The 114,980-nt window shown below is 67.0% G+C and carries 103 protein-coding genes, 1 tRNA gene and 4 pseudogenes (2 of these 108 only partly in view); 58 read left to right on the top strand and 50 right to left on the bottom strand.

Annotated features, from left to right (window positions below; translation table 11 throughout):
• Both K3M35_RS14335 and K3M35_RS14340 read right to left on the bottom strand, forming a co-directional pair.
• Positions 1–384 carry the 5' portion of a MaoC/PaaZ C-terminal domain-containing protein gene (locus K3M35_RS14335; RefSeq protein WP_006552667.1) on the bottom strand. 474 nt of this gene lie to the left of the window's left edge, so the window shows 384 of its 858 coding nt (coding positions 1–384); it begins with the start codon at positions 382–384; the stop codon falls past the left edge of the window.
• The gene (locus K3M35_RS14340) at positions 385–1,731 is read right to left on the bottom strand and encodes a 3-oxoacyl-ACP reductase (RefSeq protein WP_019290889.1); all 1,347 of its coding nucleotides are present in this window, start codon (positions 1,729–1,731) and stop codon (positions 385–387) included. It lies immediately after the preceding gene.
• Positions 1,732–1,855: 124 nt separating this feature from the next.
• On the opposite strand from K3M35_RS14340, the gene K3M35_RS14345 reads away from it, so the two are divergent.
• Both K3M35_RS14345 and K3M35_RS14350 read left to right on the top strand, forming a co-directional pair.
• The gene (locus K3M35_RS14345) at positions 1,856–3,169 is read left to right on the top strand and encodes an acetyl-CoA C-acetyltransferase (protein ID WP_006552665.1); all 1,314 of its coding nucleotides are present in this window, start codon (positions 1,856–1,858) and stop codon (positions 3,167–3,169) included.
• A gap of 230 nt (positions 3,170–3,399) precedes the next feature.
• Complete coding sequence (locus K3M35_RS14350; RefSeq protein WP_220666577.1) at positions 3,400–5,859, top strand: VanW family protein; 2,460 nt, start codon at positions 3,400–3,402, stop codon at positions 5,857–5,859.
• Positions 5,860–6,089: 230 nt separating this feature from the next.
• On the opposite strand, the gene K3M35_RS14355 is transcribed toward K3M35_RS14350, so the two are convergent.
• The gene (locus tag K3M35_RS14355; protein WP_006552663.1) at positions 6,090–7,925 is read right to left on the bottom strand and encodes an acyl-CoA dehydrogenase; all 1,836 of its coding nucleotides are present in this window, start codon (positions 7,923–7,925) and stop codon (positions 6,090–6,092) included.
• Between the two features lie 97 nt (positions 7,926–8,022).
• Positions 8,023–8,631: a bifunctional 2-polyprenyl-6-hydroxyphenol methylase/3-demethylubiquinol 3-O-methyltransferase UbiG gene (locus K3M35_RS14360; RefSeq protein WP_006552662.1), complete on the bottom strand. Its 609-nt coding sequence runs from the start codon at positions 8,629–8,631 to the stop codon at positions 8,023–8,025.
• A gap of 163 nt (positions 8,632–8,794) precedes the next feature.
• On the opposite strand from K3M35_RS14360, the gene K3M35_RS14365 reads away from it, so the two are divergent.
• A complete protein-coding gene (locus K3M35_RS14365) occupies positions 8,795–9,817 on the top strand; it encodes a beta-ketoacyl-ACP synthase III (RefSeq protein WP_006552661.1) in 1,023 nt (340 codons plus the stop codon).
• A gap of 41 nt (positions 9,818–9,858) precedes the next feature.
• Positions 9,859–10,566, top strand: coding sequence for an HNH endonuclease family protein (locus K3M35_RS14370; protein ID WP_024102037.1), 708 nt, complete (start codon positions 9,859–9,861; stop codon positions 10,564–10,566).
• Positions 10,567–10,582: 16 nt separating this feature from the next.
• On the opposite strand, the gene K3M35_RS14375 is transcribed toward K3M35_RS14370, so the two are convergent.
• Positions 10,583–12,703 carry a thiamine pyrophosphate-dependent enzyme gene (locus K3M35_RS14375; protein WP_220666578.1) on the bottom strand — a complete coding sequence of 707 codons (2,121 nt, stop codon included), beginning with the start codon at positions 12,701–12,703 and terminating at the stop codon, positions 10,583–10,585.
• Positions 12,704–12,722: 19 nt separating this feature from the next.
• Positions 12,723–12,964 (bottom strand): annotated as a pseudogene (locus K3M35_RS14380) (cytochrome P450); the annotation flags it as partial.
• Between the two features lie 85 nt (positions 12,965–13,049).
• Between K3M35_RS14380 and K3M35_RS14385 the strand changes: the two are divergent.
• From K3M35_RS14385 to crcB, 3 genes are read left to right on the top strand one after another with little or no spacing between them, the layout of a single operon-like run.
• Positions 13,050–13,949, top strand: coding sequence for an alpha/beta fold hydrolase (locus K3M35_RS14385; RefSeq protein ID WP_006552657.1), 900 nt, complete (start codon positions 13,050–13,052; stop codon positions 13,947–13,949).
• Positions 13,934–14,395 (top strand): CrcB family protein, encoded by a 462-nt coding sequence (locus tag K3M35_RS14390; RefSeq protein WP_220666579.1) that lies wholly within the window; start codon positions 13,934–13,936, stop codon positions 14,393–14,395. The genes K3M35_RS14385 and K3M35_RS14390 overlap by 16 nt, the downstream gene beginning before the upstream one ends.
• Positions 14,392–14,760, top strand: a complete 369-nt coding sequence (gene crcB, locus K3M35_RS14395; protein ID WP_006552655.1) for a fluoride efflux transporter CrcB — start codon at positions 14,392–14,394, stop codon at positions 14,758–14,760. The genes K3M35_RS14390 and crcB overlap by 4 nt, the downstream gene beginning before the upstream one ends.
• On the opposite strand, the gene aroD is transcribed toward crcB, so the two are convergent.
• The 3 genes from aroD to K3M35_RS14410 all read right to left on the bottom strand — a co-directional run bounded on the left by aroD (position 14,761) and on the right by K3M35_RS14410 (position 17,657).
• Complete coding sequence (gene aroD / locus K3M35_RS14400; RefSeq protein WP_220666580.1) at positions 14,761–15,531, bottom strand: type I 3-dehydroquinate dehydratase; 771 nt, start codon at positions 15,529–15,531, stop codon at positions 14,761–14,763. It lies immediately after the preceding gene.
• 41 nt (positions 15,532–15,572) lie between these two features.
• A complete protein-coding gene (locus K3M35_RS14405; RefSeq protein WP_217579467.1) occupies positions 15,573–17,216 on the bottom strand; it encodes an MDR family MFS transporter in 1,644 nt (547 codons plus the stop codon).
• Positions 17,217–17,333: 117 nt separating this feature from the next.
• Positions 17,334–17,657 (bottom strand): hypothetical protein, encoded by a 324-nt coding sequence (locus tag K3M35_RS14410; protein WP_024102029.1) that lies wholly within the window; start codon positions 17,655–17,657, stop codon positions 17,334–17,336.
• Between the two features lie 110 nt (positions 17,658–17,767).
• Between K3M35_RS14410 and K3M35_RS14415 the strand changes: the two genes are divergently transcribed.
• Positions 17,768–19,342: a hypothetical protein gene (locus K3M35_RS14415; protein ID WP_220666581.1), complete on the top strand. Its 1,575-nt coding sequence runs from the start codon at positions 17,768–17,770 to the stop codon at positions 19,340–19,342.
• 4 nt (positions 19,343–19,346) lie between these two features.
• Here K3M35_RS14415 and K3M35_RS14420 read toward each other — a convergent pair whose 3' ends face one another.
• Both K3M35_RS14420 and K3M35_RS14425 read right to left on the bottom strand, forming a co-directional pair.
• Positions 19,347–19,727 carry a hypothetical protein gene (locus K3M35_RS14420; RefSeq protein ID WP_016696235.1) on the bottom strand — a complete coding sequence of 127 codons (381 nt, stop codon included), beginning with the start codon at positions 19,725–19,727 and terminating at the stop codon, positions 19,347–19,349.
• Between the two features lie 66 nt (positions 19,728–19,793).
• Positions 19,794–23,105 carry a bifunctional proline dehydrogenase/L-glutamate gamma-semialdehyde dehydrogenase gene (locus tag K3M35_RS14425; RefSeq protein WP_220666582.1) on the bottom strand — a complete coding sequence of 1,104 codons (3,312 nt, stop codon included), beginning with the start codon at positions 23,103–23,105 and terminating at the stop codon, positions 19,794–19,796.
• Positions 23,106–23,285: 180 nt separating this feature from the next.
• Here K3M35_RS14425 and K3M35_RS14430 point away from each other — a divergent pair, with 180 nt between their 5' ends.
• The gene (locus K3M35_RS14430) at positions 23,286–24,071 is read left to right on the top strand and encodes a DUF1206 domain-containing protein (protein ID WP_006552648.1); all 786 of its coding nucleotides are present in this window, start codon (positions 23,286–23,288) and stop codon (positions 24,069–24,071) included.
• Positions 24,072–24,074: 3 nt separating this feature from the next.
• Here K3M35_RS14430 and K3M35_RS14435 read toward each other — a convergent pair whose 3' ends face one another.
• Positions 24,075–24,503, bottom strand: a complete 429-nt coding sequence (locus K3M35_RS14435) for a hypothetical protein (RefSeq protein WP_006552647.1) — start codon at positions 24,501–24,503, stop codon at positions 24,075–24,077.
• Between the two features lie 237 nt (positions 24,504–24,740).
• Here K3M35_RS14435 and K3M35_RS14440 point away from each other — a divergent pair, with 237 nt between their 5' ends.
• Complete coding sequence (locus tag K3M35_RS14440; RefSeq protein ID WP_220666583.1) at positions 24,741–25,247, top strand: VOC family protein; 507 nt, start codon at positions 24,741–24,743, stop codon at positions 25,245–25,247.
• A gap of 92 nt (positions 25,248–25,339) precedes the next feature.
• Here the strand turns inward: K3M35_RS14440 and K3M35_RS14445 are convergent, their stop codons facing one another.
• The gene (locus K3M35_RS14445) at positions 25,340–25,762 is read right to left on the bottom strand and encodes a hypothetical protein (RefSeq protein ID WP_064851718.1); all 423 of its coding nucleotides are present in this window, start codon (positions 25,760–25,762) and stop codon (positions 25,340–25,342) included.
• A 100-nt stretch (positions 25,763–25,862) separates the two neighbouring features.
• Here K3M35_RS14445 and K3M35_RS14450 point away from each other — a divergent pair, with 100 nt between their 5' ends.
• Complete coding sequence (locus K3M35_RS14450; protein WP_006552644.1) at positions 25,863–26,105, top strand: DUF2630 family protein; 243 nt, start codon at positions 25,863–25,865, stop codon at positions 26,103–26,105.
• Between the two features lie 30 nt (positions 26,106–26,135).
• Here the strand turns inward: K3M35_RS14450 and K3M35_RS26895 are convergent.
• A pseudogene (locus tag K3M35_RS26895) lies at positions 26,136–26,306 on the bottom strand (alpha/beta fold hydrolase); the annotation flags it as partial.
• A gap of 205 nt (positions 26,307–26,511) precedes the next feature.
• Here K3M35_RS26895 and ahpC point away from each other — a divergent pair.
• The 3 genes from ahpC to K3M35_RS14470 all read left to right on the top strand — a co-directional run bounded on the left by ahpC (position 26,512) and on the right by K3M35_RS14470 (position 29,911).
• Positions 26,512–27,075 (top strand): alkyl hydroperoxide reductase subunit C, encoded by a 564-nt coding sequence (gene ahpC, locus K3M35_RS14460; RefSeq protein ID WP_006552642.1) that lies wholly within the window; start codon positions 26,512–26,514, stop codon positions 27,073–27,075.
• 146 nt (positions 27,076–27,221) lie between these two features.
• A complete protein-coding gene (gene ahpF, locus K3M35_RS14465; protein WP_220666584.1) occupies positions 27,222–28,817 on the top strand; it encodes an alkyl hydroperoxide reductase subunit F in 1,596 nt (531 codons plus the stop codon).
• Between the two features lie 206 nt (positions 28,818–29,023).
• Positions 29,024–29,911 (top strand): hypothetical protein, encoded by an 888-nt coding sequence (locus tag K3M35_RS14470; RefSeq protein ID WP_220666585.1) that lies wholly within the window; start codon positions 29,024–29,026, stop codon positions 29,909–29,911.
• 162 nt (positions 29,912–30,073) lie between these two features.
• Here K3M35_RS14470 and K3M35_RS14475 read toward each other — a convergent pair.
• Positions 30,074–30,144: transfer RNA gene (locus K3M35_RS14475), tRNA-Gly, on the bottom strand.
• Positions 30,145–30,556: 412 nt separating this feature from the next.
• On the opposite strand from K3M35_RS14475, the gene K3M35_RS14480 reads away from it, so the two are divergent.
• The 3 genes from K3M35_RS14480 to K3M35_RS14490 all read left to right on the top strand — a co-directional run bounded on the left by K3M35_RS14480 (position 30,557) and on the right by K3M35_RS14490 (position 32,969).
• Positions 30,557–31,192 (top strand): TetR/AcrR family transcriptional regulator, encoded by a 636-nt coding sequence (locus K3M35_RS14480; RefSeq protein WP_006552639.1) that lies wholly within the window; start codon positions 30,557–30,559, stop codon positions 31,190–31,192.
• A 34-nt stretch (positions 31,193–31,226) separates the two neighbouring features.
• Entirely contained in the window at positions 31,227–31,817 is a 591-nt protein-coding gene (gene dcd / locus K3M35_RS14485; protein WP_016696219.1) for a dCTP deaminase, read from the top strand.
• An 87-nt stretch (positions 31,818–31,904) separates the two neighbouring features.
• A complete protein-coding gene (locus tag K3M35_RS14490; RefSeq protein ID WP_006552637.1) occupies positions 31,905–32,969 on the top strand; it encodes a mannan endo-1,4-beta-mannosidase in 1,065 nt (354 codons plus the stop codon).
• Here the strand turns inward: K3M35_RS14490 and K3M35_RS14495 are convergent.
• The 4 genes from K3M35_RS14495 to K3M35_RS14510 are packed head-to-tail and all read right to left on the bottom strand — an operon-like array spanning position 32,961 to position 39,542.
• Positions 32,961–34,607: an ABC transporter gene (locus K3M35_RS14495; protein ID WP_220666586.1), complete on the bottom strand. Its 1,647-nt coding sequence runs from the start codon at positions 34,605–34,607 to the stop codon at positions 32,961–32,963. The two genes, K3M35_RS14490 and K3M35_RS14495, sit on opposite strands and share 9 nt — an antisense overlap.
• Positions 34,604–36,079, bottom strand: a complete 1,476-nt coding sequence (locus K3M35_RS14500) for a glycosyltransferase (protein ID WP_033096294.1) — start codon at positions 36,077–36,079, stop codon at positions 34,604–34,606. The genes K3M35_RS14495 and K3M35_RS14500 overlap by 4 nt, the downstream gene beginning before the upstream one ends.
• Positions 36,064–37,548 carry an exosortase/archaeosortase family protein gene (locus K3M35_RS14505; protein ID WP_259444031.1) on the bottom strand — a complete coding sequence of 495 codons (1,485 nt, stop codon included), beginning with the start codon at positions 37,546–37,548 and terminating at the stop codon, positions 36,064–36,066. The genes K3M35_RS14500 and K3M35_RS14505 overlap by 16 nt, the downstream gene beginning before the upstream one ends.
• A 5-nt stretch (positions 37,549–37,553) precedes the next feature.
• Complete coding sequence (locus K3M35_RS14510) at positions 37,554–39,542, bottom strand: hypothetical protein (protein WP_308257075.1); 1,989 nt, start codon at positions 39,540–39,542, stop codon at positions 37,554–37,556.
• Positions 39,543–39,718: 176 nt separating this feature from the next.
• Here K3M35_RS14510 and K3M35_RS14515 point away from each other — a divergent pair, with 176 nt between their 5' ends.
• From K3M35_RS14515 to K3M35_RS14555, 9 genes are all read left to right on the top strand, one after another.
• Positions 39,719–40,861 (top strand): glycosyltransferase family 4 protein, encoded by a 1,143-nt coding sequence (locus K3M35_RS14515; RefSeq protein ID WP_220666588.1) that lies wholly within the window; start codon positions 39,719–39,721, stop codon positions 40,859–40,861.
• An 83-nt stretch (positions 40,862–40,944) separates the two neighbouring features.
• Positions 40,945–41,106 (top strand): hypothetical protein, encoded by a 162-nt coding sequence (locus tag K3M35_RS14520; RefSeq protein ID WP_019290926.1) that lies wholly within the window; start codon positions 40,945–40,947, stop codon positions 41,104–41,106.
• Between the two features lie 218 nt (positions 41,107–41,324).
• Positions 41,325–41,651, top strand: coding sequence for a SelT/SelW/SelH family protein (locus K3M35_RS14525; protein WP_039584985.1), 327 nt, complete (start codon positions 41,325–41,327; stop codon positions 41,649–41,651).
• Positions 41,652–41,759: 108 nt separating this feature from the next.
• Positions 41,760–42,416 carry a hypothetical protein gene (locus K3M35_RS14530; protein WP_039584983.1) on the top strand — a complete coding sequence of 219 codons (657 nt, stop codon included), beginning with the start codon at positions 41,760–41,762 and terminating at the stop codon, positions 42,414–42,416.
• A 129-nt stretch (positions 42,417–42,545) separates the two neighbouring features.
• Positions 42,546–43,340: a hypothetical protein gene (locus tag K3M35_RS14535; RefSeq protein WP_006552627.1), complete on the top strand. Its 795-nt coding sequence runs from the start codon at positions 42,546–42,548 to the stop codon at positions 43,338–43,340.
• Positions 43,341–43,432: 92 nt separating this feature from the next.
• Complete coding sequence (locus tag K3M35_RS14540; RefSeq protein WP_220666589.1) at positions 43,433–44,935, top strand: hypothetical protein; 1,503 nt, start codon at positions 43,433–43,435, stop codon at positions 44,933–44,935.
• A 118-nt stretch (positions 44,936–45,053) separates the two neighbouring features.
• Positions 45,054–45,212, top strand: a complete 159-nt coding sequence (locus K3M35_RS14545; RefSeq protein WP_019290929.1) for a hypothetical protein — start codon at positions 45,054–45,056, stop codon at positions 45,210–45,212.
• 73 nt (positions 45,213–45,285) lie between these two features.
• Entirely contained in the window at positions 45,286–45,933 is a 648-nt protein-coding gene (locus K3M35_RS14550; protein WP_006552625.1) for a PhoU domain-containing protein, read from the top strand.
• Between the two features lie 42 nt (positions 45,934–45,975).
• Positions 45,976–47,175, top strand: coding sequence for a MalY/PatB family protein (locus tag K3M35_RS14555; protein WP_220666590.1), 1,200 nt, complete (start codon positions 45,976–45,978; stop codon positions 47,173–47,175).
• Positions 47,176–47,191: 16 nt separating this feature from the next.
• Here K3M35_RS14555 and K3M35_RS14560 read toward each other — a convergent pair whose 3' ends face one another.
• Positions 47,192–48,313 (bottom strand): glycosyl hydrolase, encoded by a 1,122-nt coding sequence (locus K3M35_RS14560; protein WP_024102003.1) that lies wholly within the window; start codon positions 48,311–48,313, stop codon positions 47,192–47,194.
• A 165-nt stretch (positions 48,314–48,478) separates the two neighbouring features.
• Between K3M35_RS14560 and K3M35_RS14565 the strand changes: the two genes are divergently transcribed.
• Positions 48,479–49,561, top strand: a complete 1,083-nt coding sequence (locus tag K3M35_RS14565) for a GNAT family N-acetyltransferase (protein WP_006552622.1) — start codon at positions 48,479–48,481, stop codon at positions 49,559–49,561.
• On the opposite strand, the gene K3M35_RS14570 is transcribed toward K3M35_RS14565, so the two are convergent.
• The 5 genes from K3M35_RS14570 to K3M35_RS14590 all read right to left on the bottom strand — a co-directional run bounded on the left by K3M35_RS14570 (position 49,562) and on the right by K3M35_RS14590 (position 56,379).
• Positions 49,562–50,596, bottom strand: a complete 1,035-nt coding sequence (locus tag K3M35_RS14570; RefSeq protein WP_308257076.1) for a cellulase family glycosylhydrolase — start codon at positions 50,594–50,596, stop codon at positions 49,562–49,564.
• Positions 50,597–50,678: 82 nt separating this feature from the next.
• Positions 50,679–52,226: a flippase gene (locus K3M35_RS14575; RefSeq protein WP_230826372.1), complete on the bottom strand. Its 1,548-nt coding sequence runs from the start codon at positions 52,224–52,226 to the stop codon at positions 50,679–50,681.
• A gap of 12 nt (positions 52,227–52,238) precedes the next feature.
• A complete protein-coding gene (locus tag K3M35_RS14580) occupies positions 52,239–53,321 on the bottom strand; it encodes a glycosyltransferase family 1 protein (protein ID WP_220666591.1) in 1,083 nt (360 codons plus the stop codon).
• Entirely contained in the window at positions 53,204–54,601 is a 1,398-nt protein-coding gene (locus K3M35_RS14585) for an O-antigen ligase (protein WP_144376954.1), read from the bottom strand. The genes K3M35_RS14580 and K3M35_RS14585 overlap by 118 nt, the downstream gene beginning before the upstream one ends.
• Positions 54,598–56,379 carry an alpha/beta fold hydrolase gene (locus K3M35_RS14590; RefSeq protein WP_220666592.1) on the bottom strand — a complete coding sequence of 594 codons (1,782 nt, stop codon included), beginning with the start codon at positions 56,377–56,379 and terminating at the stop codon, positions 54,598–54,600. Before K3M35_RS14590 ends, K3M35_RS14585 begins: the two co-directional genes overlap by 4 nt.
• Before the next feature lie 177 nt (positions 56,380–56,556).
• On the opposite strand from K3M35_RS14590, the gene K3M35_RS14595 reads away from it, so the two are divergent.
• The 3 genes from K3M35_RS14595 to K3M35_RS14605 all read left to right on the top strand — a co-directional run bounded on the left by K3M35_RS14595 (position 56,557) and on the right by K3M35_RS14605 (position 60,090).
• Positions 56,557–57,672: a glycosyltransferase gene (locus K3M35_RS14595; RefSeq protein WP_259444032.1), complete on the top strand. Its 1,116-nt coding sequence runs from the start codon at positions 56,557–56,559 to the stop codon at positions 57,670–57,672.
• A gap of 357 nt (positions 57,673–58,029) precedes the next feature.
• A complete protein-coding gene (locus K3M35_RS14600; RefSeq protein ID WP_019290937.1) occupies positions 58,030–59,550 on the top strand; it encodes a sugar transferase in 1,521 nt (506 codons plus the stop codon).
• A gap of 81 nt (positions 59,551–59,631) precedes the next feature.
• Positions 59,632–60,090: a DUF6098 family protein gene (locus tag K3M35_RS14605; RefSeq protein WP_006552614.1), complete on the top strand. Its 459-nt coding sequence runs from the start codon at positions 59,632–59,634 to the stop codon at positions 60,088–60,090.
• A gap of 89 nt (positions 60,091–60,179) precedes the next feature.
• Here the strand turns inward: K3M35_RS14605 and K3M35_RS14610 are convergent, their stop codons facing one another.
• From K3M35_RS14610 to K3M35_RS14620, 3 genes are all read right to left on the bottom strand, one after another.
• A complete protein-coding gene (locus K3M35_RS14610) occupies positions 60,180–62,222 on the bottom strand; it encodes a CocE/NonD family hydrolase (RefSeq protein WP_220666593.1) in 2,043 nt (680 codons plus the stop codon).
• Positions 62,223–62,234: 12 nt separating this feature from the next.
• On the bottom strand, positions 62,235–63,527 hold the full coding sequence (locus tag K3M35_RS14615; protein WP_220666594.1) for an acetyl-CoA carboxylase biotin carboxylase subunit family protein: 1,293 nt from the start codon (positions 63,525–63,527) through the stop codon (positions 62,235–62,237).
• 122 nt (positions 63,528–63,649) lie between these two features.
• The gene (locus K3M35_RS14620) at positions 63,650–64,564 is read right to left on the bottom strand and encodes a manganese catalase family protein (protein WP_220666595.1); all 915 of its coding nucleotides are present in this window, start codon (positions 64,562–64,564) and stop codon (positions 63,650–63,652) included.
• A gap of 194 nt (positions 64,565–64,758) precedes the next feature.
• On the opposite strand from K3M35_RS14620, the gene K3M35_RS14625 reads away from it, so the two are divergent.
• Positions 64,759–65,280, top strand: coding sequence for a hypothetical protein (locus K3M35_RS14625; RefSeq protein ID WP_019290941.1), 522 nt, complete (start codon positions 64,759–64,761; stop codon positions 65,278–65,280).
• Positions 65,280–65,759 carry a DUF421 domain-containing protein gene (locus tag K3M35_RS14630; RefSeq protein WP_019290942.1) on the top strand — a complete coding sequence of 160 codons (480 nt, stop codon included), beginning with the start codon at positions 65,280–65,282 and terminating at the stop codon, positions 65,757–65,759. The genes K3M35_RS14625 and K3M35_RS14630 overlap by 1 nt, the downstream gene beginning before the upstream one ends.
• 24 nt (positions 65,760–65,783) lie before the next feature.
• On the opposite strand, the gene K3M35_RS14635 is transcribed toward K3M35_RS14630, so the two are convergent.
• Together K3M35_RS14635 and K3M35_RS14640 are read right to left on the bottom strand one after the other, a co-directional pair.
• Complete coding sequence (locus K3M35_RS14635; RefSeq protein ID WP_006552609.1) at positions 65,784–66,176, bottom strand: hemerythrin domain-containing protein; 393 nt, start codon at positions 66,174–66,176, stop codon at positions 65,784–65,786.
• Positions 66,177–66,195: 19 nt separating this feature from the next.
• The gene (locus tag K3M35_RS14640; RefSeq protein ID WP_019290944.1) at positions 66,196–66,348 is read right to left on the bottom strand and encodes a hypothetical protein; all 153 of its coding nucleotides are present in this window, start codon (positions 66,346–66,348) and stop codon (positions 66,196–66,198) included.
• A 148-nt stretch (positions 66,349–66,496) separates the two neighbouring features.
• On the opposite strand from K3M35_RS14640, the gene K3M35_RS14645 reads away from it, so the two are divergent.
• The 7 genes and pseudogenes from K3M35_RS14645 (at position 66,497) to K3M35_RS14675 (ending at position 73,841) form a co-directional block, all read left to right on the top strand.
• A complete protein-coding gene (locus K3M35_RS14645) occupies positions 66,497–66,694 on the top strand; it encodes a hypothetical protein (protein ID WP_006552608.1) in 198 nt (65 codons plus the stop codon).
• Positions 66,695–66,744: 50 nt separating this feature from the next.
• A complete protein-coding gene (locus K3M35_RS14650; protein WP_019290945.1) occupies positions 66,745–66,972 on the top strand; it encodes a hypothetical protein in 228 nt (75 codons plus the stop codon).
• 4 nt (positions 66,973–66,976) lie between these two features.
• Positions 66,977–67,975 (top strand): zinc-binding alcohol dehydrogenase family protein, encoded by a 999-nt coding sequence (locus tag K3M35_RS14655; protein ID WP_033096281.1) that lies wholly within the window; start codon positions 66,977–66,979, stop codon positions 67,973–67,975.
• 172 nt (positions 67,976–68,147) lie between these two features.
• A complete protein-coding gene (locus K3M35_RS14660; protein WP_024101985.1) occupies positions 68,148–68,561 on the top strand; it encodes an SPW repeat protein in 414 nt (137 codons plus the stop codon).
• Between the two features lie 312 nt (positions 68,562–68,873).
• Positions 68,874–69,044 (top strand): annotated as a pseudogene (locus tag K3M35_RS26165) (ANTAR domain-containing protein); the annotation flags it as partial.
• A gap of 217 nt (positions 69,045–69,261) precedes the next feature.
• Positions 69,262–72,720, top strand: a complete 3,459-nt coding sequence (locus tag K3M35_RS14670; protein WP_220666596.1) for an indolepyruvate ferredoxin oxidoreductase family protein — start codon at positions 69,262–69,264, stop codon at positions 72,718–72,720.
• 35 nt (positions 72,721–72,755) lie between these two features.
• Positions 72,756–73,841, top strand: coding sequence for a Glu/Leu/Phe/Val dehydrogenase (locus K3M35_RS14675; RefSeq protein ID WP_220666597.1), 1,086 nt, complete (start codon positions 72,756–72,758; stop codon positions 73,839–73,841).
• Positions 73,842–73,931: 90 nt separating this feature from the next.
• Here the strand turns inward: K3M35_RS14675 and K3M35_RS14680 are convergent, their stop codons facing one another.
• The gene (locus K3M35_RS14680) at positions 73,932–74,438 is read right to left on the bottom strand and encodes an Lrp/AsnC family transcriptional regulator (RefSeq protein WP_217579485.1); all 507 of its coding nucleotides are present in this window, start codon (positions 74,436–74,438) and stop codon (positions 73,932–73,934) included.
• Positions 74,439–74,657: 219 nt separating this feature from the next.
• Here K3M35_RS14680 and K3M35_RS14685 point away from each other — a divergent pair, with 219 nt between their 5' ends.
• Both K3M35_RS14685 and K3M35_RS14690 read left to right on the top strand, forming a co-directional pair.
• Complete coding sequence (locus K3M35_RS14685) at positions 74,658–76,193, top strand: amino acid permease (RefSeq protein ID WP_217579486.1); 1,536 nt, start codon at positions 74,658–74,660, stop codon at positions 76,191–76,193.
• A 104-nt stretch (positions 76,194–76,297) separates the two neighbouring features.
• Positions 76,298–76,447 (top strand): hypothetical protein, encoded by a 150-nt coding sequence (locus K3M35_RS14690; RefSeq protein ID WP_006553103.1) that lies wholly within the window; start codon positions 76,298–76,300, stop codon positions 76,445–76,447.
• 427 nt (positions 76,448–76,874) lie between these two features.
• Here K3M35_RS14690 and K3M35_RS14695 read toward each other — a convergent pair whose 3' ends face one another.
• Positions 76,875–77,264: a hypothetical protein gene (locus K3M35_RS14695; protein WP_033096392.1), complete on the bottom strand. Its 390-nt coding sequence runs from the start codon at positions 77,262–77,264 to the stop codon at positions 76,875–76,877.
• Positions 77,265–77,487: 223 nt separating this feature from the next.
• Positions 77,488–78,162, bottom strand: a complete 675-nt coding sequence (locus K3M35_RS14700; RefSeq protein ID WP_039584961.1) for a PaaI family thioesterase — start codon at positions 78,160–78,162, stop codon at positions 77,488–77,490.
• A gap of 423 nt (positions 78,163–78,585) precedes the next feature.
• Here K3M35_RS14700 and K3M35_RS14705 point away from each other — a divergent pair, with 423 nt between their 5' ends.
• Positions 78,586–80,532 (top strand): APC family permease, encoded by a 1,947-nt coding sequence (locus K3M35_RS14705; RefSeq protein ID WP_254707494.1) that lies wholly within the window; start codon positions 78,586–78,588, stop codon positions 80,530–80,532.
• Here K3M35_RS14705 and K3M35_RS14710 read toward each other — a convergent pair.
• Positions 80,453–81,238 carry a MerR family transcriptional regulator gene (locus tag K3M35_RS14710; protein ID WP_064062129.1) on the bottom strand — a complete coding sequence of 262 codons (786 nt, stop codon included), beginning with the start codon at positions 81,236–81,238 and terminating at the stop codon, positions 80,453–80,455. The genes K3M35_RS14705 and K3M35_RS14710 overlap by 80 nt on opposite strands.
• A gap of 54 nt (positions 81,239–81,292) precedes the next feature.
• Between K3M35_RS14710 and K3M35_RS14715 the strand changes: the two genes are divergently transcribed.
• Positions 81,293–81,772, top strand: coding sequence for a DUF6194 family protein (locus K3M35_RS14715; RefSeq protein ID WP_039584959.1), 480 nt, complete (start codon positions 81,293–81,295; stop codon positions 81,770–81,772).
• Positions 81,773–81,990: 218 nt separating this feature from the next.
• Here the strand turns inward: K3M35_RS14715 and K3M35_RS14720 are convergent, their stop codons facing one another.
• Entirely contained in the window at positions 81,991–82,863 is an 873-nt protein-coding gene (locus K3M35_RS14720; protein ID WP_217579488.1) for an alpha/beta fold hydrolase, read from the bottom strand.
• Positions 82,864–83,446: 583 nt separating this feature from the next.
• On the opposite strand from K3M35_RS14720, the pseudogene K3M35_RS14725 reads away from it, so the two are divergent.
• Positions 83,447–83,608: pseudogene (locus K3M35_RS14725) on the top strand (PaaI family thioesterase); the annotation flags it as partial.
• Positions 83,609–83,652: 44 nt separating this feature from the next.
• The gene (locus tag K3M35_RS14730) at positions 83,653–83,940 is read left to right on the top strand and encodes a hypothetical protein (RefSeq protein ID WP_219129463.1); all 288 of its coding nucleotides are present in this window, start codon (positions 83,653–83,655) and stop codon (positions 83,938–83,940) included.
• Between the two features lie 249 nt (positions 83,941–84,189).
• Here the strand turns inward: K3M35_RS14730 and K3M35_RS14735 are convergent, their stop codons facing one another.
• From K3M35_RS14735 to K3M35_RS14750, 4 genes are read right to left on the bottom strand one after another with little or no spacing between them, the layout of a single operon-like run.
• The gene (locus tag K3M35_RS14735; protein WP_220666598.1) at positions 84,190–84,987 is read right to left on the bottom strand and encodes an enoyl-CoA hydratase; all 798 of its coding nucleotides are present in this window, start codon (positions 84,985–84,987) and stop codon (positions 84,190–84,192) included.
• 41 nt (positions 84,988–85,028) lie between these two features.
• Complete coding sequence (locus K3M35_RS14740; protein WP_220666599.1) at positions 85,029–86,498, bottom strand: CotH kinase family protein; 1,470 nt, start codon at positions 86,496–86,498, stop codon at positions 85,029–85,031.
• Positions 86,498–87,175 (bottom strand): DUF4956 domain-containing protein, encoded by a 678-nt coding sequence (locus tag K3M35_RS14745; RefSeq protein WP_138844497.1) that lies wholly within the window; start codon positions 87,173–87,175, stop codon positions 86,498–86,500. Before K3M35_RS14745 ends, K3M35_RS14740 begins: the two co-directional genes overlap by 1 nt.
• A 27-nt stretch (positions 87,176–87,202) precedes the next feature.
• Positions 87,203–88,045 (bottom strand): polyphosphate polymerase domain-containing protein, encoded by an 843-nt coding sequence (locus K3M35_RS14750; RefSeq protein WP_217579491.1) that lies wholly within the window; start codon positions 88,043–88,045, stop codon positions 87,203–87,205.
• A 133-nt stretch (positions 88,046–88,178) separates the two neighbouring features.
• Between K3M35_RS14750 and K3M35_RS14755 the strand changes: the two genes are divergently transcribed.
• The 4 genes from K3M35_RS14755 (at position 88,179) to K3M35_RS14770 (ending at position 91,928) form a co-directional block, all read left to right on the top strand.
• Positions 88,179–88,886 carry a response regulator transcription factor gene (locus K3M35_RS14755; RefSeq protein WP_024101966.1) on the top strand — a complete coding sequence of 236 codons (708 nt, stop codon included), beginning with the start codon at positions 88,179–88,181 and terminating at the stop codon, positions 88,884–88,886.
• Positions 88,883–90,289, top strand: coding sequence for a cell wall metabolism sensor histidine kinase WalK (locus K3M35_RS14760; RefSeq protein ID WP_220666600.1), 1,407 nt, complete (start codon positions 88,883–88,885; stop codon positions 90,287–90,289). The genes K3M35_RS14755 and K3M35_RS14760 overlap by 4 nt, the downstream gene beginning before the upstream one ends.
• 173 nt (positions 90,290–90,462) lie before the next feature.
• Positions 90,463–90,732, top strand: coding sequence for a hypothetical protein (locus K3M35_RS14765; protein ID WP_220666601.1), 270 nt, complete (start codon positions 90,463–90,465; stop codon positions 90,730–90,732).
• A gap of 59 nt (positions 90,733–90,791) precedes the next feature.
• On the top strand, positions 90,792–91,928 hold the full coding sequence (locus K3M35_RS14770; protein WP_220666602.1) for a Rieske 2Fe-2S domain-containing protein: 1,137 nt from the start codon (positions 90,792–90,794) through the stop codon (positions 91,926–91,928).
• Positions 91,929–91,964: 36 nt separating this feature from the next.
• Here K3M35_RS14770 and K3M35_RS14775 read toward each other — a convergent pair whose 3' ends face one another.
• Positions 91,965–92,552 carry a TetR/AcrR family transcriptional regulator gene (locus K3M35_RS14775; protein ID WP_220666603.1) on the bottom strand — a complete coding sequence of 196 codons (588 nt, stop codon included), beginning with the start codon at positions 92,550–92,552 and terminating at the stop codon, positions 91,965–91,967.
• 108 nt (positions 92,553–92,660) lie between these two features.
• On the opposite strand from K3M35_RS14775, the gene K3M35_RS14780 reads away from it, so the two are divergent.
• A complete protein-coding gene (locus K3M35_RS14780; protein ID WP_220666604.1) occupies positions 92,661–93,449 on the top strand; it encodes an SDR family NAD(P)-dependent oxidoreductase in 789 nt (262 codons plus the stop codon).
• Here the strand turns inward: K3M35_RS14780 and K3M35_RS14785 are convergent.
• The 4 genes from K3M35_RS14785 to K3M35_RS14800 form a co-directional block, all read right to left on the bottom strand.
• Entirely contained in the window at positions 93,431–94,213 is a 783-nt protein-coding gene (locus K3M35_RS14785) for an IclR family transcriptional regulator (RefSeq protein ID WP_259444033.1), read from the bottom strand. The two genes, K3M35_RS14780 and K3M35_RS14785, sit on opposite strands and share 19 nt — an antisense overlap.
• A 70-nt stretch (positions 94,214–94,283) precedes the next feature.
• On the bottom strand, positions 94,284–94,949 hold the full coding sequence (locus tag K3M35_RS14790; protein WP_229565695.1) for an IclR family transcriptional regulator: 666 nt from the start codon (positions 94,947–94,949) through the stop codon (positions 94,284–94,286).
• 158 nt (positions 94,950–95,107) lie between these two features.
• The gene (bphC, locus tag K3M35_RS14795) at positions 95,108–96,019 is read right to left on the bottom strand and encodes a biphenyl-2,3-diol 1,2-dioxygenase (protein ID WP_064060353.1); all 912 of its coding nucleotides are present in this window, start codon (positions 96,017–96,019) and stop codon (positions 95,108–95,110) included.
• Positions 96,020–96,046: 27 nt separating this feature from the next.
• Entirely contained in the window at positions 96,047–97,219 is a 1,173-nt protein-coding gene (locus K3M35_RS14800; protein ID WP_064060354.1) for an acyl-CoA dehydrogenase family protein, read from the bottom strand.
• A 347-nt stretch (positions 97,220–97,566) separates the two neighbouring features.
• Between K3M35_RS14800 and K3M35_RS14805 the strand changes: the two genes are divergently transcribed.
• Positions 97,567–98,109, top strand: coding sequence for a nuclear transport factor 2 family protein (locus K3M35_RS14805; RefSeq protein ID WP_220666606.1), 543 nt, complete (start codon positions 97,567–97,569; stop codon positions 98,107–98,109).
• A 78-nt stretch (positions 98,110–98,187) separates the two neighbouring features.
• On the opposite strand, the gene K3M35_RS14810 is transcribed toward K3M35_RS14805, so the two are convergent.
• The 3 genes from K3M35_RS14810 to K3M35_RS14820 all read right to left on the bottom strand — a co-directional run bounded on the left by K3M35_RS14810 (position 98,188) and on the right by K3M35_RS14820 (position 102,804).
• A complete protein-coding gene (locus tag K3M35_RS14810) occupies positions 98,188–99,552 on the bottom strand; it encodes an MFS transporter (RefSeq protein ID WP_217579493.1) in 1,365 nt (454 codons plus the stop codon).
• Positions 99,553–99,588: 36 nt separating this feature from the next.
• Entirely contained in the window at positions 99,589–101,949 is a 2,361-nt protein-coding gene (locus K3M35_RS14815; RefSeq protein ID WP_094980054.1) for a cytochrome P450/oxidoreductase, read from the bottom strand.
• A gap of 174 nt (positions 101,950–102,123) precedes the next feature.
• A complete protein-coding gene (locus K3M35_RS14820) occupies positions 102,124–102,804 on the bottom strand; it encodes an IclR family transcriptional regulator (RefSeq protein ID WP_039584954.1) in 681 nt (226 codons plus the stop codon).
• A 514-nt stretch (positions 102,805–103,318) separates the two neighbouring features.
• On the opposite strand from K3M35_RS14820, the gene K3M35_RS14825 reads away from it, so the two are divergent.
• The 3 genes from K3M35_RS14825 to K3M35_RS14835 all read left to right on the top strand — a co-directional run bounded on the left by K3M35_RS14825 (position 103,319) and on the right by K3M35_RS14835 (position 106,632).
• Complete coding sequence (locus K3M35_RS14825) at positions 103,319–104,848, top strand: sugar transferase (RefSeq protein WP_220666607.1); 1,530 nt, start codon at positions 103,319–103,321, stop codon at positions 104,846–104,848.
• Positions 104,849–105,022: 174 nt separating this feature from the next.
• The gene (locus tag K3M35_RS14830; protein WP_258913070.1) at positions 105,023–106,087 is read left to right on the top strand and encodes an MBL fold metallo-hydrolase; all 1,065 of its coding nucleotides are present in this window, start codon (positions 105,023–105,025) and stop codon (positions 106,085–106,087) included.
• Between the two features lie 107 nt (positions 106,088–106,194).
• Positions 106,195–106,632 (top strand): SRPBCC family protein, encoded by a 438-nt coding sequence (locus tag K3M35_RS14835; RefSeq protein WP_094980057.1) that lies wholly within the window; start codon positions 106,195–106,197, stop codon positions 106,630–106,632.
• On the opposite strand, the gene K3M35_RS14840 is transcribed toward K3M35_RS14835, so the two are convergent.
• Positions 106,623–107,741 (bottom strand): cell wall metabolism sensor histidine kinase WalK, encoded by a 1,119-nt coding sequence (locus K3M35_RS14840; RefSeq protein ID WP_220666608.1) that lies wholly within the window; start codon positions 107,739–107,741, stop codon positions 106,623–106,625. The genes K3M35_RS14835 and K3M35_RS14840 overlap by 10 nt on opposite strands.
• Positions 107,738–108,424 carry a response regulator transcription factor gene (locus K3M35_RS14845; protein ID WP_220666625.1) on the bottom strand — a complete coding sequence of 229 codons (687 nt, stop codon included), beginning with the start codon at positions 108,422–108,424 and terminating at the stop codon, positions 107,738–107,740. The genes K3M35_RS14840 and K3M35_RS14845 overlap by 4 nt, the downstream gene beginning before the upstream one ends.
• Before the next feature lie 190 nt (positions 108,425–108,614).
• Between K3M35_RS14845 and K3M35_RS14850 the strand changes: the two genes are divergently transcribed.
• The 4 genes from K3M35_RS14850 to K3M35_RS14865 all read left to right on the top strand — a co-directional run bounded on the left by K3M35_RS14850 (position 108,615) and on the right by K3M35_RS14865 (position 114,551).
• On the top strand, positions 108,615–109,274 hold the full coding sequence (locus K3M35_RS14850; RefSeq protein WP_220666609.1) for a DUF305 domain-containing protein: 660 nt from the start codon (positions 108,615–108,617) through the stop codon (positions 109,272–109,274).
• Between the two features lie 48 nt (positions 109,275–109,322).
• Positions 109,323–111,389 (top strand): heavy metal translocating P-type ATPase, encoded by a 2,067-nt coding sequence (locus K3M35_RS14855; protein WP_220666610.1) that lies wholly within the window; start codon positions 109,323–109,325, stop codon positions 111,387–111,389.
• Positions 111,390–111,657: 268 nt separating this feature from the next.
• Complete coding sequence (locus tag K3M35_RS14860; protein WP_088897956.1) at positions 111,658–113,097, top strand: sugar transferase; 1,440 nt, start codon at positions 111,658–111,660, stop codon at positions 113,095–113,097.
• Between the two features lie 533 nt (positions 113,098–113,630).
• Complete coding sequence (locus K3M35_RS14865; protein WP_220666611.1) at positions 113,631–114,551, top strand: SDR family oxidoreductase; 921 nt, start codon at positions 113,631–113,633, stop codon at positions 114,549–114,551.
• 70 nt (positions 114,552–114,621) lie between these two features.
• On the opposite strand, the gene K3M35_RS14870 is transcribed toward K3M35_RS14865, so the two are convergent.
• Positions 114,622–114,980: the 3' portion of a hypothetical protein gene (locus K3M35_RS14870; RefSeq protein WP_259444034.1), read on the bottom strand. The gene runs 19 nt beyond the window's last position; the window shows 359 of its 378 coding nt (coding positions 20–378); the start codon falls outside the window, past its right edge; its stop codon occupies positions 114,622–114,624.

A 114,980-nucleotide genomic window follows, 5' to 3' on the forward strand; every position in this document is an offset into this window, starting at 1 on the left:
CTTACGGTGTTCGCGCATGTTCTCCGCGTGCACCGCGATGTCGAGCGGCTCGGTGACCGAGATCGGCCGGAACTGCTCGATCACGTTCTCGGCGTGCACGGAACCGACGGCGGCGAACGGAAAGCCCTTCGACACCATCAGTTTCATCACGAGCGGGAACGTGAGGATGAACGGATAGGTCAGCGGCAGGCTGTCGCCGAACCGCAACCCGCACACCTTGGTGTACTCGGCGAGATCGTCGGGATCGACCTTCAGCGACCGCAGGACCAGGACGTCGTCGGGCAGACTGTCGCCCGACGCGCCCACCACGGGCAGCGCCCCGAGCACGGCCCGGCTGTAGATGTCGAAGGTCGACGGCAGCGAGGACAGTTCGATCCGTGCCATCTAGGCCCCCAGCATGGACTGGCCGCACACGCGCACGACCTGCCCGGTCACGGCGCTCGACGCGGGGTTCGCGAACCACGCGACGGTCTCGGCGACGTCGACGGTCTCACCGCCCTGCTGCAGCGAGCTCATCAGACGACCGGCCTCGCGGGTGGCAACCGGGATCGCGGCCGTCATGGCGGTCTCGATGAAGCCCGGAGCGACGGCGTTGACGGTGATCTTCTTGTCGGCGAGCGCCTCGCTGGTCGCCTGGACGAGGCCGATGACACCGGCCTTCGAGGCGCCGTAGTTGGTCTGGCCGCGGTTACCGGCGATACCGGCGATCGACGACACGTCGATGACCCGGCCACCCTCCTTCAGCGCGCCCTTCTCGACGAGCACGTCGGTGATCTTCCGCGGGGCGATCAGATTCACGCCCATCACGGAATTCCAGCGAGCGGCGTCCATGTTGACGAGCAGCTTGTCGCGGGTGATGCCGGCGTTGTGGACGATGATGTCGGCGCCGCCGTGACGCTCGAGCAGGTGAGCGGCGAGCTTCTCGCCGGCGTCGGGGGCGGTGACGTCGAGCGCGAAGGCGGTGCCGCCGACCTTGTTGGCGGTCTGGGTCAGCGCGTCGCCTGCAGCGGGGACGTCGGCGGCGACGACGGTCGCGCCGTCGCGGGCGAGGACCTCGGCGATCGTCGCGCCGATGCCGCGGGCCGCGCCGGTGACGACCGCGACCTTGCCGGCAAGCGGGCGCTCCCAGGACTCGGGGGCGGTGGCGTCACCCTCACCGATGCGGATCACCTGGGCGTCGACGAAGGCCGACTTCGCCGAGAGCAGGAAGCGCAGCGTCGACTCCACGCCGGACAGGCCGGTCGCGGCCTTCGGGGAGACGTAGACGAGTTGCACGGTGGCACCGCGACGCAGTTCCTTGCCGACGCTGCGCGTGAAGCCCTCGAGGGCGCGCTGGGCGATGCGCTCGTCGACCGACCCGGCCTCCTCGGGCGTGGTGCCGAGTACGACGACGCGGCCGCTCGGGGCGAGATTGCGCAAGGTGGGCTGGAAGAATGTGAAGAGCTGTTCGAGCCCCGCGGGGTCGGTGATGCCGGTAGCGTCGAAGACGAGTGCGCCGAACTTCGTGTCGGACGGCTCGGCGAACGTGTAGTCGCTCAGGAGGTTGCGGATCGGTTCGACCAGGCGGCCGTTGCCGCCGAGCAGGACGGGGCCGGGGAGCGGGGGCTCGCCGGGCTGGTAGCGCCGGAGCTTCTCGGGCTGTGGCAGACCGAACTGCTTGGCGAGGAACGCTCCGGGTGCGGACGAGATGAGCTGGGCGTAGAGCTTGGGTGCGCCCTTGGCTTCGGCCACGATTCCACCTTCTTCGATTCGGTCGTCGGTGCAGTGTTCGACAGCAAGCGTGTTCGACAACAAACTTACCCGTGAGTAAGAATAGTAGCCAGAATTCGAATCCGTCCGAAACCGGGAGACACCAGTGACCACCAAAGCCCGTTCCACGCAGCAGCGCCGTGTCGCCGTTCTCGGAGGCAACCGGATCCCGTTCGCCCGGTCCGACCGCAAGTACGCCCGCGCGTCCAACCAGGACATGTTCACCGCCACCCTCGACGGTCTCGTCGGCCGCTTCAATCTGCAGGGTGAGCGCCTCGGTGCCGTCGTCGGCGGTGCGGTCCTCAAGCACGCCCGCGACTTCAACCTCGTCCGCGAGAGCGTGCTCGGCAGCGCGCTGAGCCCCTACACCCCGGCCTGGGATCTGCAGCAGGCCTGCGGCACCGGCCTGCAGTCGATCATCGCGGTCGGCGACGCCATCGCCGCCGGACGGATCGAGGCGGGTATCGGCGGCGGCGTCGACACCACCTCCGACGCCCCGATCGCCGTGAACAACCAGCTCCGCGAGTTCTTGCTCTCCCTGAACCGGGCCCGCACCACGGCCGACCGGGTCAAGCTGCTCGGTAACGTCCGCCCGTCGATGCTCGGCATCGAGATCCCGCGCAACGGCGAGCCGCGCACCGGCCTGTCGATGGGTGAGCACGCCGCGATCACCGCCAAGGAATTCGGTGTCTCCCGCGAGGCGCAGGACGAACTGGCCGTGGCGAGCCACCGCAACATGGCCGCCGCCTACGACCGGGGCTTCTTCGACGACCTCGTCACCCCGTTCCTCGGGCTGACCCGCGACGACAACCTGCGTCCCGACTCGTCGGTCGAGAAGCTGTCGACGCTGAAGCCGGTCTTCGGCACCAAGCTGGGCGACGCCACCATGACTGCCGGTAACTCGACGCCGCTCACCGACGGCGCGTCGGCCGCGTTGCTGGCGAGCGAGGAGTGGGCCGCCGAGCGCAAGCTCCCCGTGCTTGCCTACCTCGTCGACTCCGAGACCGCCGCGGTCGACTACATCCACGGTGGCGACGGGCTGCTCATGGCACCCACCTACGCCATCCCGCGCCTGCTGCAGCGCAACGGCCTGACCCTGCAGGATTTCGACTTCTACGAGATCCACGAGGCGTTCGCTTCCGTGGTGCTCGCCACCCTCCAGGCGTTCGAATCGGAGGAGTACTGCAAGGGCAAGCTGGGCCTCGACGCCCCGCTCGGCTCGATCGACCGCAGCAAGCTCAACGTCAACGGCTCGTCGCTCGCGGCCGGCCACCCGTTCGCCGCGACCGGCGGCCGGATCGTGGCCTCGCTGGCCAAGATGCTGCACGAGAAGAAGCAGGAGACCGGCAAGCCCGTCCGCGGCCTGATCTCCATCTGCGCCGCAGGTGGACAGGGTGTGACGGCGATTCTCGAGGCCTGATCGACACCCCTCGGAAGTCGTTGAGAGAAATAGTTCCGTTCGGTGTGTAACGCTCCGCGACGGACAGCGATAGACCCATCGACCCCGCGCTGCTGCCTGACCCCCGACCTGGTAGCAACGCGGGGTCTTCGCATTCCGGGCGCAGCCGCTCTGAACCGGGGCACTACCCTTGAAAGCAGGTAGTCGGCGCGCGAATTCGAAGGCGTGCCCAGCTTTGCGAAGGGATCTGGGTGAGCGGCAGCAACGGGACCGACGAGTCCCCTCACGAGCACGACGACGCACGGACCGAGAACATCGGTTCGTCGCCGGAATCCGCTCGTGAGGGTGAAGGCGCGTCGGCTCCTACCGAGCGGTTCGAAGCGGTCGATCCTCACCGGGAGGTGGCCGAGTCGCAGGCGAGTGATGTGACCGAGTCGCAAACCGAGGCCCCGGCTGCCTCGCAGGCTCCCACAGAGGTCCGAGCCGATGGCACGAACCAGGCGGCTCCCACCGGTGCTGACGAACCCCCGACCCAGAAGGTCCATCCCTCGGAGGAGCCCACCGCGGTCATCCCGGTCGTCGCGCCGGGAAACCGGGCACCGGGTGACGGATCGTCCGCCGCCACCGATCGGCTCCTCCGTTTGCAGGGGGAACAGAACCCGGCACAGCCCGGTCCCGAACAGGCGGGGGCTCCCATCCCACCCACGTCGACGGCAATGCCCTCGGCCGCCCACCCACCGCAGGGCGACCAGCCGACCCAGCAGATGCAGGCGGGTCCGCCGCCGCAGGGACCGCCTCCTGTCACTCCTCCGCCCACCGGCGGACCGCGAGGTTCCGGCGGAGACGGCGACGAACCGGGCAAGCCTGGATCGAATCTGCCCCGGCGCACGATCGCGCTCGTCGTCGGTGGCGTCGTCGCACTGTTCGCCGTGTTCTACGTGGCCGATCTGGCGTTGTCGTCGGGCAAGGTGCCGCGCGGTGTCACCGTCGCAGGTGTCGAGATCGGCGGCATGTCGCTCGACGCGGCGGAGGCAGAGCTCACCGAACAACTGACGCCGCGGCTCGACATGCCCGTCGACGTCACCGCCGGCGACACTCAGGGGCAGATCGTGCCCTCGGAGGCCGGGATCGGGATCGACTGGCCCGCGACCCTCGACCAGGTGGGTTCGCAGCCGCTCAATCCGTTCACGCGACTCGCGTCGTTCTTCGGGAACGACGAAGTCGGCGTGGTCTCCACACGCGACGAGGTCGCCTTGTCCGCAGCCATCGAAAAGGCCGCCGCTGCCGCCGCGCACGAACCGCGCGAGGGCAACATCGTCTTCGAGGACGGCACACCCGTTCCGGTGACGCCGCAGCCCGGCCAGCAGCTCGACGTCGCAGTCGCGGGCGACGTCTTCGCCGAGCGCTGGCCGTACGGTGATGTCTCGCTGCCCGTCGAGAGCGTCGACGTCACCGTCACCCGCGAGGGCCTCGACCGGGCGCTGGCGGAGGTCGCCGTTCCGGCCGTGGCACAGGATCTGGTCGTCCGGGGACTCGACGGGGCCGTCGGTGTGCTGCCGCGCGATGCGGTGGGCGCTGTCCTGTCGTTCGTGCCGGACGGTTCGGGCGGACTCGAACCGCAGTACGACACCGAGGCCGCGATCGGCATCCTGGCGCCGCAGCTCGCCCCGTCGGAGACCGAACCGAAGGATGCGCGGATCGTCCTCGACGGTGGTCGTCCGACGATCGTGCCCAGCGAGACCGGCGAGATGGTCGACTGGCCCGTCACCCTCGAGAGGTTGCCCGACCTGCTGAAGGAAGCGGGCGACCGCAGCACCGACGCGGTGTACAGGAAGGCCGAACCCGAACTCACCACCGAAGGCGCCGAGAAGCTCGGCATCAGGGAGGTGGTCTCGGAGTTCACCACCAGCGGCTTCGAATACGCTTCCGGCGTCAACATCCGGCTGGCCGCGCAGGAGATCAACGGCGCCATCGTGAAGCCGGGGGAGACCTTCTCCTTCAACGACTACACCGGTCCGCGCGGTGCGGCGCAGGGGTACATCGAGTCGGGCATCATCGAGGCCGGACGTCCCGGTAAGGCCGTGGGCGGTGGCATCAGCCAGCTCGCGACCACCCTCTACAACGCGACCTACTTCGCCGGGATGGAAGACGTCGAGCACACCGAGCACAGTTACTACATCTCCCGGTACCCGGCGGCCCGCGAGGCCACGATCTACGACGGCGCCATCGACCTGAAGTTCCGCAACCCGTTCGACACGGGCGTCCTGATCCAGACGATCGGCACGAGCTCGGACATCACGGTGCGCATCTGGGGCACCAAGACCGTCGACGTCCAGTCGGTCACCGGCAACCGCACGAACTTCACCTCGCCCAACACGATCACGTTGCCCGCCGGTTCGGCCTGCATTCCGTCGAGCGGCGCGCAGGGCTTCACCGTCACCGACACCCGGATCGTCACCGACGCACGGACGGGCGCGCAGATCTCGAGCGCGACCCGCACGGTCCGGTACGACCCGGTCCCGATCGTGAAGTGCATCAGCCCCGAACCGGAACCGAGCGACGAGCCCTCGGGCGGCGGCGACGCGACCTCCGGCGACACCGGATCGGAGGACGCCGAGGCCGAGGACGCACCGGCGCCCGCACCCGAATCGCCTGCGGCCGAAGCGCCGGCAGTCGAGGCACCTGCAGCGGGTGGAACCGAAGAGGAGTAGCGGACGTCCTCGAAACTTCGGGGAGGTTGTGTGCGGTTCCGGTGAAGGAACACGCACACAACCTCCCCTTACTTCGTCACTCCGGAAGCGGCACCACGTCGGGGATCTGGCCGTCGAGGAGGCGGAGCTGCTCCCGAGAAACGACGAGACCGACGTCGTGTGCGAAATCCGTGGGGGAAATCGCGCACAACGTCGGTCTCGTCTATCGCGCTACCGCCGTGAGCGGTTCATCAGAACGCTGCTTCGTCGAGCTCCATGATGTCGAGGTCGACGTCGGTGATGATCTGACGCGCGACGCTCAGCTCCGGCAGGACGTTCTTGGCGAAGAAGGACGCGGCCGCGACCTTGCCCTCGTAGAACGCCTTGTCCGAGGCATCGACGCCGGCGTCGAGCGCGGAGAGAGCGATCTCGGCGTGCTCGAGCAGCAGCCAGCCGATCATCAGGTCGCCGAACGCCTCGAGGAAACGGACCGAACCGAGGCCGACCTTGTACAGCTCGGTGGGCTGTTCCTGCGCACCCATGAGGTACTGGGTGAGCGTCGCGACCATCGTCTGGGTCTCGCCGAGCGCGGTGGCCAGGAGCGTGCGCTCCTTCTTCAGACGCTGGTCGGCGTCGTCGCGCTCGACGAACTTCTTGATCTCACCTGCGATGTGGGCGAGCGCCACGCCACGGTCGCGGGCGATCTTGCGGAAGAAGAAGTCCTGCGCCTGGATGGCCGTGGTGCCCTCGTACAGCGAGTCGATCTTCGAGTCGCGGATGTACTGCTCGATCGGGTAGTCCTGCAGGAAGCCCGAACCGCCGAGGGTCTGGAGCGAATCCTTCAGGTACTGGTAGGCCCGCTCGGAGCCGCAACCCTTGACGACCGGCAGCAGCAGGTCGTTGATGCGGTGCGCGAGAGCGGCGTCGGCACCCGAGACCTGCTCGGCGACGACGTCGTCCTGGTGCGCCGCGGTGTACAGGTACACGGCGCGCAGGCCCTCGGAGTAGGCCTTCTGCATCGCCAGCGAACGCCGCACGTCCGGGTGGTGCATGATCGACACGCGCGGGGCGGTCTTGTCGGACATCTGGGTCAGGTCGGCGCCCTGGATGCGCTCCTTGGCGTAGTCGAGGGCATTGAGGTAGCCGGTCGACAGGGTCGCGATGGCCTTCGTGCCGACCATCATGCGGGCGTGCTCGATGACGTCGAACATCTGTGCGATGCCGTTGTGGACCTCGCCGACGAGCCAGCCCTTGGCCGGAACGCCGTGGCCACCGAAGGTGACCTCGCAGGTCGCGGAGGCATTGAGGCCCATCTTGTGTTCGACGTTGGTGACGAACACGCCGTTGCGCTCGCCCAACTCGTCCTTCTCGAAGTCGAAGTGGAACTTCGGGACGAAGAACAGCGACAGGCCCTTGGTGCCGGGGCCGGCACCCTCGGGGCGGGCGAGGACGAGGTGGAAGATGTTCTCGAACAGGTCGTCGGAGTCGGCCGAGGTGATGAACCGCTTGACACCTTCGATGTGCCAGGAGCCGTCGTCCTGCTTGATCGCCTTGGTGCGACCGGCGCCGACGTCGGAACCGGCGTCGGGCTCGGTGAGGACCATGGTGGCGCCCCAGCCGCGCTCGACGCAGGTGGCGGCCCACTTCTTCTGCTCATCGGTGCCGTTGTCGTAGAGCACGCCTGCGAAGGCGGGGCCGGCCGCGTACATGAAGGCCGCGGGCTGGGCGCCGAGCATCATCTCGTTGACGGCCCACAGGAGGCTGCGCGGTGAGTCGGTGCCGCCGAGCTCCTCGGGGATGCCCATGGACCAGTAACCGGCGTCCCACCAGGCGCGGAACGACTTCTTGAACGGCTCGGGAAGCGACACCGAATGGGTCTCGGGGTCGAAGACCGGCGGGTTGCGGTCGGCGTCGGCGAAGCCTTCGGCTGCCGGCCCCTCGGTCAGTGTCTTGACCTCGGCGAGGATGCCGCGCGCGGTGTCCTCGTCCAGGTCGCCGAACTTGCCTGCTTCGAGGACCTTCTGAATCTTCAGGAACTCGAAGAGGTTGAACTCGAGGTCGCGGAGGTTGCTCTTGTAATGGCCCATGTCGTCGGTGTCTCCCAGTGTGGTGCGGTCCAGCTGGCTTCAAGTACCGCCCAAGTTATTACTCGTCGGTAACATCTCCATGTTACTCGTCGGGCAACTAACTGCCAAGAGGTGGTTTGCTCGCCACGACGAGCGCGTCGATCGCGGTTCCCGCATCGGTTTCCCGATATCGCCGTTCGGCAATCCTGATGTCCAATCTGCCGTCGATTTCCTCGACGAGATCGGTTGGTGTGTAGAGGATTTCCTTGTCCTGGGGTCCGCCCACTCCTTCGTCGGGATTTATTGCGTCGTGCCCCAGGAATATGAGGATTCCTTCAGGTTTCAGTGAATTGATCGCGTGGTCGAGAAGCGCCTTCCGCTGTGGCGGAGGAAAATGCAGGAAGACCGAGAGGATCAGGTCATACTCTCCGTCGAACGAGTCGGTCGTCACATCCGCGCGGACGTAGCGGAGCCGGTCTCGTGAGCGGGACGGCGCCTGCGCAGCGACCTGCCGGGCCTTGTCGAGGGCGACCTCGGAGAAGTCGACGCCCACGACTTCCCATCCGCGCGTCGCCAACCACAGGGAGTGACGACCTTCACCGCAGCCGAGATCGAGGGCGCGACCGTGCGGTAGCGACGTCACGTGTTCGACGATCACCGGATTGGGCGGCGCGCCCCAGATCAGTTCCGACGCCGCGTACTTCTCGTTCCAGGCCTGTGCATCCATGACCGCGACGCTAGTCTCGCGTGGCGATTGGGACCCCCGCTTGCGGTGAGGGTTACGGAAGCGCATCGTCGGGGTAGCGCTGTGACGAAATCGTGACCTGCGATATCGTTGACCGGATGCGATGTGCCGACACGCGGTACGTCGAGGAGGAGGAGTTCGTCTGATGGGTGCACAGATCGCTGTCCCTGCCCCGCTGAGGAACAGCGCGCTGCTCGGTCTGGGTGTGCACCGCCCCGAGCGCATCGTCACCAACGACGAGATCTGCCAGCAGATCGACTCGAGCGACGAATGGATCCAGTCGCGGTCCGGCATCAAGGAGCGCCGCTTCGCGAAGCAGCATCCGGAGGAGTCGGTCGTCGACATGGCGACGAGCTCCGCCGAGCAGGCCCTCGTGGCCGCCGGCCTCACGGGTGCGCAGATCGACACCGTGATCGTCGCGACCTCCACCTACCCCTTCCAGACCCCGCAGGCCGCGGCTCTCGTCGCCGACCGCATCGGCACCGGCGGCGCCGCGGCGCTCGACATCCAGGCCGGCTGCGCGGGCTTCTGCTACGCCCTCGGTGTCGCCTCCGATCTCGTGCGCGCCGGAACGGCCGAGCACGTGCTCGTCGTCGGTGTCGAGCGCATGAGCGACACCACCGAGCCCACCGATCGCTCGGTGCGCTTCATCTTCGGCGACGGTGCCGGTGCCGTGGTCGTCGGCCCGTCCGACGAGGTCGGCGTCGGTCCCACCGTCTGGGGCTCCGACGGTTCGCAGGCCAACGCGATCCGTCAGGAACCCGACTGGGTCGATTTCGCCACCAACCCGGACCAGAAGCGTCCCTGGATCATCATGGAGGGCACCGCGGTCTTCCGCTGGGCCGCCTTCGAGATGAGCAAGTTCGCCCGGCAGATCGCCGACAAGGCCGGCGTGGCCCTCGCGGACCTCGACGCCTTCGTCCCGCACCAGGCCAACCTGCGCATCAACGACGTCATCGTCAAGCAGCTCGAACTGCCCGAGACCGTCGCGGTCGCCGACGACATCATCGAGACCGGCAACACCTCCGCCGCGTCCATCCCGCTGGCGATGGAGAAGATGCTGCGCACCGGCCAGGTCGGGGTCGGATCCACCGCGCTGCTCCTCGCATTCGGTGCCGGCCTGTCCTATGCGGGCCAGGTCGTGAAGATGCCCCCGCTCGCGAAGTAGGAAGCAGCGGTAGCAATACGACTTCGTAGCAGTATCGACATATGGCGAGTATTCGCACGTCGTCCGTTCCCCGTTGGGTCTGGATCCTGTGCTTCGTCGTGGTCTCCGTGGCCGTCGTCCTCCTCGAACCGATGGGGGACGACGAGCCGGGCGGTACCGGCGGGGGCACGGTCGAGAACCCCTCCGAAGCCCTTGAGGCGCTGGAGGCACTGCCCGTCCGGCCCGCCGAATCGCAGAGCGGCTACGACCGCTCACTGTTCGGCTCGGCGTGGACCGACGAAGTGACCGTCGACCTGGGGCGTAACGGCTGCGACACTCGTAACGACATCCTGCAGCGCGATCTCGTCGACGTCTCCTTCGAGCCCGGGAAGAAGCAGTGCACGGTCACTGCCGGCACGCTCGAGGACCCGTACACGGGGAAGACGATTTCCTTCCGTCGCGGGGTCGAGACCTCGTCCGCCGTGCAGATCGACCACGTCGTCGCCCTGTCGGATGCGTGGAAGAAGGGCGCCCGCCATCTGGACGACCAGCAGAAGCGGAATCTTGCGAACGATCCGCGCAACCTGATTGCCGTCGACGGCCCCACCAACCAGGGCAAGGGCGACTCCGACGCGTCGGAGTGGCTGCCGCCGAATACCGCCTTCCATTGCGAGTACGTCGTGCGGCAGATCGAGGTGAAGACGACCTACGAACTGTGGGTCACCCAGGCTGAACACGACGCGATGTCGCGGATCCTCTCCTCCTGCTGATACCGCTTCCTGCTGATCACGCCTCCAGCAGGGCCCGCGCGATGTCGTCCTCCGACATCAGTACGTGCGCCGCGGCCGGCCCGAGGGGCACGTAGCTGTCGTGGGAGGTGACCCGCGTGATCCGGCCCTGCCACGCATCGTCGACGAGTGTCGCGACGACCGATTCCGCGACACCTCCGCTGCGGCGCGTCTCGTCGACCACCACCACGCGCTCGAAGCGGCGGACGTGTTCGAGCAGCGCGGTCGTCGGCAGCGGCGACAACCACTGCAGGTCGAGGACGGTTGCCGCGACTCCCGCGCGACGGACGGCACGCAGACTCATCGGCACCCCGTTCCCGAAAGTCACCACCAGCACGTCGCGCCCGTCGCCGTAGACGCACACCGATCCCGGTGGAAGCCCGGCGGTGTCGGGGATCTGCTGCCACAGTCCGTCGCCCTCGTCGTAGAGGTCGCGCCGGTGGTACAGCGCGATCGGTTCCAGGTAGACGCACACCCGGCCCTCCTGACGAGCCAGCTCGACGCACGTGCGCAGCAGGGCGCCGGCCGTGGCGGGTGAACTCGGCACGGCCAGCACGAGACCGGGGATGTCGCGCAGCACGGCGACGGAATCGTCGTTGTGGAAGTGCCCGCCGAAGCCGCGCTGGTAGGGCAGGCCAGCGATGCGCACGACCATCGGATTGCGGTACCGCCCGTCGGAGAAGAACGCCAGACTCGCCGCCTCCCCGCGCAACTGGTCCTCGGCGTTGTGCAGGTAAGCCAGGTACTGGATCTCCGGGATCGGCAGCATGCCCGCGACGGCGAAGCCCAGCGCGGTGCCGAGGATCGTCTGCTCGTCGAGCAGGGTGTCGAACACGCGCAGGCGCCCGAAGCGCTCCTGCAGCCCTCGGGTGACGCCGTAGACCCCGCCTTTGAGGCCGACGTCCTCGCCGAACACGCAGGCGTGGGGATCCTCCTCGAGGAGCTGTCCGAGCGTGCGGGTGACGGCCCGGGCGAGCGTGAGCGGTTCACCGGCAGGATGCGGATCGTCGTCGACGAGCACGAGCCCGGATTCGAGCGGGCGCATCACGTCGGCGGCGGTCGCCAGTCGCGGCGGCCGGGTCAGTGAGTCCGCGACGGAGCCGACCTCGACCCGTATCCGCTCGTACCGGTCGAGAACCCCTGCCGCATCGAGCATTCCGCGTGCGACGAGTTCACGGGCCGTACCCACCAGTGGGTCCCGCTCGTGGTCCGCGGCAAGATCCGACGGGCTGCGGTAGGCCGACTCGACGTCGGAACCGGCATGGCCGAGGAAACGCACTGCCCGCACGTGCAACAGGACCGGAGCCCGGGTCGTGCGCACCGTCTCCACGGCATCGGTTGCGGCAGCGAGCATCTCCACCGCATCGGCGCCGTCCACCGACCGGTACTCGATCCCCGGATACGACGACAGCGACCGCTCGAGCCAGCCGGGCGGGGTGGGCACACTGATGCCGAGTCCGTTGTCCTCACACACCAGCAGCAACGGCAACGGCAACCCGCGGTGCCGGCAGTAGGCGGCCGCGTTCAGGGCGCCGACGGCCGTCGAATGGTTCGCCGAGGCATCACCGAAACTGCACACCACCACCGAATCCCACGGCCACGCCGCGTCGAGCCCGAGTCGCTGCATCCGCGGTAGCGCGAGGGCGAGACCGACGGCCCGCGGCATGTGCGAGGCGATGGTCGACGTCTGCGGCAGGATGTTCAGGCCGGCGTTGCCGAACACCTTGTGCCGGCCCGCCGAGATCGGATCGAGCGTGGACGCCGCACATCCGGCGAGCACGTCGCGGATCGGGGTGCTGTCCTCGACGAGCGACGCGCGAGCCGCGTAGAAACCGCCCGAACGGTAGTGCAGCAGAGCGGGATCCGTCACCCGCGTGCACAGGCCCAGCGCGGCGTTCGATTCGTGGCCCGCCGATGCGATGGTGTAGAAGCCTTCGCCGCGTCCCTGCAGGGTGCGGGCCGCGACATCGAGGTGCCGCGACTGCACCTGGGCGTCGAAGTACCGCGCCAACAGGTCGTCGTCGACCTGCCGGTCGACCGGACGCGTCGGCGGTGCGTGCCCGGGCAGAGCGCGCACCGCGGTGACGAAACGTTCGTCGAGTTCGTCGGCGGCGGTCACTCCTTCTTTCTACGCCCGATCACCTCGGAAGGAGGTGGATCGGCCCCCCGTCGTTCGGGAACGGCAACGACGTGAAGTTCATCGGCGCGACGTAGTCGGCCGGCACGTGCCAGCGGAAACGCAACAGCAGATGGTGCAGCACCGTCTTGATCTCCGCTCCCGAGAGATGCATGCCAGGCACCGATGCGCGCCACCGCCGAAGGGCGCCCACGCGTACTTGTGCACCTTGTCCTCGCGGCGCTCCGGCGAGAACCGCTCGGGAAGCGTGCATCACATCTCGGTTGCGTCGATTCGTCCCACGGGACGGTCGCTGGTCGGGCGTGCGGGTGCGTGCCATGCTGGCGCCATGGACGTCGAACGCCCCAAGCTCGAAGGCACCGTCGCGGTCGGGGAGGGCCGCCGGCTCGGTTTCGCCGAGTTCGGGTCGGCCCAGGGCCGCACGGTGTTCTGGCTGCACGGCACGCCGGGTGCGCGCCGCCAGGTTCCCATCGAGGCCCGCGCCTTCGCCGAACGGAACCACATCCGCCTCATCGGGATCGACCGCCCGGGGATCGGCTCGTCGACACCGCACATCTATGAGAACGTCCTCGCGTTCAGCGACGACCTGCGCATCGTCGCCGACACCCTCGGGGTCGACCGCATGGCCCTCGTCGGACTGTCCGGCGGCGGCCCCTACACCCTCGCCGCGGCCTATGCACTGCGCGAACGGGTCGTCGCGGCTGCGGTCCTCGGCGGTGTGGCACCGGTCGTCGGTCCCGAGTCGATCGACAGCAACCTGATGAAGCTGGGCGCCTTCGTCGCGCCGGCACTGCAGACCGCGGGCGTCCCCATCGGCGTGGCGATGAGCGCGGCGATCCGCGTGGTGCGCCCGTTCGCGTCGCCGATCATCGACCTGTACGGACGGTTCTCACCCGAGGCCGACCGCCGCCTGCTCGCCCGTCCCGAGTTCAAGACGATGTTCCTCGACGACCTGCTCAACGGCAGCCGACGTCAGATCTCCGCGCCGTTCGCCGACATCGTCGTATTCACCCGCGACTGGGGTTTCCGCGTCTCCGACGTGAAGGTGCCCGTGCGGTGGTGGCACGGCGACACCGACCACATCATCCCGATCGAGCACGGCCTGCACATGGTGGACCTGCTGCCCGACGCCCAGTTCCACCACCTGCCCGGCGAGAGTCATCTCGGGGGTCTCGGTGCGTCGGAGGAGATCCTCACTACGGTTCTGAAGTTGTGGGACCAGGACTGACCGAGGGCGAACGCCCGCTGCCGAGAGCGTTGCACCTGCGACCGTCGGCGCTGGCGGCGGTCGCCGTGGGCGGTCTGCTCGGGACGAGTGCCCGCTACGGCCTCGGCCGGTGGTTCCCCGTCGAGTCCGGGGGCTGGCCGGTCACGACCTTCGCGATCAACGTCCTCGGTGCGCTGCTGCTCGGATTCCTGCTCGAGGCACTGATCCGCATCGGTCCCGACACCTCCTGGGGTCAGGTGGTCCGGCTCGGGGTGGGCACCGGTGCGCTGGGCTCGTTCACTACCTACAGCGCGCTCGCGGTCGACACCGACCTGCTGCTGCGCGACGGTGAACTCGTCGCCGCGGCAACCTATGCGCTCGGCACGATGCTCGTCGGCCTTCTCGCGACCGGCATCGGTGTCGCGCTGGGCGCGTGGTTCGGGAGTCGCCGAGCGGCACGGCGATGATCGCGGTGTGGGTGGCGTTGGCAGGCAGCGCCGGTGCGGTGACGCGGTTCGTCGTCGACAGTGCTCTGCGTGCCCGCTCCGGATCGTCCCTGCCGTGGCCGACCGTGCTGATCAACGTCATCGGTTCGTTGCTGCTGGGGCTGCTCACCGGTGCGGTGCTGTTCCACGACGCCGCCGCGGAGTTGCTCGCCGTCGTCGGGGTGGGGTTCTGCGGCGGGTTCACCACCTTCAGCACGACCAGCGTCGACTCCGTCCGCCTGATCGTGGCGCGCCGCTACGGTGCCGCCTGCGCGATCGCGCTGGGCACCCTGGCGACCACGCTCATCGCGGCGGCCGCCGGGCTCGCTCTCACCGCCGTGTGGTGATCAGCGAGCGCGGTCGATGAGGCCGAGCACCGAGCGCAGTTCGTCGGCGTCGACCTGCCCGGGTGCCGAGGCGGTGCCGACCATCCCGAACGTCGCCGCCGATCCGAAGACCTGCCCGGCGATCCGCGACACCACGCCGAGGCCGCCCATCGACATGGTGATCAACGGGCGGTCGGCGTGGTCCTCGTGCATGGTGCGGGTCGCGTCGAGCAGGGTGAGCACGTCGGCCGTCGACTGCGGCATGACGGCGATCTTGCAGATGTCGGCGCCGAGTTCCTGCATCTCGCGTAGCCGCGCGACGATCTCGTCCTTCGGCGGAGTGGCGTCGAAGTCGTGGTTCGACGCCACCACCGCAATACCGCAGGCGTGGGCCGCCGCGACGATCCGCTCGACGGCGGCACGGTCGCGGCGGTACTCGACGTCCACCAGATCCACCGCGCCGCTCTCGGCGAGTGCGACCGTCAGATCGGCGTACGCCTCGTCGTCGATCGCGATCTCGCCGCCCTCGTCGGCGGTGCGGCAGGTCGCGAGCAGGGGAGTGCCCTGCAACTGCTCGGACAACGAGCCGGCCTGCGCGACCACCGAGGCGACGTCGTCGACGGTGTGGAAGAAGTCCACGCGCCATTCGACGACGTCGGCCCGCTCGGCGACGGCCGCGATCTGTTCGCGCAGCGCCTCGGGGGTGCGGCCGGTGACGGGGACGAGGATCGTGGGTGCGCCTTCACCGATCACCACGTCCTTGACGCGAACCGGTGTGATCGTTCGTCCCACGTGCCGTCTCCGTTCCCTCGTCCGATGATCGGCCTATTCGATCACGACCGCTTCGAACCGCTGTCCGCAGTGTCCGCACCGGCCTCGGTCCCCTCGACGACCACGACGGCGTCGTCCTTCGCCGCCTTCGACGGGTCGGCGATCGCCTCGCCACGCGCGACCATGAGTGCTTCGTCGGAGAGCGGGATCTCCTTGATGAAGCACGCCAGGACGAATGCGATGAGCAGGAACGGGATGAGGTACCAGAACACCGGCGCCAGCGAGTCGGCGTAGGCGTCGACGATGCCTTCGCGGACGGGATCGGGCAGCAGCTTCATCGCCGCCGGATCGACGGTCGCGGTGGCCTGGCCGGCCTGCTCCGGTGTCGCACCGGCCGCGGTGAAGACCTCGACGAGCTTCTCCGCCAGGCGGTTGGTGAAGATGGTGCCGAAGATCGCGACACCGAGCGCCGCACCGACCTCACGGAAGTAGTTGTTCGAGCTCGTCGCGGTGCCGATCTCGTCGGCGGGCACCGCGTTCTGCACGATCAGGATGACGACCTGCATGATCAGGCCGAGACCCAGACCGAAGACGAACAGCATCGAGCAGATCACCCACAGCGGGGTGTCGCCCTCGAGGGTGGTCAGCCACAGCATGCCCGCCGCGGTGATGAGCGAACCGACGATCGGATAGATCTTGTAGCGCTGGGTCTTGGTGATGGCCAGACCCGAGCCGATCGAGGTGATCATCAGACCGGCCATCATCGGCAGCAGCAACAGACCCGAGACCGCGGCCGAGGTGCCCGACGACATCTGCAGGAAGGTCGGCATGAACGCGATCGCCGAGAACATGCCGAGGCCGAGGACGAAACCGATGGCCGTGGCGTTGACGAAGATCGAGTTGCGGAACAGCGACAGCGGGATGATCGGATCCTGCGCCCGCGACTCGACGAGCACGAACAGGCACACGAACACCACGAGTCCGGCGCCGAACATCCACGTGAGCGGAGCGGTCCAGCCGCGATCGGCGTCGCCACCGAAATCCGTGAAGAAGATCAGGCAGGTCGTGGCGAGGGAGAGCGTGAGCACGCCGAGGATGTCGATCCGCTTCGTCGGCTTCTTCACCGGCAGGCGCAGCGCGAACCAGGTGATGACGAACGCGATGATGCCGACCGGCACGTTGATGTAGAAGCACCACTCCCACGTCGAGTGGTCGACGAAGAAGCCGCCGATCAGCGGGCCACCGACGGCCGACAGACCGAAGATCGCGCCGAGCGGGCCCATGTACTTACCGCGTTCGCTCGCGGGCACGATGTCGGCGATGATCGCCTGCGACAGGATCATCAGACCGCCACCGCCGAAGCCCTGGATCGCGCGGAAGACCACGAAGGTCCAGAAGTCGTCGGTCATCGAGCACGCCGCGGAGGCGAGGGTGAACACGCCGATCGCGATGAGGAACAGGTACCGGCGCCCGAAGACGTCGCCGAACTTGCCGTAGATCGGCATCACGATGGTCACCGCGAGCAGGTAGGCGGTGGTGATCCACGCCTGGTGTTCGACGCCGCCGAGTTGCCCGACGATCGTGGGCATGGCAGTGGAGACGATCGTCTGGTCCAGGCTGGCGAGCATCATGCCCGCGATGAGCGCGGAGAAGATGATCCAGATCCGTCGCTGGGTGAGAACCAGAGGTTCCGAAGTGGTGGTCACGGTGTTCCTGTCGGAATAGGAATATCGAGCTGTCAGGCGAAGGTGGCCTGCACAGAGGTGAGGCGATCGGAAATTGTTGCACTCGGTAACTTCTGCTGCAAGGCAATTTCCTCCGGGTCACTCGAACCAGGACCGCACGGGCGGTTTGACCCACATGATCTTCTCGTCCTCGTCGGTGCGGACCGCTGCCGGATGATCCGGGTGCTTCTGCGCCCACGCCGTCTTCTCGTCCATCAATCTCGCGGCGAGTTCCCAGGTCTCCATCGTGCGCGGCGGATGCGCATCCGCGGCCCGCGCCAGCTTGCGTCGCGTCTCGTCGGTCATGGCGAGCAGTTCGGCTCCCGAGATGCCGCGGTTCCATGCATACCGGGCCAGGGTCACGGCCTTGTCCCGCCGGTTCTTCTCGGCGCGATCGGTGTGGGCGAAGTCGGCGTCGCTCATGCTCCGAAGGTACGCGCCGGCCCGGATCGGGTTCACCGTCGACGATCCCGGATCCGGCCACGACGGTGCTGCCGTCTGTCTACCCTCGATGAGGGGGCCGAGGAGGCGTGATGACGGCCGACGAGATCCCGGAGGGCACACCCGACACGGTCGTGGCCCGTGCCGCCCGGCCGCCGCGGGTGCCGGTGTTCGACCCGACCCTCGGCATCGACGTTCCCCGGTCTTTCCGCGGCACACCGCCACACCGATTGGTGGCGCTCGGCGACTCCCTGCTGCAGGGCTTCCAGAGCGGCGCGATCTACAACACCGACGTCTCCGTCCCGGCGATCGTCGCCCACGAGCTCGGCGCCGATCTCCGATACCCGCGCTTCGGTGGACCGGGCGGACTGCCGCTGAACGTCGAAGTGCTGTTGCGCCGGATCGAGGAGCGGCACGGATCGACGCTGCAACCGTGGGAGCTGCCGACGGCGCTGTTCACGGCGCGCGGCTTCATGGACGAGGTCGAGGACTACTGGGAACGCGGACCCGGCGCGACACCACCGCTCGTCGGATATCTCCACAACCTGTCGTGTTTCGGCTGGGATCTGCGCGACGCGCTGCAGAAGACCGCCCGCGTCTGCGCCGAACGCATCGCAACACCCCGCGACGATCTCGTGCGGCAACTCGTCGAGAACAACGGGGAGCGGGCGGCGCTGTACGTCTATCCGAACACCGACGACCGGCGCCGCGAGATGACACTGTTCGACGTCGCGGCCGAACTCGGTGCCGAGCACGACGGCGACACCGAGGCGGGCATCGAGACACTCGTCGTCTTCCTCGGTTCGAACAACGCGCTGCAGACCGTCACCGAATTGCAGGTCGTGTGGAGCGGCGACGACTTCCGCGACCTCGACGCGAAACAGGCCTACACGATCTGGCGGCCCGAACATTTCGACAGCGAGTTCGCGGCGGTCGTCGCGAAGCTCCGCGACATCGACGCGCGGCACGTGGTGCTGTGCACCGTCCCGCACGTCACCATCGCCCCGATCGCCCGGGGGATCGGGACGAAGAACGGCTCGCCGTACTTCCCCTACTACACCCGGCCGTGGGTGGACGCGCGCCGCTTCGATGCGAGCCGCGACGAACACATCACCGGTGCGCAGGCCCGCATGGTCGACGCCGCGATCGACCTGTTCGACGAGACGATCACCGAAGCGGTCGCCGACGCGCGACGTGCCGGACTGGACTGGTATCTGCTCGACACCGCGGGCATCCTCGACCGCCTGGCCGCGCGCCGCTACGTCGACGACCTCGATGCGCGACCCGCGTGGTGGCAGCCGTACCGGCTACCGCCGACGCTCGCCGCGCTCGACCCGGTACCGGACACGCGTTTCCTGTCGGCCGACGGTCACGGCGGTCGCGACAGCGGGGGATTGTTCTCCCTCGACGGTGTGCACCCGACGACGGTCGCCTACGGGATCCTCGCCCAGGAGATCATCGACGTGATGGTGCGTGCCGGCGTCGAATTCCGGTCGCCGAACGGAACGGTGCGAAACGGTCCTGTCGCCGTGGATTTCGAGCGTCTGCTCCGGCACGACACCCTTGTGCGTACGCCACCGCAGAATATCGATTCGACGCTGTCGATCCTGGGGTGGGTCGACGAGGTGCTCGACGTGTTCCGGGTGCAGTTGCGTTTCGGTCTGTGAGGGATCAGGTCAGGTTGATGACGTGAGCGTGTGTCGCCACGGCGTCCTGCATCTTCTTCCGCGACAGCGAGCGCGGACCGCACGCGCATCCCGACGGAATGGCGTCGTCCTCGAACTGCGTCACCTCCAGGGTGTCCACATACTCCGAATTGAGTGATGTGCCGTTGTGCGGTGTCGCTTCGCGGTCGCGGTTGCCGCGGCCGCCGGGACCGCTGCGGGAGACCACGACCTGACCCTCGGTGGTGTTGTACACCGCCGCTACGGTGTGGCCCTTGGGACAACGAACCTTGAGGACGGCCTTCTCGGTGCGCTGGGGTCCGAGTTCCTTCACTGCGGCGAGTGCGAGCTTGCGACGTTCGGTAGGGGGTGTCGTGGCGATATCCATTTTCCTATTCCACCTCACAGTGTCGGGGTTCACAGGGCTTCGGCAGAACCGCTTCGGGGTTTGTTTTCAGATGATCTCGTCGGTGAGCCGGTGCGGTGTGCCGAATCGATGAGCGGTGATCGTGACGGACTGTTCGGCCAGGAACGGCAGCATTTCGATTCGTCCGGATCCGGTCACCGGATGGTCGAACACCGCGATGTCGCATCGGGTGTTCCATTCGGCGGGCGGCGCTGCGCCGATCAGGCGGACACGCGCCGGGGTCGTGTCGACGATCCGTTCCTCCCATTCCACATCACTCTCCACGCGCACGCGACCGCCGAAACGTGCTGTATTCGAGCATCTTACGAGATCGACGGCGAAAGCCGAAGAGATTTCCACCGGCGCGCCCGCCCGGGCCGCGGCACCGAGCACGCGCACGAGTTCGTCGGGCCGCCCGGCCTCACCGAGGCGTACGTGTGTGCGAACGGGCCGGTACCGGAACAGGTTCCGCTCTGCCGAGAGTCCTGTGACATCTTGTGCCACAGCGAATTCCGACGTCCATGCTCGCTCGTCGTCCTCGAACGCCCGGCGCAGCGTGTCCTCGTCCCAGGCGCACGGTTCCCAGGAACCGAAGCCGAAGAGATAGTTCGGCCCGCCCGCCTTGAAGCCCGCTCCCACCGACGACTTCTTCCAACCCCCGAAGGGTTGCCGTCGCACGATGGCACCGGTGATACCGCGATTGACGTACACATTCCCGGCCTGCACCCGATCGAGCCAGCGGGCGATCTCGTCCGAATCCAGCGAGTGCAGACCCGCCGTGAGCCCGTAGTCCACCTCGTTCTGGATCGCGATCGCCTCGTCCAGATCGGCCGCGGTCATCACCCCCAGCACCGGACCGAAGAACTCGACGAGATGCGTGCGCGACCCGCCTCGCACCCCGGTGCGCACACCGGGCGTCCACAGCCGGCCCTCCTCGTCGAGCCGGCGCGGTTCGACGAGCCACGACTCGCCGTCGTCGAGTTCGGTGAGCGCGGTGAGCAGTTTGCCCTGCGCCGGTTCGATCAACGGCCCCATACGTGTTCGCGGATCGTGCGCAGGCCCGACCGGCAGTGACCGCACCGCGTCGACGAGCTGGTCGCGGAACCGGCGGGAGGTCGCCACGGAGCCGACGAGGATCACGAGCGACGACGCCGAGCACTTCTGCCCGGCATGCCCGAACGCCGACTGCGCGACGTCGCGCACCGCCAGATCCGGATCGGCGCTCGGCGTCACGACGATCGCGTTCTTGCCGCTCGTCTCGGCGAGCAGTCGCATCCCCGGACGCAGCGAACGGAAGAGTTCGGCGGTCTCGTAGGCACCGGTGAGCACCACCCGGTCGACGCGCGGGTCGGAGACGAGCTTCGTGCCCAGCGACCGTTCGTCGGCGTGGACGAGGTGCAGGACGTCGCGGGGCACGCCGGCATCCCACATCGCCTCGGCGAGCACCGACCCGCACCGAGCCGTGAGCGTCGCGGGCTTGAGGACCACCGCCGAACCGGACGCCAACGCCCCGAGCGTCGACCCCGCCGGGATCGCGACCGGGAAGTTCCACGGCGGCGTCACGACGGTGAGGGTCGACGGCACGAACCGCGCACCGTCGATCTCGTCGAGCGCGCGGGCCCGCTCGGCGTAGTACCGCGCGAAGTCGATCGCTTCCGAGACCTCCGGATCGGACTGGTCGAGCGTCTTACCGCCCTCGGCCGCCATCACCTCGAGCAGATCGGCGCGCCGCGCCTCGAGCACATCGGCCACCTGTTCGAGGATCCGTGCGCGTTCGGCACCGCTGCGGGCACCCCAGACACGACCGGCCGCGTTCGCGTCGACCAGCACGCGCTCGAGGTCGTCCTCGGAGGAGAGGGTGTGGGCGCGCACGGTGTCGATACCGAGTTTCGACGACGGCACCCGCTCGAGGATGCGGCGCCCCCACTCCCGGTTCTGCGGCAGGGACGGATCGGTGTCCGGCGTGTTCGTGAACACCGGCGGCGCAGGGGTGGGAGGACCCTGCCGGTTCTGCGTGCGGTTGGGGAAGGGGACGCTGTCGTCGAGCGCCGCCACCGACGCACGGAACCGCTGCTCCTCGCGTCCGAACAGGACGGGATCGTCGGCCAGATCGAACACCGCCGACATGAAATTCTCCTGCCCCGAACCCTCGTCGAGCCGACGCACCAGATACGAGATCGCGACGTCGAACTCGTCGGGGCGGACGACGGGTGTGTAGAGCAACAGGCTGCCGACGTGTCGACGGATCACCTCGGCCTGGCTCTGCGCCATGCCGAGGAGCATCTCGAAGTCGATCCCGTTGCGCACCTGCCGGCGACCGGCGAGCTCCCACGCGTAGGCGATGTCGAAGAGATTGTGCCCGGCCACCCCGATCCGCACGTTCTCGATCCGCTCGGGCGTGAACGCGTAGTGCAGCAGCCGCTTGTAGTTCGTATCGGTCTCCTGCTTGGTGCTCCACGTCGCGAGCGGCCATCCGTGCAGCGACGCGTCGACCCGTTCCATCGGCAGGTTGGCGCCCTTGACCACCCGGATCTTGATCGCGGCGCCGCCGCCTGCGCGTCGCGCCGCCGCCCACCGCTGCAGTTCGATCATGGCGGTCAGGGCGTCGGGCAGATACGCCTGCAGCACGATTCCGGCCTCGAGATGGAGGAACTCGGGACGGTCGAGCAGCGTCGTGAACGCCGCGACCGTCACGTCCAGGTCGTGGTACTCCTCCATGTCGAGATTGACGAACTTCGGCGTCGGCGAGGTCGCGGCGAGACGGTACAGCGGGGTGAGCCGCTCGACGATGTCCGCGACGGTCTCGTCGAACGCCCATGGCGAGTGCGGCGCGACGGCCGCCGAGACCTTGAGCGAGACGTAGTCGACGTCGTCACGTGCCAGCAACGCATGGGTGCCCTCGAAACGGCGACGCGCCTCGGCCTCGCCGAGGACGGCTTCGCCCAGCAGGTTGAGGTTGAGCCGGATGCCGGGGCGTTGCAATCGTGCGATGGCCCGGCCCAGCGCGGCATCGTCGGTGTCGACGACGAGGTGCCCGACCATCGTCCGGAGCGCGCGACGCGCGGCGGGGACGACGAGGTGCGGGAAGCGGGGACCGATCGCACCGCCCGCCCGCACGGCCGCGCGGAGGTGGCCGGGAAGGAAATCCGGTATGTTCCGCGACAATTCGGCAAGGGCATGCGCTGCGGTCGCCGGATCCTCGGGGCGGATGACCTCGTCGACGAAGCGCACGGTGAACTCGAGTCCGTGGGGATCCTTCAGAACGTCGGCGAGGTGGCGGGCCGCACGGTCGGGTGCGACCTTCGACGATTCCTCCACCCACCGGCGGGCCAGGGCGACAGCATCCTCGACGATCCGCACGATGCGCCTCCGATCGACGGCGTTTCGAACCTGACGCCAATCTACCCACCGGAGCCGGTTCGCGTTTGCGGTCCGCGGTGCCGGGAATACAGCGCGAAGGGGACAGTCCCGACCGATGAGGAGACGAGAGTGAACCGTCAGGCCCCCGCGTCACGTGGCGCGGCGTCATCCGCCGAGCGCATGGCGCAGAACGGTGTATTCGAGAAGTTCGCACGTGCCGGCTACGTCGGCAGTGGCATCGTGCACCTGCTCATCGGCTACCTCGCGATCAGGGTCGCGTTCGGTCGCGGCGAGCAGGAGGCGTCGCAGTCCGGTGCGATGGCGGAACTGGGCGAGCAGCCCGGCGGGAAGATCGCGTTGTGGATCGCCGTCGTCGTCTTCGTGATGATGGGCCTGTGGCGGTTCGCCGAGGCTACCTTCGGCAAGGCGTCCGAACCGGAACAACCCGACGCCGACATGAAGGACAAAGCGTTCGACCGGTTCAAGGCCGCCTGCGTCGGTGTCGTCTATCTCGCCTTCGCGTACACCGCGTTCGGGTTCGCCCGCGGCAGCGGCAAGTCCAGTGGTGAACAGAACGCGGGTCTGACGGCGAAGCTGCTGCAGTCCGGTGCCGGCAAGTTCGTCCTCGTCGTCGCGGGACTCGTCATCCTCGGTGTGGGCGCCTACCACGTCTACAAGGGCGCGTCGAAGAACTTCGTCGACGATCTGAAGAGCCACCCGAGCACGTTCGTGAAACGTCTCGGGCTTGTCGGTTACGTCGCGAAGGGTCTCGCGCTCGGTCTCGTCGGTGTTCTGGTGATCGTCGCGGTCTTCCAGGCCGACCCGCAGAAGGCAGCGGGCCTCGACGGTGCTCTGAAGACGTTGGGCTCGCAGCCTTTCGGTACGGTGCTGCTCGTTCTCATGGGCCTCGGCATCGCGGTCTACGGCCTCTACAGCTTCGTCATGGCCCGCGACGCGAAGATGTGACGCTCAGTCGTCTGCGTCGTCGAACCAGAACGACTCGGTCGCGACGTAGTGGAGGGTCGGTGGGCCGGGCAACTCGAACTCGATCGCGCCCACCGGCCGCAGCTCCCCGTCGTTGTCTTCGCAACTGGCGGTCGCGATGTTGAGTCCTGCGGCGATCCCGGTGAACTCGAGGGTCTGGTAGTTCGCTCCGAAGATCTCCGCGATTCCGGACTCGCCGGTGCCGAGCGCCGCGACGCAGATGAAGGGGTGGTCCTCGTCCGGTGGGGACGTGTACATCAGCTTCACCAGCACGGTGTCTCCGCGGGTGCTGACCGTCCACAATCCTCGGGTGTCCGTATCCGCCGCTGCGCTCGCGGCAGGTGCGAAACCGGCGAGCAGTGCGAGCGGTGCGAGCAACGAGACCGTCGCACGCAGGGTCCTGCGATGGTTCATGGGATCTCCTCGGAACCGCGGTGAGTCCCCGACATATTCATCGTCCGCACTCGACATCCGGGGGAACGGGCGAATCGGATGTTCGTGAAGAAGACGTGACGGCGACGAGATCGTCGTACCCGGTCCGTGACTCCCCTGGTCACGAAGAGCTACCGCCTCGACCCAACTAGTTGACAACGCAACTAGTTGGGATCATCCTGGTTGAGAAAGCAACCACATCGGAAAGAAGGTGGATCGATGATCGCCGACGAGCAGCAGCGCTACGAAGAATTCGAGCGTCGGCGTGCACTCATCCGCGACGCACACCTGAAGCCTGCCGACGCGCGCCCGCAGTCGTCGGCGCGGGGGCTGCACCACACTGCGCTGATCAGCAGCGACGTCGAACGGACCGTGCGCTTCTACCAGGATCTCCTCGAGTTCCCGCTGACGGAGCTGATCGAGAACCGCGACTATCCCGGCTCCTCGCACTTCTTCTTCGACATCGGCAACGGCAATCTGCTGGCTTTCTTCGACTTCCCCGGTCTCGACGTCGGCCCCTATCGGGAGGTCTTCGGCGGTCTGCACCACATCGCGATCAGCGTCGCCCTTCCCGCCTGGGAGCGCTTGCGCGACAAGCTGATCGACGCAGGTGTCGAGCTCGTCGAACACAGCGACGTCTCGTTGTACTTCCGCGACCCCGACGGAGCCCGCCTCGAACTCATCGCCGACCCGCTCGGCGAGATGTACGGCTCGAAGGTGCTCTAGCGCGAAGCTCTAGCACGGGGTAAGGGGAGGTTGTGTGCGTGTCCGTCTACCGGACACGCACACAACCTCCCCTTCGTCTGTTCGCCGAACTCCTACTCGACGATCGGGAAGATCGACTCCCCGTCCTCGGGGGCGCCGCTGATCTGACCGCGGTCGACACGCGAATCCTGCACGATCACCCCGTCGACCTCGTCGGCGAGTTTCGAGTCCTCGGGGGCGCCGGTGGTGGCGTCGTCGATCACCTCGTCGACGTCCTCGGTGAGCTCGTCCTCCGGTGTCGCCGCGACAGGCTTGTCCAGCGGCTCGGCGGGTTCGACGTCGGGTTCCTCCTCGGCGAGGCGCTGGTCCAGCGACTCGCCTTCTTGCTCTTCACGCTGGGTCGTTCCGAACTTGTCGGCGCCGCTCCAGTCCTCGGGCGGGTCGACGACCTCGTCGCCGTCGTCGTTCCGCACTTCGTCGGCGTCGAGGCCTTCGCTGGGGCTGAGGGTGTCGCCGGGACCGTCTTCGATGCTCATGTCGAGGAGATACCCGGCCGGCCCGGTGCGAAACCGGCGGCGGTTTCACTCCTGCCGGATGAGGCTATGCCGACGGAACACCACATCGAGGGAGTTTCCCATGGACGAGAACGAACTCTTCCAGCACATCGAGAAGCTGGTGGACGAAGAGAAGACACTGCGCTCACGAACCGGCGCGGACGGTCCGAGCGACGAGGACCTGCAGCGGCTGGCCGCTGTCGAGAAGAGGCTCGACCAGTGCTGGGACCTGCTGCGGCAGCGTCGCGCGAAGGCCGAGTTCGGCGACGACCCGGACGACGCCCAGGCGCGGCCGGTCGACGAGGTCGAGTCCTACCGACAGTAGGGCGCCGACGGTGGGTCGACCGTTCTGCTTCGGCGACGAACCGTAGCCGGGTAGTTCGGCGTTCAGCACGTCGAAGTGCTCGGCGAGGTGCGGGACGAGGGTGGAGAAGTCGTCCATCGTGGCGCCGATCCCGTGCAGGAGGGGTAGGGGTTCACCGGATCCGGTGCGGCGGTAGCTCGGTCGTGAGTGCATCGGTTCCATCTTTCCCTTCCGGACGGGCCGGAGTGCTCTGTCGCAAAGGCTGTGTGTTCTGTCACATTCGTGAGGAAGGAAAAGCAACGACCTGGCCGAATGCCGTGTTATAGCCCTTGCTTATCGAATTTCTAGAAACTATCGATTGGCACAATTAATAGTTCGCGGATAACGTCGAAGCCGTCAACCCCATCGAGACGAGTGAGGTTTCTACATGTCGCTGATCAACAAGAAGATCAAGCCCTTCAAGGCCGAGGCTTTCAAGGACGGCGCCTTCGTGACCGTGTCCGACGAGGACATCAAGGGCAAGTGGGCGATCTTCTTCTTCTACCCCGCAGACTTCACGTTCGTCTGCCCGACGGAGCTCGGCGACCTCGCGGACCACTACGAGGAGCTGCAGAAGCTCGGCGTCGAGGTCTTCTCCGTCTCGACCGACACGCACTTCACGCACAAGGCATGGCACGGCTCGTCCGAGACCATCGGCAAGATCAAGTACGCCATGATCGGTGACCCGACCCTGCAGATCAGCACCGACTTCGAGGTCCTCCGTGAGGACCAGGGCCTTGCCGATCGCGGCACCTTCCTGGTCGACCCGGACGGCGTCGTCCAGTTCACCGAGGTCACCGCTGAAGGCATCGGCCGCAACGCCGCCGAGCTCGTTCGCAAGGTCAAGGCCGCTCAGTACGTCCGCAGCCACCCGGGCGAGGTCTGCCCGGCCAAGTGGGAAGAGGGCGACGACACCCTCGCTCCGTCGCTGGAGCTCGTCGGCAAGATCTGATTCGTCGACGGAAATTGGTTCCGGTGGCACGGGATCGAACGTCCCGTGCCACCGGGCACCGTCCGGGTCCGCTCGGCTCGAGCTGAGAAGTTCGCCGACTCCCATCTCTTCCGGTCACAGTTCTTCCACCTCTGGAGTGAATCCTCATGCTCGACGCCTCCCTCGCCGCCCAGTTGAAGTCCCTTCTCGAAAAGGTCACCCAGCCGATCGAGCTCGTGTCGTCCCTCGACGACCGGCCGAAGTCGAAGGAACTCGCCGATCTCCTCGATCAGATCGCCGGCATGTCCGATCTGGTCACCCATGTGCGCGACGGTGAAGCCACCCGTCGCCCCTCCTTCCTGATCCGCCGGGTCGGCACCGACATCGCGGTCGAGTTCGCGGGCATCCCGCTCGGCCACGAGTTCACCTCCCTCGTGCTCGCCCTGCTGCAGGTCGGCGGCCACCCCTCGAAGGAGGCCGTGGAGCTGCTCGAGCAGGTGCGCGACCTCGAGGGCGACTTCCACTTCGAGACCTACTTCTCACTGTCGTGCCAGAACTGCCCCGACGTGGTGCAGGCCCTGAACGTGATGTGTGTGACCAACTCGCGCATCAAGCACACCGCGATCGAAGGCTCGCTCTTCCAGGACGAAGTCGACGCACGCCAGGTGATGGCAGTGCCGACCGTCTTCCTCAACGGTGAGCTGTTCGGCTCCGGACGCATGAACCTCGAGCAGATCGTCGGCAAGCTCGACAGCGGTTCCGCCGAGCGCACCGCCGCCGCGATCAGCGAGAAGGATCCCTTCGACGTCCTCGTCGTCGGTGGCGGCCCCGCCGGCGCGACTGCCGCGATCTACGCCTCCCGCAAGGGAATCCGCACCGGCGTTCTCGCCGATCGCTTCGGTGGCCAGGTGCTCGACACCATGGCCATCGAGAACTTCTCCTCCGTCCCCTACACGGAGGGCCCGAAGTTCGCTGCCGAGCTCGAGAACCACGTCCGCCAGTACGACGTCGACATCATGAACGTCCAGAAGGCCTCGAAGCTCACCCCGGCCCCCACCGAGGGCGGCCTCGTCGAGGTCGAGCTCGAGAGCGGCGCCCGGTTGCTTTCGCGCAGCGTCGTTCTCGCGACCGGTGCCCGCTGGCGCGCGATGAACGTGCCGGGCGAGCAGGAGTACCGCAACAAGGGCGTCACCTACTGCCCGCACTGCGACGGCCCGCTGTTCAAGGGCAAGCGCGTCGCGGTCATCGGTGGCGGTAACTCCGGTGTGGAGGCCGCGATCGACCTCGCCGGCGTCGTCGCCCACGTGACCCTCATCGAGTTCGACTCGGTCCTGCGCGCCGACGAGGTGCTGCAGCGCAAGCTCCGCAGCCTGCCCAACGTCGACATCATCGTCAGCGCCCTCACCACCGAGGTCCTCGGCGACGGTTCGAAGGTCACCGGCCTGACCTACACCGACCGCACCACCGACGAGTCGCGCACCCTCGAGCTCGACGGCGTGTTCGTCCAGATCGGTCTGCTGCCGAACACCGAATGGCTCACCGGCACGGTCGAACTCAGCCCGCGCGGCGAGATCGTCGTCGACGACCACGGCCGCACCTCGGTGCCCGGCGTGTTCGCCGCCGGCGACTGCACGACCGTCCCGTACAAGCAGATCATCGTCTCCGCAGGTGCGGGTGCGACGGCCGCGCTCGGCGCGTTCGACCACCTCATCCGCACGAGCGCCCCGGCCCAGGCCGAGGAAGCGGTCGCCGCGACCGTCTAGGCGTCACTGCAGCCCTGTGGCCGTCACCCCTTCCGGGTGGCGGCCACGTTGCTTCCTCGGGGAGGTTGTTGTCGAAGATTCTGCGGAAATCGCCCATATCCTCCCCCAATTCACCCAGCACAGGCATTGACGCGCTCTTTACCCCGGCGCTTCACTGAAATGCGTACGTGTGTCCCCATCGCGACGGTGTCCCAGGAGGTCGACCTATGCGCAGCACACGGAAGTCCGAACGGTGGCGCAGACGCGAAGGACGCCTGTATCGCAGAGCCGCCACGGCGGTGGCGCTCATGGGACTGGTCGCCCTGTGGGTGAATCCCGCGGCGTCGGCGGACGAGTCCACGGGATTCTCGCTTCCCTTCTCCGGAGCACCGGCCTACGAGCATCTGGCGCCGACGCAGGTCACCGACCCGTCCCGGTTGCACGCTCCGCTCGGTCGGGAATGGGCCGAGGACATCGCCCGGCAGATCGGGCTGAAGCCGGAAGATGCGTTGTCCGAGCAGCAGGCCCGTGATTTCACCACCGGCGGGGGAGTGGGCGGCAGCAAGGAGGCCGCCGAGATCATCCAGGGTTCCATCGACATCCTCATCAATACGACCGGCCACCCCCTGTACTCCGACGTGAACGGTGTCTCCACCCCGACGGTGCTGGGCAGTTACGGCCTCTACGTGACGCCCGACGGGATGCTGCAGAGCCCGGCCAACGCGTCGGCGCCGACGAGGCAGGTGAACACGCTCATCGCGCCCGGCGGGTACGTCGACACCTGGCTGCGGAACAACGACGCGACGGATACGCTGGTGGCGCTGTACCGGTCGGCGTACCCGATCGAAGCGACCTTCGGTTTCGCGGCGCAACAGATATCCGGCGCCGCACAGCTGGTCACCAATACGAAGGGCGACGTCGTCTCGACCGTCGGCATGTCGATGGCGCCACCGCTGTGGATCGTGAACTTCGCTCTCATCTACGCCGTGAGCCCTTCCCTCGCGGCCGCGATGCCGGCCTACTGGGCTCCCATCCCGCCCGAGGTTGCCGAGGCCATCGAGGCGAGCCCCACGGGTCAGGTGCCCTACGCCGATTACGCGTCGTACCTCCAGTGAACTTCGGGGAGCCGCGCGTACCTCGAAGGCTGCCGGTAGGGCTGTCGAGGTAGGTGTTGTTGTCGAAGAACGCGGGAAAATCGACAACAACGTCGGCCCCGATACGACGAACGCCCCGCATACGACCGAAGCCCCGACCGTGTGGTCGGGGCTTCGTGTGAGAGCCGATGACGGGAATCGAACCCGCGTATTCAGCTTGGGAAGCTGATGTTCTACCATTGAACTACATCGGCACGCTGGGCTTTTGCCGATTCTCATCGACTCCGGCCCGAGCTTTCGGAGCAAACTGTAGCAGACTCTCCGGGTCGATCGCGGGACCCCTGGACCACACCGAGAGCCCGCATGACGCGGTCGAAGCGACGCTGGTCGCGCGGCGTCCACGGCAGCAGCATCTGCTCGAAAATCGTGTCGTCGATCTTCATCTTGTGGAGGTTGTCCTCCCAGTACTGCTTTCCGGGTCCATCGCGTTGTATTCGACCGGGCTCGACTCGGTGGAGCGCACCTGCGCGTGTGCCTTGTCGACGGGCGTCGTCATCGAATGTCCCTCCATCGTCAGAAGTGACCACGACTGTCACCCAGATGCGCGCCGACGGTAAAGACCGGAGGTTGCGCGGCACGGGAAGCGGACGCTGCGAAGATAGAGGCATGGCAACTGGACGGCTCTACGGTGGACGCGCAGGCGAGGAACGACAGGCCGATCGGCGAGCGCAGCTGATCGAGGCCGGTCTCGATCTCCTCGGAGCTGCCGACGGCGAAGCCACCCTGTCGGTGCGCGGTGTCTGCAAGCGCGCAAGTCTGGCCTCGCGCTACTTCTACGAGAGCTTCGCCGACCGCGACGAGCTCACCGGTGCCGTCTACGACCACGTCGTCCAGCGCATCGCCGAGAGCACGCTCGCCGCCGTGGCCTCGGCACCGGCCGACGACGACCGCGCGATCGTGCGGGCCTGCGTCGAGAACATCGTCCGCGAGATCGACGAGGACCCGCGGCTCGGCCGCATGCTGTTCTCCGTCAGCCAGGCCAACACGCAGCTCGCGAAGCGGCGCCTCGACTCGACCCGCATGTTCGCCGGGCTGGTCACCGCCCAGGCCGAGAACATCTACGCCATCACCCCGAGCCCCCGGCTCGACCTGGCGGCGCACTACGTCGTCGGCGGACTCGCCCAGGCGCTGACGGCCTGGCTCGACGGCACCGTGCCGCTGAGCCACGACGACGTCGTCGAGGAGTGCACCGAACTGCTGATCACGATGTCGGCCCAATTGCGACGCGACTCGGCCACGTAGAACCCCGCGGCCGCGCGATTGTTAACCTCTACGCGTGCTGCTCTCCGATCGCGACATCCGCGCCCAGATCGCCTCCGGGCATCTGGGCATCGACCCGTTCGATCCGGAGCTGGTGCAGCCCTCGAGTGTCGACGTCAAACTCGACAGCCTGTTCCGCGTCTTCAACAACACGCGTTACACGCACATCGACCCGGCGAAGCAGCAGGACGAACTGACGTCGCTGGTGCAGGTTCCCGAGGGTGAGCCGTTCGTGCTGCACCCCGGCGAGTTCGTGCTCGGGTCGACGATGGAGCGGTGCACCCTGCCGGCCGACCTCGCCGGTCGCCTCGAAGGCAAGTCGTCGCTGGGCCGGCTCGGTCTGCTCACGCACTCGACGGCCGGGTTCATCGACCCGGGTTTCGACGGGCACATCACCCTCGAGCTGTCCAATGTCGCTAACCTGCCGATCACGCTGTGGCCGGGCATGAAGATCGGTCAGCTGTGCCTGTTCCGGCTGACGAGCCCCGCCGAGCACCCGTACGGCAGCGCGAAGGTCGGGTCCAAGTACCAGGGCCAGCGCGGGCCTACGCCGTCGAAGGCGTACCTGAACTTCGTGCACAAGCATCCCGACGCGCGTCCGAGCTAGTTCGTCCTGCGCACGTCGCAGACGAACCCCGGGGTGAATCTCGTCCGTGCGGGTCGGGCGCCCTCTCGCCCGGGTTAATCTCTGCATGTGCGCGTCGCTGCGGTCGCCACCACACTGCTGCTCCTGCTCGCGGCCTGCGCGCAGGACACCTCGTCGCGCCCCTCGCCTCCCGAGGATCTCCCGGTAGTGCGTGCCGACGGTGACCGGCTCGTCCTCGACGGCCGGACGTGGTGGCCCGCCGGACTCAACGCATACCAGCTCGGTACCCGCTGGGAGGTCAACCACGGATGCGGTGCCGAGGTGGACCTCGACGACTTCTTCGGCACGCTGGCGCCGCGTTCGATCGTGCGTTTCGACGCCTTCCAGTCCCACGCTGTCCACCGGATCGGCGGCACGCTCGACTTCACGGCGCTCGATGCCGTCTTCGACGCCGCCGAGCGGCACAGGGTGTACCTGATCCCGGTGCTCGCCCCGCAGGACAGTGATTGCGACGCGGGTGGATACAAGCAGGCGGACTGGTACGACGCCGCTTGGCACGACCCGCTGCCGGGTCATGTGCTCGCCTACGACGACTGGGTCGCGACCGCCGTCGAACGGTGGGGTTCGTCACCGGCGGTCGCGATGTGGGAGCTGATCGGCGAACCCGAGACCGCGACCTGCACCGACGACGAGTGCGCCCTCGAACGACGCGAGTGCTTGCCCGGCGGTGCTCGGCTGCTCCGCAACTGGATCGACGAAGCAGCCGGCATAGTCCGCGAGCACGACCCCGACCGGCTCGTCACCGTCGGCACCATCGGAGGCGACCAGTGCGGTTCCGCCGGCGACGATTTCGCGACCGTCACCGACGCCGAGCAGCTCGACGTGGTGCAGTACCACGACTACGACGACGCACAGTTCCTCGAACGGCGGCTCGACGGATTGTCGAAGCCGATGCTCGTCGCCGAACTCGGTGTCCGGGCCGGTTCGTGCCGCGCGGTGAGCGAACGTGCCGATATCGTCGACCGCACGCTCACGCGGTACCGCGATCTCGGGGCCGACGGCGCACTGATGTGGTCGTTCGTCCCCGACCCGCGACCGGACGAGTGCACCTACGACATCGGCCCGGACGACCCGGTCCACTACGTCCTACGGCGTCACCACGGCTCAGGGTGACGTCCGGTCGAGTACCCGGAAGAGTCGCCAATCTGGTTGGTCGGCACCGTCGTTGGGGATTTCGAGTTCGAGTACCGCGATGTCGCTGCCGGTCTCGTAGATGGTGGGGTAGCGGCGGTTGACGGCGTCCGATGTTCCGCGGCCCTCGTTGGGGACGGTCAGGATGTACTCGACCCCGGAGGCGGAAGGGCGGTTGAGCACGGCCGTGAAGTCGGAGTCCGAAGGGATGACGAACGTCTCGGGGCGTTCGGTGGCCGAGAAGATCGCGAACCCGTAGACCGTGTCCATCAGCACCGAGCCCGGCGGTAGGTCCATCGCGTCGAGGTATTCGGCGATGCGTCGTTCCGTGGAGAATGCCGCGATCACCTGTCGCTGCTTCTCACGCACCTCGGACGGATCGTTGTCGTCCGGGAACAGGACCGTGTGCAGCGCGTGCTGTTCCTGCGACAGGGTGGGCGAGCCCATCGCGACGAACGTGACGGGCAGGCTGCACACCAGGAGCACCGCACCCAAGGGTGCTGCGCCGCTGGGGTCCTCCGTCCTCGGAACGGCATGCGGCCCGGGGCGTCGTGCCGTGAGCAGTCCACGTCGCGGAGCCAGTTGTACGACCCACACCGCGAGCAGCGGGATCGCGCAAATGTAGAAGCGCAGGAACGGGAAGGTCATTCCGCGTGCATAGGACAGGGCCGCGAAGCCCAGGACCGCGCCGAAGACGACGAACGGCACGAGCGGTTCGAGATCGCGTCGTCGCCATGCGAGCACCGCCACGACCGGGATCAGCAGCGGAAGCGCCGGCCCGAGCACGACGGTCTCGGCGAGCGAGAAGGCGATCGCACCGAGCCCGCCCGACGACCCGCCACCGCTCTGCTCGAGGATGGCGGCGTTGCCGTAGGCCGAGGTGAACTGCGCGAGCCATTCACCGGTGACGAGCCAGCTCGTCACGACGAACGCGACGAAGGCCAGAGCGAGGGGAGCGGCGACGAGGATCGCGTCCATGATCGCCGGCTGCCATCCCGAGCCGGGAGCGTACCGTCGCGATCGGTACCGGACGAGCAGTGCGACGAAGACCGTCACCGCCCCGCCGACGGCCAGCGCGTCGTACCGCGCGAGATACGCCAGTGCCAGGGCGATTCCGGCCAGCGCCAGGTCGTGGATGTCGTCGGTGCTGCACCAGCGGATCAGGCGACGCGCGGCCCAGCACAAGGCGAACAGGAACGGCGCCTCGCTCATCCCGTTCGCGCCGTAGTAGACGATCATCGGGTTCAGGGCGAACACCGCCGTCACCGTCCACACGAACCACGGCGTGCAGCCGCGATCGCACGCGACGCGGTGGATCTGCACCGCCGCGCCGGCCATGAACGGCGCCGACATGAGCACGGCCGTCACCGCATAGGCCGACAGTCCCGGGAACCACGCCGACAGTCCTGTGAGGGGCACCTGGACGAGCGCGGTGAGGGGTGTGAACACGAAACCGATGGCGGCGAGGTGCGGGTCGCGGCTGAGCAGCACCGACCGCGCAGCGCTGACACGGCTGAGCGAATCACCCTGGTAGTACTGCACGTCCAGCGCGAGCCACAGTCCTACCACCAGATAGATCAGGCAGGCGGTCCAGAACACCCACGTGCTGCGGGTCCTCACGACGACAACCCGTGGAAGGTCTTCTCCCAGTAGGAAGGATTACGGATGAGCTGATAGGTGCCTTTGATCGCCGCGATCGACATGAGGACCCAGTAGAACGGCACGGTCAGGCACGGCCACCACAGGTTCGAGTGGCCCGTCTCGCGGCACGCCACGAAGTTCATGTACATCACGGCGACGTTGCCGAACACGAGCGAGATCAGCGCGGGGAAGTAGGCGTACCAGGGGAAGATCTCCTCGATCAGTTCCGCCTGGCCGAGCAGCCACGCGAGCGTTGTCATCCAGAACACCATGTTCAGGCACGCGATGATCGGCGTGCCCGCGAGCAGGGTCGTGAAACGCAGCATCCCCGCGGTGCCGATCACCCGCCACAACCGGACGGGCCGGCGCATGTGGACCAGCCAGGTCTGCAGATAGCCCTTGTACCACCGGGATCGCTGCCGCACCCAGTTGATCGGATCGCTGTTCGCCTCCTCCAGCGTGGTCGAGTCGAGAACCGCAGTGGAGTAGCCGGATTCGGCGATCCGGACACCGAGATCGGCGTCCTCGGTGACGTTGTACGGATCCCACGCACCGATCTCGTCGAACACCGATCGGCGGATATGGTTCGACGTCCCGCCGAGCGGGATCGGCGAGTGCGACTTCATCAGTCCGGGCAGGATGAAGTTGAACCACAGCGCGTAGTCGGCGGTGAACCAGCCGGTCAGCAGATTCTGGGTTCCGTTGTGGAAAGCCAGCTTCGCCTGTACACATGCCACGTCGTCGCCGAGACGGTCGAAGACGACGACCACCCGGCGCAACTGCAAGGGCTCGGGGAGGTCCTCGGCGTCGAAGATCGTCACGATCTCGCCCGTCGTGAAGTGCAGTCCGTAATTGCACGCCTTCGGTTTCGTCCGTGGGTCGGCGGCCGGGACGAGCAGGATCTCGACGCTCTCGCCGAGCCCGGCCTTCTCCGCGGCCTCGATCGTGACGGTGTCGTCCTCCTCGAGCAGCAACAACACCTGGAGCTTGTCGGCCGGATAATCGAGCGCGGCCATCGCGGCGAGCAGATCGCCCACCACCTCGGGTTCGTTGTAAGCGGGGACGAGCACCGTGTACGGCGGCAACTGGTCGTCGGTGAGGGCGAGAGCTTCCTCGTCGTCGACGATGAACTGCGCGTCGCGTGCCATGCCGCGGGTGAACAGCAGCAGCCGGTCGGCGAGGGTCGCGATGTACCCGAAGGTGCACAGCACGGTGAAGACGATCAGGGTCGGTTTCGTCGCCACGACGAGCGCGAGCACGAAGGCCCCCGCGAGTGCGAATCCGAGGTATTTCTGCCACGGCACGAACGCGACCGACGCCGACGAGACGGGGCTGCGTTCGCGCAGTCCGTGCACCGCTTCGTGCAGGGCCGCGGTCCGGTAGGCGTCGAACTCGACGGTGTCTTCGGGCGGAACATCGTGTCCCGAGCCGACGTTCACTCGCCCTGCCATTGCGCCTCCACGAGTTCGCGACCCACCTCGATGAGCATGGAACGGTCCTTGTACTCGGGATCGGTGTCCTCGACGGTGCCGTTCCCGCGCAACAACACTCGCATCAACGTGCGCGCATTGGTGACCGTGTTCGGCTCGGGCTGCGGGAACGGCGCATCGAGTTCGTGGTTGTCCACCGTCAGCAGGCTCACCCGCTGGGCGACGGTGTCGCTGCGGGTCCACACGAAGCTGAGCAGGCTCCACGTCAGGAGCAAGTTGTCGTCGACGACGGTGAAGTACTCGGCGGTGACGCCGCGACCCAGATCGACATATTCCTTCGGGCTCACCCGTGATTTGCCCAGTGCGTACATCGATTCGGTGGGGTACACCGCGAACGAACCGACACGACGCACCTGCAGGGTCTGCACGGCGACGGTGCGGGGACGCAGCAGCCGATCCCACTCCGGGTTCGGTTCCTCCGCCCGGAGCATCTGCCGGCGCAGCACCGATCCCTGACGGAAGTATGCGCGGGGCCAGTCGTAGTCGACGGACGACAACTGCACCCATGCGGATGGGACGATCTGGGTGGCGGTGCCCGAGTAAGGGGGCCCGACCGAGACCGGCGTCAGGCGCTGGTCGGGAAGCGGCAGGAGTGCGGCGAGCAGGGTGGCCACCGCGACGCACATCGCTCCGCGCACGGCCTGGGGAACCGACACCGGATTCGGTGGCAGCGTGCGTGGCGCGAGCCCGCGGTAGGTCCACAGATAGGCACCGGCCCCGACGACCACCGTCGCGACCACCGCCGGCACGTACTGCGACACGGCGATGGGTGCGTCCGGCCACCGCTGATCGACCAGGACGAGCACCACCAGACCGGTCACGAATGTTGCGGAGCCGTAGAAGAATCCGCGGGCCCGGGTGCGCCGCGTCGCGAGTCCGACAGCCGTGGCGGCGAGCACGAGCGTGACCTGTCCCGCCGCGAGCTTCGTGCCCCCGGCCTCGACGAGCACGATCCGGTAGAGCACGGGCGAGCTCAGGAAGAGCATCGCCCACGCCTGCCAGTACGCCGCGGTCACGCGCAGGCCGAACATCGCGACGCACGCCCCGCACACGAACACCCACGCGGCGAGCACGTCGAGGTGCATCACCTGATAGTTCGTCGCGTAGCGCGGCATCAGCAGCCCCTTGATCGCGAGCGCGATCAGCAGCAGGAGCACCGACGTGATGATGTCGGTCTGCCGGTCGTGGATCGGCAGTTCGTTCTTCCGCTGCCGCGTGATGCCGATCGCAACGATCGCGACGAGAGGCGGCACGATGAGGACGTAACCACCCGTGGTGCCGGTGCGGATCTCGTCGAGCAGCTGCAGCCAGGTGGAGTGGAAGCCGATCAGGGTTGCGGCGACTATCGCGATCCACCGATTGGTGGTGTGCAGCATCGCGTTCGTGAAGAACCGCTCGATGAACGACGGATGCTCGGTTGTCGTGGTCATCGTGTTCACCGCGACTGCGGACGGCGCCGACGGGTGAGCGACCACACCGCGGCGCCCGCCGCACCGACGACGAGCAGGACGACCCCCGCGACGACCACTGCGGTCACCGTGCTGTCCGATTCCGACGACGCCGCGTCGACGTCGTCCCGGGTGCGGGGATCGATGAGGGTGATCGGTTCGCGGTCGGGCGCGGTGAACAGCACGCTGCCCTCGAGTTCGAACCAGCGACCGGGCTCGGCGGCGAGCCAGTCGAGCGTCCGATCGAGTTCCTCGGGAGCACCGGTCGACGTGGCGACCAGCACGGTGCGTCCGTCGTCCCGCACGACCTGCAACGAGGCGAAGTCCACCTCGGTGCCGAAAGTGAGGCTGGTGCTCTCGCCGTCGGCGTTGCGGACCTCGAACCGGCGGTCCTCGGTGCGGACGAGCGGCAGCTGCGACTGCAGATCTTCGGGCAGGAGACCGTTCGCGGCTACGATCACTGCCGGTCCCGACGAGGCGAGCGCTTCGTCGATCGTCACCCATTCGGGGTCGAGCGGACGGCTGGTGAGCGACTGGAGCCCGGCGACGAGCTCGACGGCACGGGCGACGTCGACGAGGCTGCGATCGGAGGTGGCGACGTCGACCTTCGGCATCAGCGTCTGGGGCAGCGACGGGAAGCCGACGGGCAGCGGCGGATCCGCGAGGGTGCTGAAGACACGACTGTCGCCGTCGATGCGCAGGGTGACGGGTTGCTGCAGACCGCACTGCTGCTGCGCGCCGGTGGTGCGGAGTTCGACACTGATGTCGGTGAGCCGCCCGAGGGCCGAGTTCGGAACCGTGACGACACGGTCGATGACGCCGCTCGCGTCGGCGGCCCACGAATCGAGCATGATGTCGCCGACGGAGACGGTGATCGACCCGCCCTGGGTGGCGGGGAGCGGGGTGTAGGTGCCCTGCAGGTCGATGCGCACATCGCGCACCGGCCGCCCGAATTCGGTCTGGTCGAGGAAGAGGTGTACGTCGGCGAGGCCGAGACCGCTCGTCTCGAGGTCGGACACTCGTAGGTCGTACAGGGTGGTCGAGTCCGGAGCGAGGATGGGCGGGACGTCGAAGGTGCCGACGGCGACGTCGGAACCGACGGCAAGACCGGACAGGATGCTGTTCACCAGGCCTACCTGGTCGAGGAGGGTCTGGGCGTCGCCTCGGACGTACAGGGCGGGCGGCCCGTCGGGCACCGGCACGACCTCCGCACCCGTCTGGTCGCCCTCGCTGACGACGATCTGCCGGACGAGCGGGGTGTCGGCTGCGGGGGGTAGGCCGTTCGCCGGGAGTTCACGTACGTCCACGGGCACCTGCCGCCCGGGATACCGGGCGCTCACGGTCGCTGCGAGGTCGAGGGCGACGCCCGCTTCGGCGTCCGTGGGGTCCTCGGCCAGATACAACTCGAGGCGATCGAGGACCGGCGGGAGGTAGTCGGCGACCGCTTGCGGCGCCGCGGGTGTGCCCGCGTACCGGACCAGACCGTCGCGCAGACGTACCGAACCCAGCGTCCAGTCGTCGGGGCAGATGTTGTCGACGGCGACCAGGTGCAGATCGAGCGAGACTACCGCGGCGCCGTTCTCCACCTTCGCCCCGGCGAGCGGAATCGACAGGGGCACGATGGCGCCACCGGGCGGCAGTTCCACGCGGGTGAGCAGGCGCCCGTCCGAGACGACGTCGATCCATCCGCGCGCGACATTCGTGGGCAGTTCGGCGGTGGTGTCCAGGAAGGCGGGAGTATTTCCGGCCGGGACAGGAAATGCAAGTGTGACGACATCGGAATTGCCACGGAATTCGATGTTCGGCCCGAGCCCGAGCTTGCGGGTCGGGAATGCGACCTCGCCCGGAGGAGTCGGTTCCGTCGGTTCGAGATCCTGCGCTGCAGCGGTAAGCGGGTTCGCGCACAACGTCATCGAGGCGGCAAGAGCCAGCACGAGGGTGCGACGGGAACGGCGACCGGTTCTGGGCGATGTCACTCGAGCAGCGTATTGCGTCCGATCACGAGAATATTGCAGACGCGGCGACAATTCGGTGTGACGTTGCGCTGTTGTAACGGAACGACGGCCGGCCTCGATTTCAGCCGACGACTCGAATCGGACGAATCAGGAGGCCCCGTGGCGGAAGCAGCGAGGGATCGGACGGTTGCGGCGCCGTGAGCGATCCGCTGTTGTTCGTCGCGCACACCGGTGAGCGGTCGGGTGCCGAGAAGGTCATGTTGATGCTCGTCGACGTCGCTCTCGCGCAGGGGCGTCGGGTCGTGGTGGCGTGCCCTGACGGGCCGCTCGCCGAAGCCCTCCCGGCCGGATGCGTCCGTGTCCGGTTGCCCCGGCTGGGCATGTGGGGTCAGAGGGGAGTCGGGCGGATCGCGGGCCTGGCGGGTCTTCCGGTGCGGTGGCTGGTGGGAGCGCGCAGGCTCCGTCGCGTGCTCGCCGCGGAGCGGCCGCGGGTCGTGTGCAACTCGTTGTTCGCATTGCCGTCCCTGCGGCTCGCCGTGCTCGGCACGTCCCACCGTGAACGTACCGGGTGGCTGGTGCACGACACTCTGTCCTCCCGTAAGCAGCGCATCGTCGCCCGGATGGGCAGGGGTGCCGTGGGTGGAGCGGTCGCCGTCTCGCGGGCCTCGGCCGTGCCGGTCCGTGAATGCGGATATCCGGTGGTCGTCGCACCGCACGGCGTCCCGATCCCGCCTGTTCCGTCCCGGTCGACATCTCCCGATGCCTCGACTCCCGAGGACTCGACTCCCGATGCCTCGACCGTGCGGGTGGGCATCCTCGCGTCGGTGACGGAATGGAAGGGGCACCGTGTCCTTCTCGAGGCGGTGGCCGAGGTGCCCGGGATCCGTCTCGATGTGGCGGGGGAACCGTTCCCCGGCGACGAAGCCTTCCTCGACGAACTGCGGCGTCGCGCACACGCCCCCGACCTGCGCGGACGAGTGTCGTTCCTGGGTCGGGTCGATCCCGCCGAGGTCTTCGCGGTGTGGGACGTGATGGTCTCCGCGAGCACCTCGCCGGAGGCGGGGCCGCTGGTCGCACTGGAGGCGATGGCGCACGGTGTGCCCGTCGTCGGCACCGATCACGGAGGGACCGCTGAGCATCTGGCCGACGGCGCGGGACTGCTCGTTCCGCCCGGCGATGCGAAGGCTCTGGCAGAGGCGTTGCGGCGACTGATGTCCGCTCCCGACCTGCGGAACGACATTGCCGTCACCGCGCGTCGCCGGGTGGAGGAGCGCCACGACATCGAAGTCACGTTGCCGGCCATGGTGAACGCCTTGTGGGCGACGGGCGTCACATCGTGAGGCGGCCTCGAGTATTGCTTTTGCAACCATGTTGTGATCGCCGATGTTTGGTGTTCCCGGCGGATTCGCGCACACTGTGAGCCATGTGGGTGTGGATCGCATCGGCGCTGGCGGCGTGGCTGGGCCTCTCGGCTCTCGGCGCGCTCGCGGTCGGTCGGTTCCTGTTCGTCTCCGAGAGGGAGGAACAGCTCGTCGAGATGCAGCGGGAGCAGCGCGATCCTGCGAATCCTCCCGTCGCTTCCTGACACGCCGGACGTCCGCCTGCGCGATACTCGCGAGTAACAATTTCTCGTGTCTAGACTCGGTTCCGCGTCGTCCTCCTGTCCCCCCATGTGAGGACGGCCGCACGGGTCGGCTACCCCCCATCGCCGGTCCGTGCAGAAGCCCCGGCCGATCCACCACCACGATTGCCGGGGCTTCACCTATTCCCGGGCCTGTTTCCGGCGGAGATATCCTGTCGCTCATGACCGAGCAGGCTCCCCGCGTCGCGGTCACCTTTTGCACGCAGTGCAAGTGGCTGCTGCGCGCCGGATGGATGGCGCAGGAAATGCTGAACACCTTCGGTACCGCTCTCGGCGAGGTCGCGCTCGTTCCCGGGACGGGGGGAGTGTTCCGCATCGTTGTCGACGACACGGTCGTGTGGGACCGCAAGGAGGACAAGGGCTTTCCCGAGATCGTCGTGCTCGAGCAGCGAGTGCGTGATCTCGTGGAGCCGGATCGTGATCTCGGGCATGTGGATCGGGCCGCCCGGGCCGATGCCCCACCTCGTCGCGACAGCAACGACATCTAGCGGTAACGTTCTCGTATATGTGCCCGCGTTCTACGCGCGTCGGGCACGGTCGACGGCGTGCCGCTCACGAAAGTGGTCGCCGACATCGAAATACGGGGAGGAAAATCGATGAATTCTGTTGCGAAGAAGGCTGCAGTCGCGGCCTCCGGTGCCGCACTGCTGGCACTGGTCGTTCCGGGCGTCTCGTCCGCTGCGGGTCCGAGCGTCTCGGCGAAGGCGGAGAACGGCGCCATCGTCGTCGACTTCGATCTGACGCGCGCCGACGTCGACCGCGGCGTCACCTGCGTCACCTACGTCCTGAAGCCGGGCACCGTCGACACGGCCGATCCGTCGGGTCGCATCGACGCGCAGCCCGCCGGCACGAGCTTCTCGGTGACCAACACGAGCACCTCGAGCGCGCTGTACATCAAGGACGGCGCACCCTCGCAGGCCGGCCCGGAGTCGATCACCGACGGCACCTACAACGTCTTCTGGGGCTGCCAGGACGCCTCGGGTGCGCAGTACGAGAACATCTTCGACGCGTCCGGTCGCCCCTTCACCGGTGGTATCTCCGTCACGGTCGGCGGCGGCGAGTCCGCACCGCAGGGCGAGTCGGCTCCGCAGGCACAGTCCGCGCCGCAGGCCGAGTCCGCGCCCGCACCGCAGGGCGAGGCCGCGCCCCAGGCCGACAATGTTCCGCCGGCCCCCCAGTCGCAGCCGGAGCCGGTCGACCCGCTCCAGTTCGCGATCAAGTTCCTGCGCGACTTGATCGGCGCCTACCTCTGATCGGAGTCCACACTCCGATCCACACGTGACGGCATCGGCGGCACCCATCGGGTGCCGCCGATGCCGTTTTCGTGCCGACCCTGTAGATGTGATCCGGGGTCGATTTCTGTGGCAGTGGAAGGAGAAGGGGTGGACGCCGCCTCGATCGCGACGGTTCTCGCATCGTCGCTGCAACTGCGACGTGCGTACGGCGCGAGCATGCGGCCGCTGACGTCCGGGGGCCACTGGTCCGAGGGTGACGGCTGGTGGATCGGCATCACCGCAGCCCCCGACCCCGACTACAACCTCGCGCTCGTCCACGGCGGCGACGTGACCGCTCACGCCCAGCATGTCTACGAGACGCTGACGGAGGCCGGTCACCCGTCGATCGTCCTGCTCGCCGGGGACGGCCTCGGCGCCGCCCAGGTTCTCGCCGACCACGGCTGGGTGTGTGCAGGTTCGCTGGACCTGACCTACCTCGTCGCCCACGACGCTCCGATCGATCCGGGCCTCCGGGTTCTCGGCGAGGACGACATGGTGCATGCCCGCGAACTCGCCGCCGCGACCTTCGGGATCGCCCCGGGGACCGCCGCGGTCGCCTACGCCGACGTCGTCGCCCGCACCACCGGCGTCGAGGTGATCGGGATCTTCGACGACGCGGATGCGGACGACGGGGCTGCAGCTCTGCAGTCCTGCACCCTGCTCGTCGACAGCGGACCGATCCGGACGGTGTGGTCGCTCGGCACCCGCACCGGCCGGCAACGTCGCGGATACGCGAACCGGCTGATCCGGGCCGGCGCCGCCCACACCCACACGCAGCGCGGCCCGGTCGCGATGTGCGGACTCACCAGGCCGCGTGTCACCCCGCTCTATCTCGCGGCCGGAGCGCGCGTCGCCGAGACCTGGCAGATGTGGTCCCGTCCGCGCTGGCTGCTCGGCAGCTGACGGACGTTCGGGTCGGTAACATTTGCCCGATTCGTCGCGACACACTGGCGACGTGCCCACTCCCCGGGGCGACAGCGAAAGGCCTGTGCATCGTGTCCGAACGAAGCATCCGCGACGCCGAACTGCGTCGTGAGCTCGGTGTTCCTCCCACCGTCGATCTTGTGGGGCATGCCCGCGATCTCGCTCGCGTGGCCGTGCCCGCCGCACTCGTCGCCGCGCTCGCCGCGGTCGCGGTCTTCTTCGTCCGTGACAGCGGCCCCGGGGTGTACGAGTCGTCGCTCGTCGCGGAGATCCGCTCGTCGGCATCCGTGTCCGGCAACGACGTGACCCTCGGGCAGCTCATCGCTCCCTATGTCGCGCTGTCGCAGGACTCGGCGGTCGTGGCCGCGATCGCAGCCGAGACGAACGAGGACCCCGCGAAGCTGCCGTCGAGGATCGACGTCGGCTACGGCTCGTCGCCCACCCTGCTCACCGTGACCGCCCGCGACGACTCGCAGGCCGACGCCGACCGGCTCGCGCAGACGGTCGTCACGCAGCTCGACCGCGCGCAGACCGAACGCAATCGCGTCGCCCTCGACGCGCGCATCGCCGAGCTGGACGCGGTCGTCGCCGGTCTGCGTGCCGACCTCGCCGCGAGTATCGCCACCGACGAGGAGGGCGTAGCCGATCCGGTGGTGCAGGCCGAACTCGATGCGCGGCTCGAGCAGCTCCGGCAGGCACGCTCGGGCGCGAGCCTCGAATACCTCCAGGTGCTGTCGATGCCCGCCGGTACCGGGACGAAGGTGTCCCCGATGCCGCGCGCCGAGGCCGCGGTCACCTTTCTCGCCGTGTTCGTCCTCGTCGCCGAGTTGCTGGTCGCGCTGAACGGACGCTTCGGAGCGTCGAACAGCCCGGCCTGGGCCCGGCGGGTCGCGCGTCGCCACCGGGCAGCTGTGCAGATCGAGCGCGACGATCGGGAGACGCTTCCTCTCGACACGATCGTCATGCTCGGACAGCGCGCTTCGCTCGGCGACCACATCCTCCTCCTCACCGGCGAGGGCGTGACCGTCGAGACCGACGCCTTCGGCGATGCCCGCGACCGGATCGTGTGCTGCGGAGTCGGGGAACAGTGGTGGACCCGCGCGAAGACCGAGGGGCTCGCGCTCGCCGTGATCGTGCTGCAGGCCGGGGCCGAGGAGCGAGCGCAGGCGGAGGACACACTGCGTGCCCTGGCCGAGATCGAGGTGCCCACGCGTCTCGTCCTGCTCGGTGCAGGACGCGAGTTGGTGCCCGTGCTTCCGGCCCGGCGCCGCGAAACGGCCGTGGAGGCGGCTCCCGAGCCCCCGGCTCCCGTCCCGGCCGCCGCACCTCAGCCCGCACCTGCACCTGCGGCGCCTGCACCGCGACCAGTGCCCGACGACCGTCACCGGGCTCCGCAGCCGGTGCCGTCGCAACCCGAGTCGCTGTTCGTCCCGCCCCAGGATTCGGCCTACCGGCAGTACCGCTACGACGAGGGGCACGACTACGGATACGCCGACCAACAGAGCTACCGGGACGGGCACGCTCATCCCGAGCAGAACGGTTACGGCGAATCTCGGGAGACGTCGCGCTACTGACCGTGTTCCCGCCCGAGTTGAAGCTTCGCGCCGACAGGCTATAGTGATGGCGGTCACTCCAGGGGATGGGTTTGGCCTGCGCAGCCGAGCACATCGGCGTCACGACGAGGAAAATGATTTGTCTATCTGCATTGCCGGCACACCGCAGCACAGCACCGCGACGCCGGGAAGCACCGAATGGATCAAGGCTCATCTCGCCCGCATGGAAGACGGTGCGGGCTCCGCATCGCCCTCCGAGGACGTCGCCACCGAGAGTGTCGTCGACGCGCGCCGTTAGGCTCATCTCCAGGACTGCACAGAGGACCAGCCGGGTACACGTGCCGTGAACCGGGCGACGGAGGGAGCGAGACATGAGGGAGTTGTTCCGAGGACAGCTCGACGACCTGGTCGAACGTCTCGGTGAGCTCGCCGCGGTCGCAGCCGAAGGGCTCGACCTGGCCACTCGCGCCCTGTTCGACACCGATCTCGACGCAGCCCAGGCCGCCCTCGACCTCGATGCACGGATCGCCGAACTCGACACCGACTGTGCCGAGCGAGCGGTGCGGATCCTCGCCCTGCAGGGTCCCGTGGCCGCCGACCTGCGGTTGGTCTTCTCCGCGGTTCGTATCACGGGCGATCTCACCAGGATGGGCGAACTGAGCCTGCACATCGCGCGGGTCGTACGGCGTCGCCATCCCGAGTCGCTGGTGTACGACCTCCTGCGCGACGATCTTCGCCGGATGGCCGAACTCGCCGCGCAGATCGTCGCGATCCTGCGCGACGCGTTCACCGACTTCGACCTCGAGACGATCAAGGGCACACACGCCATCGAGACCGAACTCGATGCGGTGCACTCGCGACTGCTCGCCCTGCTCGAGAGCCCCGAATGGGACGGCGACATCCGGACCGCGGTCGACACCGCACTCCTCGCGCGTTTCTACGGGCGGTTCGGCGACCAGGCCGTCGACGTCGCCGATCGGTTGATCTTCTTCGTCACGGGCCAACGACCAGCTGCCTGACTTCGCCGCGCGCACTGCCGCGAACCGTGCGATTCTCTCACCATGACCCGCGACGAGCGCCTCTCGGTCGGCGGTCCTGGGGTGCCCGGGTTCGACGACCTCGACTTCGATGCTCTGTCGGTGCGGTCCGGTGCCAAGTGGGCACGGGCGGCCGCCGACGGGCTGGCCCCCGCCTGGGTTGCCGACATGGACTTCCCGGTCGCACCGCCGATCGCGCGTGCGCTGCACGAGCTGGTCGACCGTAGCGATCTCGGCTATCCCGACTGGTCCCACGGGACGCCGCTGCGCGAGGAGTTCGCACAGCGCATGCGAACGCGCTACGGATGGGAACCCGATCCCGGAGCCGTGCGCGAGCAGACGGATCTCATCCAGGCGTTGCAGCTCGTGTTGCACCTGAGCACCACGCGCGGCGATGCGGTGGCGATCCAGACACCGAACTACCCGCCGTTCCTCGCGTCAGTGCGACGGATGGGTCTGCAGCAGATCGACTTTCCGTTCGTCGACCGGGGCGACGGGTGGGTGCTCGACTTCGATGTGTTCGAGCCGTTGGCGGCGCGTCGTCGTCCGCGGGTGCTGGTGCTCGTCAACCCGCACAACCCCACCGGACGGGTGCTTACGCGTGAGGAACTCGAGCGGATCGCCGATCTCGCCGAACGGTTCGACATGCTCGTCGTCAGCGACGAGATCCATGCCGAACTGATCTACGAACCGCACCGGCATATCCCGTTCGCCTCGCTCGGGCCGGAGAGCGCTGCCCGCACGGTGACTCTCACCTCCGCCAGCAAGGCGTTCAATCTCGCGGGGATGCGGTGCGCGGTGGTGCACTACGGCTCCGAGGCCCTGTTGAAGCGCCGGGACGCGGAGCCGTTCGACCTGTACGGGACGGTCTCGGTGCCGGGCGTGGTCGCGACGCTCGCCGCGTGGCGCGAGGGCGGTGCATGGCAGCGCGACCTGCTGCAGGTCCTCGACCGGAACCGTCGACGGGTGGACGAGGTTCTGCGCGAACGGATTCCGGATCTGCGGCACCACCTGCCGCAGGGTACCTACCTGACGTGGTTGAACACCGGGCCGCTCGGCATCGACGATCCGGTGTCGACCGTCCGCGATCGGGGACGTGTCCTCGCCGACGGTGGGGTGCGGTTCGGGTCGGGCGCACGCAACTTCCTGCGCATCAACTTCGCGACGTCGGGGCCGATCCTCGATCGCATCCTCGACGGGATCACCGACGCGCTCGGTGCCTGATCGTCAGCACACCCCGTCACCACACCGCGTCGGCCGGGGTGTTCGTGGACTCGAGTGTGTCGTTCGCGGCCGCGCATCCGGAGGTCGCCGAAGCGACCACGGCGCGTGAGGGTTTGGCCGAGAAGTTCTGGTAGAGCAGCCCGAAGTTCTGCTCGACGTCGGCCTGGTTCGTCCCGCGGTCGCGCATCGAGTAGACGAAAACCTTCTGTACCCAGCCGAGCCGGCGGGCCTCTGCGATACCGTCGGCGATGATGTCGGCCTGCCGTTGCGTGCTCACCGCGTTCGCGGCGGTGCCGGTCGGGGCGCCGAACTCGGTGGCCCACACCGGTGTCGCGGCGTCGCCGTACTGCACCATGGTGTCGCGCATCAGACGCATGCGGTAGAAGGTGTTCCAGCTCTGCGTGCTCACATCGGACGGCAGTGCCGGATAACTGTAGGGGTGGACGGAGAGGATGTCGAAGTACTGGTGCGCCCCGCGCGCGTAGAGCTGCTGCACGTAGGTGACGGGGGAGATGTCGGAACCGTTGTCCACCGCCGGTGCGAGTCCGCCGTTGAGGATCCGGGCATTCGGTTGCACGGACTTGACGGCCGGAGCGGCCGCGGCGAGCAACTCGACGTACTTGCCGACGTCGGGACGGGGACGGAAGAAGTTCGTCAGGTTCGGTTCGTTCCAGATCTCCCAGTGCGTCACGCGGGTCGAATAGCGCTGTGCCGCCTGCCGGGCGAAACCGGCGAAGGCTGCCGGGTCGGCGGGGTATCCGTGAGTGTCGCCGCCGCCCGCGACGCGCGCCCAGGCCGGGGTGTACGCGACGATGCCGACCACCTCGAGTCCGCGGGCCCGAGCACGATCCACCACACGGTCGGGCACCGACCAGTTCTGTTGTCCGCGGTTCGGTTCGATCACCGACCAGTCGATGTCCACGCGCAGCCACCGGGCGCCGACCGCCCGGATCGTGTCGAGTTCGCGGTCGAGTTCGGAGTCCGGCAGATACATCAGCGGTGCGCCGGCGGCGATGCCGATGTCGTCGGTCGCGCAGGTGGTCGGCGGAGGGGGTTGGGGCGGTGGAGCGCACGCTGCGAGTGCGGCGAGGGTGCACGAGAGGGCTGTGGCCAGTGCAACGTGTGCGAGACGACCCATCGACTCTCCTGATGTACCATTCGGACAATTCAGGCATCGGTCGTAACGTCGCGCCGCCGACCTGCGATTCTTGCGGTGGAGCGAGCGGCAGACCGACGCCGCGAATTCACTGTAACGAGCAGGAGGCCGGAAGATGCGGGATTCGTGGACCGAAGGTTTCGGTGCATGCGCACCGTGAGTTTCGAGATCCACGACGAATCATCCGCAGTCCGGCTCTCCGCGGAATGGGACGATCTCGCCCAGGAGGTGGGTCGGCGCGTCGCGACCCGCCCCTCCTACGTACTGGCCTGGAATCGGATGGGGCGCGGCCGATCGGCCGTGTGCACCGTTCGGCGCGACGGGCGCCTCGTCGGACTCGCGCCCCTGCACGCCCGCACCCGTCTCGGGGTCACCGCTCTACGACTCCCGGCTCACGGCCTCGCCACGATAGGAACCTTCCTCACGACCGACGAGGCCGCGCTCGCCGACCTGCTCGACGGCATCGCCGATCGGAACATGGCACTGCAACTCGACCACGTCGATCTCACCGACCCTCTCGTCGAGATGCTGCATGCCTCGCCTCGCTGGAGCATCGACATCGCCGGAACCGAGCGGTGCCTGACCGTCGATGTCGCCTCCGGTGCCGGCGCCGAATCGCTGCGTGGTCGGCGCACACTGAGAACACTGTCTCGGCTCGAACGCTCGCTGGAACGCGAAGGCACCCCGGTCTCCGTCGAAGTGGTGCGCGATCCGGACCATCTCGCGCAGAGGTGGCGCGATATCACCGCGGTCGCCGCGGCCGCCGACGCACACAGCGGGCGCGACAACTTCTGTGCGCCGCCGTTCACCGCGTTCACCCGGCCGCTGCTCGACGCCGAGGCCCGCGCCGGCCGGCTGCTCATCGTGGGCCTGCTCGTCGGCGACCGATGGACGGCACATGAGATCATGTTCCGCACCGGGACCACGGCCGAGATGTGGTTGAGCCGCTTCCATCCCGAGGTACGCCGCTACCAGCCCGGCCAGTTGCTGCAGCGCCACCTCGCCGACCGCCACGACGAGCTGGGCATCGACCGCTTCGACTATCTGCTCGGCACATCGGAATTCAAGGAGCAGTGGTCGAACGGTGACTACCGGGTGGGGCGGATCGTCGCCGTCCCCACCTCGCGACCGCACCACCGATGGACCCTCCGCGCCGCGGATCTCGGAGCCGACCTCGTCCGTCCCCTGCGCCTGGCGGCGCGCGATGCTCTCACGTCGAACCGCTGCTGATCAGAGGCAACCGGGAATGACCGCGGCCGTGCGCAGCACGTCCCAGGCCGGCTTGGGCGACCCGTCGTGTGTGAGGACCCCGAAGTTCTGTTCGCGATCGGCCACCTCGGTGCCCCGGTCGAGGAGGCTGTAGACGAACAGCTTGTCGACGAAGCCCAACGCGCGTTGCTCGGTGATCCCGTCGCGCAGGATGTCGGCCTGCTCCGTGGGCCCGACCGCGTCGGTGTCCGTGCCCGTCGGTGCCCCGAACTCCGTTGCCCAGATGGGCTTGTCGGAATCCCCGTGCTCGACCATGACGGTGCGCATCTCGCGCATGCGGTAGAAGGAGTTCCAGTCGGAGGTCGAGGCGTCGGACGGGAGAGCGGGATAGCTGTAGGGATGCATGCCCACCACGTCGAAGGCCGGCGACACGCCCTGGTCGTACAACTCGGTGAGGAAGGTCGTCGGGGCGATGTCGGAGCCGTTGTCGGTGCCGGGGGACAGGCCGCCGGTGATCACCACCGCCCCGGGGTCGACGTTGCGGATCGCCTCCGACGCCGCCACGAGCAGGTCGGCGTACGCGCCGACGTCGGGTTGCGGGGTGAAGAAGGCCGTCAGGTTCGGCTCGTTCCAGATCTCCCAGTGCGTGACTCTGTCCGAGTAGCGATCGGCGACGTCGCCTGCGAAGCGCCCGAATTCGCCGGGGTCGGCAGGCATCCCGTGCGGATCGCCGGGGTCGGCCTCCGACGTCCGCGCCCAGTGCGGAGTGTGGGTGAGCAGGCCCAGCACCTGCAGGTCGTGCGCGTCGGCCGCGGCGACGACCCGGTCGGTGCCCCTCCAGTCGAAGCGTCCGCGCGCGGGTTCGATGATCGACCAGTCCATGTCGAACCGGATCCAGCCGGCGCCGCTGTCGGCGACCTTCGACATGTACGCGTCGAGGTCGTCGGCGTCGAGGTAGTCGAGACCGGCTCCCGTCGCGACCCCGAGACTGTCGGCGGTCAGATCTGTTCGGCAGTCGCGTGCCTCGGTGCTCTGGGTACACGACAGAGCGAACACACCGACAAGGGTGAGAACGGCGCGGAGCGGCATGGACCGCGACACGCGACGCGGCATCGACCGCGAAAGGGACACTGCAACCTCAACGGGACTTGACGAGACCGGCGAGGCCGAGCCCGCCGGTGATGGGAAGGACATGGGTTCCGGCCAGAACACAGACAGCCGAGAGGACAGCGGTGACGGGCCAGGGAAGATCGTAGCGTTCCGCGAAGAGCGACATCCACACGGCCACCGAAACACCCAGCATCGCGATCGCCATGGTCTGGGTGAAGGGGAACAGACCCCTGATCCGGACGCTCCGGACCACCACGATCCAGATCGCGACGAGCATCGCAGCCTCGGTGAGCACCGTCGCCAGCGCCGCCCCGTCGAACGACATGCGGGGGATGAGGACGAGGTTCGCACCGATGTTCCCGGCGAGCGCAGCCAGTGCCACCCACGGGTAGACGCGGTGGCGTCCGGTCGCGATGAGCACCATGAGACCGAGTTCGGTGAGCATCGACAGAGCGCTGCCGAGCACCAGCATGCGCGAGGCGCCGGCCGCCTCGGCGAACCGCTCGCCGTAGAGGAGGGACAGCACGCCGTCCGCCGACGACCAGAAGGCCGCGGTAGCGGTCGCGCCCAGTACCGCGAGGAGCATCGCCGCTTCCCGCGTGCGCTGCCGGAACATCTCGCTCTGCGCCGGCCAGGTGGCGACCAGCAGCGTGGTCACCGGACCCACGACGGTCGACGACACCATCGACAGGAGGTCGGCGAACTTGTATCCGACGGTGTAGAGACCTACCGAGTCGAAAGTGTCCATCCGCCCGAGCATCAGCACGTCGATCTTCGACAGCAGGGTGAGCAGAGCGAAACCGATGCTGAGGGGGATGGCCTCGACGAGCATCTCGCGCCACCGCCACAACTGGGCACGTGCGGCGGGCAGGGGACCGGCCTTGCCCGCTCGCACGCCGCGCACGAGGATGCCTGCGCCGACGACCTCGTTGATCACGGCCGGCACGACGAGCACGAGCAGCACCGGATTCCACAGCACCGCGGCGATGGTGGCGATCAGCTGCGCGAGCTGGCCGAAGGTCTCGGCGACCGCGACCGATGCCATGCGTAGTCGACTCTGGTACATCACCGACAGGGCGTTGTTGGGCGTCGCGATCACCACGACGAGACCGGCGATCACCGTCGCCCAGACGACATCGGACGAGTATCCGAGCAGCAGCACGTACCCGATGGCCAGCGCGTACCCGAGCAGACCGAGCACACCGCGCAACGCGATGAACGCGGTGGTGACGTAGGAGACCTCCCACGGATTGCACTCGACGAGCTTGGCGAGCACCACTCGGCCCACGCCGAGATCGGTGACGACGGACAGCAACCCGAGCAGGCCGAAGACGAAGGAGAACTTGCCGAAGTCGTCCGGTGCCAACGCGCGGGCGACGATCATCGAACCGGCCCAGCCCATCGAGGCGACGGCCAACCGGCTGCCGAGCATCACGACGGTGTTGCGTCGCGCGGCCCGCCCGTCGAGCTCCGGGGTCTGCGGTTCGTGGAGAGTACCGCCGGGGTCGTGCGCCGCGACGATCCGCTCCATCACGACGGTTTCGGCCATCCGGTCGGCCAGCGAATGTCTACCCACGCGACGGCCTCGTCAGATTCTCAGGCCCGCGGAGCGGTAGGCATCGCGCGTGAGCTCGGCGGTGCGCGTCCATGTCGAGGTCGCGGCGACCTCGCGTCCACGGGTACGCAGCGCATCCGCGGTATCACGGTCGTGGACGACGACGCGCAGGGCCGCGGTCCACGAGGTCACGGTGTGTTCGGTGACGAGCAGCGCTCCGTCGTCGACGACGTCGGGCAGTGCACCGACAGCGCTCGTCACCACTGCCCCACCACACGCCATCGCCTCGAGCGGCGGTAACCCGAAACCCTCGTAGCGTGAGGCGTATGCGACGGCGGTCGCTGCGGCGTACAGCGCGGGAAGGTGTGCGGTGGGAACGTAACCGAGACCGATCGAACCGGCCGGTGCGTGGGGTCCGGTGGATCCGGCTCCGGCGAGCACCAGCGGGACGTCGAGGATACGGCACGCGTCGGCGACGAGCGCGACGTCCTTGCGGGGTTCGACGGTGCCGACCTGCAGGACGAACCGTTCGGGCAGCCGGTAGACCCGGTGGATGTCCCGCATCTCCTCGGGAGTGGGAGGTTTCGCCCACGCCGCGGGGGCGAGCGGGGTGACCGCCGCATCGCGGCCGCACAGCGCGTGGAGACGTTCGGCGGTGAAGTTCGAGACCGCGACGAGCACGTCGGCCCGTCGCATGGCATCGCGCAGCAGTGCGCGCTCACCGGCGGCGCGGTACTTGCTGAACGCCCACGGGGTGTCGAAGACGGCGAGATCGTGGAACGTCGAGACGGTGACACCGGAACACAGGACGGGCAGGTCGACGTCGAGGCTGTGGAACAGGTCGACCCCGCGGACGGGCATCTTGGCGTACAGCATCCGCCGCACCCCGTAGGCGACCGGTCGTACCGACGGGGTCACGCGAGGGGGCAGTTCACCCACGGCATCGCACTGCACCGTCGCGCGCAGCGCAGCCGAGGGGAACAACGGGTCGAGCGCGGTCAGCAGCTCGCGGACGTAGGTCTGGACTCCACTGCCGGACGGACGGAGTGCGAGGGCGCCGAATCCGATGCGGTGAGCGAGCTTCGGTGAGGTGACCAGTGTTGCGTCAGTGCGCATCCGACAGTTCCTAACAGTAGCCAGAAATAGACGTCGAGAGGGAAGATCTCGAGATAGGTCGCCACGGTGGAGGCGACCGCCGCCGCGACGATCGTGCCGCTCACCCCGAGTGCGAGTGCGGCGTCCTGCCCGCTCAGCACCCGGGATGCACGCAGCGTCGAGACCGCGGCGCACACGAGTACGAGGACGAACAGCCACACGCCGATCGGGCCGAGTTCCACGGCGAGCTTCATGTAGTAGTTGTCGGGCTGATAGGGCATGAACCCGAACTGCACGGCCGCCGTGTACGACAGTTCCGACAGCATCGGGTTGCTCTGGGCCACCGTGTCGGCGGCAGCCGAGCCGGTCGCGCCGAGACCCTGACCGAAGGGGTGCACCCACAGCGACGACAGGGTCTGCGACCAGCCGTCCCCGCGCTCACCGAGGCTCGACGAGGAGAACAGTGGAGCGAGAATCGAACTCGGCACGGCGAAGAGGACGAGCGGTGCGAGCGCCGCGGTGGCGCCGAAACCGAGGAGCAGGGTGCGGTAGCGGTGGACCGCCAGCCACAACAATGCGACGGCGAGACCGATGTAGCTGGCGCGCACGATCGTCACACCCATGCCCAGCACCATGATCGGTGTCGCGCACAGGAACAGTCTGTTGCGGAGCCGGTGCGGATCGGCGAAGGAGACCGAGCACCCCACGATCAGTCCGATCATCACGAACAGGCCGAAGGCGAAGGGTGTCGTGAACGTGCTGAAACTGCGCAGGATTCCGCCGCTGATGCGCAGATGCTCGTCCCAGCGGTAGCCGAGTTCGGCGAGTCGCTCACCGCCGATCACCTGTTGCGCGAGTCCGATGACGGCGGTGACGGCCGTCGTGCCCATGAGGATCGTCACCAGGTGGTCGCGGTCGCGGGCGTCGAACGGTGCACGCCACAGGATCACCGGGATGACGAGGTAGAAGTAGGTAATCTTGATGGCGATGATGCCGGCGAGCCCCGAGACGAGCAACGCCGACAGGACTCCGATTGCCACCCATGCGACCACGGCCGGCCACCACGGATAGGACGGTGCCGGCAGCCGCCGTCGGTAGGGGCTGACGAAGGTCGCGGCGAGGGTGAGGAGCAGCAGCCCCTCCTTCCACGGCGACAGTGATTCACCGCCGGGGACGATCGCGAGCAGGCCGTGGAACGGCGTGAGCGCGGCGATCGCCAGCAACCCGCGTTGGGGTCGCCGCCAGAGCAACACTCCCAGCACGAGCACGACCGGAACGGCGAGCATCAGCAGGGGAGTCACGAGACGTACTCGCCTGCAGCGGGATCCGCGGTGCGGGACCCGAAACGGGAGAGCACGGTCGAGGTGACCGCCGTGCGGAGGAACTCGCGCCCGTCCCGCTGCCGACCGCTGTGCTCACCGACCTCGCTGGTGAGGATGTCCCCGGTGAAGCCCCGTCGGCGCAGGCGGCGAAGTCCTTCGTCTCCGCGCTGGGTCAGGAACCACCGGTGGTCCTCGGCGGACAGCACGACCGTGGTCGACACACCCGCGCGACGCAGTGCCTCCAACCCGACCTCGGGAACCTGGGTCACGCCGATTCGGCCCAGCAGCAGCCACAATGGATAGGGCAGGTACTTCTGCGCCCACGGTTTGATGCGGGCTCGCAGGGAGATCGTCTGCGGTTCCGCCGGGGCTGCGATCGCCGGAACATCGGGTGCGTTCGGACCGAGATCTGCGCGCAACGACTTCCGGCGGTGGGTGCACCACAGGATCACGTTCACGAGCACGGCGGAGTGTGCTGCACCCCGGAGGGCGACCCACGACGAGTACCACGCACCCGAACACAGGCCGATCACCACGAGGTCCTGCGGATCGATGCCGAGGGCGGCGACAGCATCGAGGGCGTCGCGGTCGGAGTCGTCGGAGTACAGCGGTGTGGGCGTCGCCCCGTGTGCCGTGCCGGTATCGCCGACCCCGGTCCGGTCGAACCGGATAGTGGAGATGCCGTGCGCGGCGAACTCGCGTGCGAGCTCGACCCAGAGACGACTCGGGCCGAGTCGGTGCTCGTAGGCGGTGCCGAAGAACAACACCGTCGGGGTGGACCGGCGCGGGGCGCCGAACCTGCCGGTGCCGAACCCCTCGGTGCCGAACCCCTCGGTGTCGAACCATTCGGGGGCGACCCCGTGCGTGCGCAGCGCGAACATCTCGTTCGGGCCGAGATATTCGACGCTCTCGTGGATCGGGAGCCCGGAGTCGGTGGTCGCGACGACCGCGCGGCCGCACTCGGGGAAGTGGACCTCGCGGGTGGCGGCCGGCGCGCCCGCAACTACCCAATCGGCGATCCGGGTGAGCTGCTCGGTCGGGATCGCGGAGTGGAGTGTGCTGGGGGTGACGAAGGATTCGTGGGCGTCGAGGGAGAGCTCGTCACCGCCGAGTGCGGTGGCGAGCGCCGACACCGCGGCGGTCTCGCGGGCTGTGGGTCGGGTCGCGAGCAGGGTTCGTGTGCCGTTCAGCGACCTCGGATCGATCTTCAGGGCGCCGAGCGCGTCGGCAGCTTCGGGGGCGAGAACCCCGCCGACGATCGAAACCCGGGGGTCTTCGGGATCGTCGGCGCCGAGGGCGAGACGGTAGAGGGCGCGTTGTTCGCGCAACATCGCTCGGCCCGAGACGATCGGATCCCACAGCACGACGGCGTCGGCCGGTCCGCACTCGGGCAGTGCCGTCGCCGCGATCAGTGCGCCGGTGCGCAGTCCGACGACGGTGATGTGCTCGGCGCCGCTCGCGCGGGCCGTCTCCACTGCGGTGACGACGCTGCGCTGCCATGCCGCGACCGCGTCGGGCGAATCCTGATCGCCGGCCGAGTCTCCGGTGCCCGTGTAGTCGAAGCGCACTGCCGCCAGTCCCCGCTCGGCGAGTTGCTCGGCGAGAGCCTTGACGCCTCGATAGGTGTCGAGGTGTTCCTTGCCGAGGGGTGGGCACAGCACCACCGCGCCGCGCGCGCGGCGGTCGGCGGGAAGGTGGACGTGCCCGAGGATCGGGGACTCAGGGTCGCCGAACCACGACGCGTGTCGCACATCCACTCCGTGACCTCCACTGTCGAGGGGGTGAAAGAGGGGGTGATTTCCCGCCCCGTCTCGGACCCTGAATCTTCTTGCCGTTCGGACGCATTCGTATCGAGGGATTGTGCCGACCCGTTACCTCTCGGCGTCGGCAAGGTCATAAAGTACCCTCCCGATCGGCTCGGGGTCTTCGGAGGGATGGCTGTGCCTGGAATCTTGGTGCACGAATGGATCGCACGCGACGGAGGTTCGGAGAAGGTTCTCGACGAGTTCGTCCGCACCTTTCCCGACGCCGACGTCCTGTGCCTGTGGGACGACGCCGACCGGTATCCGGGGCGGACGGTGCACGAGAGCGGTCTGGCACGCACACCTCTGCGTAGGAGCAAGGCGCTGGCGTTGTCGGCCATGCCGTACGTCTGGCGTCGCCGACCCGGTTCGTACGACTTCGCCCTGGTCAGCTCGCATTGTTTCGCCCACCACGTGACCTTCCGGGGCGCACCGAGCGGGTTCGAGAAGTTCGTCTACGTACACACTCCGGCGCGCTACCTGTGGAATCCGGAACTCGACGATCGGGGTGCCTCGGCCGCGGTGCGGTGCGCGGCACCTCCGTTGCGTGCCCTCGATCGGCGTCGCGCGCGGGAGGGTGCACACTTCGCCGCGAACAGCGATTTCGTGCGTCGCCGCATCGAGCGGGCCTGGGGTGTCGAGGCGCGTGTGATCTTCCCTCCCGTCGAGACGGCCCGCATCTCGTCGGTGCCCGACTGGCGTGACGAACTGTCCGCCGCCGAATCCGCCCTGCTGGAGGGGCTTCCGGAGACCTTCGTGCTGGGGGCGTCGAGGTTCGTGCCGTACAAGCGACTGGATTGGGTGATCCGGGCAGCCGACCTCGCCGGGGTGCCGGCGGTGATCGCGGGATCGGGGCCGGAGGAGGGCCGGCTGCGGCAGCTCGCCGACGAGGCGACGGTGCCGGTCCACGTGCTCGCTCGACCGTCGGACGCCCTGCTCTACGCGCTCTACCAGCAGGCCCACGTCTACGTCTTTCCTGCGGTGGAGGACTTCGGGATCATGCCCGTCGAGGCACGTGCGGCAGGGGCGCGTGTGGTCGTCAACGCGCTCGGAGGTGCTGGTGAGACGGTTGCCGAGGGGGTCGACGGGTTGTGTTTCCGCGAGGACAGGGTGGAGGCGGTCGCCGAGTGCATCGCCGCGATCGACAGTGTGCCGAAGGGCCGTAACGAGGCCGTCGCCGCGCTGTCCTCGGAGAACTTCCAGCAGCACATCCGCGACTGGGTCGGGGAGGGGATCGGAACGGCGTGACTCACATCATACTACCGACGAGTAGACGAACTCTTGTCGCCGGTTCGCCTCTGTTGTACCTTTCTCCCGGGTCGGGGGCCTGCTGATGGGGTTCGATGGGGGATCGTCATGGCTCACTGCCGCCGGCCGAGCTGCGTTCGTCGCCGCTTCATGAATGTGTTCTTTGCTGAAGTAACTACGCGCACAAGTAATTCGAGCTACGCGTAGCTTCTTCGCTTCAGGGTGGAATCACCCGCGTCACTGTGATCCGTTGCACTGAAACAGGATTCGCGTTCCTTCGAGAAAACGGACATAATCACCGAATCGTTCATCTGGCTGTCGGGGCCACTTCGCGTGGAGTAGGCAAGCAGGAGAAGTATGGGGATCGGACCCGAGTTGGCGCGCCGCAACGCGCCGACCCACGACACGAGCGACGGTCACGGAAGTGTCCCGCGCAGACAATGGCAGCGCACCTATCTCCGGTCGCTGGCGATCACCGACACGACGATCGTCGTCACGACCGTCGTCCTGGCGCAGGGGGCCGGGACGATGATCGGTGGACCGGTCGACCCGGGGTCCTCGGTGACCCGAGGACTCGCCTCGGCGATCGTGGTGGCCGGCCTGTGGCTTGCGATTCTGGCACTCAACGGAACTCGCAAGAAGCCGATCGTGGGCAGCGGCGAGGAGGAGTACCGGCTCGTCACGAGGGCGACCCTGCAGACCTTCGGTCTGCTCGCGATCGCCTCGTTCCTCGTCGACTCGTTCGCCACCGACCTCGACACGATCCGGGTCTACGTGTTGCTGGCCATGCCGGTCGGCCTGGTCGTTCTGCCGCTCGGACGTCGATGGTGCCGTCGTTCGATCGAACGCCGGCGTGTGCGGGGCGAGTTCCGGACCTCGGTGCTCGTCGTCGGCTCCGAACGCGCGGTGGATGCGATGGTCGGATCGTTCGTCCGCGACACCTCGGCCGGATACCGCGTCGTCGGTGTGTGCACCACCGGGTACACGGGGGAGAGCGGGCGCACCATCACCGTCGCCGGACAGGAGATCCCGGTACTCGGTGCGGAAACCGACGTGATCAACGCCGTCAAGCTCTCCGGCGCCGACACCGTCGCGATCGCTGCCGGAACGCACTGGGGGAACGGTGATATCGGCGAGCTCGCATGGGAACTCGAGCCGTATCGCGTCGATCTCGTGGTGGCTCCCGGCGTCACCGACATCGCCCTGCCGCGACTGTCGATGCATCCCGTGGGTGGGTTGCCGTTCGTGCACGTCGAGGAGCCGCAGTACCGCGGGTCGCATCGGATCGCCAAGACGACCTTCGACCTCGTGTGCGCGGTCCTCGCCCTCACGATCGCGGCGCCGGTCATGCTTGTGGTCGCCGCGCTGATCAAACTCCAGGACGGCGGTCCGGTCTTCTATCGGCAGGAACGCGTCGGCCTGGGCGGCACCGTCTTCCGGATGTGGAAGTTCCGATCGATGGTCGTCGATGCCGACCGGATGGTCGATACGGTCCGCGCGCAGACCGGTCAGGAGGACGCGACCTTCTACAAGTCGGCCCGCGACCCGCGGATCACGCCGGTGGGACGGTTCATCCGCCGCACCAGCATCGACGAACTGCCACAGCTGTTCAACGTCCTCGCCCGCGACATGAGTCTCGTGGGGCCGCGTCCCCTCGCGGTGGGTGAGGGTGAGAAGATCCCGGGCTTCGTTCCACGCCGCATCCTGGTGCGACCCGGCATGACGGGATTGTGGCAGGTCTCCGGGCGATCCGACCTGTCCGAAGCCGACCGCATCCGCCTCGATCTGTTCTATGTGGCGAACTGGTCGATGGTGCAGGATCTGCTCATCGTCGTGAAGACGGTGCGCGCGGTGCTCGCGAGCGACGGCGCCTACTGACCCCACCGCAGTGCGGGGTTTCGTAGCCGGTGGGCAGGGAACCCTTCGACTTCGCCGTGGGATCTGCAGGAGGAGTCGAAGGTGAACACGTCCGTGCGGGGTTTCCAACCCGATCCCGACGACATCCCGCTGATCACCTCGCTCGACCAGCTCGCCGACGTCGCGACGGATCCGCTGCTCTACCTGCGGTATTCGAAGGGTCCGGCGGCGGATGCCGAGGACGGGCCGAGCCGCGATCGCGAGGCGAACGTGACCCTGCCCGGGCTCGTCGCCACCACCCTCGCTCCGGAGCCGTGGTGGCGCCGGCCCGTCAAGGACTGGGTCGCCCGCCGTGTCTGCACGTGCACCGGGTTCGGCGACGAGGACGGTCGGTTCGTCTGGATCCTCACGGGCAGGATGGTCGGGCGCGGTCCCGGCCACGAACCGTTGCTCGTCGACGTCCGGCCCCATGCCCGGCTCGGCAGGAATGTGCTCGACGAGGCGAAGAGGTGGTACGAGGAGCACTTCGACGTCGACGGTGATTCGCACAGGAGCGACTGAGAACCGTTCGCGCAGAACGCAGGAAGCCCACCCCGGCATATCGCGGGGTGGGCTTCCGTGTGCGTGTCACACCGGATCTCGCGTGTGCGTCACACCAGATCTCGCGGCGTCCGGCGCTGCCAGCTCTGTGAGTGGACGCGACGATCGCCGTGATCGTCGTCGAGTTCGAAGGCGTCGAGCTCCGCGTTGATCACGAACTCCTCCGGAGTGGACGTGAGGATCGTGCGGGTACGGACCTCGGTGCGCCAGTCGTCCCGCTCGTAGCGCCGCACGGTCTGCGTCTCGCCGCGGACGGAGTTGGGATCGTTACCCCCGAAACTGAACCACTCCTGGGTGCGACGCCGGATGACCGTACCGGTCTCGTCGATCCGGAACGACCCCTGGTCGTCGAGGATGTCGAGGGTCGACACGCCGGTCGCGAGGTCGCGGGTGGTCCGCCAATGGTGCTCGCCCGGCTGCAGCAGGGTGATCCCGAGCTCCGGAGCCGCTTCCGGTTCACCGAATTCGCGCAGATGCGCATCTTCCGCTCGGGACGGGCGCACCGGCAGATGCAGACCACCACCGGTGTACACCGTCACCTCGGCGGGTGTCGGCGACGGCCACGCCAGCGGGAAGTAGGAGGTGGACAGCGACAGGCGCAGACGGTGCCCGGCCGGGAACACGTGGCCCATGCCGTTGAGCTCGATCCGGACGCGGTAGCGCCTTCCCGGCTCGAGGGCTTCCGGCTTCTCACTGCTGTCGCGATGCGTGAGATTGAGCAACCCGTAGGTCACGCGTGTCGCCTCGCCGTTGGGCGCGACGTCGGACAGCCGGGCGGCGAGCATCGCCACCGGTCTGTCGGACGAGACCTCGAGCTCCAGCTCGGGACGGCCGAGAACCTCCGTCGTGGTGTCGAGCGCCTCGGTCTCGAAGACGAGCGCACCGCCATCCTCCTCGCGCTGATCCGACGGCAGGTCGGGAGTCGCGGCGTAGGACGCCCACTTGCCGGCGAACATGCCGACACTCAACGGGGATTGCAGTGCCAGGGGCCGTTCGTCGACGGTGAGGGTGCCGTCGTCGTCGGGATGCAGCGCGTACCGGTCGAAGGTGTAGCGGCGGTTCTCGATGTTCGGCGACGGCCACGACGGTTCGGCCACCCAACGGCCCGGACGTTCCGCGTAGGACGGGTTCGGCTCGATGGAGTCCTGCATCCAGGCACGCACCATCGGTTCGTCCATCATCCCGGTGTCGACGCCCTTGAGCCAGTGGTCCCACCACCGCACGACCTCCTGCAGGAAACCGATCTCCGGGCCGGGGACCCCGAGATGCGGGTACTTGTGGCCCCACGGTCCGATCAGTCCCTGGCGGGGAACGTCGAGATGTTCCATCAACCGGAAGATGGCGTTGGTGTAACCGTCGGCCCAGCCACCCACGGCGAGGACCGGGCATCGCACGGACGAGTAGTCCTCGTTGACGGAGGCACGCTTCCAGTAATCGTCCCGGTGCTGGTGTTCGAGCCACTTCTCGATCCACAGGCCGCTGCCCTCGAGACGTTCGTGCCACATCTCGCGCCAGCGATCGCCGACGATGGCGGGGTCGGGAGGCAGGCTGTTGAAGGCGAACATCACCGTCGCCTCGGACAGGTTGTCGGACAACAGGCAACCACCCATGTAATGCATGTTGTCGACGTACAGGTCCTCGGTGGCGGAAGCACTGACGATGGCCTTCAGGGCGGGTGGCCGGCGTGCCGCGACCTGCAGGCTGTTGAAGCCACCCCACGAGATGCCCATCATGCCGACCGAACCGTCGCACCACGGTTGCGCCGCAAGCCATTCGATGACCTCGCAGGCGTCGTCGTGTTCGTCGGCGAGGTACTCGTCGAGCAGCACGCCGTCGGAATCGCCGCTGCCGCGCATGTCCACGCGCACGCAGGCGTAGCCGTGGCCGGCCATGTAGGGGTGGTTCAACGCGTCACGTCCGCGCGTGGAGTCCCGCTTGCGGTACGGGATGTATTCCAGCACAGCGGGTACCGGATGTGCTTCGGCGTCGACGGGCAGCCAGATCCGCGCCGCGAGCCGAACGCCGTCGCGCATCGTGATGAAGACGTTCTCGATGACACGGACCTCATGGGGGAGGTCTGCGATCGTGCGCATGTAGTGCTCCTCCTAGTCCTCGGGTGCCGGATCGAAGGCGAACGGAAGTGTCTCCAGGCCTTCGTGATAGCGCTGCTCGAGCTGTTCGACACTGTCGGCGCCGATGTACATCGTGCCCAGTTCGTAGCGGTAGGCGTCCTGGTTGGGCAGATCGGCGAGCCGGTCACCGGGAGCGACGTCGATGCACACCAGGGCGCCGGGGATCCGTTCGCGGAGACGGGCGATGTCGGCTTCCGAGGGCACCGACGTGACGATGCCGTCCTCGTAGTGCGGGATGATGCACTTCGCTGCGACGGCGTATTCGCCCTGCCGGTACGGCATGCGGGGCTGCCGGCCGAGGGCGATGTCGATGGCCACCTCGTGGTTGGAGCTGCCGTCGACCTTGGCGAACAATTCGCTGTGCGACTGGGAGATCCGGGTGTTGACCTCGATCAGCCAGAGCTTGTCGTTCTCCTCGTCCCACATGAACTCGGAGTTGAAGCAGCCGTTGTCGAAGCCGACGTGGCGCAGGTAGCGCTCGGTGATGTCGATCATGCGTGCCTGCACTTCCTCGGGCACGGTGCTCGCCGGGTAGTCGAGGCGTTCGAAGCTGTGCCCGGCGGCGTCCTTGCGCATGTCGAACACGCCGTGGACGTTGAACTGCCCCTGGAACATCGTGCCCTCGGGGGCGGACTGGGTACCGCTGACGACCTGCTCGGCGAGGCAGGTGGTGCCCGAGCTCTTCCCGATCTCGTCCGGGAGGTCGACGCGGCGCAGAACCTCGTCGAAAGCGTTACCGACGAGTCCGATCTTCTCGCGGATCTCGACGAGGGCCTCGGCGAATTCCTGCTCGTTGTGGATCTCGAATCCGAGTTGCGACGAATGCGACTTCACGGGCTTGACCCAGAACGGGAAGTCGAGCTCGATGCTGTCGAGGGCGTTGTCGTCGAAGGGGTCGAACGAGTTGAACTGCGGGAGGCACTCGGGGACCGATTCCTTCTGGACGAGTCGGCTCCAGTACTTGTGCTCGGTGGCGACGATGCTGCGCAGCGGCGGCGAGGGGATGTTCCGTTCGGCGGCGAGGATGGGGGCGAGCACGCTGGTGGGGAAGTCCCAGTGGGCGATGATCCCGTCCACGCTGCCAGGGAAATCGTCGAGTTCGCGCCGGCAGGCGTCGAGGAGATCGTCGAACACGTATTCGTCCGGCTCCACCAGGCTTTCGTAATCGAGGAGGCCGTGGAAGCTCAGCTGTTCGGCGCCGCGTACGGTCTCGAGCTCCTTGCGCTGGATATCGGTGAGTCCGAGGACGAAGATGTTGGTGCTCATAGATGAAGCCTTCCCGATCCCTCGCATCACAAAACAAACCGGTATCGAAACAAACCGCAGGAAAGGTACTTTCACGCGCAACCGCCCCGGCTCGCGGGTCGGGGCGGTTGTATCGGAAGGGGTCAGGGAGTCTCGGGGTCGAGGGCGTCCTTGACCTTGCCCACGAGTCCTTTCTCCGTTCCCATTGCGGCAGAACGGGGCTTGCCCTGCGACCCGTCGTAGGTCGCGTACAGCTTCGGGTCCGGCGGCGGTGCGCTCGCCACATCGCCCAGCGGGACGGGGTCGGCGAGGAACGACATGGGTGTCGTGCCGTCGGGGCCGGTGCCGTGCGCCCAGCGACCCTGATCGGCGGCCGCGCCGTCGGACAGGTACCACAGGCTGGACGCGTGCTCGGAGTGCTCCTCGTCGAACAGTGCGTTCGGGGCGATCGGGCTGGGCTCGATACCGTCGGCCTTCAGTTCCTCGATGGCCGCGAGCCACAGGTTCTGGTGGTAGGTGTCGCGGGCGAGGTTGAACCGGAGCATGTCGTTGACACCCGGATCGTCCGTCATGTTGTACAACCGGGCTGTCTGCACTCTGCCCTGCGCTTCGGCGGCGACGTTGGCGTGGAAATCGGCGAGAAGATTGCCGCTGGCCACGATGAAGCGGCCGTTCCTGGGCACACCGTTGCTGTCGGAGAGGGTGGGTCCGCCACCGGAGATGATGGCCTGCTGAGGATCCATGCCGCCGAGTACCGCTGCGACCACCGGATCGGCGGCGGCGTTCTTGGTGGACTCCGTGGCGGGTGCGCCTTCGAGGAGACGCGCCACCATGGTGGCGATCATTTCGACGTGCCCGATCTCCTCGGTGGCAACGTCCATGATCATGTCCTTGTACTTGCCGGGCATTCGACAGTTCCAGCCCTGGAACAGGTACTGCATGGTCACGGTCATCTCGCCGTACGCGCCGCCGATCAACTCCTGGAGTTTGCGGGCGTAGACGGGATCGGGCTTCTCCGGCTTGACGTCGAACTGCAGATGGTCTGTGTGACGAAACATGTTGCCCCTCGAATGCCGATTGTCGTGCGAAGACGTGTCGCGCGAGAAGGCGCGACTGTGCACACACCCGTGGCGCCTGGTCTCGACGCCGCCTCGGTTGGCCCGTGGTGCTATGTGCGGCTACCCCTGCTCGAGCAGCTCAAACGCCTGGGGATTGCCACCGTTTGTCAACGGTTGTGTGTCAACGTGGAGGGATGGAGAACAGGCCGGAATCCACCCTCGACGACGTCGGGAAGGTGGCTCGCAGCAAGGGCGTGGCGTGGTTGCGGACCGCTGCGGCGGCCGTGCTCGTGATCGTGCTGGTGGCCGGAGTGCTGGGCTTTCTCGGCGTGCGGAGTTCGACGGCCACTGCGCAGGGCGGCGGGTACGAACTCGAACTGACCTATCCGCGCATCGCGCGCTCCGGTCTCGACGTTCCCTGGGCGGTGACGGTGCGCCGTGACGGCGGTTTCGACGGGGAGATCGTCCTGGCAATCGACACGTCCTATTTCGAGGTCCTCGAGATGCGGGGCCGGCTGCCCGAGCCGTCCTCGGAGACCGCGGGCGAGGGGCTGGCGTACCTGACCTTCGACCCGCCACCCGGCGACGAGTTCACCTTCGCGCTCGACGTGCGGATCCGGGCCGGGAGGCAATGGGGCGAATCGGGCTCCGTCTCGGTGATGGACGCCGAGAAATCGGCAGTGACAATCTATTTCGATACCTGGCTGGTGCCCTGATGGAAATCGTGATCCGCGCGCTCGTCCTGTTCCTGTTCCTGTGGGGGATCACCCGCCTCGTCGGCCGATCGAGTGTCGGCGAACTGAGCACGTTCCAACTCGTGTTGTTCGTGGCCATGGGCGATCTCGTGCAGCAGGGGATCACGCAGGACGACGTGTCCATGACGAGTGCGGTCCTCACCATCGGTGTCTTCGCGGTGCTGACCCTGGCCCTGTCGATGATCAACGCCCGATTTCCGCGGATGCGCGGCATCACGCACGGGGTCCCCGTGGTGATCGTCCACGACGGTGAACCCGACCTGCAGAACCTGAAACGGGAACGTCTGTCCCTCGACGACCTCATGGCCGCCGCGCGTCAACAGGGCATCCGGCGGTTCGCCGACATCGACCTCGCGGTGCTCGAGACGAACGGGAGGATCTCCTTCTTCGCCCGGACGAGCGCTCAGGACGGCGCGCCGGAGGAACCCGACCCGGCGTGACGGGGTGCCGCGCCGTCCTGACGCTCAGGTATTGCGTCCGGTCAGTGCGTCGCGCAGTCGGTCCACCATGCCGACCCCCGGTCCGACGGTCTTGTGGAACAGTTCGGAATGCGGCGCGGACGGATGCGGCCGGGTCGGGGCCAGCTTCTTGGCGGCCTGTACCTTGGTGCCGACCTCCACGAGGGTGTCCTGCCCGAGATGCGTCCTCAACGCCGGGAACTGGTCGGATTCTTCGTCGTTCGCGTGGTGGCGCAGAAGATCCTGCAACTTCTTCACCAACGTCGTGAACTCCGCACTCGATGCTTCCGCGCCCTCGAGTTGCTTCATCACCTGCACGATCTCGTCGTGCTCCTCCTTGTCGTGTTCGACGGCTTCCGTGCCGCCGGAATTCGGTCCCTCGTGGGCGGTTTCGGTCATCGATGTCTCCTTCGAACGGTCAGGATCGTCCGGTATCGCCGGTCTCGTCCGGTTCGTCCTCGCCCTCCGCCTGGTCGGGCTGCTGCGGAGCCTTGGAGAGGAGGTTGTCGGGATCGGCGTCGGGATCTTCGGCTGCGTCGTACGGATCGGCAGAACCGTCTGTGCTGCTCATGTACCAAGGGGTTCACCACTACCGGCGAGGGCAAACACTCCGGCGACCGACGGGGATTCGCATCCTGCCGGGGTAGGTGGTTTGGGGAGCCGGGCGGGGGTAGTCCTAGGGAGACCGCCTTTCACCGAGAAATGTTCGGAGGAAGATCATGACCGGACCGCACGACACTCCCGATCTCGACGACGTGATCGACCCGACCGAGTCCGCGCCCAAGGATCGGCGCGAGCACGGCAAGTCGCCGGACCGCGTCGACGACGACTATCTCGAGTACCGCACGGAGCAGGAACGCATTGCCGCCGGCGTCGAGGACTACGACCCCGACCACGTCCCACCCGCAACCGAGTAGCCGCTGCGTCACAGACGGATTCTCGGCGAACCATCGGAAGGAGCAGAGAGATGGAACGAGGGAGCGACAAGCACGGTCCGAAGAAGGACGACGCGCTCGCAGAGGAAACCGAAGGAATGATCCGCGCCAACCGTCCGACCCGCGCCGACGAGGCACGCGATCCGGAGCCGCCGGCCGACGACGATCCGGATGTGCGGCCCTGGCACACCGAAGGTCCGGGCGGCGGAGCTTCGGAGGGCGGGGGTCCGGAGGGCGGGGGTCCGGCGGGCTCTGCCTGAGTCGATGCGAGCGTGGCGCGTGGTGGAGCCCGGCCCCGTCGCCGGTCACCCTTTGCGGTTCGAATCCGTCCCGCTTCCCGAGACCGGACCGAACGATCTTCTGGTGCGCGTGCTGGCCTGCGGTGTGTGCCGCACCGACCTGCACGTCGCCGAGGGGGATCTCCCCGTCCACCGGGCGGGTGTCGTCCCGGGGCACGAGGTGGTCGGCGTGGTCCATCGAGTGGGGGAGGCGGTCGAAGGGTTCGCCGACGGCGACCGCGTCGGCGTGGCCTGGCTGCGTTCGACCTGTGGGCAGTGCCGCTACTGTCGTCGTGGCGACGAGAACCTGTGCCCGGATTCGAGATACACCGGTTGGGACGAGGACGGCGGGTACGCCGAGTTCGTCGCCGTACCGGCGGCGTACGCCCTCCCGCTGCCCGACGGATACGAGGACGTCGAACTCGCTCCGCTCCTCTGTGCCGGCATCATCGGCTACCGCGCGCTGAAGCGCGCCTCGGTTCCCGACGGCGGGAGGCTCGGCATCTACGGCTTCGGCGGCAGCGCCCACATCGCGGCGCAGGTCGCCCTGGCGCGAGGTGCCGAGGTGCACGTCATGACGAGGAGCGAGGATGCGCGGAATCTGGCCCGCGAACTCGGGGCCGCGTCGGTGCAGGGCGCCGCGGACGCGCCACCGGTGCCCCTCGATGCCGCCATCCTCTTCGCACCCGTCGGCGACCTCGTGCCGCCCGCACTCGAAGCACTCGACCGCGGCGGCATCCTGTCGATCGCCGGCATCCATCTGACGGACGTCCCGCAACTGAACTACCAGCGGCATCTGTTCCACGAGCGCGAGATTCGGTCGGTGACCGCCAATACCCGTAAGGATTCCCGGGAGTTCCTCGCGTTCGCCGGGCAGCACCGCATCAGGGTCGCGACGATGCGATACGGGCTGGACGACGCCGATCGCGCGCTGGCGGATCTCGCCGGCGACCGCGTGCGCGGCGCTGCCGTCCTCGTCCCCTGATGGTCCGGATCGATACGGTGCGCTCCGCCCGAGATCACCAAGTCGGGACTTTCTACCCTACGGGAACATCCCGCCCGGGACGACGATAATAGTGTCGGACCCAGGAGGGCCCCTCGGACTTCTCACCCACGAGGAGATGAGGACAATGTCGACATCATCGGCTCATTCTGCAATGCACACCCATCCCGACATCGTCGAGATGCGCGAACGCTACGACCGGATGGGCGAACAGCCCACAGTCCAGGTCACCGACGGATTGATGATGGTTGCCGGTCTGTACGCGGCGGCATCCGCCTGGATCATCGGCTTCGCCGATCAGACGGCACTCGCCACCACCAATCTGATCTGCGGCCTCGCGGTCGCACTGCTCGCCATGGCGCTCGGTTCGGCCTACGGCCGCACCCACGGTCTGGCGTTCGTCGCGCCGCTGCTCGGTCTGTGGTTGTTCGTCTCGCCGTGGCTGGTCAGCGGAGTAGATACCAGTACGTCCATGATCTGGTCCCACGTCATCGTGGGTGCGATCGTGTTCGTCCTGGGCGTGGCCGCGGCTGCGATGGGCACCGGCCTGATGGACCGTTCGCGTTGACGGTGCAGTAACCCGGGTATACGGGACCCGGACGGTGCTGCCGGCTGCATGTCTGAACCGGCAGCACCTCACCGGGTGCGGCGTCCGGACACCGATTCCGGCTACCGAGGGCAATACCCCTCGGTCGAACGCTGCAACCCCGTTGCCGTTTCGCTGCCACGATGCAGTATGCACACCGGTGAAGGCCGCGGCGCTCGTAGTGCGAACTCGGTGAGGTTCGAACGACAATTGCGAGAATCCATCGAGGAACTCGCTCGTGAGATGCACGACGACCGATGGCCCGCGTTCGCTTCCCGAGCGGCCCGTCTGGGTGCTTCGAGGGATGTCATCGGGCAGGCGAAGGGCGTTCTCATGGAACGCTTCGGCCTCGACGCGGAGAGCGCATTCGAAATGCTGCGCAGGTTGTCCCAGGAGCGCAACCAACTCGTGCGCGACCTTGCCGTCGAGGTGGTCGAGACCGCCCGACCTCCGCGTGAACGGTAGAGCGAATCCTCCCCAGGCGGATGCGCCGGATCGCCCGGAACTGAGCACCGTGCGCATCCATTCAGTGTGTCGTGCGTCACATCTGATCAAAATGATGCGCTGGAAAATCTTATGTTGACGAGTTCGCCTAGCTCAATCAACTATTGCTGTACCAAATGACGCGATCGAAGTGGCGCAGACACAATCGGACGCCGCGACGAAGGACGGGTGGTACGCAATGACCGAGACCGCAATCCGGGAGAGCGAACGACTTCCCTACGACCTCGACGACCGATATCGCTCGGGCTCCGGCACCGTGCTGCTCACCGGCGTGCAGGCCATCGCCCGGCTGTTCGTCGAACAGCAGGTACGGGCCATGCGGGACGGTCGCCGGGTGGCGACCTTCGTCTCCGGATATCAGGGCAGCCCCCTCGGTGGTCTCGACAAGATGCTCCACGGCATGCCGAAGGTCCTCGCCGAGCACGACATCACCTTCGTGCCCGGATTCAACGAGGAACTCGCCGCCACCGCGGTGTGGGGCAGCCAGGGACAGCTCGGCGCCGGCACACCGACTCACGACGGCGTCGTCGGCGTCTGGTACGGCAAGGGCCCCGGCCTCGACCGCGCCACCGACGCGCTGCGTCACGCCAACATGTACGGCGTGAACCCGAACGGCGGCGTGCTGCTCATGGTGGGTGACGACCCCGCGTCGAAGTCGTCGACCGTGCCCGCCGTCAGCGAGCGATCCCTCGCCGCCCTCGGCATCCCGGTCCTGTTCCCGCGCAACGCCGCCGAGATCGTCACCCTGGGCCTGCACGGCGTCGCGCTGTCGCGTGCCTCGGGCTGCCTCGTCGCCCTCAAGATCGTCGCGGACGTCGCCGACGGCGCCTGGTCCGTCGACGGCTCCATCTCCGACCTGCCCATCGCGGTCCCCGAGATCGAATGGGAAGGACGGCCGTTCGTCTACAAGCAGCGCCCCATGGCCGCGCCCGGCGACAGCGTCATCGCCGAGGCCGACCTCTACGGCCCGCGCTGGAAGATCGTCCAGGAATACGGCCGCCTCAACGGCCTCGACGTGATCGAGGTCGACCCGCCGCAGGCCCGCGTCGGCCTCGCCGCCACCGGCACCACCTTCGACGCCCTGCGCCAGACCCTGCTCGACCTCGGTGTCGACGACGCCGCGCTGCACCGCGCCGGCATCCGACTGCTGCGCATCGGCATGCCGTACCCCATCGGTCCCGAGATCGTCCGCGAATTCGCCCGCGGCCTCGACGAACTGATCGTGGTCGAGGACAAGACCGCCTTCGTCGAGACCCAGATCCGCGAGATCCTCTACGGCACCGCGAACGCCCCGCAGATCGTCGGCAAGAAGGACGCCGACGGCCGCCCGCTCGTGCCCGTCGACGGTGAGCTCACCGCAGGTCGCCTGCGCGGCCCGCTGCGTCGCGTGTTGCGCGGCCACGTCGAACTCGGTCCCGCACCCCTGCCGCAGTTGTCGCTCGAGGTGCTGTCGACCCAGCGCACCCCCTACTTCTGCAGCGGCTGCCCGCACAACCGATCCACCGCTCTGCCGGAGGGTTCGATCGGCGGCGGCGGCATCGGCTGTCACACCCTCGTCACCCTGTCCGGCCGCAAGGACAGCGCCGTCACCGGCCTGACCCAGATGGGTGGCGAAGGTGCGCAGTGGATCGGCCAGGCGCCGTTCACCGACATCGGCCACATGTTCCAGAACCTCGGCGACGGAACCTATTTCCACTCCGGTCAGCTCGCCGTCCAGGCGTGCGTCGCCGCCGGCGTGAACATCACCTTCAAGCTGCTCTACAACGACGTCGTGGCGATGACCGGCGCGCAGGACGCCGAAGGCGCCCTGAAGATCCCGGCGCTGACCCACAAGCTCACCACCGAGGGTGTCCGCAAGATCATCATCTGCTCCGACGAACCGAAGCGCCTCCGCAAGCGCACCCTTGCCCGCGGCACCGAGGTCTGGCACCGCGACCGGCTCGACGAGGCGCAGAAGCTGCTGCGCGAGATCGAGGGCGTCACCGTGCTCATCTACGACCAGCACTGCGCCGCCGACGCGCGCCGTCAGCGCAAGCGTGGCACCCTGCCCGCCCGCACGACCCGCGTCGTCATCAACGAAGCGGTGTGCGAGGGCTGCGGCGACTGCGGCGTCAAGAGCAACTGCCTGTCGGTGCAGCCGGTCGACACCGAATTCGGTTCGAAGACCCGCATCGATCAGACCTCCTGCAACACCGACTACTCGTGCCTCGACGGCGACTGCCCGTCCTTCGTGACCGTCGAGACGTCGCTCGAGAAGCCGAAGCGTCGCAAGGCTCCGACCCCGCCGCGCATCCCGGACGCCGCCATCGACACCCCCAAGGGAACCCGCAACGTCTTCCTCGCGGGCATCGGCGGCACCGGCATCGTCACCGTCAACCAGGTGCTCGCCACGGCCGCACTGCGCGCCGGATTCGAGGTCGAGTCGCTCGACCAGATCGGCATGAGCCAGAAGGCCGGCCCGGTGGTCTCCCACCTGCGCTTCGCCGCCGACGGACTCGAGCCCGGCAACCGCGTCGGCCCGGGCGGTGCCACCGCTCTGCTCGCGCTCGACCTGCTCACCGCGACCGAGCCGAAGAACCTCGCCTACGCGAACCGTGAGGAGACCGTGGCAGTCGCGTCGACGAGCCGCGTCCCCACCGGCGACATGGTCTACGACCGCTCTGTCCGGCACCCCGACGAGCACGACCTGCTCGCCCGCCTCGACACCGCGACCCGCACGACCGTCTCGTTCGACGCCCTCGCCGCAGCCCAGGCGCTGTTCGGTGAGACCTCGGCCGCGAACTTCCTCGTCGTGGGCGCCGCCCACCAGCTCGGCGGACTCGAGATCCCCGCCGACGCCATCGAGGAGGCCATCGAGATCAACGGTGTGGCCGTCGCGACCAACATCGCCGCCTTCCGCTGGGGCCGGGTGGCCGTCGCGGATCCCGCGGCCTTCGCCGCCGCGACCGCACCGGCCCCCACGGAGCGCGCCGCCACCGTCGCACCGGAGCGTCTGTTCGCCGGCACCACCTTCACGGGTGAGGTCGAGCGGCTCGTGCGGATCCGCGCCGCGTCGCTGATCGACTTCCAGAGCGAAGCCCTCGCCGCCCGCTACATCGCGCAGGTGCAGGCGGCCTGGGAGGCCGAGCGTCGCGTCACGAACCGCACGGACTTCAGCGAGGCCGTCGCCCGCGGACTGTTCAAGTTCACCGCCTACAAGGACGAGTACGAGGTCGCCCGCATGCTCGTCGACCCGGCCTTCCTCGACGAGGTGCAGGGCCAGGTCCCCGGTGGGCGCAAGCTCACCTACCGCCTGCACCCGCCGGCGCTGCGCGCACTCGGCCGTGAGAAGAAGGTCGGCTTCGGACCGAAATCGCATGTCGCGCTGAAGGCTCTGGCCAAGGCGAAGCGTCTGCGCGGCACGAAGCTCGATCCCTTCGGCTACGCCCACGTCCGCCGCGTCGAGCGTGCTCTGCTCGCCCACTACACCGCCACGATCCAGCGGCTCGCCGCCGGCCTGGACGTCGACTCCTACGACCGCGCCGTCGAGATCGCGGCCCTGCCCGACATGGTGCGCGGCTACGAGGACGTCAAGCTCCGCTCCGTCGAGCAGTACCGGGCCCGCCTCGCCGAGCTCGGCATCGACACCGACTTCTGAAGCACGAACACCCTCTGCTGCAAAGGAACCCACCGATGACCACCTCTGTTCTCGACCTCCCCGAGTTCACCACGTCCGACGGCGTGTTCGGCCGCTCGGCCCGCCTGACCGACCGTCCGCACGAGCAGGTCGTCTTCCATCACGACGCGGCCACCGGCTTGCGCGCCATCGTCGCGATCCACTCCACCGCACTCGGACCCGCCCTCGGCGGCACCCGCTTCTACCCCTACGCGGACGAGATGTCGGCACTCGAGGACGTGCTGCGACTGTCGTGGGGCATGACCTACAAGGCCGCGGTGTCCGGTGTGAACCTCGGTGGCGGCAAGGCCGTCATCATCGGTGATCCGAAGATGGACAAGAACGACGAACTGCTCGCCGCCTACGGACGATTCGTCGAGTCACTCGGTGGTCGCTACATCACCGCCGCCGACGTGGGAACCCGCGCGGAGGACCTCGACGTGGTGGGCCGGCACACCGCCCACGCCGTGGGGCGCACCGTCGCCGCCGGCGGATCCGGCGACAGCTCGCCGCTGACCGCGCTCGGTGTCTTCCAGGCCATGCGTGCCGGCGCTCGGACGGTCTGGGGCGAAACGACTCTCGCGGGTCGCACGGTCGGTGTCGAGGGTCTCGGCAAGGTCGGCTACGAACTCGTGAAGCTGCTCGTCGCCGACGGTGCCGAGGTGATCGTCTCCGACGTGAACCCCGCCGCGGTCGCCCGCGTGGTCGACGAGTTCCCGGCGCAGGTCACCGACAACGTCGTCGCCTCGTCCGCCGACGTCTACGCCCCGTGCGCTCTCGGCGGCACGCTGACCTCGACCACCGCTGCCCACCTCGACGCACGTCTCGTGTGCGGTGCGGCCAACAACCAGCTCGCGCAGCCCGAGGTGGAGGGCCTGCTGGGCAAGCGCGGAATCGTCTGGGTACCCGACTATGTCGCGAACGCGGGCGGACTGATCCAGGTCGCCGGCGAGGTCGACGGATCCGCCGCCGACGTCGTCCGCACACGAGTGGAGTCGATCTTCGAGCGCACCGCCGAGATCTTCGACGTCTCCAGCACTCTCGGCGTCACGCCGGGCGCAGCGGCCAACCGGATCGCCGAGCGCCGCATCGATACTGCCTGATCCGCACAGGGGAACTGATCCGCACAGGGGAACTGATCCGCACAGGGGAACAAGGGGAGGCGCCGCGAGGTGCCTCCCCTTCTCGTGTCTTCAGGAGTTTCCGGCCGACGAGGAACGCCCGTGCCCCGCATTGCGGGTGATGTGCTCGACGAGTGGCTGCGTCCGGTACTCGATCGGCGTGGTGAGCGCGAGCGTCGTGGTGGTGTGCGCGACGCCCTCGATGGCGTGGAGCCGTTCGAGGACCAACAGGAGGTCCTCCTGGGACTGCGCCGCCATCCGGATCAGGAGATCCTCCCGGCCCGTTGTCGCGTGGACTTCCAATACCTCTGGGAATTGGCCTAATTGGGCGATCACATGCCCCATCTGTGCCTGGACGAGCTCGGCGCCGATGAACGCCTGCAGCGGCACACCCAGCTTCGGCAGGTCGACGACCGGTCGGTATCCGGTGACGGCACCGGACTCCTCGAGTTTTCTGATGCGCGACTGCACGGTGTTGCGGGCGATGCCGAGCTTCGCCGACAGGTCGACGATTCCTGCCCGGGGGTTGTGCGTGAGCTCTCCGAGGAGAGCTGCGTCGAGCCGGTCGAGACTGAACACGATGACACCCTTTCCGTTGTGATGCGCGTCACCACTCGAGCATAATGCTCAGCCGAACAGAAAGATATTGACACTTCACGAGCCAGTGCCATGATTGCTACATCAAATGCTCACGCAAACACTGCTTGCTGCAACGTAATGCGCGCGAAGTGAGCGACATGCCTACCCCTCGCCCGGACCAGGCGTGGCGGGCGCCGCAATCACCCCGAGGAGCACACAATGCCCGGAGTCGGCATCTGGCGGACCAAATCCGTCGAACAGTCGATCGCGGATACCGATGAACCCGGTTCGCGGCTACGACGAGAACTGACCGCCAAGGATCTGACCGTGTTCGGCGTCGCCGTCGTGGTCGGAGCCGGAATCTTCACCCTCACCGCCCGCACCGCCGGCAATCTCGCCGGACCGTCCATCTCGCTGGCGTTCGTCCTCGCCGCGATCGCGTGCGGTCTCGCCGCACTGTGTTACGCGGAGTTCGCCTCTGCGGTACCGGTCGCCGGCAGCGCCTACACCTTCTCCTACGCCACCTTCGGTGAGTTCGTCGCCTGGATCATCGGATGGGACCTGATCCTCGAGTTCGCCCTCGCCTCCGCGGTCGTCGCCAAGGGATGGTCGATGTATCTCGGGGGCATGTTCGGCGGGAACGCGTCGATCGACCTCGGACCGATCACGGTCGACTGGGGGTCGCTGCTCATCGTCGGCGCCATCACGATCATCCTCGCGATCGGCACCAAGGTCTCGTCGCGGGTCTCCGCCGTCGTCACCGCCATCAAGGTCGCGGTGGTCCTGCTCGTCATCGTCGTCGGCATCTTCTACATCGACAAGTCCAACTACTCGCCGTACGTCCCGCAGGCCGAAGAGGCGGAGAGCGACGCATCCGGTCTGCATCAGTCGCTGTTCTCGGCGCTCACCGGCGCGGGCGGCAGCACCTACGGCTGGTACGGCCTCCTCGCCGCAGCGAGCCTGGTCTTCTTCGCCTTCATCGGCTTCGACGTCGTCGCCACCACCGCCGAGGAGACCAAGAACCCCCAGAAGGCCCTGCCCCGCGGCATCTTCGGTTCGCTGGCGATCGTCACCGTCCTCTACGTCGGCGTCACGCTCGTGCTCACCGGCATGGTGAAGTACACCGACCTGCGCACCGGCAGCGAGCTGGTCGGTGACGGCAGTGCCACGCTGGCCACGGCTTTCGAGGCACACGGCATCACCTGGGCGCAGATGGCCATCAACATCGGTGGCCTCGCCGGCCTCACCACCGTCGTGATGGTGATGATGCTCGGCCAGACCCGCGTGCTGTTCGCGATGTCCCGCGACGGACTCGTCACCCGCAAGCTCGCCGTCACGAACCACAAGGGTGTGCCCGTGCGCATCACCCTGATGGTCGGTGGTGTCGTGGCCGTCCTCGCCGCGGTGTTCCCGATGGGTGTGCTCGAGGAGATGGTCAACATCGGCACGCTGTTCGCCTTCGTCCTGGTCTGTGTCGGCGTGATGGTGCTCCGCCGTACCCGCCCCGACCTGCCCCGCGGATTCCGGGTGCCGCTCGTGCCTCTGGTCCCGATCCTCGCGGTCCTCGCCTGCGGCTGGCTCATGCTCAACCTTTCGGTCGAGACGTGGATCCGCTTCACCGTCTGGATGGTCCTGGGAGTGGCGATCTACTTCGTCTACGGTCGCCGCAAGTCGGTGCTCGGACAACGCCTGAAGCTCGAGGCCGCGCAGCAGGAAGCCGCGAAGCACGAAGCGAGGGAACCTGAACCGGTATAGATCCGTCGTCCACGAGCCCGCCCGCACCGAATCGGTGTGGGCGGGCTCGTGTGTTCCGGCGGTTCCGGGTACCCGACCGGAAGGAAAGCGGACACCGTCCGATCGTGACGCCGGAAGAGGAGGAGATGGCGCCGCAGTGCGCCCACTGTCACTGCCGCATCCTCGGGCACGGCGTGGAGTCGGCGGATGCCGTCTTCTGCTGCGCGCATTGTGCTCGTCAGGCCGGGCACGCCGAGCTGGCGGATCGTGCCTGACGGAAGAGTGCGAAGCGCGCGAAAGCGGCAGAACGGACTCTGCGAGTTGATCTTTCGGTGAACTCGAGAAAGACCTATGCACGCGAGTGAGCAGATTGCTCTATGCTGTGAACAGCGCCGCAGAGACGAAGGTCACAAGGGTTACCCGGCGTTTCGTCCGAACGCAGGACGAATCGGACATCGGGACCTGATTACCATCGATCTGCCCCTGTCGTCGGGGAGGCCGACAGGGAAGGGCCCCCGCCAGCGATTCGAGGGGAGGAGCCGGCGGGGGCCTCGCGCTGTATCTCCTGTGTCGGGGAGGACTCTAGGGAGACACGGCCACCTACGCCGTGGCCGCTTTGGAGCTTAGGTGACAGCTGGGCACTCGTCCAGAGTCGATACTGAAACGAGACCTGAGAATCTTCTCGGGGTCGAACCGAGACGTTCACCCTGCTTTGCGGCGGATGGGGCCCGTTTCGACGTCGCTTTCCGCCGGAAAGACGGGGGTCGGCATGGCTCTGGACCGGTCGGGATGCCTGCGGTACGACGCCGGTCGCTGCGAACGCCGCCGCCGCCGACGGTTCCGCGTCGTCCAGAAACCCCAGGCTGCGATGCACACGCCCACTCCCGAGAGCAGGTCGGCCTCGGTCAGTCCGTGATTCGGCGTCACCGAGTACAGCACACGACCCTCGAGAGGTCCGTTCATCAGTACCCAGAGCCCGGAGGCCACGAACGCGGCCGAGCTCGACAGCAGGTGGGGGCGCGAGAGGCACCACGTCGACGCGGCGAACAACGAACACATCGCGACGAGCGAGTAGAACACGGCGTTCTGCACGGTCGACTCCTCTCGCTCCTGCCGGATATCGATCAACTGTACTGGCGGAGGAGCCGGACCTACCGAGTCGCAAGTCGTGACTCTCGCAACAGGAGCATCAGCTCAGGCGTTGCAGGGTGACGGTCGTCAGAGCAAGCACCTGATCGTCGGCTCCGGCGTCCGGAGGTTCACAACACACGGGTGAGGCTCACAACCCTGATGGTCGACCATGGGCGTTGTGAGCCTATTCGGGTCTCGGTATCTCCGCGAACGAGTCACGCTGCTGAACCATCCACACCGGAGCGATGAAGATGCCTTCCGCTTCCACGCAGATCCCCTCCGAGTCGGCGATGTGCCCCACGACGAACGCCTTACGTCCCTCGACGCGGTCGAGTTTCGCCTCCACGCGCAGAGCGCCGAGGGGAGTGCGCTTGCGGTAGCGGATGGCGAGCGTGCCCGTCATCCCTGGATATCCCGAGATGCGCGCGGCGTCGCCGAGGATCTGGTCGAGCAGCAGTGCGGAGACCCCGCCGTGCACGTGCCCGGCCGGCCCCTCGTAGACGGGACCGAGGTGGATGTCCGTCCACACGCGTCCGTCGTCGTCCTCGTGGATGCCGCCGATCGGGGCGATCGCGTTGCGCAAGCCTATTGCGGCGTTTCCCCAGTTACGGAATCGGCCCGAATCGTTGAACCGGGTGCCGTACGGGCCGTCCTCCCGGTCGCGTTCGAGGATCTCGCGCGCGGCTGCGAGATGTTCCCGCGCCCGCGCGACGTCGTCGGCATCCACACGCGTCTGCAGTGCGAGTTGGATCAGCTCGCGCACGTCTCCGGTGAGCGGACCGTAGGTGGCCCTCTGCTGATCGATTTCCTCGTCGGACAATCCGTCGTTGACGTAGAGCTCGAGGATGGAATCGGTCATCAGGGTTCTCCGGATCGTGAGCGTGGTGAAAGAAAGTAGTCGACCGCGCGCACTGTGGACGAGTCAAGTTCTGCTGCCGCTGTACGGGATCGCCGCAAGATCCGCCAGACGGACCGCTCTGTACGAAAATGTGTGAGCCACCGCATGGGGGGGAATCGATGAGAGAACCCCGTCGGCTCAACGAGGGGAGGGGCCGACGGGGTCCGTCCGTGCCGAGTCGAAAAGGGGAGGAGACGCGGCACGGTTTGTTGCGAGGAGCAACAACGTCTCTACGCTATCGACGATTGTGTCACCTGCCAACCTCACCGATGGGTGATCGGCGGGGTGAAATTCGCCCGGTCTGCACCTCTGGCGAGCGGCGTAATACGAGCGTACCGTTCGCTTCTGCGTGCGCGGGTATGCGCCGGACAGGAGTCGGTGGTCGTGGCCGTAACCATCCGCAAGGGCCGTGACAGCATCACCAAGCGAGTGCTGCTGGGAAGGCCGCTGCGAAGCGACACACTCGGCCACACGCTGTTGCCGAAACGGATAGCCCTGCCGGTCTTCGCGTCCGACGCTCTGTCGTCCGTCGCCTATGCGCCGGAGGAGATCTTCCTCGTGTTGTCGGTGGCGGGCCTGTCCGCCTACGCATTCTCCGGGTGGATCGGTCTCGCGGTCGCCGTCGTCCTCGTCGTAGTGGTCGCGAGCTACCGGCAGAACGTGCATGCCTATCCGTCGGGGGGCGGCGACTACGAGGTGGCGACGAAGAACCTCGGTGCGATCGCCGGCCTGACGGTGGGCAGCGCGCTGATCGTCGACTACGTGCTGACGGTCGCCGTGTCGATCTCGTCGGCCGCCCAGAACATCGGGTCGGCCGTCCCCTTCGTCGAACACCACAAAGTGCTGTTCGCCATCACCGCGATCACACTCCTCACCGCGGTCAATCTGCGCGGACTCCGCGAAGCCGGAGCAGCTTTCGCCGTGCCCACCTATGCCTTCATGTTCTGTGTCGGGGTGATGCTCGTCTGGGGCTTCGTGCGTCTCGTCGTGTCCGACGTCCCTCTGCGCGCCGAGTCGTCGCACTACGAACTCGCCGCCGAACAATCCCACCTGGCCGGGCTGGCCTTCGCCTTCCTCCTCGCCCGCGCGTTCTCGTCGGGATGTGCGGCCCTGACGGGAGTGGAGGCCATCAGCAACGGGGTGCCGGCCTTCCGGAAACCGAAATCGCACAACGCTGCCACCACCCTGCTCCTGCTGGGCGCCATCGCGATCACGCTGCTGATGGGCATCATCGTCCTCGCCGAGCGACTGGGGGTCGTCGTCGCCGCAGATCCCGCGACACAATTGAGCGGGGCACCGGCCGACTATCACCAGAAGACACTGATCGCGCAGGTCGCCGAGACGGTCTTCACCGGTTTCCCGCTCGGTTTCTACCTCGTCACCGCCGTGACCGCGTTGATCCTCGTCCTCGCCGCGAATACGGCATTCAACGGGTTCCCGGTTCTCGCGTCGGTACTCGCGCAGGACAAACACCTGCCGACCCAGCTGCGCACCCGGGGCGATCGGCTCGCGTTCAGCAACGGCATCGTCTTCCTGGCTCTCGGAGCGATCGTGCTGGTATGGGCGTTCGACGCCGAGGTCACCCATCTCATCCAGCTCTACATCGTCGGAGTGTTCGTCTCCTTCACGTTGAGCCAGACCGGAATGGTTCGTCACTGGACGCGGCTGTTGGCCACCGAAACCGACTCGCGTCACCGCCGGAGAATGCAGCGTTCGCGCGTCGTCAACGGTGTGGGTCTGGCGATGACGGGGACCGTCCTGATCATCGTGCTCATCACGAAATTCCTCGCCGGCGCGTGGATCGCGATCCTCGCCATGGTGATCGTCTTCGTGACGATGCGGGCCGTCAACCACCACTACCGACGTGTGGCGGCCGAACTCGACGCCGGCAAATGGGACGGTCTGCTGCCCAGCCGCACGTATTCGATCGTGCTCGTGGCCAAGCTGCACCACCCGACACGTCGCGCGCTCGCGTACGCCTCGGCCACCCACCCCGACACCCTCGAAGCGATCACCGTCGACGTCGACGAGGAGGACACCCGCGCTCTCGTGCGCGAATGGGAAGCCAGCGACATCACGATTCCGTTGAAGGTGCTGGAGTCGCCGTACCGGGAGATCACGCGACCGGTACTCGACTACGTCAGGCGGGTGCGCGGCAACTCGCCGCGCGACGTGGTGACCGTCTTCATCCCCGAATACGTCGTGGGGCACTGGTGGGAGAATCTGCTCCACAATCAGAGCGCGCTGCGACTCAAGAGTCGTCTGCTGTTCCAGCCCGGGGTGATGGTGACGAGTGTGCCGTGGCGGTTGCACTCTTCGGATTCGAGTTAGACGAGCGCGGAGTCCGGTTCTCGATCAGGTTCGCGATGTCTGCACCGGCTCGCAGCAACATTTCGGACTGCACTGCGATGGTGTGCAGGCGCTCGTGGAGTGCGTCCCTAGCAGTATCGGTGTCATTGTCGGTTCCGATCGCTGCCATCACCGCCCGGACCGCCGGGATGCGGTAGCCACCCGCGCGTAGTGCGGCAACGATCCGCGCATCCCGCGCCGCGGCGGGGGAGTAGCTCCGCGCAGCGTTACGGTCGATCCGTTCGGGCGCGACCAATCCCTCCTTCTCCCAGAACCTCAGGGTGGACGATCGCACTCCGATGGCGTTCGCCAGCTCGGTGATGCTCATGGCGTCGCCGGGTAGTGGAGGCGCGTCGTGGGCGGCCTCGTCGACGATGGTGTCGAGTGCGCGGAGCGCGGTGAGACTCTCGGCGCGTGCCCGCGCGAGCCCACTGTGGAGTTCGACGACACGGGCGAGTGCCTCGTCGTAGGGGAGGACCTGCACATCGTGCATGACCCTGCGCGCCTCGACGGGACCCACCGCGACAGCCAGTGCGCGGTACGCGCGCAGGGCCGTGACGTGTTCGGGACCGAATCTGCGATAGCTGTTGGGCATTCGTACGGCGGAAGGGATCACTCCGAGGCGTTCGAGATCGCGCACCTGCTGCACGGAGTATCCGGTGGCTGCGGCCAGGCGCCCCGTCGTCATCGTGTGCTCCACTGCTCGAACCCTCCATAAGCACTTCAAGGTGACACTCGAAGTATGACCATGGAACAGATCCTCGCGCAGATCAGAAGCTTCAGCGGTGTCCTCGAGCTCGCACCACAGGATGGGAGTGGGCTCCCCGAGATTTCGTGGGGCGACCATTTCTTCTACTACGCCCCGGACGGCGAGATCCCGCACAAGCGGCAGCCCTACGCGACGATCGTGACGAAGAACTATCCGAACGATGGGGATTCACGCCTCGACGAGCCGGGCCGATGGCGCATGAACGTGCATGCGGGGACGCAGCTGTTCACCGAGTTGCTCGGCTACCCACCCCGGTCCGTCGACCCCTCGACGATCGACTTCGCCGAGGCCGACGTCTTCATCCCTCATCCGCTCTACGGCTCACTGGGATGGGTCGCGGTCGTCGAACCCGGCGAGCGGACCACGCCGCGTCTGCTCGAAGTGCTGCGCGACGCCCACCTGGCCGATCGGCGCCGACTCGAATGCAGGAGCGCGCTGCGCGACACGGAGTGATCGTGCGAAAAAGCTTCTGCTGTCACCCATCCCTGTTGTGAGCACTCTCGAAGAACGACATCACGGTGACGACTCCGATGCCGACGTACCCGCTCTTCGGGATGTAGACGAAGACGCGGCCACGGCGCGCGGCACCATCGCTCCGACCACGGGTTCGTCTAGGTCGCGCACCGAATACCAGGGCTGGGTGTAGCCCATGAACTCGACGATCGGACGGATTACACGCGGCTCGGTTGGAGCACGTCGCGGAGCACGGCGGCGAAAGCTTCAGGATCGCCGGGCATACCCTCTGAGGCACCCATGAAGCCACCGTGATCGCCGGGGAACAGCGTCGGAGTTGTGCCGAGCCGGTCGGCGAGCGCTGCCGAGGCGCGGCCGCACAGCTGGCGTACCGACTCGCGACCACCTGCGACGACGATGCGCGTGGACGCGTTCGCGAGAGCGTCGAGATCGGGGTGGTAGCCCGTGCACGACATCCAGTTCTGGCCCAGCAGCACGTCGTCGCGGGTCCCGTCGTCCTCGCTGGGCAGTCCGAAGTCGGACGGGCTCGGAGCGGGCCGGTCGAGATAGTCGGAGGTCAGTTCACCTTCGTAGCCGACCAGGGCGATGAACTTCGCCATGGCCGGTCCGAGGCCGCTGCGCTGATAGGTGTCGCGAATGTCGTCGCGCACCGCCTCGGCCCCGATGCGATCGGGCAGCAGCTCGACGATCGGCGGTTCGTGCGCGACCAGCGTGCGCACCTGCTCGGGATGGCGCGAGACGAGTTCGAGCGCGTTGACCGCGCCGCCGCTGCTGGCGAAGACGTCGACGGGACCGAGATCGAGTTCGACGAGGATCCGGTGCAGGTCGTCGGCGTGCAGAGCGGGAGTGGACTGCATCGACGTGTCGGTGCGCGTGCCACGACCCGTGCCGCGCGGGTCGTAGGTGACCACCGTCCGGTCGTCGAAGAAGGAGGCGAGGCTCGTGAAGCCGCTCGCGTCCATCGGGGATCCGGCGAGCAGCAGCGAGGTGGCGTCGCCGGGGACGGTGCGGACGTCGTAGACGAGAGTCGCGCCAGGGACGTCGATCGAGTGGGTGACGAATTCGGGCATGTCGGCTCCTTCTGGGGTCGGTGACCATACCGACCCGCGCCGCCCGAGAAATTCATCGCACATACGACCGCGTCCGCACCCATGACGGATGCGGACGCGGTGTGCGCTGGCTCAGTGGGCGATGCCCGGTTTCGCAGGCAGTCCGCCGAGGAGCGCAAGAGATCCGAAGTGCATATGTGTTCCTCCTGTCGTTCGGTTATCCGGACTGCGTCCGCACCGGGACGCTGACCGAGGAGTACCCGCCGCCTCGGTGCGAAACACTGCCGCGGACCGAAAATTCACTTCGTTATGTTTTCGTGCCCTCGGGGAGTTTTCGCGCGGTCGGACCCGGCCGGGTCTGCGACTCGCTCGGCCGCAGCGGACCGTGGCCGTGGGCGCATTGCACGACCGCTTCGACCGAAGCGCCACAGTCGCGGTGTTCGATGAGCAGTGACGGGCCGTCGGGATCTGCACAGTATTTGTCCCCCCACTGGAGCAGGGCGATGACCGGAACTACCGAGGCTCGTCCGACGATCGAGGACTACGGGCAGAAGCCGCCGAGCCGATTCGTCGAGGCGAGCGGCTTCGTCGTCGAGGAAGCCACTTCCTGCGTTCGACGACGGGATGCCGCGCGTCGGTCACGGCAGAACCGTTGCAGCAGGGGAGGACTCAGCAACTGTGGCTGGTGATCATCACCGACACCACGACCGGCAAGGTCCTCGCTCGCGGTCAGCTGCGACTGCAGAACGTTCCGTTGCCGGAGTAGTTGTTTGCGCGCATCGGTGTCGGGAATCCGTATTCATGGCAAGCATGGAACCGTTTCTCCCGATCAAGCACACCGGCTCCAACGAGATCGACGCGGCCGATCCCGGTCAGGGCGCGCCGGCTACAGATCCCGGACCCGTCCCGGGTGAGGACGTCGACCCCGAGATGGCGCAGCGCGAGAAGGACGAACTCGAGAAGAAGATGTCCGAAAAGTGTGACGAGGAAACAGTTTTCCGGACTCCGGAAGTGGATCCGTCCGAATGGACCGAACCGCGCCCGCACGCAGGGGGTGGTGCGGGCGCGGAGTCGATCGGTCCGGCTGTCAGAGAATGATGCCGAGAGCGGCGAGCAGTCCACCAAGGGTCAGTGCGAGAGATCCGAGCAGCATAGGAATACCTCCATGTCGTTGTGGATGGGCACGCCCGCGAACGGGCGCGGGAAGTGAATGGATCCGCAAGATCGATTCACTTCCGTCCCATACTTCGCGAAGGCCTCAAAGCCTGTTACCTGCCGTCACTAGTTGTTATATTTCTGTGATAAAAGTGTCCGATTAGACCGAAATGCCCTTTGGTCATGGGCGTTTCAGGACTTGGGATTCACGGCGTTCTGGGACTTTCCGCGTTCGATCACCGCAGCCCGTCGCTCGGCGACCCGCGACGGCGAGAACTCCCGCATCCACTCTTCCGAGGTCTGCTGCTCCATCCGTAGGGCCGGTTCGACGACATGCTCCTCGGCCCGGCGGTACGACGCGAGCAACGCCCGCATACCGGATTGGTCGTTGCCGGCGATCGTCCGCGCGACCTCCACGGCCGTGCCGAGCAGTTCGTCATGCGCGACGACCTGCGTCACCAGACCCGCACGCAGCGCCTCCTCGGCACCCACGAAGTTTCCGGACAGGCTCATGCGACGCGCGAAGCCCGGACCCACCGCCGCGGGCAGGCGCTGGGTGAGTCCCCAACCCGGCAGGACGCCGACTCGCGCGTGGGTGTCGGCGAAGCGGGCGCGCTCGGACGCGATGAGGAAGTCGCACGCGAGTGCCATTTCGAGACCACCGGTGATGGCGGCGCCGTTCACCGCGCCGATGATCGGCTTGGAGATGGGCTTCCACGGATGACCGACGGGGAGGTCGGCGCCGGACACCAGCGACAGGTTGCCTCCACCTTCCCCGAGTTCCTGCAGGTCGAGTCCGGCGCAGAAGGCCGGGTCGGTGCCGGTAAGGACCACGACGTTCGTCTCGTCGTCCGCCTCCGCTGCAGCGATCTCGGTGCGCAGGGCATCGATGAGCGCCGAGCTCAGCGCATTCCGCGCCTCCGGGCGGTTGAAGGTGAGAATGCGGACGGAATCGCGCTGCTCGACGAGCAGGATTTCTTCGGAAGTCATGGGCCCGACAGTATCCGTAACTTCGGTGGATCCGACCTCGCTCAGCGGGGCTGAATCCACTGAACTTGTGCCTGCGTACGTTCCCCGATCCAGGAGCGCATCGAGTCGACGCTCTCCTGCAGCGCCTCGGCAGTGAGGCCGTCGGAGGTCGGCACCGACGCCGCCACCGCGTCGAGCACCTCGAGTGCCAGACCGTTGCCGTAGATCTGTTCGGACAGCTCCTGATACACCCGGTGGTAGATCTCCGTGAAGGCGTCGGAGTCGAGGAAACGGGTCTTCAAGGTATTGCCGCCGCCTGGTCCGCGACTCTCGCCTCCAGGCATTCCAGGTGGCATGGCCTGAGGCATCCCCTCCGGTGGCGCGGCGCCCACCATGCCCTGCGGGCGACCGCCCTGTCCCATGCCGCCCATCATGGAGATGGAGTCGTCCGGGCCGGCGGAAGTATCACCCTGCATGGCCATGTTCAGATCCCACGAGACCACCGAGAGCTTCTTCGTGTCGAGGTCGTACCAGAGGTAGTAGTTCTGACCGGGTCCGGCCATGTCGTCGAAGTTGACGAGCAGGTTCTGTGTGGCGACGTACCGGGCGAAGGACTCGACGTCGACCCAGTCGGCGAGGTGCGCGTCGAACTCTGCGTCGTCGGCCGAGTCCATCCACTTCAGGAAGCTGATGATGGGTTGCAGCGTACCGGAGTCGGCGGCATTGATCTCCTCGAACTGGTCGGCGTAGTCCGACTGGTCGTCGCCGACGTACTCGAACCGCGACGACGCATCGGCCTTGTAGAGATAGCCGGGGGAGTCGAACAGCGAGTTGGCGTACTGCTCATCGGGATGCTCGAGCACCAGTCGTGTCGCGGTGGCGCTGTCGTTGACCGAGTACACCGTGTACGCGTACCGCTGGGTCGGTTGATCGGTCTCGGCGGTGAGCGACAACGCCATCGCCTCGTTGATCACCGGCGAGCCGGGCCGCACCGACAGTTCTGTCATGCCCTGATACGCGCGACCGTCGACGTACTCGTCGAAACGGATCAGCAAGGGCAACGAGGTCGGATCCTCCGGATCCACCTGAACCGTGCCCTCCATCCCGGGCGGGCCTTGCGCCTGATCGAAACCCTCGCCCTGCAGGCCGCGCAGCGTCGAGTTGCCCTTCAGGCGCACACCCACGTCGTCGATGTGGGTGCCGTCGATGACCACATCGGCGACCACCCACTCCTTGTCGCCGTCCTTCTCGTATGCGGAGATCATGTCGTCGTACTCGGCGTCGCCGATCTCGAGCGACAACTCGTGTGTGACGGAGGTGTCGAACAGATCGACTGTGCCGGCGACGTTCTCGGTGATCTCCGAGGAGATGATCGTCGGGTCGCCTGTGATGTAGGGCCGCACGCGTGTCGCTCCGAAGGCCGTGGCCACGATCGCGACGAACGCGATGAACGCCACCGGCAGTTTCCAGTGCCGCCGCAGCGAGGTCGGTATCCGGTGCCGCAGACGGCGCCGCGGGGTGGGTGCAGTCATCACAGGTCGGTCTGGTCGTATCCGGTCAGGACGCTCACCCGCTGGCCGGCATTGACGGCGCTCAGTGCCGCGATCAGGTCGTTCGAGCTCGTGCCCTTCTTCAGCTGCGCCGTGTAGTACAGCTCCACCAGAGCGCCGGCGCGGACGGATTCGGTGGACACCAACTCGTATTCACTGCAGTGCTTGATGAGAACGTCCTCGACGGTGCTGGTGTAGGCAGGCTCCGGCGGCACCTGCACCTTGACCACCTGACGCTGCACGTCGAGCGTGAACCAGTTGAACTTGTTCATGATCAGCAGTACGAGGCAGATCGCGACGGTCGCCGCGATGGCGAGTACGTAGAAGCGGGTACCGGTGGTCATGCCGATGGCCATCACCAGGAAGATGAACCCGACATCGCGAGTTTCTTTGATGGCGTTGCGGAATCGCACCACCGAGAGCGCGCCGACGAGAGCGAACGCCCGGGCGATGTTCGATCCGACCACCAGCATGATGAGCGCGATGACCATGCCGACCAGCACCAGCGTCTGCACGTAGGACTGGCTGTAGGAGACGTTCTTGTGCGTGTAGCGGTAGACCCACGCAATGACGCTCGACAGCACGAACGACAACGCCAGCGACACCACGATGTCGAAGGTCGTGAACGTGCCACTGAGATCTTGGAAATCGAAGTTCATATCCGTCCTTGTTTCGGAGAAGGGAAGTCAGCGAGCCGGAATCGGTTCGGTGGACAGAAGATCGGTGGGTACCCGCGCGTCGGAGCCGTCCGGCGACACCAGGTCCGGTGCACCGAAACGGGACCGGGGTGCGAGCCCGAACGCCTCGACCGACTGGCAGTACTTCGACACCCGGATCACCGACATGTCCAGCCGGGCCGTCAAATCGGTCGCCCAGTAGGGCACCCGCTCGTTGGCCTTGAGCTCTACGACGGCCAGCTTCGGCGGGATGATGAAGCGGTTCTCTGCGCCGGACGCGAAGTGGAAGTCGCGGTCGCGGCCGTGCACCTTGTGGTCGATCGTCACACGCAGACCGAGGTCGGCGTCGCGTCCGACGAACGCCTCGCGCAGATAGCCGGTGGTCACGATCGGTCGCAGATCCAGATTCCCCACGAGACCGGAGACCTCGTCGACGAACGGCCGCTGCGAGTCGTCGCACTCGATGTCCTCGCGTCCGTTCAGCCACCGCAGGGCGACACCGTACGGGAGGGCAGTGCGACGCTTCTGCGTCACCCGGTTGACGCGCTGCTTGATCTCGACCTGCACGGGAGAGTCGTCGGTGCATGCGGCCGGATCGCCGTACAGCCGCATGCGTACCTTGCGGCGGAACTTCAAGCCTTCGATCTTCTCCCAGTAGAACCGCAGATCCGGGGTGTCGTAGTACAGCGACGTCACCGGATAGCCCCCGTGTGGGGAGTACGGATCGGTGTCCATCCGGGCGGCGAGCTCGCGCCGTAGTTCGGGCACCTTCATCTCGTCGACGAAATACTTGATCTCGTACCGGTTGAACGCGTGCAGTCTGCTCGCGGTCTGCTGATAGCCGTTGTTCACCCCCACATCACACACTCGTGATCTCGAGGTTCCGTGGAGTTCTCCTGGCAACTTCCTGACAATCGGAAAGCTCACAGGAACCTGCCAGGAAATCTCGAGCGCGGTGCCAGCCCTACCCGCGACAATCGAAGTCGTGACCGACCGGATTCCCGAAGCGCGCGTGCTCGTCGTCGACGACGAGCCGAGCATCGTCGAACTGCTGTCCGTGAGCCTGAAGTTCCAGGGCTTCGAGGTGGAGACCGCGAGCAACGGCGCCGAAGGACTGGACAAGGCGCGACGCTTCCGGCCCGACGCAGTGATCCTCGACGTGATGATGCCCGGGATGGACGGCATGGGCCTGCTGCGCCGCCTGCGCGCCGACGGCATCGACGCGCCCGTGCTGTTCCTGACCGCGAAAGACGCGGTGGAGGACAAGGTCGCGGGCCTGACGCTCGGCGCCGACGACTACGTCACCAAACCGTTCAGCCTCGAAGAGGTCATCGCCCGGCTGCGCACGATCCTGCGCCGCGCCGGCAAGGTGTCCGAGACCGAACGCAGCTCCCGCATCACCTTCGCCGACCTCGAACTCGACGAAGACACCCACGAGGTGTTCAAGGCCGGCAAGCCCGTGTCGCTGTCGCCGACCGAGTTCACGCTGCTGCGGTACTTCATGCTCAACGCCGGGACGGTGCTGAGCAAACCCCGCATCCTCGAGCACGTGTGGAACTACGACTTCGGCGGTGAGGTCGGGGTTGTCGAGTCGTACGTGTCGTATCTGCGACGCAAGGTGGACATCGGCGACGTCCCCCTCATCCACACCGTTCGCGGGGTGGGCTACGTGATGCGGGAACCCCGCACATGAACCGGCTGCGGGCGCTGCCACTCCGTTGGACGCTGGTGGCCGCCCTGGTGCTCCTGGCCGGCATCGGTCTGCTCGCGTCGGGTGTTGCCGTCACCTCAGCTCTGCAGAACTCTCTGCTGTCGCGCGTCGACCGGGACCTCGAGGAGGCCGCACGGACCTGGGCGCGACCCGACAAGCCGCCACCGACGCCACCGCTGGACGCCCCCACCTCCCGGCGACCACCGAGCCCCTTCTACGTTCAGGTCGTCGACGCCGACGGACAAGTGCTGTTCGTCGTCAACGACGAGTCGACCGCACCGGATGTGCCTGAGGATCCGACCGGTAGGCCCGTCACCGTCGGATCCGTGGGCGACGACGGTCCGCACTGGCGGGTGATGAGCACCGAGAACACGTCGGGTGTCGTGACCACCGTCGGGATGAGCCTGGCCGAGGCCGACGAGACGGTGGACAGCCTCGTCCTGCTGCAGACGGTGATCGGTGCGGTCGTGCTGGTCGCACTGGCGGTGGGCGGCGGTGTCGTCGTGCGGATGAGCCTGCGTCCCCTCGACGAGGTCGAGCGCACCGCCGCCGCGATCGCTGAAGGCGACCTCAGCGAGCGGGTGCCCGAGGGCGATCCCCGAACCGAGATCGGGCGGTTGTCGGTGACCTTCAACGCCATGCTCGGCAGGATCGAATCAGCCTTCGCAGCAACCGCAGCATCCGAGGAGTCGGCGCGACGCTCGGAGGAGAAGATGCGTCGCTTCGTCGCCGATGCCAGCCACGAACTCCGCACCCCGCTCACCACCATCCGCGGTTTCGCCGAGTTGTACCGGCAGGGCGCGAGTGCCGACACCGGCATGCTCATGGACCGCATCGAACGCGAGGCCCGCCGCATGGGCCTGCTCGTCGAAGACCTGCTGATGCTCGCGCGACTCGACGAACAACGTCCGCTCGACCGTTCCCCGGTGGATCTGCTCGCGGTCGCCGCCGACGCGGTGCACAACGCGCGTGCCGTCGCACCCGAACGGACCATTACCCTCGACATCATCGACGGCCCAGGCACTCCCGAGGTTCTCGGCGATGACGCCCGTCTGCGTCAGGTGTTGAGCAATCTCGTCACAAACGCCCTGACCCACACCCCACCCGACGCCGATGTCACCGTTCGGGTGGGAACCGCGGACACCGATGCGATCTTGGAAGTCGCCGACACTGGCCCCGGACTCGACCCCGACGACCGGGAGCGCGTCTTCGAACGCTTCTACCGCGCCGACGCCTCCCGCACCCGCGCGTCGGGTGGGAGCGGTCTGGGTCTGTCGATCGTCGCTGCGCTGGTCGCGGCGCACGGCGGGAAGGTGGAGGTGGAGTCGGAGAAGGGTGCCGGCTCGACCTTCCGTGTCCGCACCCCACGTCTCACCCCACGCTGACGCACTGAAACGGGGTTCGCCCCTGCAACACGCCGCGCCAACCCCGTTTCACCGCGCGAGAAGTCGCCGGGCGTGCGATAGAACTCCGTTTGTCCCGCTGGGCTGAAAAGCTGTGTCGCCGCATACATCGCGGTTCCTAGTCTCGGCTCATCCGAGGAAGGGAACCGGCAACAATGCAGTCGCTCGCCTGTCACACCTGCGGCGCTCGCGTGCTCGTCGCGAAGTACAGCCCAGCTCATACCAGCATCCAATGGTCCGACGAGGCCCGGCAGTCGTGCCGAGAGATCACCACCGCGGGTCCGGGTGCCTACGTGATGCGGTGCGAGGCGCTCGATCGCGCCGTGGACGAGGCGGTGGCCGACGGTGTGATCCGGACCGGGAACCGGATCGATCCTGCGATCGCTCCTCTCGCTTCCACGGAGACGGTCGCCCCAGCCCGGTGACCGTCGTTCGCGTTCGACCCTCGTCAGCCCCTTCACCTCTCGTCAGCGCAGGAGAAAACATGACCGTCCCTCAGGAGCGGATCGAGATCCGCAACATCGATCCAGGTACCAACCCCACCCGTTTCGCGCGCGGATGGCATTGCATCGGCCTCGCGAAGGACTTCCGCGACGGAAAGCCGCACCAGGTCAAGGTGTTCGGCACCGACCTGGTGGTCTTCGCCGACACGGCCGGAAAGTTGCACGTGCTCGACGCCTTCTGTCGGCACATGGGCGGGAACCTCGCGCGCGGTGAGATCAAGGGCGACACCATCGCCTGTCCGTTCCACGACTGGCGCTGGAACGGACAGGGCCGTTGCGAGGCCGTGCCGTACGCGCGGCGTACCCCGAAGCTCGGCCGCACCAAAGCATGGACGACGATGGAGCGCAACGGTGTTCTGTTCGTCTGGCACTGCCCGCAGGGTAGTGAGCCCACTCCCGAACTCGCGATCCCCGAGATCGAGGGCTACGAGGACGGTCAGTGGAGCGACTGGACGTGGACGACCATCCACGTCGAGGGGTCGCACTGCCGGGAGATCGTCGACAACGTCGTCGACATGGCGCACTTCTTCTACGTGCACTTCCAGATGCCCGAGTACTTCAAGAACGTCTTCGACGGGCACATCGCCGGCCAGCACATGCGCTCCTACGGGCGCGACGACATCAAGACCGGTGTGCAGATGGATCTGCCGGAGGCGCAGACCATCTCGGACGCTTTCTACTACGGTCCGTCCTTCATGCTCGATACGATCTACACGGTCTCCGAAGGCACGACCATCGAGTCGAAGCTGATCAACTGCCACTACCCGGTCACGAACAACTCGTTCGTGCTGCAGTTCGGCACGATCGTCAAGAAGATCGAGGGCATGTCCGAGGAGCAGGCCGCCGAGATGGCGACGATGTTCACCGGCGGTCTCGAGGAGCAGTTCGCCCAGGACATCGAGATCTGGAAGCACAAGTCCCGCATCGAGAATCCGCTCCTCACCGAGGAGGACGGTCCGGTCTACCAGCTGCGTCGCTGGTACAACCAGTTCTACGTCGACCTCGAGGACGTCACGCCGGACATGACGCAGCGTTTCGAGTTCGAGGTGGACACCTCCCGTGCGCTCGAGTCGTGGCACAAGGAGGTCGAGGGGAACCTCGCAGGTTCGGCGGAGTGATCCGATGATCCGTCCCGCCGCACCCGGCGGGACGGATCACTCGTCGCGTCGGCGGAACCCGTCGACGAACAACGACACGATGGTGCGCGAGAGATCGGCGAGGGTGCGGTCCGGTCCGGGCCGGTACCAGCGGGAGGCGTGCCAGACCGCGTCGTAGATAAGTTCCCGGAACGTCTCGGGATCGATGTCGGTACGGAAGACGCCTTCGGCGATGCCGTCGCGGATGGCCTCTCGCCACGCGACCTGCATGGCGTCGGCCGAGGAGACCATGTCGGCCTCGACGACGCGCTCGCGCATGTACTCGCCTTCGCGTCGCCAGATGGAGGTCGCGCCGTGATAGTCCTCGGAGGTCTCCAGCGCGATCTGTGTGAAGGCCTCGAGTCGCTCGACCGGCGGTAGCGACCGAGCGAGCACCTCGCGGCATCGTTCGTTGAGGTCGGTGATGTATTCGCGAATGAGCTCGGTGACGATCGCTTCCTTGGATGGGAAGTAGTGGTAGAGCGCTCCGGAGTAGACACCGACCGCGTCGGCGATTTCGCGGATGGTTGTGGCGGTGACCCCCTTGCGGGCGAAGATCTCCGCCGACCGGTCGAGTATCTGCCGCTTTCGCTCCTGCGGGTTCACCGTTGTCCTCTCGTAAGGCCCGTACAGGCTCGGTTCGGACCGTATTCTGCCACACCCATTGATCAACCGATCAATGGGTTGATGTCTTTCATGTCTTCAGGAGTGTGCATGGCCGTGTCCCGGATGGACCCGATCGTTCCCGCTATGCCGCTGGCAGGTGCCACAGCTCTCGTGACCGGCGCGGGTCAGGGTATCGGGAGGGGGATTGCGCTCGCGCTCGCCGCCGCCGGAGCCTCGGTCGCCGTGGTGGGTCGTACCGCAACGACGATCGGCGCCACTGTGGTCGAGATCGAAGCTCGGGGTGGTCGTGCGGTGCCGTACGTGTGCGACGTAACCGACCCGGCAGCGGTGGATGCGACCGTCGCCGAGGTGGTTGCACAGTTCGGTGGACTCACAATCCTGGTCAACAACGCGCAAACACCCGCTCCGGGAACGCTGCTGGAACTCGCCGAAGCCGTGTACCGCGACGGTATGGAGTCCGGTCCGACCGCCACTTGGCGGATGATGCGGGCCTGTCATCCGTACCTGCGTGGCGGTGGATCGATCGTCAATCTCGGGTCGGCGGCCGGCATCCGGTGGAACCCCTCCGGTACGGGCGGATACGCCGCTGCGAAGGAAGCGATCCGGGTTCTCACCCGCACCGCCGCCTGTGAGTGGGCGGCGGACGGCGTCCGCGTCAATTCGATTCTGCCGCTAGCCGATTCGGTAGCCATGCAGGAGTGGGCGGAACGCGAGCCGGAAGAAGCGGCCGCGTACGCGAGTTCGATTCCGCTCGGTCGACTCGGCGATCCCGAAACCGACATCGGGCCCGCCGTCGTCTTCCTGTGCAGTGAGGCCGCCCGCTACATCACGGGCCACTCACTCCCGGTGGACGGTGGTCAGGCGTTGGTGCGCTGACCCACCGATCGACCGAGATGTGGCCGAGAATCGCTCGGGGACAGGGCGCGCCACACCGCCCGCGCCGCGAGCCGGACCGGGGTGGCCCGGCCGACGGTGTCGACGGTGTCGACGTGACCTGTCACGGACAGTGCTCCCACGCATATCTGCCCGTTTCCGATCGGCGCCGCCACGCACGCGACACCCGGTGCCGATTCCTCGCGCTCGTGTGCGACGTGCCGTTCGCGAATGCGTGCGATCTCGTTGCGGGGCAGCAGATTCTCGGCCCTCGGAGCAGCGGGGTGCGTGCATCCTGTTGCAGGAGGAGAGGCGTGTAGTCGGGTGTGGGCCAGAAGGGCTTTTCCGAGTGCGGTGCGATGTGCCGGCTGCCGTCCGCCGATGCGCGAAGGGAGCACGAGGGGTCCACGTCCGATCTTGTCGACGTAGCGCACGTCGCCCCCGTCGAGGACGGCCAGATGCACGACGAGACCCGTCGCCGAATGCAGGTCGTGCAGGACGGGATGGGCTGCTCGGTGCAGGCGGTCGTGGTTCCGCGCCAACGCGCCCCATTCGAGGGGTGTGCGTCCGAGAGCGTAGGTCTTGCCGCGCTTGCTCACCCAGCCGTGCTCGATGAGCTGGGTGAGCAAGCGATGGGTGGACGAGCGTGGCAGACCCGTGCGAGTCGAGAGCTCGGAGAGGGTGAGCCGATTGCCGGTGTGGAACTCGTCCAGCAGTCCGGCCACGCGGGCGATGAAGGCGTTGGAGAACTCGTCGTCGAGTGTCATGGGATCCTCGCAATGCATCGAGATCATCGACTGATCGATTGATCAGCAGATCGGTTGACGGGGTGTGGCGTCACGCGGTCAAAGTCGTCTCCAGATGGTCGGCTGCCCGACGCAACCGCCGGACCGCGTCCTCCCTGCTCGCCTCGACCGGGCCGGCCAGCGACAGCGCGGCGATCTCGCCGTCGCCCGCAGCGAAGGCGGCGACGGCGTGCCGGAAGCACTCGCCCCCGTGTACGACACCGCCGACGATCGAGTGCCCGTTGCTGCCCGTCAGGGCGGGGTGGGATCCGTCGCGTCGGGCCAGCAGTGCCAGGCCGGCGACAGTGTCCTCGGCAGGGCGCCGCTGGCCCGCCCACGTGCTGTCGGTGACCTGCGCGCCACTCACTTTCTCCAGGTAGACGACCTGATCGTTGTCGAGGACGGTCAGGTGGACGGCCAGTCCGGTCTCGCGGTGCAGCGCGTACATCGAGCGGAGAGCGGCGCTGTGGATGCGGTCGTGTGCCTGCGCGAGGGCGCCTAGCTCGACGATCTTCGGGCCGAGGTGATAGGTGGTGCCGCTGCGACGCATCCACCCGACCCGCACGAGTTGGAGAAGCATCCGATGAGCGGACGAACGGGGGAAGCCTGTCCGTCGGCACAGCTCGGTGAGGGTGAGGCCGTCCGTGTCGCGGAACGGTTCGAGCAGCAGGTCGAGGCGGTCCATGACGGATGTGGGGGTGGGGAGGACTTCGGGCATGGTCTTCTCCGTGGCATGTTCGTTGATTGATCGACCGATCAATGAGTAGCTACGACTGTAGCGCCACTCGGAGCTTCCCGAAAGAACGAATTTCAGGAACAACGAAAATGCACCGCGACCGGAAGTCGCGGTGCATTCGTCGGACGGACCGAGGGGTGTCAGGCAGTGGGTGGCAGGAACGCCTTCAGCGGCTCGGATCCCGACTGGTCGTGGCCCCAGTACGCGTCCGCGGTGATCTCCTCGGACGTGTAGTGACGCTCGTCGACGAGCATGCCCTCGGTGCCGAACTCCAGGTCCCAGCCTCCGGGTGCACGAACGTAGAACGAGATCATCTTGTCGTTGGTGTGCCGGCCGAGCGTCGACGAGATCGAGAAGTCGAGCTTGTTCACCCGGTCGAGCGCCTGACCGACCGCGTCGAGCGTGTCGACCTCGGTCATCAGGTGCACCAGTCCGGGCTCCTCGTTCGGCGGAGCCGGGCACAGCGCGAGGCTGTGGTGCCGCTCGTTGATGCCGAGGAATCGGACGCGCACGAGACCGTCCTCGTCGAGACGGATCGAGCCGCGCGGCAGGAAACCGAGCACCTGCGTGTAGAACTCGTACGTCTCGGCGAAGTTCGCCGTCGGCAGTACGACGTGCCCCAGGCCGAGGCCGTCGGTCACCCAGCGTCCACCGAACCGCGTCACGACCGGACTGTGGTCGAGCACCGGACCGAAGAACACCTCGAGGCGGGTTCCGGCCGGATCCTCGAACGCGATGGCGCCCTCGGCGTCGATGTAGGTTGCTTCCTTGTGCGAGAGCACCTCGACGGTGCGTCCCGACTTCTCTACGGCCTCACGCACGCGCTGGAGCGCGAACTCGTCACGCACCTCCCAGCCCACGGCCAGTGCCTTGTCGGAATGGCCGGGCAACACCTGGATGCGCGAGCGGCGCTCGTCGACGCGGGCGTAGAAGCCGTCGGCCTCGGGGCCCGTCCCCTCGGCCATGCCGAGCCCGTCGAGCAGCAGGGCGCGCCAGCGCGGCACGTCCTGGGTCTGGATGCGGAGGTAACCGAGACCTCTCAGTTCAGTCATGTCGTCGTCCTCGAATGTCGAAGGGGATCAGATCATTGCGCGGTAGGGACCCTGCGGGTCGCCGCCGAGCTGAGTGAGGGCTGCGGAGTGGTAGATCATGCCGGGCACGTGGATGGCGTGGGTCAGGCCGACGTGCGCGTCGCGCCAGAAGCGCTGCATCGGCGTCTTCAGGTGCACCGCCGCGCCACCGGCACGCGCGAAGATCTCGTCCATCGCCCGCACCGCACGCCACGCCGACGAGATCTGGGTGCGCCGGCCGATGGCGCGCTCCTCGAAGCTGATCTCCTCACCGCGGTCGGTCTTGTCCCAGAACCGGTCGACGGTCTCGAGGAGCGCGAGCCGCGACGCGGAGATCTCGGCGGCTGCCTCGCTGATCGCGAACAGGACGTACGGGTCCTCCTTGATGGGGACACCGGTGACCTGAACGCGCTCCTTCTGTGCGGCGACGTAGCAGGCCAGCGCACCCTCGGTCATGCCGATCAGCGACGAGGTGATGCCCAGCGGGAAGATGTACGAGAAGGGGAACTTGTACAGCGTCTCGTCGCGACCCGCGTGCCGCCAGCCGTTTCCGCTCAGGACGATGTCGGCGTCGATCGTGCGGTACTCGGGCAGGAACGCGTCCTTGACGATCAGATCCTTCGACCCGGTGCCGCGCAACCCGATGACGTTCCAGCTGTCCGCGTCGATCTCGTAGTCCGAGCGGGGGAGCAGCACGTGCAGGACCTGCCCGGTGCGGTTGCCGTCCTTGTCGCCGACTGCAGCGCCGATCATGACCCAACCACAGTGGTCGGTACCCGACGAGAACGACCAGCGGCCGTTGAGGATGTAACCCCCGTCGACGGGCACCGCGACACCCATCGGTGCGTACGGCGACGCCATCCACATGTCGTTGTCGTCGCCCCAGATCTCTTCCTGGGCCTTCGTGTCGAAGAAGGTGAGCTCCCACGGGTGCACACCGACGATGCCGGCCACCCAGCCGGTCGCACCGTCGAGAGCACCGATGGACATGACGGTCTCGGCGAACTCGCGGGGGTGGGCTTCCGAGCCGCCGAACTCCTTCGGCTGCAACATGCGGATGATGCCGGAATCGCGCAGGTGCTTCGCCGAGATGTCCGACAGCCGCATCTGTTCGTCGCCGACGAGGCCTTCACTGCGGATCTCGTCCGCGTGCTGCATGATCCTGTCCAATACCTGACCCATGACGGTGACTCTTCCTGGGAATCGGCTGCTGACGAGCCGGGACTACGTGGAGGGGTGCTCCGCGAATCGGAGCGACCTGCACTGTGCAGGTGTGGCGTGTCGAACAGTCCCAGCTGTGATGTGAGCGCGCACCGGTGTTTCCGTTGAACGGAACATCCTGGGCAACTCGGAGGGGGTCCCGCGCTCATGTTGACGCCGTGAAACGAGGCTTGCCCCTGCAACACGCCGCGCCGGACCCGTTTCACCGCGCGAGGATGCCGGTTGTTCCGATCAACGGGACGTCGCAGGAGTTCCCGTCCGAGGACCGGTAGGCAGGGGAGGTGACCGCTCGCTCCGGAAGGATCGCCATGACCGAGACCACGGACCGCCCGATCAGCGACCTGTCTGCGGCCGAACGGCTTCTCGCCATCCACGAGATCCAGCAGGTCTTCTCGGCCCGGCTGCGGGTGATGGACACCAAGCAGTGGGAGCAGTACCCCACCCTGCACACCGAGGACGTGGTGAGCGAGACGTGGGGCGGACTGCCCAGCGACAAGCAGCCCCGCACCGGCGAACAGCCCGGCCGTGTAGTCGGACGCGAGGCACTCACACGCGCTATCAGCAACTTCCTCGACGGACCCGTGTCGATCACCTCGGCACACCACGGCCACTGCCCCGAGATCGTCCTCGAATCAGCCACGAGCGCGCGCGGCGTCTGGGCGATGGAGGACGAGTTGTGGTGGGACAACGACGGCGTCGAGGAGTCGCTGCACGGCTGGGGGCACTATCACGAGGAGTACCGCAAGGTCGACGGTGTCTGGCTGATCTCCTACCGCAAGCTCACGCGCCTTCGTGAGGTGCACACGCCTGGCTTCTTCAGTTTCCTGAAACGAACACCCGACCCGAGCTGACGCGCCGAAACGAGGCTCGCGCGGGCGTGTTGCCGACGCGAGCCTCGTTTCAGCGTGCCAATTCTCGATGAGGCGTGCTCAGTAGAGATCGTCGAGCTTGTCGAGATCGACGCCCTTCGTCTCGCGACTGGTGGCCACGGCGATCACGGTGATCGACATGGTGATCACCAGATAGACGATGACTGCGGTGGCACTGAAGCGGTCGACCAGCCACACCGCGATGAACGGGGCAGGAGCCCCGGCGATGATCGACGAGCCCTGGAACACCAGCGACGAACCGGCGAAGCGGTACTTGGTGGGGAACAATTCCGTGATCCATGCGGCTTCGGGACCCGCAAGCATGCCGTGCAGCAGCGCGCCGACGCACACACCCACACCGAGCGCGGTCATGTTCTCGGTGTGCACCAGGGAGAAGAAGATCGGTGCCCAGATGATGAGCGACACGGCCGGGACGAGCATGGCGATCTTGCGTCCCACCCGGTCGGACCACCATCCGCCGCCGATCATTCCGAGGAACTGGCAGACCGACGCGAAGGCGACGGTGGTGACGATGGCACCGCGGGTGTAGTCGAAATAGGTCGTGGCGTACGCGATGACGAAGATCGTGTAGACGTAGAACGCGATGTTCTCGCCCAGGCGCATGCCGAGACCGTGGAGCAGCGGGCGCGGCTTACGCAGAGCCTCGATGATGCTGGACGATTCCTTGCGGGCAGCCTTGTTCTCGGCGGACTCGGCCTTCTCCTGCGCGGCCCGGTAGACCGGCGATTCCTCGACGCCCCGACGGATCAGGAAGCCGATGACGAGCAACGGCACGGCGAGGAGGAAGGCGACGCGCCAGCCCCAGTCGTCGAATGCGTCCCCGGGGAAGACGACCGCGAGTATGCCCACCGTGACGGTGGCCAGGACGGTACCGGCCGGAGCTCCGGACTGCGGCCATGCCGCCCAGAATCCCCGGCGCTTGGGTTCGCCGTATTCGCTGACCAGGATCACTGCGGCGCCGAACTCGCCGCCGAGCGCGAAGCCCTGGATCATGCGCAGGACCACCAGGGCGACGGTGGCCCAGATGCCGATCTGACCGTAGGTGGGGAGCAGTCCGATCGCGGCGGTCGCGCCTCCCAGCATGAGGAACGTTGCAACCAGAATGGGTTTGCGTCCGAACTTGTCACCGAGATGGCCGAAGACGATGCCGCCGAGGGGCCGGGCGACGAACCCGAGCCCCTGTGTCGCAAGTGCCATCAACAAGGAGGCGACCGGGTTGCCGCTGGGGAAGAACAGAGGGCCGAGGACGGTCGCGGCGAGGATGCCGTAGATCGCGAAGTCGTACCACTCGAGGACGGCGCCGGCCATGCTGCCGGCCAGAACCCGTTTGAACGGGGTTCTGGTGGTCGGTGTGCCGGAGTCCGGTGGGACGGACGGCGTACCCGACTGCTCGATGGTGGTCATGTCGTGCCTTTCGGATCAGTTTCGAGGGTTGTTGTGTCACAGCTGGAGGGTCAGCTTGTCGCCGCATGCGCGGGAGCAGCAGGTCATCATGGTTTTTCCGGCTGCGCGCTCGGCCTTGGTGAGGACCAGGTCGCGGTGGTCGACCTCGCCGTCGAGGACAGGTACCTCGCATGCGCCGCAGATGCCTTCCTCACAATCGCTCTGCGCGTCGATGTTGGCGGCTCGAAGTGCCTGGAGCACTGTCTGATCGGCAGCGACCGGGACGGTGATGCCGGAATCCTTCAGCACCACCTCGAAGCCGTGCTCCTTGGAGGGATCGAGTTCTTCGAGCGTGGAGGAGAAGTGTTCGACGTGCAGGGTGTCGTCGGGCCAATGTGCGGTGGCCTCGCTCAGTGCGGAGAGCAGACGCTCGGGACCGCACGAGTACACCTGCGTGCCCTCTTCCGGTTCGGCGAAGAGAGCGGGAAGGTCCATGCGGGTGCCTTCGTCGCCGGGGTAGAGCCGGACCCGATCGCCGTGGTCGCGTGCGAGACGGTCGAGAAATGCCATCGAGGTGCGCGAGCGGCCGGCGTAAAGGATCTCGTAGTCGACTTCGGCGGCCTTGACCTGATCGGCCATCGCGATTACCGGGGTGATGCCGATGCCACCGGCGACGAAGACATACCGTTTCGCGTCGGGGTCGAGCTTGAAGTGGTTGCGGGGACCCCGCACCCGAAGCGTGTCGCCGACGGACAGTTCGGTGTGGATCCACCGGGACCCACCTCGGCTCTCCTGATCGTGGAGAACGGCCACCTGGAAAGTGTTGCGATCGTTCGGGTCACCGCACAGTGAGTACTGTCGCGACACTGCACCGCAGTCGACGTCGATATGCGACCCGGCGGACCATTTCGGCAGCGGCCGCCCGCTCGTGTCGCGCAGGGTGATCAGCAGGGTGTCGTCGGCAACGCGTTCCAGCCCGGAGACGGCCATGGTGCGAGCAATCGTGTTCTTCGACGGTTCGCCGATCTTGACCGGCTGCTGAAGGGACAGCAATTCCGGGTCGGCTCGTTCGGGGTTGCGCGCCGGGTCCCACCGGACCCACACGTGATCGGGGCCGCGGAAGGAGGTGTTGGGCAGGTAGGTGAATTCCTGATCCGGTACCAGTTCCATGTGGGGGAGACGCCGGGTCAGTTCTTCGAGGAAGATCTGGATCTCCATGCGTGCGAGGTTCTTTCCCATGCACTGGTGGCTGCCGTAGCCGAAGGTGAGGTGGTCGCTGGCGTTGTCGCGCCGGATGTCGAAGTCGTCGGCCTGGTCGAAGTGGCGTTCGTCGTGGTTCGCGGACGAGTTGACGATCAGTAGCTTCGCCCCGGCAGGAATGGCGACACCGTTGATCGTGGTGTCCGCGGTGACGAGACGCCGCCACGCCGCTACCGATCCGGAATGACGCAGGCATTCTTCGACCGCGTTGGGGATCAGGCTCGGGTCGGCGCAGATCTCTTCCCACACGTCGCGATGTTCGAGCAACAGCCGCAAGGCATTCGCAGAGGCGTTGGCGGTCGTCTCGTGCGCGGCGACGATGCCGGCCATCATCATCGAGTGCAGGTAGGAGTCGGTGACGACGTCCGGCTGTTCCTGCTGAACGCGGATGCCGAAAGGCATCCAGCCGTGCCCGCTGGGATCCTTCCGCATCTTGTCGAGAACGGTGCCCGCGAACTGCCAGAACTTCCCGACCGCGTCGGCTACGGCGACCTGCTGCTCGGGAGCCGGACGTCCCCACGTGTTGACGGTGTGTGCGATCGAGTACTCGCGCAGGGTGTCCATGTCCTCCTCGGGCACACCGAGGAAGTGCAGTGCGACGGTGAGCGGAACCTCCCAGAGCATCTCGTCGACGAGGTCGACGTGACCGGCATCGATGAAACGATCGACGTATTCGCGGGTCAGTCGGCGCACCATCGGCTCGTGGTGGGCGAGCGCGGCGGGAGTGAAGGGCTCCATCAGCGCTCGCCGTCGCGGCATGTGTGCCGGTTCGTCCTCGTTGACGAGAGTGCGGTTCATGGCATAGCCGTATCGGGCCAGAACAGCGTTCGCCTCGTCGGAGGTCGGGGTGATCTTCTCGAGAGCGATCGAAGGCGAGAAGAGTTCGTTGTCGCGGAAGACGGCTTTGACGTCTTCGTAGCGCGTGACCACCCAGTACCCGAGTTCGGGGCTGTAGAAGACGGGCTCTTCGTCACGCGACCAACGCAGAGATGCGGCGGGGTCCACCTGGTACGGCCCGGTGAAGGGATCGAACGATGCGGCGCGCGGGGAGACGGGGCAGCCGGTAGGGGAGGTGAAGGCGGTGTGGTCGATGGGGCAGCGGCTCTCCGCGGCGGGTTGCGGGGTGTCGAGGACGGTGCCGATCGACTGACTCGTCATGATGCTCTCCATCTGCGAACTGCGAATTTACTTTTATCGAACATATGTGTTCGTTGAACGCACATTCAGACGGTAACGGTGGTCACACTCGGCGTCAATGCCGGGGTTGGATCTCTGTGCTGAGGGCAAGAAAAGGACGCCCTCAGCGGGCGTCCTCGAGCGCGGCTGTACTGGTCAGGTATCGAGCAGGCTGTTGATCCGTGCGGCGGTCGCCACAACGGCGGTTGCCGCAATGTCGGTATCGAGACCTTCGATCGCGACGACGCCGACGCTCGCCTCGAATCCCATGCCCTCATGGTCGACGGGAGAGCGCACGCCGGCTGCCACGCCGACAGCGCCGTGTTCGAGTTCGCCGGTGGTGATGCTGAAGCCGTCCTCGCGTGCGCGTCGGATCGCGTCGGTGTCGGACTCCGATGCGGGGCGACCGGCAAGGATGGCGATACCGGCCGCGCCCTTGGACACGGGATGTCTGGTGCCGACTCGGTAGCCCACTCGGAGGATGCCCGAATCGGGTTCGGCCACCGCGATCACTACGCACTCGTCGCCCTCGAGGGTCGACAGGAAAGCAGTGGCCGATGTCTGCTGAGCCAGGTCTCGCAGGAGCGGTTGCGTCACCTCGCGCAAGCGGGGACGGAAGCGCGAACCGAGTAGTGCGGCTCCCACTGCCAATCTGATCCGGCCGTCATGCATTCGGGCTACGAGCGAGTGTGCTTCGAGAGTCGCGACGATTCGATAGCCGATGGCCCGAGCGACCTCCAGTTCGGCCGAGAGTTCCGCGATCGAGATTCCCCCTGGTCGCTGCGACACGATGTCCAGCGCGCGTAGACCGCGATCAAGGGTCTGGAGGGTGCTCAACAGGTCTCCTCGGGGCTCTCGCTAGCGATACCGAAGCCTATCCCGACCACATCTCCGGCTATCGGCATGGCGGTCGGGTTGCGCGGGCCGCGTGGTGTCCTCACCACCTGGCAGGGGGCGCTTGATGTTTCGGAAACTCGAAGTAACACTATTCGGCGCCCGGCTCTCGTCGATCTCGGGAAATCGATCGGGTCCCGGGTTGGAAAGAACGTCACATAAACGTGATTATCATCACTTCTCGTATTCCCATCGTTCGGACTACGACCAGGTAGATGCACTCGAAGACCAAGGGATTCAACCGAACACACGACACGATCCCATGACCGGCTACCGAACAGGGTCTGGATTTCCCGGCTGATCTGCGACAAGACTTCGATTCACACGTAACGCTCAGTTATTTCTCAGGGATAGTTCGGGTAACGCTCGCTCGAGTCCGGTTCCAGCGCCGGGGCCGGATTCGTCGGGAAATAGTTTTGTCTCGGGGAGGAGGCACATTCATGGGGAGGACTGCGGGATGACGACGGTCGATGATCGAGGGCTCGACCCGTCCGACGCTCAGCGGCGCGCACCTGACCGTGCGCCCGCGGACGCGTCGCCCGGCACCGGTGTCAACCGGTGGAAGTGGCAGAACGTGTACGTGAAGAGGCTGTGCCTCACGGACGCGATCACCGTGGTCCTCTCCGTGATCCTGGCGCAGACCGTCCGCTTCGGCTACGAGGATCTACTCCGCGCCGGAGGTGGCGGTCAGCTCGATTACACGGTGGTATCTGCCGGCCTCATCGTGGCCTGGCTGGGCGCGCTGAGCGTCTTCCGTACGCGGTCGCGTCGCGTGATCGGTGCCGGCTACGACGAGTATCAGCGGGTCATCTCGGCGACGCTCGCCGTGTTCGGCACCATCGCCATCATCGCGCTCATCACCAACCAGCAGATCGCGCGTGGCTTCCTTGCTATCGCTCTGCCGGTGGGTCTTGCCGGTTTGCTGTTGTCTCGGTGGGTGTGGCGGAAGGTCATCGCGCGCAAGCGTGCTCGCGGTGAGTTCCAGACCTCGGTGCTGGTGGTCGGTGGTGCTCGGGCGGTGCGGCACATGGCTCGCACCTTTGCCCGTCAGGACGGGGAAGGCTATTGCGTCGTCGGCGTGTGCGTGCCGCGTTATTCGGGTGCGCCAGGTGATGTGATCGATGTCGACGGCCGGGAGATCACCGTCTACGGCGACGAACACTCCGTCGTCGAAGCGCTCGAGCTGTCGGGGGCGGACACAGTGGTGGTCACCGCCACCGAAACCCTGGGCAGCGACGGTTTGCACGATCTGGTCTGGCAGCTCGAGCCGCTCGACACCGACCTGGTCGTCGCCACCGGTGTGGTCGATGTGGCCGGCCCGCGCATCGAGATGCGCCCGGTGGCCGGTCTGCCGCTGATCCACGTGGAGAAGCCCAGTTATCACGGGGCGAAGCGGTCGGGGAAGCGGATCTTCGATCTCGTCTTCGCGAGCGCGGTACTGGTGGCGTTGGCTCCGGTGTTCGCGGTCATCGCGCTGCTGATCAAGCTCGAGGACCGGGGTCCGGTCTTCTACAAGGCCGAACGGATCGGTCTCGACGGTGAGCCGTTCGGGATGATCAAGTTCCGGTCGATGGTGACCAATGCCGACACGATGGTCGACACCTTGCTGGCGCAGAACGAGGGCGCCGGCCCGCTGTTCAAGATGAAGGACGACCCGCGGGTCACCCGTATCGGCAAGGTAATGCGGCGGTTCAGCATCGACGAGTTGCCGCAGTTCCTCAACGTTATTCGCGGGGAGATGAGTGTGGTGGGTCCGCGTCCGCCGTTGCGGCGTGAGGTGGAGGCCTACGACGGTCGGGTCAAGCGCCGCCTGTTGGTGCGTCCCGGTGTCACCGGCCTCTGGCAGGTCAGCGGTCGCTCGGATCTGTCGTGGGATGAGTCGGTGCGACTGGACCTGTCGTATGTGGAGAACTGGTCGATGGTGAGCGATGTGCTGATCATCGGCAAGACCGTCAAAGCCGTGCTCGCCAGCGACGGCGCCTACTGACCACAAGCTCGAAAAAGAACGGCCTCGGGGTTTCGACTCCGGGGCCGTTCTCGATCTCCGACACACAACCGTGATTTGACTTTCCGCTGTGATGACCCGCACAGTATGTACGCACAGCGTTCACTACGTACGCAGTGCGTACAAAATCTCTCGTTCCCTTGGAAGGAACCTTCGGTGTCACGACGCTCATTCGAATTCGGCCGGATCCGCACGGCGGCAGTAGTGGTGTCGGGTGTTCTCGCGCTCGCACTCACGGGCTGCAGCTCCGGTGAATCTGCAGCTCAGGAGACACCCGCAGCCCAGGAAACGACGGCGTCGGATGGTTCGCCCACGGACTCCGCTCACCCGGCCTCCGAAGCTCCCGCCGAGGGGGAGATGCGTGTGACGCTGCTCGGCACGGGCAGCCCGGTGCCGAGCACTGAGCGCTACGGCATGTCCACGCTGGTCCAGGCCAACGGCTTGAACCTCGTCTTCGATGCGGGACGCGGAGCCACAGTCCGCCTGACGCAGGCCGGCGTTCCGGTCGGTCAGGTCGACGCCGTCTTCCTCACCCACTTCCATTCCGACCACATCAACGGTCTGTCCGACCTCTGGATGAGTAGCTACGTCCCGGCACTCGGTGGGCGCGAGGGCGCCTTCCAGCTCTACGGACCCGTCGGCGTCCGGAACATCGGCGACGGAATGCAGAGCACCTACCGCAACGACATCGACGTGCGCGTCGCGGACAAGGAAGTCGATCCCGCGACCACGCCGATCGAATCGCACGAGTTCGCAGAAGACGGCGTCGTCTTCGACCAGGACGGCGTCACCGTCACGATGTTCACCGTGGAGCACGATCCGGTCGGTGCGATCCAGCCGGCGGTCGGCTATCGCGTCGACTATGCGGGCAAGTCGGTGCTCATCAGCGGCGACACCGTTCCCACCGAGAACGTCCTGAAGTTCGGTGAAGGCGTCGACGTGCTGGTGCACGAGGTCGCCGACTTCGAGGATCCGTCGGCGCTCCCCAGCGTGTACGCGCATCACACGAACCCGCAGCAGGCAGGTGACATCTTCGAGCAGACCCAGCCGAAGATGGCGGTCTACAGCCACATCGTCAACGGCATCCCCGGCCGCGTCCCCGGCATCTCCGATGAGATGCTCGTCGAACGCACCCGCGAGAACTACGACGGCCCGCTGACCGTCGGCACCGACCTGATGACCTTCCTCATCACCGGCGATGAGGTGCGCGTCGACAGCTGATCGACAGCACGGACCGAACCCCGCCGGCACCGCCGGCGGGGTTTCGCCGTGCGGTATCCGGGGGCATCTGGTCCCTGTACCGCGTTTCCCGACGAGGAGGATCCGACATGGCGGCCAGCGTCTCCGACCGTTTCGACATCGACGCCACACCCGAGCAGGTGATGCGCGCCCTCGAGGATGTCGAGCGCATCCCCGAGTGGTCGTCGGCCCACAAGAGCGTGGAGGTACTCACCCGGGATGCCGACGGTCGCCCACAGCGGGTTCGCATGACGCTGTCGTTGTTCGGCTTCTCCGACACCCAGACCATCGAGCACGACTGGACCGAGCGGTCGACGTCGTGGACGCTCGTCGAGAGCGCGATGCAGCGCAGTCAGGACGGCGAATACGCGCTGGAGCAGATCTCGCGCGGCACCCGAGTTCACGTCACCATGTCGCTCGAACCGAAGGTTCCGGTTCCCGGTTTCGTGCTGAAACGCGGGCAGAAGCATGCGGTCGAAGCGGTCCGGAAGGGGCTGACCGAGTTCGTCCTGTCCAATTACGCCTGACTCGCCGTCGGCAGTTCCAGAGTGAACCGGGCTCCGCAGCCCGGTCCGTCACTGTGCGCGTGGATGCGACCATCGTGGGCTTCGACGAGTGCCCGCGCGATCGTCAGGCCGATGCCGCTGCCGCCGTGATTCCGGTCGCGGGCGGTGTCCGCGCGGTAGAACCGGTCGAAGAGGTGGTCGAGGTGATCGGGCGCGATGCCGGCGCCCGTGTCGGTCACGGTGATCTCCGTTCGGCCGCGGCCCAGGATGCGAGTGGCGACGGTGACGTTTCCTCCTGCCGGTGTGTGCCGTAGGGCGTTGTCCAGCAGGTTCGCCAGCACCTGTCCGAGCCGGTCGGGATCGACCGTCACCGGCGCAGATTCGACGACCTCGGCCTGCAACGTCACGCCTTTGCCGTCGTACTGCTCGCGCACCGCGTCGACCGCCGTGGCGACGAGGGTGCCGGTGGTAGTGGGCACCCGATGGATGCGGGTGAGGTGCTCTTCCGCCCGGGAGACCGCGGTGATGTCCTGTGCCAGGCGGTTCAGCCGGTGGGTGGCGGCTCGCAGAATCTGCCGGGTGTCGTCGTCGAGAGTGCGGACGCCGTCCTCGAGTGCTTCCAGATAGGAGTCGAGTGTGGCGATGGGTGTTCGCATTTCGTGCCCGAGGTCGGCGAGCATTCTGCGCCTTGTGATTTCGGTGGCTTCGAGGCGTCGTGCCAGCTCGTTGAAACTGGTTGCCAGTTCGTCGAATTCGTGGCCGAGGTCGGGGCTGGGGACGCGGGTGTCGTAGCGACCTCCGGCGATCTGCGCAGTGGAGGTGGTCACCGTGTCGAGCGAACGCTGGATCCGTCGCGCGATGTACCAACTGACCGCCGAGGCCAACAGCACTGCGATCGCGACCGCCAGACCCCACGCGAGGACGATGGCCCAGGTGAAGGCTTCTTCGACGTGAGCGGCCTGGCTCGAATCGTGATCGATGCCCGCTTGTCCGAGATGGTCGTGGAAGATCCCGGGAGCGAGAGCGGACGCGACCAGCCATGCGCTGACGGCACATCCGACGACGACGGCGACGAGCGCGAGGAACAGGCGGGTGCCGAAACTCGTCGCGCTGGGGGAGCCGGACGTCATCGCCCTGTTCCCATCCGGTAGCCGACGCCCCGCACGGTGCGCACGAAACGTCCCTGGTTCGCGTCGTCGCCGAGTTTGCGACGCAGATGCCCGATGTGCACATCCACGAGGTGGTCGTCACCGACCCAATTCTGCCCCCAGACGGCCGCGATGAGCTGAGCACGGGTGAACACGACTCCCGGGTCCTGCGCCAGGGCAGCGAGGACGTCGAACTCGGTGCGGGTGAGTGCGACCGGCGTGCCGCGCACGGCGACCTCCCGTCCGTCGACGTCGAGGGACAGCTCCCCGAACGTCCGCGCCTCCCGCCTCGCGGACGCTACGACCCGCGCGGTGGTCCGGGGACGACGCAGCATCGCTTGGATGCGGGCCATGAGTTCGCGCGGGCTGAACGGCTTCGTCAGGTAGTCGTCTGCCCCGACGGACAGACCGATCAGGGTGTCGACTTCCTCGGTGCGCGCGGTGAGCATCACGACGTACGCGTCGGAGAAGGTTCGCAGCTGCCGGCACACCTCGACACCGTCGAGTCCGGGTAGGCCGAGGTCAAGCACCAGGATGTCGGGGTCGACCTGCCGCGCGAGGGTCACGGCCTCGGATCCGTCGCCGGTGATCGTCACGTCGAAGCCGTCGCGTTCGAGATACGAACCCACGAGCGTCGCCAACGACCCCTCGTCCTCGACGACCATGGCTCGCATCCGGGCGGTCGAGCTCGGGACGGGTGCGGATCCGCCGGAAGGTCCCGTCACACGGGCAGAAGAAGGCATGGGATCCATCATCGTCACCCGCAGAGGTGCTGACGATGCGCCCGCAGATCTTGAGCAAATCTCCATGCGATCTCCATCGGATCCCGGGAGTACACCTGCGAGGGTGGACATCATGAACAAGAAGACTCTGGCTGCCGGTGCGATCGCGCTGGCGGTGACGTTCGCAGCGTCGGCGTGCAGTGATTCCGGTGGCGACGAAGCAACCACGGCGACCGCCACTTCGGTCCCGACATCCGCCGAGGCGAACTCCGCGCGGTTCGACCAGGACGATGTGATGTTCTCGCGCATGATGATCCCGCACCATGCGCAGGCCATCGAGATGAGCGACATGCTGCTGGCAAAGGACGGCATCCCGGAGCCGGTGAGGGCGCTGGCCGAGCAGATCAAGGCAGAGCAACGACCCGAGATCGAGCAGTTCGAGGCATGGCTCCAGGAATGGGGCATGCCCATGCGCGGTGACGACGCTCCTGGAATGAACGGCCACATGTCCGGCATGCCATCTGTCTCGGACATGCCGGGTATGGACGACATGCCGCACATGGACGGGATGATGAGCGAGCAGGACATGCAGGCACTGTCCGACGCGCAGGGCGTCGACGCTGCCCGCCTGTTCCTGGAGCAGATGATCGTCCACCATGAGGGAGCGATCGAGATGGCGCAGGACGAGATCGAGGACGGGCAGTATCCCGAGACCGTCGAGCTGGCCCGCACCATCGCCGACACGCAGCAGAAGGAAATCGACACGATGCGTCAGTTGTTGACCACTCTGTAGCCGATCCGCGTCGCGGGTTCGTCCCGTCGGCCGAGTCAGGAGCTGTCGATGTCCCAGCAGGTGCACGAACACAAGCACGAGCACGAGCACGCCGGTCACGATCGTCACGCGGGACACGGCGCCCACGGCGAGACGTTCCGGCGACGGTTCTGGGTCAGTCTGATCCTGTCGGTGCCGGTCGTGGTCTTCAGCCACATGGTCGCCGAGCTCTTCGGCTACCACCTCCCGGATGTTCCGGGTACCGAGTGGATCCCACCGGTGCTGGGCACCGTCATCTTCTTCTATGGCGGCGTGCCGTTCCTGACCGGAGGCTGGGCCGAACTGCGTTCCCGCCGACCGGGGATGATGCTGCTGATCGCGATGGCCATCACGGTGGCCTTCGTCGCGTCGTGGGCCACGACTCTCGAGGTCGGCGGTTTCGACCTGGACTTCTGGTGGGAATTGGCGCTGCTGATCGTCATCATGCTGCTCGGTCACTGGCTCGAGATGCGGGCGCTGGGTTCGGCGTCCGGTGCACTCGAAGCACTGGCCGCGATGTTGCCGGACACCGCAGAGAAGGTCACCGACGATGGTGTCGTCGAGGTGCCGTTGCACGAAGTGTCCCTCGACGATGTGGTGCTCGTGCGTGCCGGAGCGCGCGTGCCCGCCGACGGCACCGTCATCGACGGGACCGCCGAGGTCGACGAGTCGATGGTCACCGGTGAATCCAAGACCGTCACCCGCGACGTCGGCGACACGGTGGTCGCGGGCACCGTCGCCACCGACAGCGCGCTCCGGGTGCGGATCACGGCGGTGGGAGAGGACACCGCGTTGGCCGGCATCCAGCGCATGGTCGCCGATGCCCAGGCGTCCTCGTCCCGCGCGCAAGCGCTGGCGGATCGCGCCGCGGCCTTCCTCTTCTATTTCGCCGCAATCTCGGGTGCTCTCACCTTTGTCGTGTGGACGTTGCTCGGCAATCTCGACGAAGCCGTGGTGCGTACCGTGACCGTCTTGGTCATCGCCTGTCCCCATGCGCTGGGTCTTGCGATCCCGCTGGTGATCGCGATCTCGACCGAGCGCGCAGCGCGCGCGGGTGTGCTCGTCAAGGATCGGTTGGCACTCGAACGCATGCGCACCGTCGACGCAGTGCTGTTCGACAAGACCGGCACCCTCACGCAGGGCAAGCATCAGGTCACCGGTGTCGTCGCGACGGCGGGAACCGACGAGGAACATCTGCTCGCCCTGGCAGCTGCGGTCGAAGCCGACAGTGAGCACCCGGTCGCGCGAGCCATCGTCGCCGCCGCCGATGCCAGCGTGCCGTCGGCAGAGCGGATGGCGGTGACGGACTTCCGCTCGTTGCCCGGCCGCGGTGTGCGCGGACTGGTCGACGGTGTGGAGGTGACGATCGGCGGACCGTCCATGCTGTCGTCCCTGCAGTTGTCGGTGCCCGACGACGTCGCCGCAGTCACCGACGGGTGGGTGCGACGCGGTGCATCGGTGCTGCACGTTGCCTCCGACGGTCGGGTGCTCGGAGCCGTGGCGCTCGAGGACACCGTGCGCGACGAATCGCGGCAGGCCGTCGACGCCCTGCACGCGCGGGGCGTGAAGGTCGCGATGATCACCGGTGATGCCCAGCAGGTGGCCGACGCCGTGGCCGCCGATCTCGGCATCGACGAAGTGTTCGCGGAAGTGCTCCCGGAACACAAGGACGCGAAGGTCGCCGAATTGCAGAAGCGCGGGCACACCGTCGCAATGGTCGGCGACGGGGTCAACGACGCGCCTGCCCTCGCGCGAGCCGACGTCGGTATCGCGATCGGAGCGGGCACGGACGTCGCGATCGAGTCGGCCGGTGTCGTCCTCGCCGCGAACGATCCGCGAGCAGTGCTGTCGATCATCAAGCTCTCGCACGCGAGTTACCGCAAGATGTGGCAGAACCTGCTGTGGGCAACCGGATACAACGTCGTCGCCGTTCCGTTGGCGGCCGGTGTGCTGGCCTTCGCCGGTATCGCGATCTCGCCGGCCGTGGCCGCGGTGCTCATGTCGGCGTCGACGATCGTCGTCGCGCTCAACGCGCAGACGCTCAGGCGCCTCGATCTCGACCCCGGGCACGCTACCGACGGACGAGTTTCCCGATAACTTCTCTTTTGTTGACGCGCGCGAGCGACACTTCTGTGAGACGATCTCAATCGCATAACGTATCGGAGTCGCTACGGAGGACGCGGCTTCGATATACGGGGTTGTCGACGTCCGAGTGCAGGGAGGTGCTCGAGCGTCGAAGCGTCTCGGGGAGGAGACACACTATGAGGGTTCTTCCGTCATGACCACAGTTCGTCCAGCGAACTATGATGCTGTGCACAGCGTTTCATGTGTCGATGCCGGTACTGGCGCTCCGGCCGGTAATCGGATGTCCACCAGGTGGGGCTGGCAGAAGTCCTACGTCAACACTCTGTTCGTCACCGACGCTCTGGTCGTCGTGCTCGCCATTGCGCTCGCGCATGTGGTGCGGTTCGGTCAGGACTCGCTCGTCACCATGGACGGCGTCGGAACGCTGAGTTACACGCTCGTCTCCGTCGCATTCGGCGCCGCGTGGATCGCATTTCTTTCACTGTTCCGTACACGCTCCAGGCGGGTGATCGGCGCCGGCTTCGAGGAATATCAGCGCGTCGTTTCGGCGACGCTCAATCTTTTCGGCCTCGTAGCCATCGTGGCGCTCATCTTCCGGATGGAGCTCGCCCGCGGTTATCTAGCCATCGCTCTACCCGTCGGTCTGGCGGGCCTGCTGTTCTTTCGGTGGGTCTGGCGGAGGGCCGTCGCACGTCGGCGCCGGAAGGGCGAGTTCACGACGTCAGTGCTGGTAGTGGGCGGTGCTCGCGCAGTTCGTCACATGGCCAGCACGTTCCAGCGTCGTAGCGGTGAGGGCTATCGCGTCGTGGGTGTGTGCGTGCCGCGCTATTCCGGTGTGCCGGGCGAGAGCATCGATGTGGACGGTCGGCAGATCCCGATCCACGGCGACGAGAACACCGTCGTCGAAGCGTTGCGTGCCTCGGGTGCCGACACCGTCGCGGTGACCGCCACCGAGACCCTCGGTCACGAGGGCATCCGCGACCTGCTGTGGCAGCTCGAACCCGAGCGCGCCGATCTGGTGGTCGCGACCGGCGTTGTCGACGTCGCCGGACCGCGCATCGAGATGCGCCCGGTTGCCGGCTTGCCGCTGATCCATGTGGAGAAGCCGAGCTATCACGGTGCCAAGCGCAGCGGGAAGCGTCTGTTCGACCTCGCGTTCTCGCTCGCCGCGCTGCTGTGTCTCGCTCCGGTCTTTGCTGTCGTAGCGCTGCTGATCAAGCTCGAGGACGGCGGCCCGATCTTCTACAGGTCCGAGCGCATCGGCCTCGACGGAACTCCGTTCGGAATGATCAAGTTCCGATCGATGGTGCAGAACGCCGACAAGCTGGTCGACCAATTGCTCGATCAGAACGAGGGCGCCGGCCTGCTCTTCAAGATGAAGGAGGACCCGCGCGTCACCCGTGTGGGTCGAGTTCTGCGTCGCTTCAGCCTCGACGAGTTGCCGCAGTTCATCAACGTCGTGCGCGGCGAGATGAGCGTGGTGGGTCCGCGTCCGCCGCTGCGTCGCGAGGTGGAGAGCTATGACGGCCGGGTCAAGCGTCGTCTGCTGGTGCGTCCCGGTGTGACGGGCCTGTGGCAGGTCAGCGGCCGCTCGGATCTGTCGTGGGACGAGTCGGTGCGTCTGGACCTGTCGTATGTGGAGAACTGGTCCATGGTCTCCGACGTGCTGATCATCATGAAGACCGTGAAGGCGGTCGTCGCCAGCGAAGGCGCGTACTGATCTTCGGGCGAAACAGTCCTCGCCCCAAGATCAACTTCGCGGTAGTGTCTCAGGCTGTCGCCGTCCCCTGCACGGTGACATCGAACCCCGCCGGAAGGTTACTCGCATGGCCTTCCGGCGGGGCTTCTGTTGTCTGTGGGCACACTTCTTCTGGTCCAAGTAGGTCTTATGTCTCGAGCGGCAGGGTGAATTCATCGGGTGATATCCGGCCCGTCAGGCTACGAAACACGAAGTTGGACCGTTGTCCAACTTGTGCAGTGGATTGTGTTCGTACTCCTCGGTTGGGCTGTCGTGTCGATCGCCGTGGCCGTGATCTTCGGGCGAATCATTCGGGCTCGTGACCAGCGCGAGGTCCCGCCACCGTTTCCCGAAGACGGTGATACGCGATGGGAGGACGCAGGTTGAGCCGGTGATAGCTGCCTCGACGGTCTTCGGGCATCCGGGGGCGTTTGCGAGGCGGGTCCGGCGGGAAGCCGACTGTCAACGACATCTGCGCAGTTCAATGACTCCACCGATGTACAGGACGGTATTTCATGCCTGAGGAAGACGTACACACCACTAAGACCGATCAACTGACGTTTCAGGATCCGACCACTCGCTACCCGTCCATCTCACCTCCGAAGCAGGATCAGCCCGAGCCGGGACTCGACGCCGACATGGTGCCCAAGGCCGACATCGGCGAGTTCTCGTACCGAGGCACGGGCAGGCTCGAAGGACGCAAGGCACTGATCACCGGTGGGGACTCGGGCATCGGCGCTGCTACTGCCATCGCCTTCGCGCGGGAGGGTGCCGACGTCGCGATCTCGTACCTGCCGGATGAGGAACCCGACGCAAAGAACGTCGCTCGCATCATCAGCGAGAGCGGCCGTAAGGCGATCACGCTTCCCGGTGATCTGACGGATGCCTCGTTCTGCTCCGACGTCGTGAATCAGGCGGTCGAACAGCTCGGCGGATTGGACATCCTCGTCAACAACGCCGGCAAGCAGATTGCCGTCGAAGGGTTGGATGATCTTCCCGACGATCAGCTCGAGCAGACCTTCCAGGTGAACATCCTCGCGATGTTCCGCACCACGCGCGCAGCGTTGAAGCACCTGCAGCCGGGTTCGACGATCATCAACACCACGTCGGTTGTGGCGTACCAGCCGTCGCCGGCGTTGATCGACTACTCGTCGACGAAGGCTGCGATCAACAACTTCACGAAGAACATGGCGACCCAGCTGGCGGAGAAGGGCATCCGCGTGAATGCGGTTGCGCCCGGACCGATCTGGACGCCCCTCCAACCGTCGGACGGTCAGCCGAAGGAAGAGTTGCCCGAGTTCGGGCAGAACACCCCGCTCGGACGTGCGGGGCAGCCGACCGAGTTGGCGCCGGCCTACGTGTTCTTGGCGTCGCCTGAGTCCAGTTATGTAGTGGGCGCGACGATCCACGTCAACGGCGGGATGCCGTCGCCGTAGAACGAGCCGTAATCAACGAGTCGTGCGCGCCAGTGAATCTCCACTGGCGCGCACGACTCGTTCTGGAGTTTCAGACTGCGCTGGATGCAGCGTGCCGGTAAGTGCTTCCCCGGGCTGTCGAGATCGGCACGACAGAAGCAACGTCGGCCGAGGTTTCCGCCAGCGCGGCGAGGATCTGCTCGGGACCGGCGCATGTGCTTGCACACGTGATCCCTCGAGCGCGGAGCTTCTGAAGAGTGAGTGCTTCGGCGGCGGTGCAGTAGCCGTCGAGGATGTCCTCGGTGAGGATCGCGTAGTCCACCTCGCCTTCGAAAGCGGTGGTGGTCTCGATGCCTGCAAGATCGAGTCGCTCCTGCAGCTGAGTCCACCGGTCGAGTGCGACAGCGCTGGAGGGAGTGCCGAGGAAAAGTACCCGTGCCGGTCGGTCGG

The organism is Rhodococcus sp. DMU2021, assembly GCF_019641445.1.
Taxonomy (GTDB): Bacteria; Actinomycetota; Actinomycetes; order Mycobacteriales; family Mycobacteriaceae; genus Rhodococcus; species Rhodococcus pyridinivorans.

Bases quoted from the DNA above. Each gene is read 5' to 3' on its own strand.
- K3M35_RS14355 (WP_006552663.1), bottom strand. From the start codon at position 7,925: ATGGGCCATTACAAGAGCAACCTCCGCGACCTCGAGTTCAACCTCTTC.
- K3M35_RS14360 (WP_006552662.1), bottom strand. From the start codon at position 8,631: ATGGATGCACAGGCCTGGAACGAGAAGTACGCGGCGTCGGAACTGATC.
- K3M35_RS14365 (WP_006552661.1), top strand. From the start codon at position 8,795: ATGGGTGCACAGATCGCTGTCCCTGCCCCGCTGAGGAACAGCGCGCTG.
- K3M35_RS14370 (WP_024102037.1), top strand. From the start codon at position 9,859: ATGGCGAGTATTCGCACGTCGTCCGTTCCCCGTTGGGTCTGGATCCTG.
- K3M35_RS14385 (WP_006552657.1), top strand. From the start codon at position 13,050: ATGGACGTCGAACGCCCCAAGCTCGAAGGCACCGTCGCGGTCGGGGAG.
- crcB (WP_006552655.1), top strand. From the start codon at position 14,392: ATGATCGCGGTGTGGGTGGCGTTGGCAGGCAGCGCCGGTGCGGTGACG.
- K3M35_RS14410 (WP_024102029.1), bottom strand. From the start codon at position 17,657: ATGAGCGACGCCGACTTCGCCCACACCGATCGCGCCGAGAAGAACCGG.
- K3M35_RS14415 (WP_220666581.1), top strand. From the start codon at position 17,768: ATGACGGCCGACGAGATCCCGGAGGGCACACCCGACACGGTCGTGGCC.
- K3M35_RS14420 (WP_016696235.1), bottom strand. From the start codon at position 19,727: ATGGATATCGCCACGACACCCCCTACCGAACGTCGCAAGCTCGCACTC.
- K3M35_RS14430 (WP_006552648.1), top strand. From the start codon at position 23,286: ATGGCGCAGAACGGTGTATTCGAGAAGTTCGCACGTGCCGGCTACGTC.
- K3M35_RS14435 (WP_006552647.1), bottom strand. From the start codon at position 24,503: ATGAACCATCGCAGGACCCTGCGTGCGACGGTCTCGTTGCTCGCACCG.
- K3M35_RS14440 (WP_220666583.1), top strand. From the start codon at position 24,741: ATGATCGCCGACGAGCAGCAGCGCTACGAAGAATTCGAGCGTCGGCGT.
- K3M35_RS14445 (WP_064851718.1), bottom strand. From the start codon at position 25,762: ATGAGCATCGAAGACGGTCCCGGCGACACCCTCAGCCCCAGCGAAGGC.
- K3M35_RS14450 (WP_006552644.1), top strand. From the start codon at position 25,863: ATGGACGAGAACGAACTCTTCCAGCACATCGAGAAGCTGGTGGACGAA.
- ahpC (WP_006552642.1), top strand. From the start codon at position 26,512: ATGTCGCTGATCAACAAGAAGATCAAGCCCTTCAAGGCCGAGGCTTTC.
- ahpF (WP_220666584.1), top strand. From the start codon at position 27,222: ATGCTCGACGCCTCCCTCGCCGCCCAGTTGAAGTCCCTTCTCGAAAAG.
- K3M35_RS14470 (WP_220666585.1), top strand. From the start codon at position 29,024: ATGCGCAGCACACGGAAGTCCGAACGGTGGCGCAGACGCGAAGGACGC.
- K3M35_RS14480 (WP_006552639.1), top strand. From the start codon at position 30,557: ATGGCAACTGGACGGCTCTACGGTGGACGCGCAGGCGAGGAACGACAG.
- K3M35_RS14500 (WP_033096294.1), bottom strand. From the start codon at position 36,079: ATGGCAGGGCGAGTGAACGTCGGCTCGGGACACGATGTTCCGCCCGAA.
- K3M35_RS14505 (WP_259444031.1), bottom strand. From the start codon at position 37,548: ATGACCACGACAACCGAGCATCCGTCGTTCATCGAGCGGTTCTTCACG.
- K3M35_RS14520 (WP_019290926.1), top strand. From the start codon at position 40,945: ATGTGGGTGTGGATCGCATCGGCGCTGGCGGCGTGGCTGGGCCTCTCG.
- K3M35_RS14525 (WP_039584985.1), top strand. From the start codon at position 41,325: ATGACCGAGCAGGCTCCCCGCGTCGCGGTCACCTTTTGCACGCAGTGC.
- K3M35_RS14530 (WP_039584983.1), top strand. From the start codon at position 41,760: ATGAATTCTGTTGCGAAGAAGGCTGCAGTCGCGGCCTCCGGTGCCGCA.
- K3M35_RS14550 (WP_006552625.1), top strand. From the start codon at position 45,286: ATGAGGGAGTTGTTCCGAGGACAGCTCGACGACCTGGTCGAACGTCTC.
- K3M35_RS14555 (WP_220666590.1), top strand. From the start codon at position 45,976: ATGACCCGCGACGAGCGCCTCTCGGTCGGCGGTCCTGGGGTGCCCGGG.
- K3M35_RS14560 (WP_024102003.1), bottom strand. From the start codon at position 48,313: ATGGGTCGTCTCGCACACGTTGCACTGGCCACAGCCCTCTCGTGCACC.
- K3M35_RS14565 (WP_006552622.1), top strand. From the start codon at position 48,479: ATGCGCACCGTGAGTTTCGAGATCCACGACGAATCATCCGCAGTCCGG.
- K3M35_RS14580 (WP_220666591.1), bottom strand. From the start codon at position 53,321: ATGCGCACTGACGCAACACTGGTCACCTCACCGAAGCTCGCTCACCGC.
- K3M35_RS14595 (WP_259444032.1), top strand. From the start codon at position 56,557: ATGGCTGTGCCTGGAATCTTGGTGCACGAATGGATCGCACGCGACGGA.
- K3M35_RS14600 (WP_019290937.1), top strand. From the start codon at position 58,030: ATGGGGATCGGACCCGAGTTGGCGCGCCGCAACGCGCCGACCCACGAC.
- K3M35_RS14610 (WP_220666593.1), bottom strand. From the start codon at position 62,222: ATGCGCACGATCGCAGACCTCCCCCATGAGGTCCGTGTCATCGAGAAC.
- K3M35_RS14615 (WP_220666594.1), bottom strand. From the start codon at position 63,527: ATGAGCACCAACATCTTCGTCCTCGGACTCACCGATATCCAGCGCAAG.
- K3M35_RS14620 (WP_220666595.1), bottom strand. From the start codon at position 64,564: ATGTTTCGTCACACAGACCATCTGCAGTTCGACGTCAAGCCGGAGAAG.
- K3M35_RS14625 (WP_019290941.1), top strand. From the start codon at position 64,759: ATGGAGAACAGGCCGGAATCCACCCTCGACGACGTCGGGAAGGTGGCT.
- K3M35_RS14630 (WP_019290942.1), top strand. From the start codon at position 65,280: ATGGAAATCGTGATCCGCGCGCTCGTCCTGTTCCTGTTCCTGTGGGGG.
- K3M35_RS14635 (WP_006552609.1), bottom strand. From the start codon at position 66,176: ATGACCGAAACCGCCCACGAGGGACCGAATTCCGGCGGCACGGAAGCC.
- K3M35_RS14640 (WP_019290944.1), bottom strand. From the start codon at position 66,348: ATGAGCAGCACAGACGGTTCTGCCGATCCGTACGACGCAGCCGAAGAT.
- K3M35_RS14645 (WP_006552608.1), top strand. From the start codon at position 66,497: ATGACCGGACCGCACGACACTCCCGATCTCGACGACGTGATCGACCCG.
- K3M35_RS14650 (WP_019290945.1), top strand. From the start codon at position 66,745: ATGGAACGAGGGAGCGACAAGCACGGTCCGAAGAAGGACGACGCGCTC.
- K3M35_RS14655 (WP_033096281.1), top strand. From the start codon at position 66,977: ATGCGAGCGTGGCGCGTGGTGGAGCCCGGCCCCGTCGCCGGTCACCCT.
- K3M35_RS14660 (WP_024101985.1), top strand. From the start codon at position 68,148: ATGCACACCCATCCCGACATCGTCGAGATGCGCGAACGCTACGACCGG.
- K3M35_RS14670 (WP_220666596.1), top strand. From the start codon at position 69,262: ATGACCGAGACCGCAATCCGGGAGAGCGAACGACTTCCCTACGACCTC.
- K3M35_RS14675 (WP_220666597.1), top strand. From the start codon at position 72,756: ATGACCACCTCTGTTCTCGACCTCCCCGAGTTCACCACGTCCGACGGC.
- K3M35_RS14685 (WP_217579486.1), top strand. From the start codon at position 74,658: ATGCCCGGAGTCGGCATCTGGCGGACCAAATCCGTCGAACAGTCGATC.
- K3M35_RS14700 (WP_039584961.1), bottom strand. From the start codon at position 78,162: ATGACCGATTCCATCCTCGAGCTCTACGTCAACGACGGATTGTCCGAC.
- K3M35_RS14710 (WP_064062129.1), bottom strand. From the start codon at position 81,238: ATGACGACGGGGCGCCTGGCCGCAGCCACCGGATACTCCGTGCAGCAG.
- K3M35_RS14715 (WP_039584959.1), top strand. From the start codon at position 81,293: ATGACCATGGAACAGATCCTCGCGCAGATCAGAAGCTTCAGCGGTGTC.
- K3M35_RS14720 (WP_217579488.1), bottom strand. From the start codon at position 82,863: ATGCCCGAATTCGTCACCCACTCGATCGACGTCCCTGGCGCGACTCTC.
- K3M35_RS14730 (WP_219129463.1), top strand. From the start codon at position 83,653: ATGGAACCGTTTCTCCCGATCAAGCACACCGGCTCCAACGAGATCGAC.
- K3M35_RS14735 (WP_220666598.1), bottom strand. From the start codon at position 84,987: ATGACTTCCGAAGAAATCCTGCTCGTCGAGCAGCGCGATTCCGTCCGC.
- K3M35_RS14740 (WP_220666599.1), bottom strand. From the start codon at position 86,498: ATGACTGCACCCACCCCGCGGCGCCGTCTGCGGCACCGGATACCGACC.
- K3M35_RS14745 (WP_138844497.1), bottom strand. From the start codon at position 87,175: ATGAACTTCGATTTCCAAGATCTCAGTGGCACGTTCACGACCTTCGAC.
- K3M35_RS14760 (WP_220666600.1), top strand. From the start codon at position 88,883: ATGAACCGGCTGCGGGCGCTGCCACTCCGTTGGACGCTGGTGGCCGCC.
- K3M35_RS14765 (WP_220666601.1), top strand. From the start codon at position 90,463: ATGCAGTCGCTCGCCTGTCACACCTGCGGCGCTCGCGTGCTCGTCGCG.
- K3M35_RS14770 (WP_220666602.1), top strand. From the start codon at position 90,792: ATGACCGTCCCTCAGGAGCGGATCGAGATCCGCAACATCGATCCAGGT.
- K3M35_RS14780 (WP_220666604.1), top strand. From the start codon at position 92,661: ATGGCCGTGTCCCGGATGGACCCGATCGTTCCCGCTATGCCGCTGGCA.
- K3M35_RS14785 (WP_259444033.1), bottom strand. From the start codon at position 94,213: ATGACACTCGACGACGAGTTCTCCAACGCCTTCATCGCCCGCGTGGCC.
- K3M35_RS14790 (WP_229565695.1), bottom strand. From the start codon at position 94,949: ATGCCCGAAGTCCTCCCCACCCCCACATCCGTCATGGACCGCCTCGAC.
- bphC (WP_064060353.1), bottom strand. From the start codon at position 96,019: ATGACTGAACTGAGAGGTCTCGGTTACCTCCGCATCCAGACCCAGGAC.
- K3M35_RS14800 (WP_064060354.1), bottom strand. From the start codon at position 97,219: ATGGGTCAGGTATTGGACAGGATCATGCAGCACGCGGACGAGATCCGC.
- K3M35_RS14805 (WP_220666606.1), top strand. From the start codon at position 97,567: ATGACCGAGACCACGGACCGCCCGATCAGCGACCTGTCTGCGGCCGAA.
- K3M35_RS14810 (WP_217579493.1), bottom strand. From the start codon at position 99,552: ATGACCACCATCGAGCAGTCGGGTACGCCGTCCGTCCCACCGGACTCC.
- K3M35_RS14815 (WP_094980054.1), bottom strand. From the start codon at position 101,949: ATGACGAGTCAGTCGATCGGCACCGTCCTCGACACCCCGCAACCCGCC.
- K3M35_RS14825 (WP_220666607.1), top strand. From the start codon at position 103,319: ATGACGACGGTCGATGATCGAGGGCTCGACCCGTCCGACGCTCAGCGG.
- K3M35_RS14835 (WP_094980057.1), top strand. From the start codon at position 106,195: ATGGCGGCCAGCGTCTCCGACCGTTTCGACATCGACGCCACACCCGAG.
- K3M35_RS14840 (WP_220666608.1), bottom strand. From the start codon at position 107,741: ATGACGTCCGGCTCCCCCAGCGCGACGAGTTTCGGCACCCGCCTGTTC.
- K3M35_RS14845 (WP_220666625.1), bottom strand. From the start codon at position 108,424: ATGGTCGTCGAGGACGAGGGGTCGTTGGCGACGCTCGTGGGTTCGTAT.
- K3M35_RS14850 (WP_220666609.1), top strand. From the start codon at position 108,615: ATGAACAAGAAGACTCTGGCTGCCGGTGCGATCGCGCTGGCGGTGACG.
- K3M35_RS14855 (WP_220666610.1), top strand. From the start codon at position 109,323: ATGTCCCAGCAGGTGCACGAACACAAGCACGAGCACGAGCACGCCGGT.
- K3M35_RS14860 (WP_088897956.1), top strand. From the start codon at position 111,658: ATGTCCACCAGGTGGGGCTGGCAGAAGTCCTACGTCAACACTCTGTTC.
- K3M35_RS14865 (WP_220666611.1), top strand. From the start codon at position 113,631: ATGCCTGAGGAAGACGTACACACCACTAAGACCGATCAACTGACGTTT.